This is a genomic window from Pseudomonas sp. T8 (assembly GCF_024610635.1).
GTDB classification, from domain to species: domain Bacteria; phylum Pseudomonadota; class Gammaproteobacteria; order Pseudomonadales; family Pseudomonadaceae; genus Aquipseudomonas; species Aquipseudomonas chlororaphis_I.
Window position 1 is genome coordinate 5797117 of sequence record NZ_CP102374.1, and the last position, 112390, is coordinate 5909506.

The 112390-nt window shown below is 62.8% G+C and carries 106 protein-coding genes, 1 tRNA gene and 2 pseudogenes (2 of these 109 running past the window's edge); 70 read left to right on the top strand and 39 right to left on the bottom strand.

Going from position 1 to position 112390, the window contains the following annotated elements:
- The 4 genes from NRG23_RS26350 to NRG23_RS26365 all read right to left on the bottom strand — a co-directional run.
- Nucleotides 1-1308, bottom strand: the 5' portion of a protein-coding gene (locus NRG23_RS26350) for a bifunctional diguanylate cyclase/phosphodiesterase (RefSeq protein WP_009050526.1). The gene continues 744 nt to the left of window position 1, outside the view; 1308 of the gene's 2052 nt are visible here — the first part of the coding sequence; the start codon lies at nucleotides 1306-1308; its stop codon lies beyond the left edge, outside the window.
- A gap of 303 nt (nucleotides 1309-1611) precedes the next feature.
- Nucleotides 1612-2208: a superoxide dismutase gene (locus NRG23_RS26355; protein ID WP_007929765.1), complete on the bottom strand. Its 597-nt coding sequence runs from the start codon at nucleotides 2206-2208 to the stop codon at nucleotides 1612-1614.
- 176 nt (nucleotides 2209-2384) lie between these two features.
- Nucleotides 2385-2987 carry a LysE/ArgO family amino acid transporter gene (locus NRG23_RS26360; RefSeq protein ID WP_016703358.1) on the bottom strand — a complete coding sequence of 201 codons (603 nt, stop codon included), beginning with the start codon at nucleotides 2985-2987 and terminating at the stop codon, nucleotides 2385-2387.
- Nucleotides 2988-2992: 5 nt separating this feature from the next.
- Nucleotides 2993-3394: an ACT domain-containing protein gene (locus tag NRG23_RS26365; RefSeq protein ID WP_009050524.1), complete on the bottom strand. Its 402-nt coding sequence runs from the start codon at nucleotides 3392-3394 to the stop codon at nucleotides 2993-2995.
- Nucleotides 3395-3490: 96 nt separating this feature from the next.
- Here NRG23_RS26365 and NRG23_RS26370 point away from each other — a divergent pair, with 96 nt between their 5' ends.
- The 4 genes from NRG23_RS26370 to NRG23_RS26385 all read left to right on the top strand — a co-directional run bounded on the left by NRG23_RS26370 (nucleotide 3491) and on the right by NRG23_RS26385 (nucleotide 7375).
- Entirely contained in the window at nucleotides 3491-4384 is an 894-nt protein-coding gene (locus NRG23_RS26370; RefSeq protein ID WP_009045339.1) for a LysR family transcriptional regulator ArgP, read from the top strand.
- Nucleotides 4385-4468: 84 nt separating this feature from the next.
- A complete protein-coding gene (locus NRG23_RS26375; protein ID WP_257372861.1) occupies nucleotides 4469-5461 on the top strand; it encodes an NAD(P)-dependent oxidoreductase in 993 nt (330 codons plus the stop codon).
- 107 nt (nucleotides 5462-5568) lie between these two features.
- Nucleotides 5569-6405: a hypothetical protein gene (locus NRG23_RS26380; protein ID WP_041984421.1), complete on the top strand. Its 837-nt coding sequence runs from the start codon at nucleotides 5569-5571 to the stop codon at nucleotides 6403-6405.
- Between the two features lie 133 nt (nucleotides 6406-6538).
- The gene (locus NRG23_RS26385) at nucleotides 6539-7375 is read left to right on the top strand and encodes a cache domain-containing protein (protein WP_257372862.1); all 837 of its coding nucleotides are present in this window, start codon (nucleotides 6539-6541) and stop codon (nucleotides 7373-7375) included.
- A gap of 50 nt (nucleotides 7376-7425) precedes the next feature.
- Here NRG23_RS26385 and NRG23_RS26390 read toward each other — a convergent pair whose 3' ends face one another.
- Together NRG23_RS26390 and pobA are read right to left on the bottom strand one after the other, a co-directional pair.
- Nucleotides 7426-8943, bottom strand: a complete 1518-nt coding sequence (locus tag NRG23_RS26390) for an MDR family MFS transporter (protein ID WP_009050521.1) — start codon at nucleotides 8941-8943, stop codon at nucleotides 7426-7428.
- A 77-nt stretch (nucleotides 8944-9020) separates the two neighbouring features.
- Nucleotides 9021-10205, bottom strand: coding sequence for a 4-hydroxybenzoate 3-monooxygenase (gene pobA / locus NRG23_RS26395; RefSeq protein ID WP_173678567.1), 1185 nt, complete (start codon nucleotides 10203-10205; stop codon nucleotides 9021-9023).
- A 186-nt stretch (nucleotides 10206-10391) separates the two neighbouring features.
- Here pobA and NRG23_RS26400 point away from each other — a divergent pair, with 186 nt between their 5' ends.
- Nucleotides 10392-11282, top strand: a complete 891-nt coding sequence (locus NRG23_RS26400; RefSeq protein ID WP_257372864.1) for a helix-turn-helix domain-containing protein — start codon at nucleotides 10392-10394, stop codon at nucleotides 11280-11282.
- 15 nt (nucleotides 11283-11297) lie between these two features.
- On the opposite strand, the gene NRG23_RS26405 is transcribed toward NRG23_RS26400, so the two are convergent.
- Both NRG23_RS26405 and NRG23_RS26410 read right to left on the bottom strand, forming a co-directional pair.
- Entirely contained in the window at nucleotides 11298-11474 is a 177-nt protein-coding gene (locus NRG23_RS26405; RefSeq protein ID WP_009045332.1) for a hypothetical protein, read from the bottom strand.
- 138 nt (nucleotides 11475-11612) lie between these two features.
- Nucleotides 11613-12518, bottom strand: coding sequence for a LysR family transcriptional regulator (locus NRG23_RS26410; protein ID WP_257372866.1), 906 nt, complete (start codon nucleotides 12516-12518; stop codon nucleotides 11613-11615).
- Between the two features lie 130 nt (nucleotides 12519-12648).
- Between NRG23_RS26410 and NRG23_RS26415 the strand changes: the two genes are divergently transcribed.
- Both NRG23_RS26415 and NRG23_RS26420 read left to right on the top strand, forming a co-directional pair.
- Nucleotides 12649-13533 carry an MBL fold metallo-hydrolase gene (locus tag NRG23_RS26415; RefSeq protein ID WP_063432806.1) on the top strand — a complete coding sequence of 295 codons (885 nt, stop codon included), beginning with the start codon at nucleotides 12649-12651 and terminating at the stop codon, nucleotides 13531-13533.
- A 76-nt stretch (nucleotides 13534-13609) separates the two neighbouring features.
- Nucleotides 13610-14224, top strand: a complete 615-nt coding sequence (locus NRG23_RS26420) for an NAD(P)-dependent oxidoreductase (protein ID WP_257372870.1) — start codon at nucleotides 13610-13612, stop codon at nucleotides 14222-14224.
- Between the two features lie 169 nt (nucleotides 14225-14393).
- On the opposite strand, the gene NRG23_RS26425 is transcribed toward NRG23_RS26420, so the two are convergent.
- On the bottom strand, nucleotides 14394-15275 hold the full coding sequence (locus NRG23_RS26425) for a LysR substrate-binding domain-containing protein (protein WP_009050514.1): 882 nt from the start codon (nucleotides 15273-15275) through the stop codon (nucleotides 14394-14396).
- Nucleotides 15276-15428: 153 nt separating this feature from the next.
- Between NRG23_RS26425 and NRG23_RS26430 the strand changes: the two genes are divergently transcribed.
- Nucleotides 15429-17066, top strand: a complete 1638-nt coding sequence (locus NRG23_RS26430; RefSeq protein ID WP_257372873.1) for a 5-guanidino-2-oxopentanoate decarboxylase — start codon at nucleotides 15429-15431, stop codon at nucleotides 17064-17066.
- Nucleotides 17063-18511, top strand: coding sequence for an aldehyde dehydrogenase family protein (locus NRG23_RS26435; protein ID WP_257372875.1), 1449 nt, complete (start codon nucleotides 17063-17065; stop codon nucleotides 18509-18511). The genes NRG23_RS26430 and NRG23_RS26435 overlap by 4 nt, the downstream gene beginning before the upstream one ends.
- Before the next feature lie 63 nt (nucleotides 18512-18574).
- On the opposite strand, the gene NRG23_RS26440 is transcribed toward NRG23_RS26435, so the two are convergent.
- A complete protein-coding gene (locus NRG23_RS26440) occupies nucleotides 18575-19507 on the bottom strand; it encodes an AraC family transcriptional regulator (RefSeq protein ID WP_009050511.1) in 933 nt (310 codons plus the stop codon).
- 331 nt (nucleotides 19508-19838) lie between these two features.
- Between NRG23_RS26440 and NRG23_RS26445 the strand changes: the two genes are divergently transcribed.
- Together NRG23_RS26445 and NRG23_RS26450 are read left to right on the top strand one after the other, a co-directional pair.
- Nucleotides 19839-20204, top strand: a complete 366-nt coding sequence (locus NRG23_RS26445) for an antibiotic biosynthesis monooxygenase family protein (protein WP_257372876.1) — start codon at nucleotides 19839-19841, stop codon at nucleotides 20202-20204.
- A 9-nt stretch (nucleotides 20205-20213) separates the two neighbouring features.
- A complete protein-coding gene (locus NRG23_RS26450) occupies nucleotides 20214-20486 on the top strand; it encodes a hypothetical protein (RefSeq protein WP_009050509.1) in 273 nt (90 codons plus the stop codon).
- Between the two features lie 39 nt (nucleotides 20487-20525).
- Here NRG23_RS26450 and NRG23_RS26455 read toward each other — a convergent pair whose 3' ends face one another.
- From NRG23_RS26455 to NRG23_RS26480, 6 genes are all read right to left on the bottom strand, one after another.
- Nucleotides 20526-21155 carry a flavin reductase family protein gene (locus tag NRG23_RS26455; protein WP_028683257.1) on the bottom strand — a complete coding sequence of 210 codons (630 nt, stop codon included), beginning with the start codon at nucleotides 21153-21155 and terminating at the stop codon, nucleotides 20526-20528.
- 142 nt (nucleotides 21156-21297) lie between these two features.
- Nucleotides 21298-21681 carry a hypothetical protein gene (locus NRG23_RS26460; protein ID WP_257372880.1) on the bottom strand — a complete coding sequence of 128 codons (384 nt, stop codon included), beginning with the start codon at nucleotides 21679-21681 and terminating at the stop codon, nucleotides 21298-21300.
- 483 nt (nucleotides 21682-22164) lie between these two features.
- Nucleotides 22165-23487, bottom strand: coding sequence for an MFS transporter (locus tag NRG23_RS26465; RefSeq protein ID WP_009050506.1), 1323 nt, complete (start codon nucleotides 23485-23487; stop codon nucleotides 22165-22167).
- A 270-nt stretch (nucleotides 23488-23757) separates the two neighbouring features.
- Nucleotides 23758-25092 carry a sigma-54 dependent transcriptional regulator gene (locus NRG23_RS26470; RefSeq protein ID WP_038634714.1) on the bottom strand — a complete coding sequence of 445 codons (1335 nt, stop codon included), beginning with the start codon at nucleotides 25090-25092 and terminating at the stop codon, nucleotides 23758-23760.
- Nucleotides 25086-26852: an ATP-binding protein gene (locus NRG23_RS26475; protein WP_038634712.1), complete on the bottom strand. Its 1767-nt coding sequence runs from the start codon at nucleotides 26850-26852 to the stop codon at nucleotides 25086-25088. Before NRG23_RS26475 ends, NRG23_RS26470 begins: the two co-directional genes overlap by 7 nt.
- Before the next feature lie 145 nt (nucleotides 26853-26997).
- Complete coding sequence (locus NRG23_RS26480; RefSeq protein ID WP_257372885.1) at nucleotides 26998-28521, bottom strand: fumarate hydratase; 1524 nt, start codon at nucleotides 28519-28521, stop codon at nucleotides 26998-27000.
- A 358-nt stretch (nucleotides 28522-28879) separates the two neighbouring features.
- Here NRG23_RS26480 and NRG23_RS26485 point away from each other — a divergent pair, with 358 nt between their 5' ends.
- The 3 genes from NRG23_RS26485 to NRG23_RS26495 are packed head-to-tail and all read left to right on the top strand — an operon-like array spanning nucleotide 28880 to nucleotide 31695.
- Complete coding sequence (locus NRG23_RS26485) at nucleotides 28880-29986, top strand: diguanylate cyclase (protein ID WP_009050502.1); 1107 nt, start codon at nucleotides 28880-28882, stop codon at nucleotides 29984-29986.
- Nucleotides 29979-30917, top strand: a complete 939-nt coding sequence (locus NRG23_RS26490; RefSeq protein ID WP_009050501.1) for an iron-sulfur-binding ferredoxin reductase — start codon at nucleotides 29979-29981, stop codon at nucleotides 30915-30917. The genes NRG23_RS26485 and NRG23_RS26490 overlap by 8 nt, the downstream gene beginning before the upstream one ends.
- A 28-nt stretch (nucleotides 30918-30945) precedes the next feature.
- Nucleotides 30946-31695 carry an enoyl-CoA hydratase-related protein gene (locus NRG23_RS26495; protein ID WP_016703371.1) on the top strand — a complete coding sequence of 250 codons (750 nt, stop codon included), beginning with the start codon at nucleotides 30946-30948 and terminating at the stop codon, nucleotides 31693-31695.
- 183 nt (nucleotides 31696-31878) lie between these two features.
- On the opposite strand, the gene pyk is transcribed toward NRG23_RS26495, so the two are convergent.
- The gene (pyk, locus tag NRG23_RS26500) at nucleotides 31879-33330 is read right to left on the bottom strand and encodes a pyruvate kinase (protein ID WP_009050499.1); all 1452 of its coding nucleotides are present in this window, start codon (nucleotides 33328-33330) and stop codon (nucleotides 31879-31881) included.
- A 157-nt stretch (nucleotides 33331-33487) separates the two neighbouring features.
- On the opposite strand from pyk, the gene NRG23_RS26505 reads away from it, so the two are divergent.
- Together NRG23_RS26505 and NRG23_RS26510 are read left to right on the top strand one after the other, a co-directional pair.
- Entirely contained in the window at nucleotides 33488-33862 is a 375-nt protein-coding gene (locus NRG23_RS26505) for a tol-pal system YbgF family protein (RefSeq protein ID WP_009050498.1), read from the top strand.
- 152 nt (nucleotides 33863-34014) lie between these two features.
- The gene (locus NRG23_RS26510) at nucleotides 34015-34374 is read left to right on the top strand and encodes a PilZ domain-containing protein (RefSeq protein ID WP_009050497.1); all 360 of its coding nucleotides are present in this window, start codon (nucleotides 34015-34017) and stop codon (nucleotides 34372-34374) included.
- A gap of 3 nt (nucleotides 34375-34377) precedes the next feature.
- Here NRG23_RS26510 and NRG23_RS26515 read toward each other — a convergent pair whose 3' ends face one another.
- The 6 genes from NRG23_RS26515 to NRG23_RS26540 are packed head-to-tail and all read right to left on the bottom strand — an operon-like array spanning nucleotide 34378 to nucleotide 41171.
- Complete coding sequence (locus NRG23_RS26515) at nucleotides 34378-35709, bottom strand: DUF58 domain-containing protein (RefSeq protein WP_257372888.1); 1332 nt, start codon at nucleotides 35707-35709, stop codon at nucleotides 34378-34380.
- A gap of 58 nt (nucleotides 35710-35767) precedes the next feature.
- Nucleotides 35768-36793 carry a MoxR family ATPase gene (locus NRG23_RS26520; RefSeq protein WP_103331432.1) on the bottom strand — a complete coding sequence of 342 codons (1026 nt, stop codon included), beginning with the start codon at nucleotides 36791-36793 and terminating at the stop codon, nucleotides 35768-35770.
- Nucleotides 36790-37953, bottom strand: coding sequence for a DUF4350 domain-containing protein (locus NRG23_RS26525; RefSeq protein ID WP_009050494.1), 1164 nt, complete (start codon nucleotides 37951-37953; stop codon nucleotides 36790-36792). The genes NRG23_RS26520 and NRG23_RS26525 overlap by 4 nt, the downstream gene beginning before the upstream one ends.
- Nucleotides 37950-39488 carry a DUF4129 domain-containing protein gene (locus tag NRG23_RS26530; protein ID WP_101283300.1) on the bottom strand — a complete coding sequence of 513 codons (1539 nt, stop codon included), beginning with the start codon at nucleotides 39486-39488 and terminating at the stop codon, nucleotides 37950-37952. The genes NRG23_RS26525 and NRG23_RS26530 overlap by 4 nt, the downstream gene beginning before the upstream one ends.
- Nucleotides 39475-40452, bottom strand: a complete 978-nt coding sequence (locus NRG23_RS26535) for a stage II sporulation protein M (RefSeq protein ID WP_009050492.1) — start codon at nucleotides 40450-40452, stop codon at nucleotides 39475-39477. The genes NRG23_RS26530 and NRG23_RS26535 overlap by 14 nt, the downstream gene beginning before the upstream one ends.
- Nucleotides 40449-41171: an RDD family protein gene (locus NRG23_RS26540; RefSeq protein WP_101283298.1), complete on the bottom strand. Its 723-nt coding sequence runs from the start codon at nucleotides 41169-41171 to the stop codon at nucleotides 40449-40451. The genes NRG23_RS26535 and NRG23_RS26540 overlap by 4 nt, the downstream gene beginning before the upstream one ends.
- A gap of 182 nt (nucleotides 41172-41353) precedes the next feature.
- Between NRG23_RS26540 and sbcB the strand changes: the two genes are divergently transcribed.
- Nucleotides 41354-42784 (top strand): exodeoxyribonuclease I, encoded by a 1431-nt coding sequence (sbcB, locus tag NRG23_RS26545; RefSeq protein WP_009050490.1) that lies wholly within the window; start codon nucleotides 41354-41356, stop codon nucleotides 42782-42784.
- Nucleotides 42785-42888: 104 nt separating this feature from the next.
- Here the strand turns inward: sbcB and mvaT are convergent, their stop codons facing one another.
- Nucleotides 42889-43263 carry a histone-like nucleoid-structuring protein MvaT gene (gene mvaT, locus NRG23_RS26550; protein ID WP_007931174.1) on the bottom strand — a complete coding sequence of 125 codons (375 nt, stop codon included), beginning with the start codon at nucleotides 43261-43263 and terminating at the stop codon, nucleotides 42889-42891.
- Between the two features lie 338 nt (nucleotides 43264-43601).
- Between mvaT and purU the strand changes: the two genes are divergently transcribed.
- A complete protein-coding gene (gene purU, locus NRG23_RS26555; RefSeq protein WP_007931173.1) occupies nucleotides 43602-44450 on the top strand; it encodes a formyltetrahydrofolate deformylase in 849 nt (282 codons plus the stop codon).
- 94 nt (nucleotides 44451-44544) lie between these two features.
- A complete protein-coding gene (locus NRG23_RS26560; RefSeq protein WP_016703378.1) occupies nucleotides 44545-44727 on the top strand; it encodes a hypothetical protein in 183 nt (60 codons plus the stop codon).
- Here the strand turns inward: NRG23_RS26560 and NRG23_RS26565 are convergent.
- The 5 genes and pseudogenes from NRG23_RS26565 to NRG23_RS32930 form a co-directional block, all read right to left on the bottom strand.
- Complete coding sequence (locus tag NRG23_RS26565) at nucleotides 44714-45709, bottom strand: lysylphosphatidylglycerol synthase transmembrane domain-containing protein (RefSeq protein ID WP_009050488.1); 996 nt, start codon at nucleotides 45707-45709, stop codon at nucleotides 44714-44716. The genes NRG23_RS26560 and NRG23_RS26565 overlap by 14 nt on opposite strands.
- Complete coding sequence (locus NRG23_RS26570) at nucleotides 45706-46482, bottom strand: DUF2334 domain-containing protein (RefSeq protein WP_028683246.1); 777 nt, start codon at nucleotides 46480-46482, stop codon at nucleotides 45706-45708. The genes NRG23_RS26565 and NRG23_RS26570 overlap by 4 nt, the downstream gene beginning before the upstream one ends.
- Entirely contained in the window at nucleotides 46475-47596 is a 1122-nt protein-coding gene (locus NRG23_RS26575) for a glycosyltransferase family 1 protein (protein WP_257372892.1), read from the bottom strand. The genes NRG23_RS26570 and NRG23_RS26575 overlap by 8 nt, the downstream gene beginning before the upstream one ends.
- Before the next feature lie 169 nt (nucleotides 47597-47765).
- Entirely contained in the window at nucleotides 47766-48530 is a 765-nt protein-coding gene (locus NRG23_RS32925; RefSeq protein WP_371920946.1) for a methyl-accepting chemotaxis protein, read from the bottom strand.
- A gap of 141 nt (nucleotides 48531-48671) precedes the next feature.
- Nucleotides 48672-49655 (bottom strand): annotated as a pseudogene (locus NRG23_RS32930) (cache and HAMP domain-containing protein); the annotation flags it as partial.
- Between the two features lie 180 nt (nucleotides 49656-49835).
- Between NRG23_RS32930 and NRG23_RS26585 the strand changes: the two are divergent.
- Nucleotides 49836-51323 (top strand): DUF853 domain-containing protein, encoded by a 1488-nt coding sequence (locus tag NRG23_RS26585; RefSeq protein ID WP_257375094.1) that lies wholly within the window; start codon nucleotides 49836-49838, stop codon nucleotides 51321-51323.
- A 15-nt stretch (nucleotides 51324-51338) separates the two neighbouring features.
- Here the strand turns inward: NRG23_RS26585 and NRG23_RS26590 are convergent, their stop codons facing one another.
- A complete protein-coding gene (locus tag NRG23_RS26590; protein ID WP_009050483.1) occupies nucleotides 51339-51794 on the bottom strand; it encodes a DUF721 domain-containing protein in 456 nt (151 codons plus the stop codon).
- A 306-nt stretch (nucleotides 51795-52100) separates the two neighbouring features.
- On the opposite strand from NRG23_RS26590, the gene secA reads away from it, so the two are divergent.
- The 4 genes from secA to NRG23_RS26610 all read left to right on the top strand — a co-directional run bounded on the left by secA (nucleotide 52101) and on the right by NRG23_RS26610 (nucleotide 57855).
- Nucleotides 52101-54842, top strand: coding sequence for a preprotein translocase subunit SecA (gene secA, locus NRG23_RS26595; protein WP_038634694.1), 2742 nt, complete (start codon nucleotides 52101-52103; stop codon nucleotides 54840-54842).
- A gap of 123 nt (nucleotides 54843-54965) precedes the next feature.
- Complete coding sequence (gene argJ, locus NRG23_RS26600) at nucleotides 54966-56183, top strand: bifunctional glutamate N-acetyltransferase/amino-acid acetyltransferase ArgJ (RefSeq protein ID WP_135006879.1); 1218 nt, start codon at nucleotides 54966-54968, stop codon at nucleotides 56181-56183.
- A gap of 104 nt (nucleotides 56184-56287) precedes the next feature.
- The gene (locus NRG23_RS26605) at nucleotides 56288-56920 is read left to right on the top strand and encodes a glutathione S-transferase (protein WP_028683242.1); all 633 of its coding nucleotides are present in this window, start codon (nucleotides 56288-56290) and stop codon (nucleotides 56918-56920) included.
- Entirely contained in the window at nucleotides 56917-57855 is a 939-nt protein-coding gene (locus NRG23_RS26610) for a Nudix family hydrolase (RefSeq protein ID WP_257372897.1), read from the top strand. Before NRG23_RS26605 ends, NRG23_RS26610 begins: the two co-directional genes overlap by 4 nt.
- Before the next feature lie 79 nt (nucleotides 57856-57934).
- Here the strand turns inward: NRG23_RS26610 and NRG23_RS26615 are convergent, their stop codons facing one another.
- Genes NRG23_RS26615 through NRG23_RS26625 form a run of 3 tightly spaced genes read right to left on the bottom strand, consistent with a single transcriptional unit; the run spans nucleotide 57935 to nucleotide 61515 of the window.
- Complete coding sequence (locus NRG23_RS26615) at nucleotides 57935-58513, bottom strand: cob(I)yrinic acid a,c-diamide adenosyltransferase (RefSeq protein WP_028683240.1); 579 nt, start codon at nucleotides 58511-58513, stop codon at nucleotides 57935-57937.
- A 2-nt stretch (nucleotides 58514-58515) separates the two neighbouring features.
- Nucleotides 58516-60552, bottom strand: a complete 2037-nt coding sequence (locus tag NRG23_RS26620; RefSeq protein ID WP_028683239.1) for an ATP-binding protein — start codon at nucleotides 60550-60552, stop codon at nucleotides 58516-58518.
- Between the two features lie 45 nt (nucleotides 60553-60597).
- The gene (locus tag NRG23_RS26625) at nucleotides 60598-61515 is read right to left on the bottom strand and encodes a putative 2-dehydropantoate 2-reductase (protein WP_257372901.1); all 918 of its coding nucleotides are present in this window, start codon (nucleotides 61513-61515) and stop codon (nucleotides 60598-60600) included.
- Nucleotides 61516-61660: 145 nt separating this feature from the next.
- Here NRG23_RS26625 and NRG23_RS26630 point away from each other — a divergent pair, with 145 nt between their 5' ends.
- Nucleotides 61661-62146, top strand: coding sequence for a YajQ family cyclic di-GMP-binding protein (locus NRG23_RS26630; RefSeq protein WP_007931144.1), 486 nt, complete (start codon nucleotides 61661-61663; stop codon nucleotides 62144-62146).
- Nucleotides 62147-62283: 137 nt separating this feature from the next.
- Nucleotides 62284-63123, top strand: coding sequence for a mechanosensitive ion channel family protein (locus NRG23_RS26635; RefSeq protein ID WP_009045294.1), 840 nt, complete (start codon nucleotides 62284-62286; stop codon nucleotides 63121-63123).
- A 190-nt stretch (nucleotides 63124-63313) separates the two neighbouring features.
- Here NRG23_RS26635 and NRG23_RS26640 read toward each other — a convergent pair whose 3' ends face one another.
- Entirely contained in the window at nucleotides 63314-64681 is a 1368-nt protein-coding gene (locus NRG23_RS26640; RefSeq protein ID WP_101283288.1) for an OprD family porin, read from the bottom strand.
- A 923-nt stretch (nucleotides 64682-65604) separates the two neighbouring features.
- Between NRG23_RS26640 and NRG23_RS26645 the strand changes: the two genes are divergently transcribed.
- Together NRG23_RS26645 and NRG23_RS26650 are read left to right on the top strand one after the other, a co-directional pair.
- The gene (locus tag NRG23_RS26645) at nucleotides 65605-66030 is read left to right on the top strand and encodes an HIT domain-containing protein (protein WP_028683237.1); all 426 of its coding nucleotides are present in this window, start codon (nucleotides 65605-65607) and stop codon (nucleotides 66028-66030) included.
- A 3-nt stretch (nucleotides 66031-66033) separates the two neighbouring features.
- Complete coding sequence (locus NRG23_RS26650; RefSeq protein ID WP_009050472.1) at nucleotides 66034-66240, top strand: SlyX family protein; 207 nt, start codon at nucleotides 66034-66036, stop codon at nucleotides 66238-66240.
- Nucleotides 66241-66318: 78 nt separating this feature from the next.
- Here NRG23_RS26650 and NRG23_RS32715 read toward each other — a convergent pair whose 3' ends face one another.
- Nucleotides 66319-66924, bottom strand: a complete 606-nt coding sequence (locus NRG23_RS32715) for a cold-shock protein (protein WP_009050471.1) — start codon at nucleotides 66922-66924, stop codon at nucleotides 66319-66321.
- Nucleotides 66925-67382: 458 nt separating this feature from the next.
- Between NRG23_RS32715 and NRG23_RS26660 the strand changes: the two genes are divergently transcribed.
- The 22 genes and pseudogenes from NRG23_RS26660 to NRG23_RS32935 form a co-directional block, all read left to right on the top strand.
- Complete coding sequence (locus tag NRG23_RS26660; protein WP_009045289.1) at nucleotides 67383-67856, top strand: Dps family protein; 474 nt, start codon at nucleotides 67383-67385, stop codon at nucleotides 67854-67856.
- 262 nt (nucleotides 67857-68118) lie between these two features.
- The gene (locus NRG23_RS26665) at nucleotides 68119-68340 is read left to right on the top strand and encodes an FmdB family zinc ribbon protein (protein WP_007931131.1); all 222 of its coding nucleotides are present in this window, start codon (nucleotides 68119-68121) and stop codon (nucleotides 68338-68340) included.
- Between the two features lie 96 nt (nucleotides 68341-68436).
- Nucleotides 68437-70212, top strand: a complete 1776-nt coding sequence (gene aspS / locus NRG23_RS26670) for an aspartate--tRNA ligase (protein ID WP_009050470.1) — start codon at nucleotides 68437-68439, stop codon at nucleotides 70210-70212.
- A gap of 117 nt (nucleotides 70213-70329) precedes the next feature.
- Entirely contained in the window at nucleotides 70330-71076 is a 747-nt protein-coding gene (locus NRG23_RS26675; protein ID WP_007931120.1) for a YebC/PmpR family DNA-binding transcriptional regulator, read from the top strand.
- A 163-nt stretch (nucleotides 71077-71239) separates the two neighbouring features.
- Nucleotides 71240-71764 (top strand): crossover junction endodeoxyribonuclease RuvC, encoded by a 525-nt coding sequence (gene ruvC, locus NRG23_RS26680; protein ID WP_007931118.1) that lies wholly within the window; start codon nucleotides 71240-71242, stop codon nucleotides 71762-71764.
- Between the two features lie 114 nt (nucleotides 71765-71878).
- On the top strand, nucleotides 71879-72487 hold the full coding sequence (ruvA, locus tag NRG23_RS26685) for a Holliday junction branch migration protein RuvA (RefSeq protein ID WP_009050469.1): 609 nt from the start codon (nucleotides 71879-71881) through the stop codon (nucleotides 72485-72487).
- Entirely contained in the window at nucleotides 72488-73546 is a 1059-nt protein-coding gene (gene ruvB / locus NRG23_RS26690; RefSeq protein ID WP_257372909.1) for a Holliday junction branch migration DNA helicase RuvB, read from the top strand.
- A gap of 139 nt (nucleotides 73547-73685) precedes the next feature.
- On the top strand, nucleotides 73686-74153 hold the full coding sequence (gene ybgC / locus NRG23_RS26695; RefSeq protein ID WP_009050467.1) for a tol-pal system-associated acyl-CoA thioesterase: 468 nt from the start codon (nucleotides 73686-73688) through the stop codon (nucleotides 74151-74153).
- Complete coding sequence (tolQ, locus tag NRG23_RS26700) at nucleotides 74143-74838, top strand: protein TolQ (RefSeq protein ID WP_007931111.1); 696 nt, start codon at nucleotides 74143-74145, stop codon at nucleotides 74836-74838. Before ybgC ends, tolQ begins: the two co-directional genes overlap by 11 nt.
- A gap of 14 nt (nucleotides 74839-74852) precedes the next feature.
- Nucleotides 74853-75305, top strand: a complete 453-nt coding sequence (gene tolR / locus NRG23_RS26705) for a protein TolR (RefSeq protein ID WP_007931110.1) — start codon at nucleotides 74853-74855, stop codon at nucleotides 75303-75305.
- The gene (gene tolA, locus NRG23_RS26710; RefSeq protein ID WP_007931108.1) at nucleotides 75305-76384 is read left to right on the top strand and encodes a cell envelope integrity protein TolA; all 1080 of its coding nucleotides are present in this window, start codon (nucleotides 75305-75307) and stop codon (nucleotides 76382-76384) included. Before tolR ends, tolA begins: the two co-directional genes overlap by 1 nt.
- 38 nt (nucleotides 76385-76422) lie before the next feature.
- Entirely contained in the window at nucleotides 76423-77682 is a 1260-nt protein-coding gene (gene tolB / locus NRG23_RS26715; protein WP_007931107.1) for a Tol-Pal system beta propeller repeat protein TolB, read from the top strand.
- 52 nt (nucleotides 77683-77734) lie between these two features.
- Entirely contained in the window at nucleotides 77735-78232 is a 498-nt protein-coding gene (gene pal / locus NRG23_RS26720; protein ID WP_003178634.1) for a peptidoglycan-associated lipoprotein Pal, read from the top strand.
- Between the two features lie 6 nt (nucleotides 78233-78238).
- The gene (gene ybgF / locus NRG23_RS26725) at nucleotides 78239-79063 is read left to right on the top strand and encodes a tol-pal system protein YbgF (protein ID WP_007931106.1); all 825 of its coding nucleotides are present in this window, start codon (nucleotides 78239-78241) and stop codon (nucleotides 79061-79063) included.
- A 166-nt stretch (nucleotides 79064-79229) separates the two neighbouring features.
- On the top strand, nucleotides 79230-79877 hold the full coding sequence (gene queE, locus NRG23_RS26730) for a 7-carboxy-7-deazaguanine synthase QueE (RefSeq protein WP_009050465.1): 648 nt from the start codon (nucleotides 79230-79232) through the stop codon (nucleotides 79875-79877).
- 1 nt (nucleotide 79878) lies between these two features.
- Nucleotides 79879-80580 carry a 7-cyano-7-deazaguanine synthase QueC gene (queC, locus tag NRG23_RS26735; RefSeq protein WP_016703389.1) on the top strand — a complete coding sequence of 234 codons (702 nt, stop codon included), beginning with the start codon at nucleotides 79879-79881 and terminating at the stop codon, nucleotides 80578-80580.
- A 63-nt stretch (nucleotides 80581-80643) separates the two neighbouring features.
- A tRNA-Lys gene (locus NRG23_RS26740) sits at nucleotides 80644-80719 on the top strand.
- 546 nt (nucleotides 80720-81265) lie between these two features.
- On the top strand, nucleotides 81266-83566 hold the full coding sequence (locus NRG23_RS26745; RefSeq protein ID WP_009050463.1) for a hypothetical protein: 2301 nt from the start codon (nucleotides 81266-81268) through the stop codon (nucleotides 83564-83566).
- Between the two features lie 95 nt (nucleotides 83567-83661).
- Complete coding sequence (locus NRG23_RS26750) at nucleotides 83662-85344, top strand: hypothetical protein (protein WP_016703391.1); 1683 nt, start codon at nucleotides 83662-83664, stop codon at nucleotides 85342-85344.
- 4 nt (nucleotides 85345-85348) lie between these two features.
- Entirely contained in the window at nucleotides 85349-86317 is a 969-nt protein-coding gene (locus NRG23_RS26755) for a hypothetical protein (RefSeq protein WP_016703392.1), read from the top strand.
- Nucleotides 86314-87237 carry a hypothetical protein gene (locus tag NRG23_RS26760; RefSeq protein WP_257372914.1) on the top strand — a complete coding sequence of 308 codons (924 nt, stop codon included), beginning with the start codon at nucleotides 86314-86316 and terminating at the stop codon, nucleotides 87235-87237. Before NRG23_RS26755 ends, NRG23_RS26760 begins: the two co-directional genes overlap by 4 nt.
- An 80-nt stretch (nucleotides 87238-87317) precedes the next feature.
- Nucleotides 87318-87477, top strand: a pseudogene (locus NRG23_RS32935) (DNA polymerase V subunit UmuC); the annotation flags it as partial.
- Between the two features lie 14 nt (nucleotides 87478-87491).
- On the opposite strand, the gene NRG23_RS26770 reads toward NRG23_RS32935, so the two are convergent.
- Together NRG23_RS26770 and NRG23_RS26775 are read right to left on the bottom strand one after the other, a co-directional pair.
- Nucleotides 87492-88214, bottom strand: coding sequence for a FadR/GntR family transcriptional regulator (locus tag NRG23_RS26770; protein ID WP_009050459.1), 723 nt, complete (start codon nucleotides 88212-88214; stop codon nucleotides 87492-87494).
- A 109-nt stretch (nucleotides 88215-88323) separates the two neighbouring features.
- Nucleotides 88324-90060: an IlvD/Edd family dehydratase gene (locus tag NRG23_RS26775; protein ID WP_257372915.1), complete on the bottom strand. Its 1737-nt coding sequence runs from the start codon at nucleotides 90058-90060 to the stop codon at nucleotides 88324-88326.
- Nucleotides 90061-90253: 193 nt separating this feature from the next.
- Between NRG23_RS26775 and NRG23_RS26780 the strand changes: the two genes are divergently transcribed.
- The 7 genes from NRG23_RS26780 to araH all read left to right on the top strand — a co-directional run bounded on the left by NRG23_RS26780 (nucleotide 90254) and on the right by araH (nucleotide 98813).
- Nucleotides 90254-91576: an MFS transporter gene (locus NRG23_RS26780; protein WP_257372917.1), complete on the top strand. Its 1323-nt coding sequence runs from the start codon at nucleotides 90254-90256 to the stop codon at nucleotides 91574-91576.
- Nucleotides 91577-91596: 20 nt separating this feature from the next.
- Nucleotides 91597-92589 (top strand): AraD1 family protein, encoded by a 993-nt coding sequence (araD1, locus tag NRG23_RS26785; protein WP_016703397.1) that lies wholly within the window; start codon nucleotides 91597-91599, stop codon nucleotides 92587-92589.
- Nucleotides 92590-92632: 43 nt separating this feature from the next.
- Entirely contained in the window at nucleotides 92633-94213 is a 1581-nt protein-coding gene (locus tag NRG23_RS26790) for an aldehyde dehydrogenase (NADP(+)) (RefSeq protein ID WP_198919281.1), read from the top strand.
- A gap of 47 nt (nucleotides 94214-94260) precedes the next feature.
- Nucleotides 94261-95136, top strand: coding sequence for an SMP-30/gluconolactonase/LRE family protein (locus NRG23_RS26795; protein WP_135006871.1), 876 nt, complete (start codon nucleotides 94261-94263; stop codon nucleotides 95134-95136).
- 88 nt (nucleotides 95137-95224) lie between these two features.
- Entirely contained in the window at nucleotides 95225-96229 is a 1005-nt protein-coding gene (locus NRG23_RS26800; protein WP_009050453.1) for a substrate-binding domain-containing protein, read from the top strand.
- A 60-nt stretch (nucleotides 96230-96289) separates the two neighbouring features.
- Entirely contained in the window at nucleotides 96290-97834 is a 1545-nt protein-coding gene (gene araG / locus NRG23_RS26805) for an L-arabinose ABC transporter ATP-binding protein AraG (protein WP_038634463.1), read from the top strand.
- 10 nt (nucleotides 97835-97844) lie between these two features.
- On the top strand, nucleotides 97845-98813 hold the full coding sequence (araH, locus tag NRG23_RS26810; RefSeq protein ID WP_009050451.1) for an L-arabinose ABC transporter permease AraH: 969 nt from the start codon (nucleotides 97845-97847) through the stop codon (nucleotides 98811-98813).
- Nucleotides 98814-98897: 84 nt separating this feature from the next.
- Here araH and NRG23_RS26815 read toward each other — a convergent pair whose 3' ends face one another.
- Entirely contained in the window at nucleotides 98898-100046 is a 1149-nt protein-coding gene (locus tag NRG23_RS26815; protein WP_198919280.1) for an aldose epimerase family protein, read from the bottom strand.
- 192 nt (nucleotides 100047-100238) lie between these two features.
- On the opposite strand from NRG23_RS26815, the gene NRG23_RS26820 reads away from it, so the two are divergent.
- Nucleotides 100239-101021, top strand: coding sequence for an SDR family NAD(P)-dependent oxidoreductase (locus NRG23_RS26820; RefSeq protein WP_009050449.1), 783 nt, complete (start codon nucleotides 100239-100241; stop codon nucleotides 101019-101021).
- A 67-nt stretch (nucleotides 101022-101088) separates the two neighbouring features.
- On the opposite strand, the gene NRG23_RS26825 is transcribed toward NRG23_RS26820, so the two are convergent.
- Nucleotides 101089-101973: an AraC family transcriptional regulator gene (locus NRG23_RS26825; protein WP_028683224.1), complete on the bottom strand. Its 885-nt coding sequence runs from the start codon at nucleotides 101971-101973 to the stop codon at nucleotides 101089-101091.
- 421 nt (nucleotides 101974-102394) lie between these two features.
- Between NRG23_RS26825 and NRG23_RS26830 the strand changes: the two genes are divergently transcribed.
- From NRG23_RS26830 to NRG23_RS26885, 12 genes are all read left to right on the top strand, one after another.
- Nucleotides 102395-102586, top strand: a complete 192-nt coding sequence (locus NRG23_RS26830; protein ID WP_009050447.1) for a Flp family type IVb pilin — start codon at nucleotides 102395-102397, stop codon at nucleotides 102584-102586.
- Nucleotides 102587-103284: 698 nt separating this feature from the next.
- A complete protein-coding gene (locus NRG23_RS26835; protein ID WP_009050445.1) occupies nucleotides 103285-103476 on the top strand; it encodes a Flp family type IVb pilin in 192 nt (63 codons plus the stop codon).
- Nucleotides 103477-103503: 27 nt separating this feature from the next.
- Nucleotides 103504-104022, top strand: coding sequence for a prepilin peptidase (locus NRG23_RS26840; RefSeq protein WP_009050444.1), 519 nt, complete (start codon nucleotides 103504-103506; stop codon nucleotides 104020-104022).
- Between the two features lie 14 nt (nucleotides 104023-104036).
- On the top strand, nucleotides 104037-105356 hold the full coding sequence (locus tag NRG23_RS26845; RefSeq protein ID WP_009050443.1) for an ATPase AAA: 1320 nt from the start codon (nucleotides 104037-104039) through the stop codon (nucleotides 105354-105356).
- Between the two features lie 16 nt (nucleotides 105357-105372).
- Nucleotides 105373-106179, top strand: a complete 807-nt coding sequence (gene cpaB / locus NRG23_RS26850; RefSeq protein ID WP_009050442.1) for a Flp pilus assembly protein CpaB — start codon at nucleotides 105373-105375, stop codon at nucleotides 106177-106179.
- Nucleotides 106180-106216: 37 nt separating this feature from the next.
- Nucleotides 106217-107554 (top strand): TadE/TadG family type IV pilus assembly protein, encoded by a 1338-nt coding sequence (locus NRG23_RS26855; RefSeq protein WP_009050441.1) that lies wholly within the window; start codon nucleotides 106217-106219, stop codon nucleotides 107552-107554.
- A gap of 8 nt (nucleotides 107555-107562) precedes the next feature.
- Nucleotides 107563-108033 (top strand): TadE/TadG family type IV pilus assembly protein, encoded by a 471-nt coding sequence (locus NRG23_RS26860; protein WP_009050440.1) that lies wholly within the window; start codon nucleotides 107563-107565, stop codon nucleotides 108031-108033.
- Nucleotides 108033-108536 (top strand): TadE/TadG family type IV pilus assembly protein, encoded by a 504-nt coding sequence (locus tag NRG23_RS26865; protein ID WP_009050439.1) that lies wholly within the window; start codon nucleotides 108033-108035, stop codon nucleotides 108534-108536. Before NRG23_RS26860 ends, NRG23_RS26865 begins: the two co-directional genes overlap by 1 nt.
- On the top strand, nucleotides 108530-109750 hold the full coding sequence (locus tag NRG23_RS26870) for an AAA family ATPase (protein WP_009050438.1): 1221 nt from the start codon (nucleotides 108530-108532) through the stop codon (nucleotides 109748-109750). Before NRG23_RS26865 ends, NRG23_RS26870 begins: the two co-directional genes overlap by 7 nt.
- A 3-nt stretch (nucleotides 109751-109753) precedes the next feature.
- The gene (locus NRG23_RS26875) at nucleotides 109754-111187 is read left to right on the top strand and encodes a CpaF family protein (protein ID WP_009050437.1); all 1434 of its coding nucleotides are present in this window, start codon (nucleotides 109754-109756) and stop codon (nucleotides 111185-111187) included.
- Between the two features lie 2 nt (nucleotides 111188-111189).
- Nucleotides 111190-112176 (top strand): type II secretion system F family protein, encoded by a 987-nt coding sequence (locus NRG23_RS26880; protein ID WP_009050436.1) that lies wholly within the window; start codon nucleotides 111190-111192, stop codon nucleotides 112174-112176.
- A gap of 27 nt (nucleotides 112177-112203) precedes the next feature.
- A protein-coding gene (locus tag NRG23_RS26885) for a type II secretion system F family protein (protein WP_009050435.1) crosses the window boundary here: on the top strand, nucleotides 112204-112390 show its 5' portion. It continues 782 nt past the right edge of the window; 187 of the gene's 969 nt are visible here — the first part of the coding sequence; the start codon lies at nucleotides 112204-112206; the stop codon falls past the right edge of the window.

The window sequence follows — 112390 nt, forward strand, 5'->3', positions numbered from 1 at the left end:
CTGGCGGGTCAGGGCTTCGCGCAGGTCCTTCTCCAGTTCGCGGCGCCGGCGCATCTCGCTGTCGACACTGGCGATGTAGAACTGATAACGGTTGCGCGACCGGCTCTTGGCCAGGGTCATGGTCTGTTCGGCTTTCTGCAGCAGCTTTTCGGTGCTGTCGCCGTCTTCCGGGAACAGGGTGATGCCGATGGTGGCGCGCAGGCGGATTTCCTGGTGGTCGAGGGCGAACGGCGCTTCCAGGTCGTCGAGAATGCTCTGCGCCAGTTCGGCGGCTTCGTAGGGTTGTTCGATATCGGCCTGGACCAGGGCGAACTGGTCGCCGCCGAGGCGGGCGAGGGCGCCCAGGCGACCGCTGTGGGCCCGCAGGCGATCGGCCAGGGCCAGCAGCAACTGGTCGCCGGTCTGGTAGCTGAACTGTTCGTTGATGCCCTTGAAGTCGTCGAGGCCGACACAGAGCACCGCGACCCGGCGTTGCAGGCGGCCGGCATCGATCAGGATCTTGTCCAGTTGCTGCTGCAACTGCTGGCGGTTGGGCAGGCCGGTGAGGAAGTCGTACTGGGCCATGCGCAGCAGGCTGTTTTCCGCTTCATGGCGCAGGTGCGTGTTGCGCTCGATCGACGCCAGCAACTGGTTGGCGGTATTGATCCAGATCCCCAGCTCGTTTCGCTCGTGGCCCTTGAGCAAGGGAATCTGATGCTCGCTGGGGCGGTCCGGGTTGATGGTGGTCAGGTGCTCGATGATCCGCGACAGCGGCTTGGTCAGCAGCCAGTGGTAAACCAGATACAGCACCAGGCCCATGGCCAGGGCGCGCAATACGCCGGAAATGAAAATGATCACCGAGCTGACGATGAAGCCCTGGCCGTAGGTGGCCGTGTCGAGGGTAATGCTCAGGTCGCCGTAGTATTCGCTGTAGGGGCCACGACCCACCAGCTGGGTGGTGAAGGTGCGCTCCTTGCCGAGGATCAGGTCGGTCAGCCAGCGGCTGGGAGATGTCTGCAACTCACGGGTTTTTTCCGCGAGCATGGTTTCGTTGGGATGGCCAATGGAGGCCATGCGCACGGCATCGTCCTGGAACAGGCCTTCGATGACTTGCATGCCCATTTCGCGGTCCAGGCTGTAAACGGCCTGGGTCGAGGGGTCGCGAAACATGTCGAGAATGCGCTGGGCATCATTAGCGACCGCCTGCCGAGTCTTGTAAGCATCGAAGACGATTTGTGCGCAGCTCAGAACTACGCCCACTATCAGTGCCGACAGCAGCACAACCCGGAGCAACTTCACCGACAAGCTGTTTTTGAGTTCCAGCTTCAAAGGGTTATTCCTTGTTCCGTGCGTGTAGCGTCAAGTTGCCATGAGTATTGGCAATCCCGTGATGGCAGTCAAAGGGACAATCAGGCCCAGGATATTTCACCTGTAGGCTTGGCTGGAATGCCGGGAGCCAGCCTATCCGCGCTTATCGGTTATATGTCGGTAGCCAAGCCTTGCAACTTGAGGGACGGCGGCGATTTTTTACCTGAGCGGATGTTAGCGCGCCGGGCTGGCGCGGCAAGCCGGCCGCTTGCCGGTAAAACGAAAAAACCCGGCAATGCCGGGTTTTTTTGACTGCAAACGGGCTTAGGCGACGAAGGTCTTGCCTTCGAACTGCTCGGCCACGAATTTCCAGTTGACCAGGTTCCAGAACGCTTCGACGTACTTGGGACGCAGGTTGCGGTAGTCGATGTAGTAAGCGTGTTCCCAGACGTCGCAGGTCAGCAGCGGGGTGTCGCCGCTGGTCAGCGGGTTGCCGGCGCCGATGGTGCTGGCCAGGGCCAGGGAGCCGTCAGCCTTTTTCACCAGCCAGCCCCAACCGGAACCGAAGGTGCCGACGGAAGTCTTGGTGAATTCTTCCTTGAACTTGTCGAACGAACCGAATGCTGCGTTGATGGCCTCGGCCAGTGCGCCGGTTGGTTGACCGCCAGCGTTTGGCGCCAGGCAGTTCCAGTAGAAAGTGTGGTTCCAGACCTGAGCGGCGTTGTTGAAGATACCGCCCGAGGAAGACTTGACGATCTCTTCCAGGGTTTTGCCTTCGAACTCGGTGCCTGGCACCAGGTTGTTCAGGTTCACGACATAGGTGTTGTGGTGCTTGTCGTGGTGGTATTCCAGAGTTTCCTTGGAAATGTGCGGCTGCAGGGCATCGTGTGCGTAAGGCAGCGGCGGCAATTCGAAAGCCATGGTGATTCTCCTAATCAGGTCAGTTGCGGTGGGCGCAAGGCCGATCACGGGCGGCCAGACAAGCGCCGGGGAGTTTGTACTCTTTGCGGCGCAGGGTTCGGATCATAGCACCGGGGGTGCGGCATAACCACGCAACAACTGTGTGGGATAGAGGTTCCAGAGCCTTTTGGAATAAATCATGCGGCGCTGAGGAGTTGAATCGCGACACTGAACATCATCACTGCCACCAGCAGGTCGAGAATGCGCCAGGTGCTCGGCCGTGCCAGCCATGGAGCCAGCCACGCGGCGCCGAGGGCGAGGGTGAAAAACCACAGCAGCGAAGCGCTGGCCGCGCCGACCACATAGGCGCCGGGTTCGGTCTGTTGCGCGCCCAGCGAGCCGATCAGCAGCACCGTGTCCAGGTACACATGGGGGTTGAGCAGGGTCACCGCCAACGCGCTGAGCAGCACCGCGCGCAGCGAGCGGACGGTCTGGTTCTCGCCCTGCTGCAGGCTCTGTTTGGAGCAGGCGCGACGCAGGGCCTGGCTGCCGTACCAGATCAGGAACGCGGCGCCGCCCCAGCGGGCAACCGCCAGCAGCGTCGGGCTCTGCGCCAGCACCGTGGCCAGGCCGAATACCCCGGCCGCCACCAGCAACGCATCGCAAGTCACGCACAGCACGGCCACCGGCAGGTGGTGTTCACGGCGCAGGCTCTGGGCCAGGACAAAAGCATTCTGGCTGCCGATCGCCATGATCAGCCCGGCCGCTACCAGCAGCCCGTTAACGTAGCTCTGCCACATGTCGTTTACTCCTCGCCCGCCGCCAGTTGCCGCAGCACGTGCATGGCGCGCTCGGCATCGGCCTTACCGACAAACAGATGATCGTGGTAGTAGCCGGCGATCACGTTGCAGCTGATCCCGGCCTTGCCCAGGGCGCTGGCGAACGCGGCGGTCAGGCCGACGGCTTCCAGGGCCGAATGCACGTTCAGGGTGATCCAGGCCGCGACGTAGTCGAAACCCAACCCCAGGCGTTCGGCTTGCTGGCGCTCGAGGATCACCGTGAGCCCTTCCTGCTCGCGAAAGCTGCCCAGTACGTCGGTGCCCTCGAGCAGCGCGCGATCGGCGATGGAGCAGAACACGTAGTCACCGGGGTTGAGCTGCGGGCTCATGCTGCGCAGCAGGGTATCGAGGGAGGTTTCGCCAGCCATGAAAAAGGTCCTTGAACGAGAAAGCATGCTGGCTATTCTCCGGTTGCAGGCTGTATAAGAAAAACCAATATTACTGATCGCTCATTAGGAAAACTGATGTTCGACTATAAATTGCTGTCCGCCCTGGCCGCGGTGATCGAACAGGCCGGATTCGAGCGTGCCGCGCAGGTGCTGGGGTTGTCGCAGTCGGCCATTTCCCAGCGCATCAAGCTGCTCGAGGCGCGGATCGGCCAGCCGGTGCTGGTGCGGGTCACGCCGCCGGCGCCGACGGAAATCGGCCGGCGCCTGCTCAACCATGTGCAGCAGGTACGCCTGCTCGAACGCGACCTGCAGAGCCAGGTGCCGGCCCTGGACGAGGAAGGCTTGCCGGAGCGTCTGCGCATCGCCCTCAACGCCGACAGCCTGGCCACCTGGTGGGCTGAGGCGGTGGGCGACTTCTGTGCCGAGCAGCACTTGCTTCTGGACCTGATCGTCGAAGACCAGACCGTCGGCCTCAAGCGCATGCGAGCCGGGGAAGTGGCGGCCTGTGTCTGCGCCAGCGAGCGGCCGGTGGCCGGTGCCCGCAGTGTGCTGCTGGGGGCCATGCGCTACCGCGCCCTGGCCAGCCCGGCGTTCCTGGCGCGGCATTTTCCGCAGGGTGTGCAAGCCGAGCGCCTGGCCCGGACGCCGGCCCTGGTGTTCGGCCCGGACGATTTCCTGCAGCACCGCTACCTGGCGGCGCTGGGGGTCGATGGCGGGTTCGAGCATCATCTGTGTCCCTCGTCCGAGGGCTTCATCCGCCTGACCGAAGCCGGCCTGGGCTGGGGGCTGGTGCCCGAACTGCAGGTGCGCGACCAGTTGGCGCGGGGTGTGTTGGTGGAGCTTTTGCCAGATAAGCCGATCGATGTGCCGTTGTACTGGCATCATTGGCGCAATGGTGGCCAACTGCTGGGCCTGCTCACCGAGCACCTGGCACGTTCTTCGGCGCAATGGCTGGTGCCGTTGGCGTGACACCAGGCGTCAAGGCATCAGGCAATAGCGTTAAGCAATACATAGTGCGACAGGCATGAAACACGAAAGCAATCGGAGCAAGTCATGAAAATTCTGGTCACCGGCGCAAGCGGCTTCATTGGTGGACGCTTCGCGCGTTTTGCCCTTGAGCAGGGCCTGGATGTACGGGTCAACGGGCGTCGGGCCGAAGGTGTGGAGCATCTGGTGCGGCGCGGGGCCGAGTTCGTCCAGGGTGACTTGAACGATGCCGATCTGGTGCGCGACCTGTGCCGCGATGTCGATGCGGTGGTGCATTGCGCGGGGGCGGTGGGGCTCTGGGGGCGTTATCAGGATTTCCATCAGGGCAACGTGCTGGTCACCGAAAACGTGGTCGAGGCTTGCCTCAAGCGCCATGTCCGGCGCCTGGTGCACCTGTCGTCGCCGTCGATCTATTTCGACGGTCGCGACCATCTGGGCCTGACCGAAGAACAGGTACCCAAGCGCTTCAAGCACCCTTATGCCGCCACCAAATACCTGGCGGAGCAGAAGGTGTTCGGCGCCCAGGAGTTCGGCCTGGAGGTGCTGGCGCTGCGCCCGCGTTTTGTCACCGGCGCCGGCGACATGAGCATTTTCCCGCGCCTGTTGAAGATGCAGCGCAAGGGCCGCCTGGCGATCATCGGCAACGGCCTGAACAAGGTCGACTTCACCAGTGTGCAGAACCTCAACGAAGCGCTGCTCAGCAGTCTGCTGGCCAGCGGCTCGGCCCTGGGCAAGGCCTACAACATCAGTAACGGCGCGCCCGTGCCATTGTGGGACGTGGTGAACTATGTGATGCGCCAGATGGGCGTGCCACAGGTCACGCGCTACCGCTCCTTTGGCCTGGCCTACAGCGTGGCGGCCCTCAATGAAGGTTTCTGCAAGCTCTGGCCGGGCCGTCCGGAGCCGACCCTGTCACGCCTGGGCATGCAGGTCATGAACAAGAACTTCACCCTGGATATCAGCCGCGCCCGCCATTATCTGGATTACGAACCGAAGGTCAGCCTGTGGACCGCCCTGGATGAATTCTGCGGCTGGTGGAAGGCCCAGGACATACGCTGAAAATAAACACTGAACCGAGTTCGGGGTTCAGGGTCGATCAGGGCGGCGGGTTAGCGGTTTATACTCGCCGCATTCAGCTATCACCGCGGTTTTAGAAAGGTTGCCCCATGCGTAACGATGCCAACGACGACTTCGACGATGTTCCAAGCCTGCGTGCCGATACCCTCGACGATGATTTCCCGACCACCGCCGCGGGCCGCGCGCGTACTTCGGTGCATTCGCGCAGCGTGCCGGTAACCAAGGTCAAGGCGCCGAGTGCCGGGCCGCTCTGGGCGCTGGTCGGTGCCTTGTTCTTCGCCTTTATCGGCCTGGCCTGGTGGAGCTTCCAGCAGATCTCGCTGATGGAGCAGCAACTGGTCGCCACCCAGGAAAGTTTCGCCCGCATCAGCGAAGAAGCGGCGGGACGCCTGCAGGATATTTCCGGCAAGGTGGTTGCCAGCCAGTCCAGCGTCAACAGCGACAGCGAAGCCTTGAAGCTGCAGATCAAGCAGTTGGAAAGCCGCCTGCAGGACCAGGGCAAGCAGCAGCAAGGCGTGGCCGGGCAGGCCACGGACCTGGACAAGCGCCTGGCGCAGATGACCGCGCAAGCCACCGAGCAGCAGGCGGCCAATACCCAGTTGCAGGCGCAGGTGAAAACCTTGAGCAGCGAACTGGCGGCCCTGAAGAGCGCGCCGGTCGACACCAGCAAGGTCGATGCCCAGTTCAAGAGCCTGAACGCCGAGATCGCCGCCTTGAAAAGACAGGGCAACCCGAGCGCCGCCATCGAACGCCTGGAGCAGGACATCATTGTGCTCAAGAGCCAGCAGGACAATCGTCCCGCCGCTGCCCAGGGTGGCACCAACACCGCCGAGTTCGACGCCTTCCGCGGCCAGGTCACCCGCAACATCAATACCCTGCAGAGCCAGATCCAGAATCTGCAGCAGCAGCTCAATACCCGCCCCTGACCTTGACCACCTTCCCGCGCCAGGCGTGGGAAGGTCGCGGTCTTGCCTCGCGCCTCCCTGCTTCGCTGAATACTCGACCATATCCCGCAGCCGTCTACGCTCTTGAAACACCAACAAGAACGAGGGACGCGCAATGAGGGGATTGCTGAGAGCCACGGTGCTGGGGTGGCTGCTGGTGTTCTGCACCAGCCAGGTCCAGGCGGCGGACGATGCCACGGCGGCCAAGGCCCTGCTGGAAAAGGCCCTGGCCTATTACCACGACCAGGGTGACAAGGCCTTCGCCGCGTTCAGCCGGCAGGGCGAGTTCGTCGACAAGGACCGTTATGTGTTTGTGGTCGACACCAAGGGGGTGATGCTGGCCAGTGGCGGGCCGTCGTCGGCGCTGATCGGCCGCGATGTTTCCGAGGTGCTCGGTCCGGATCTGCAAAAGGCCTTCAAGGACGCGCTGAAGATTCCCGAGGGCAATGGCATCCAGCAAGCAGAATACCGCTGGCAAAACTGGGCCGACGGCAAGGTCGAGCGCAAGCATGTGTATTACCAGCGGGTCGGCGAGCGGATCCTGGCGGTCGGCTATTACCTGCCGCGGGCTTCCGCCGAGCAGGCCAGGGCCTTGCTGGACAAGGCAGCGAGCGAGCTGGTGAAGGATGAGAAGGGCACGCTGACGGCGATCAACTCGCTCAAGGGCGGTTTCCTGCAGGACGACCTGTATGTGTTCGTGGTCGATCTGGACAACCAGCGCTACGTGGCCCACGGCACCAATCTGCGGCTGATCAATACCGACTTCAACAAGGTCAAGGACCCGGACGGCAAACCTGTGGGCGAGCCGATCCTGGCGCTGATGGCCACCCAGGATCAGGGCGAGTATGAGTACCGCTGGAAGAACCCGGTGACGGCCAAGGTGGAAGACAAGCACGCCTACCTGCGCAAGGTCGGGCATTTCCTGGTGGCGGTGGGGTACTACAGCCCGTGAGGGCCGGTCGCCAGCCAGCTCGCCTATGGTAGAGCTGGCTGGCGATGCCGTTATTTGACCTTGTCTTCGCGCCCGCGCAGCAGCGCATTGGGCATGGCCAGCGCCGCCGCCAGCCCCAGCAACGACACCGCCGCGCTGACCATCAGCAAGTGTTTGAAGGTCAGCAGCAGCTCAGCCCGCAAGGCTCCCTGTTCCGGACCCGGCGCGGCATTCAGGCCGTCGAGCAGCACATTGCCCGAGTGGCCTTCGCCGATCAGCGCCGAACCGCTCAACTGGGCGAAGCTGGAATCCTGCAACAGCGCCAGCAGCAGCGCCGACATCAAGGCCACGCCCATCGCGCCGCCCAGGGAGCGGAACAGGTTGGTGGTGCTGGTGGCGACCCCGATGTCCCGTTGCTCCACCGAGTTCTGGCTGCCCACCAGCGAGGTCGGGAATTGCATGCCGGAGGCAATCCCGCTGAACAACATGAACACGCTGCTCAGCAGCACCGCCTGGGGTGGGCTGAAGGCCATGCCGAGAACGGTCAGCGGCATCAACAGGGCGCCACTGAGGATCATCGGTTTGTAGCGACCGGTCACCGAGGTCATGCGCCCGGCGAAGTAGGCGCCTATCGGCAGGCCGATGGCCAGCGGCAACAGGTGCAGCGCAGCGCTGTCGGCACCGGCGCCGGTGACGCTCTGAAAGCGCAACGGCATCAGCACCGTCAGCGAGATGGCCTGGAAGCTGGTGAAGAACACCGTGCACCAGCACAGCATGGCGTTGCGGTTGGCAAACAGGTGCATGGGCAGCAGCGGTTCTTCCGTGCGCCGTTCATGCCAGGCGAACAGGGCCAGGGCGACGACGGCACAGGCCAGCAGGCCCAGCACCTCTTGGCTGCGCCAGGCGTGACCCTGGCCGAAATGGGTGATCGCCAGCAGCAGGGCGGTCAGGCCGATGATCATCAACAGCGTGCCGAGGTAGTCGATGATCGGTTTGCGCTGCGGGATCGGCAGCCCCCGCAGGTTGCGCCTGGCCACCAGCCAGGCGCCCAGGCCCAGGGGCAGGTTGATCAGGAACACCCAGCGCCAGGACAGGTATTCGGTCATGTAGCCGCCGAGCACCGGGCCGGCGACGCTGGCCGCCGCGTACATGCTGCTGAAGTAGCCCTGGTAACGCCCGCGTTCGCGGGGCGGGACTATGTCGCCGATGATCGCCTGGCTGACCGAAATCATTCCGCCGGCGCCGATGCCCTGGAAGATCCGCGCCAGCACCAGTTGTTCCATGTTCTGCGCCATGCCGCAGAACAGCGAGGCCAGGGTGAACAGGCCCATGCCGAACAGCATCAGCTTGCGTCGGCCATAGAGGTCGCCGAGCTTGCCGTAGATCGGCACCGCCACGGTCATGGCCACCATGTAGCCGGAAATCACCCAGGCCAGCAGGCTGACGTCCTTGAACTGCGCGGAGATGGCGGGCATGGAGACCGCGACTATGGTCTGGTCCAGGGCGCCGAGGAAGATCGCCAGCATCAGGGCGATCAGTACGCTGCGAAGAGCCAATTGGGGTTGGCCAGGCGGGTTGGGATGGGTCACGAAAGAACCTGCGGGCAGTGATTGACCCGCAAGGGGCAAGGCGAGCGGGAATGCTCGCCAGTGTACTCGATAGGCCCCTACTCGATAGCCTCATAAGGAAGGCCGACGTAATTTTCCGCAATGGTTTTGCGTCCGGCCTCGGAGTCGACGAAGTACGCCAGCTCCGACTCGGCGATGCGCTGGCTGAAGTCGTCGGAGTCGGGGAAACGGTGCAGCATCGCGGTCATCCACCAGGAGAAACGCTCGGCCTTCCAGATCCGCCGCAGGCAGATTTGCGAATACTTTTGCAGCAGGTCGGTGCGCTGCTCGCGGTAGACCTTGAGCAGAATGTTGAACAGTGTGCTGACATCGCTGGCGGCCAGGTTCAGGCCCTTGGCCCCGGTGGGCGGCACGATGTGCGCGGCGTCGCCGACCAGGAACATCCGTCCGTATTGCATCGGCTCGACCACGAAGCTGCGCAGCGGCGCGATGCTTTTCTCGATCGACGGCCCGGTCACCAGGCGCTCGGCCAGCTCCTCGGGCAGGCGCTTCTTGAGCTCGTCCCAGAAGCGTTGATCGGACCAGTCGGCGACATTTTCCTCCGCCGGTACTTGCAGGTAGTAACGGGTGCGGGTGGTCGACCGCATGCTGCACAGGGCGAAACCGCGTTCGTGGCGGGCGTAGACCAGTTCGTCGTGGACCGGCGGGGTATCGGCGAGAATGCCGAGCCAGCCGAACGGATAGACGCGCTCGAAAACCTTGAGCTTGTCGGCCGGGATCGACTGTCGGGCGACCCCGTGAAAACCGTCGCAACCGGCGATGTAGTCGCAGTCCAGACGATGGGGCTCGCCCTGGTAATCGAAGGTCAGGTAGGGCTGGTCGCTCTGCATGTCGTGGGGGCGCACGTTGTCGGCCTGGTACAGGGTCCGGGCGCCGACGGCCTGGCGGGCTTGCATCAGGTCGCGGGTGACTTCGGTCTGGCCGTAGATCGTGACGCTCTTGCCGCCAGTGAGGGCATGCAGGTCGATGGCCACCCGGCGGCCGTCAAGGGCCAGCTCGAAGCCGCCGTGCACCAGGCCTTCGGCGTCCATGCGCTGGCTGACCCCGGCCTGGCGCAGCAGGTCGACCATGCCTTGTTCCAGTACCCCGGCGCGGATGCGCCCGAGTACGTAATCCGGGGTTTGTCGTTCGAGGATCAGGGTATCGATGCCGGCCTTGTGCAGCAGCTGGCCGAGCAGCAATCCGGAGGGGCCGGCGCCAATGATGGCGACTTGAGTTTTCAGGGTTTTCATTGTTTTTATGACTCGCAAGCTTCACGCGAACAGGTTCGCTGAGTGATTTTTATGTTTCGAGTGCCTGCATTTTTCACTTGTGATGCTGTCAGTTGAAGGTGAAAACTGAGCCGATACCTGTTCATTTCACCAATCGGTGCGATTATCGCCCGTCACCCAGAGGCCTGGATTGCAGTTATGAATAAGCCTGCCTTGCCTTCAATTCCGGTGTTCAAACTCTATGGGGAAAGCCTGGATTGGCCGACACCGGACCTGCTGCACTGCGAAACCATTTCCAAGCGCAGCCGCGAGCACCATTGGGAAATCAAACCGCATCGGCATGCCGATCTCTGTCAGTTGCTGTTCGTGCATCGCGGGCAGGCCGAGCTTGAGATCGAAGGCCAGCGCACGTTGCTGGGGGAGTCGGCGCTACAGATCCTGCCGGCCCTGTCGGTGCACGGCTTTCGTTTTTCCGAAGACATCGACGGTTATGTGGTGACCCTGGCGGCGCCCTTGATGGCCCATCTGCAAGCCCAGTTGGGGCACTCGGTGAATGCCCTGGCCGTGGCCGAGAGCTACCCGGCGGGCGCCGACGGCGACTACCTGAACAGCCTGTTTGCCGCGTTGCAGAGTGAGTACCAAGGGCGTGAGCCAGCGCGGGAAATGCTCATGCATTCGCTGGTCAGCGTGATCATGGTGTGGGTCAGCCGCCAGGCGATCCGGCGCCGCAGCGCCAGCCAGCGGCCGCAGCGGGCACGGGAGTATTTCAATGGCTATATCCAGCTGGTGGAAAACCACTATCGCGAACATGTGAAGGTCGAGGACCTGGCGCACAAGCTGGGGATTTCCGTTTCCCATCTCAATGGCACCTGTCGTGAACTGGCGGGCCAGCCGGCCCTGCAGATCATGCATGAGCGCCAGCTGCTGGAGGCCAAGCGCCTGCTGACCTACACCAGCATGACCATCTATGAGATTTCCGACACCCTGGGGTTTTCCGATCCCACCAACTTCACCCGGCTGTTCCGCCGCCGCGTCGGGATCTCGCCCAAGGCTTTCCGCGACCGCTTGAAGAGCGATCACGAACAGTGACGCCGCGCGTCTGCATCATTTCAGGGAGTTGAGGGTCGCGGTGTGCGGGATGCACTGGTCGACGTTGCAACTGGCATAGACACGGGGCTGTTGCCGGGCCTGCTCGACGCGATAGGCCGCTGTTCCGTACAGCGCCAGGGTCGCGGTGCAGGTGACGAAAATGGCCAGGTATCTTCTTGTTTTGATGTTCATGGCAAACACCTCTGAACGAATACCCCTGCGCGTGTGGGGGTACTGTTATCAGCATAGATCAGCCATAGGGATCAGCCATGGTCGCCGGCCAGGTTGCGGGCAGCGTGTTGACGGGGTATTCAGCGGTCTTATCGGGTTTTACAGGCCCTTGTCCCACTCCGGCTCCTCGGGGAAACGCAGCACCAGGAAATCCAGCATGCTGCGCAGGGCCACCGGCATGTGTTTGCGCGAGGCATAGACCGCGTACATGGGCATTTGCCGGGGCTCTGCCTGGGGCAGCAGGCGCACCAGTTCGCCGCTGTGGATATACACCCAGGCCTGGTAGGTGGGCAGCATGGCCACGCCGGCCCCGGCCATGGTCGCGCGCAACAGGGTGCTGGCGTCGTTGGCGCTGATATTGCCCTGCACCGGTACCGAAACCTGTTCGCCGTCCTGTTCGAAATGCCACAGGCTCTTGCCGAAATAGGAGTGGGTCAGGCAGTTGTGCTGGCTGAGCTCCTCGACCCGCTGTGGCGTCGGGTGCTCGCGCAGATAGGCCGTGGAGGCGCAGATCACCGAGCGGCATACCGTCAGCCGCCGGGCGATCAGGTTCGGGTCCAGGTCGTTGCTGGCGCGGATCGCCAGGTCGATGCGTTCGTCCACCAGGTTCACCGCGCGGTCGAGCATCTGCAGGTCGATGCTGACGCCGGGGTAGCGCTCGACGTAGGCGGCCATGGCATCCGCCAGCTGGGCCTGGCCGAACGAGGTGCTGGCGCTGATGCGCAGCAAGCCGCGGGGCACATCGTCCGGTTCGCTGACGGCGGCCTGCATGTCCATCGACAACTCGAGCATCTGCTGGCAGCGCGGCAGGATCTCGGTGCCCGCCGCGGTCAGGCTCAGCTTGCGGGTGGTGCGGTGCATCAGCCGGGCGCCGACCCAGTCCTCCAGCTCCGCCAGATAACGCGAAACCACCGGCCGCGAGAGGTCCAGATGGTCGGCGGCGGCCGACTGGCTGCCAAGATCGACTACGGTGACGAAGACGCGCATTGCTTGAAGACGATCCATGATTTGCCCGCTTTCAGAAACAAACTATGTCCAAGCATCGCATTTTTTGTAACGAGTGCGGCAACTAAGCTTCATCTCCATCGCCACCTACCCATGGCCACTTACGGCCGACAGACCATCGGAGCTGCACATGATCGGATTCACCTCACTCAAGCGCCTGCTGCTGGCGACCGCCACCCTGGGTTTCGCCGCCCATGCCGCCGCCGTCGAGCCGGCCCTGAAGCTGGATGTGTACAACCCGGGGACTGCGGCGATCTTCCCGGTGACCTCGGTGCTGGTCAGCGGCAAGAAGGAAGCGATTCTGGTGGACGCGCAGTTCGGCAAATCCCAGGCCGAGCAACTGGTGGAAAAGATTCGCGCCAGCGGCAAGCAACTGACCACCATCTACATCAGCCACGGTGACCCGGACTACTACTTCGGCCTCGACACCATCACCCAGGCCTTCCCCAAGGCCAAGGTCGTGGCGTCGCAGCCGACCGTCGAGCACATCAAGGCCACGGTCGACGGCAAGCTCGCGTTCTGGGGCCCGAAAATGGGCGCCGACGTGCCGGCCAAGACCATTGTGCCGGGCGTGCTCAAGGGCCACAGCCTGACTCTGGAAGGGCAGAAGCTGGACATCATCGGCCTGGACGGCAAACAACCGGACCGCACCTTCGTCTGGATCCCGTCGATCAAGGCGGTCGTCGGTGGCGTGGTGGTGGCGGAAAACATCCATGTGTGGATGGCCGACACCCAGACCGCGCAATCCCACAAGGACTGGCTGACCACCCTGGACACCATCGCCGCGCTGAAACCCCAGACCGTGGTGCCGGGCCATTATCTCGGTGAAAGCGCCCGCTCCCTGGCTCCCGTGCATTTCACCGCCGACTACATCAAGGCCTTCGATGAAGAAACCGCCAAGGCCAAGGATTCCGCCGAACTGATCGCGGCGATGAAAAAGCGTTACCCGGACCTGGGCGAAGACAGCTCCCTGGAGCTGAGCGCCAAGGTCGCCAAGGGCGAAATGAAGTGGTGATTCGACCGCTCCCGCGCCTGGCGCGGGGGCATTCCCTGTAAGGCTTTGCGTCACTTATCGGAACTGGAGAACTGTCATGAGCAAGATTGCAATCATTGGTGCCACCGGTCGTGCCGGTAGCCAACTGCTGGAAGAAGCCCTGCGTCGTGGTCACAGCGTCACCGCGATTGCCCGTAACCCGGCGAAAATCGGCAATCGCGCCGGTGTGGTGAGCAAGGCGGTCGACGTACTGGACGGCGCGGCGTTGCAGGCCGCGGTCGCCGGTCACGATGCGGTGATCAGCGCGGCGCACTTTTCCACTATCCCGCCCAAGGCCGTGATCGAGCCGGTGAAAAAGGCCGGCGTCAAACGCCTGCTGGTGGTGGGCGGTGCCGGTTCGTTGCTGTTGCCCGACGGTAGCCGGGTAATCGACGCCGCCGGTTTTCCGGATGAGTACAAGGCTGAAGCCAGTGCCGGCAGTGTGTTCCTCGATACCCTGCGCCAGGAGAAAGAGCTGGACTGGACCTTCCTGTCGCCGTCGGCGGAGTTCGTCGAAGGCGAGCGCCGCGGGCAGTTCCGCCTCGGCCAGGACCATCTGCTGGTGAGCGCCGAAGGCAAGAGCTGGATCACCTTCGCCGACTACGCCATCGCCATGATCGATGAGCTGGAAACAGCGAAGCACCCCCGCCAGCGTTTCACGGTCGGTTACTGAGACATCCTGTAGTCGCTGCCGAAGGCTGCGATCGGCTGCGCAGCAGTCGTAAAACCAGACACCGCGTTTTTGCAGGTACAACGTGTTGACCGGATTACGACCGCTGCGCGCTCGATCGCAGGCTGCGCCAGCGGCTACATCGGCTACATCGGCTACATCGGCTACGGGGCTATCTGGCCCGGGCCTGTTCCACCAGCCAGTCCAGCAACGCCCGTAACTGCGGCGATGGCGCTGAGCGATCGGGGTGGACCAGGTAGTAGCCCAGGCCAGTGCGCACCTTCAATGCAAATGGCATGACCAGCCGCCCGGCGCTCAGGTCTTCGCCGATCAATGCCCAGTCGCCAATGGCCACTCCCGTCCCCTGGGAGGCCACCGACATCGCCAGGTCCAGGGTTTCGAAATGCTGCCCCTTGCCGATGTTGTTCAGCACCGTCCCCGAGGCTTTCAACCAGGTATTCCAGTCATGGGTATCCAGGGTCGGATGCAGCAGCATGTGTTGCTGCAGGTCGGCCGGGGTCTTCAGCGCTATCGCCCCTTCGAGCAATGCCGGTGAGCACACCGGCGTCAGCTGTTCGTCGAACAGGTGATAGGCGCCGAGGGTGGAGGGAGGCGGGGCGCCGTAGATCACCGCGGCATCGAACTGTTCGCGGCTGAAGTCGACCCCGTGCTGCACCGTGGTGGTCAGCCGCACAGGCACGTCCGGCCGCTCTTTCTGCCACTGCATCAGGCGCGGCAACAACCAGCGCATCACGCAGGTGGACGCCTTGAGTTGCAGGGTGTCGCGGTTTCCCCCGACCTGTTCCACGCCCTCGCTGATCAGGCCGAACACCTGCTCCACCCGTGGTAGCCATTCCCGTCCTTCGCTCGTCAGGCTCAGGCCGCGGGCCTGGCGCTGGAACAAGGCATAACCCAGATGACTCTCCAGGCCGGCGATCTGCCGGCTCACCGCACCCTGGGTGATATGCAGCTGCTCGGCCGCGTGGGTGAAGTTGCAGCAGCGCGCGGTGATCAGAAAGGTGTGCAGCGCGGGCAGGGGCGGGAGGCGTTTCATAAAGGGCCAAGGCATGACGTGAGGACATGGCTAGTATGACTTTTTATCCATTGTTCCCGCTACACGCGGCCCGTTCCAATGACGCCTTCCCCGTGCCTAGCCATGCAGCGGCCAGCCAGGCACACCGTCTCAAGCGAACAAGAAGGGCAAGACATGGCGACGTGCGGCGAAGTGTTGGTCAAGTTACTCGAAGGTTATGGCGTCGAGCAGGTCTTCGGCATTCCCGGGGTGCATACCGTCGAGCTGTATCGCGGCCTGGCCCGTTCGCGCATCCGGCATGTCACGCCGCGTCACGAGCAGGGCGCCGGATTCATGGCCGACGGTTATGCCCGCACCAGCGGCAAGCTGGGGGTGTGCTTCATCATCACCGGCCCGGGGATGACCAACATCACCACCGCCATGGGTCAGGCCTATGCCGACTCGATTCCGATGCTGGTGATCTCCAGCGTGCAGTCGCGCAGCCAGCTCGGCGGCGGCCGCGGCAAGCTGCACGAGCTGCCGAACCAGGGCGCCCTGGTGGGCGGCGTGGCGGCGTTCTCCCATACCCTGATGTCCGCGGCGGAACTGCCGGGCGTGCTGGCCCGCGCCTTCGCACTGTTCCAGGCCGGTCGGCCACGCCCGGTGCACATCGAGATCCCCCTCGACGTGCTGGTGGAGGAGGCCGATGAGCTGCTCGACAGCGAGCCGGTGAGCATCGCCCGGGCCGGCGCCGCGCCCGCCGCGGTTGCCCGGATGAGCCAGTTGCTGGCGGGCGCCCGGCGCCCGCTGATCCTCGCCGGTGGCGGCGCGATCGATGCCGCTGCATCCCTGACCCGCCTCGCCGAATTGCTCCAGGCCCCCGTGGCCCTGACCATCAATGCCAAGGGCATGCTGCCGTCGCGGCACCCGCTGCTGATCGGCTCGACCCAGTCGCTGGTGGCGACCCGCGCCCTGGTGGCCGATGCCGACGTGGTCCTGGCCATCGGTACCGAACTGGCCGAAACCGACTACGACGTGACTTTCGCCGGTGGCTTCGAGATTCCGGGCGCTCTGCTGCGCATCGACATCGACCCTGACCAGACCGTGCGCAACTATCCGCCGAAAGTGGCGCTGGTGGCCGACGCGCACAGCGCAACCGAAGCCTTGCTGGCCGAGCTGGGCAAACAATCGCTGAGCGAGCGCGACAGTGCCTGGGGCACGGTCCGCGCCGCTGCCTTGCGCAACGCACTGGAGCTGCAGTGGGACGCGCCGACCCGGGCGCAGACGCTGTTCCTCGAAACCCTAGTGCAGGAGTTGCCGGAGATCGTCATCGTCGGCGACTCCACGCAGCCGGTGTACAGCGGCAACCTGACCTTCAACCCCGAGCGTCCGCGCCGCTGGTTCAACTCCTCGACCGGCTACGGCACCTTGGGTTATGCCTTGCCGGCGGCGATCGGCGCCTGGCTCGGCGGCGCTTCCGAGCGCCATGCCCGGGGCCCGGTGGCGTGCCTGATCGGCGACGGCGGCCTGCAGTTCACCCTGTCGGAACTGGCCTGCGCGGTGGAAGCGCGCACGCCGGTCATCGTGCTGCTGTGGAATAACCAGGGCTATGAAGAGATCAAGAAATACATGGTCAACCGCGATATCGAGCCGGTGGGCGTGGACATCTACACGCCGGACTTCATCGGCGTGGCCAAGGCCCTGGGCTGCGCTGCCGAGGCCATCGACAGCGTCGACGGATTGCGCGATGCGCTGCGCGCGGCCAGCGATCGCCAGGGCCCGACCCTGATCGAAATCGACCAGGCCGGCTGGATGCGGGCGGTGCAAGCATGAGCCAGGCAAACCTGTTGAACGGCCTCTACATCGACGGTCAGTGGCGTGCCGGCAGTGAGCTTTTGCCGGTGATCAATCCGTCCACCGAAGAGCCGCTGGCGCTGGTTGGTGGTGGCGACCGGCACAGCGTCGAGCAGGCGGTGACCGCCGCCCAGGCCGGGCTGGTGCCGTGGGCCGCGGCCAGCGGTGCCGAGCGTGGCGCGGTGTTGCGGCGGATCGCCGCCGGGGTCGCCGAGAGCCGTGAGCGCCTGATGCACCTGCAGTCGAGCAACAACGGCAAGCCGCAATTCGAAGCGGCCATCGACGTCGACGATGTGATTGCCACCTTCGAGTACTACGCGGGGTTGGCCGAAGGCCTGGACGCCGCCCAGGACCGCGACGTGCCGTTGCCCAGCGATGATTTCAGCGCTCGTGTGCGGCGTGAGCCCTGTGGCGTGGTCGGCCTGATCGTGCCGTGGAATTTCCCGATGGTCACCACCGCCTGGAAGCTCGCGCCGGCCCTGGCTGCCGGTTGCAGCGTGGTGCTCAAACCCTCGGAAGTCACGCCGCTGCCGGAGCTGGAGCTGGCGGCGATCATCGCCCGGAGCGGCTTGCCCAAGGGTGTGTTCAACCTGGTCTGCGGCACCGGGCTGGCGGTGGGTGCGCCGCTGGCGGCCGATCCGCGGGTGGCGAAGATTTCCTTCACCGGCAGCAATGCGGTCGGGGTCCAGGTCATGCAGCGCGCGGCGGAGACGGTCAAGGGTGTGAGCCTGGAACTGGGCGGCAAATCTTCGCTGCTGGTGCTGGCGGATGCCGATCTCGAACTGGCGGTGGAACTGGCTTGTGGCGGTGGCTTTTTCAACGCCGGGCAGATGTGCTCCGCCACCAGCCGGGTGCTGGTGGCCGACGAACTGGCGGACGAGTTCCTGCTGCGCCTCAAGGCTCGGGCCGAGGCGATTCGGGTGGCGGACCCTTTCGATCCGGACGTGGAGATGGGCGCGCTGGTCAACCAGGCGCAATACCAGCGAGTGCTGGGCCATATCGATCGCGGGCTGAGTGCCGGGGCCAGGCTGGTATGTGGTGGCGAGCGTCCGGCGGACCGCGCGCGCGGCTTTTTTGTCCGGCCGACTATTTTCACCGAAGTGCCCCTCGACAGCGCGCTGTGGCGTGAGGAGATCTTTGGCCCGGTGCTCTGCGTGCGCAGTTTCGCCAGCGAGGCCGAGGCCATCGCGCTGGCCAACGACAGCGAATTCGGCCTGGTGGCCAGTGTGGTCGGCGCCGATGTAGAGAACGCCGAGCGGGTCGCCAATGCCTTGCAGGCCGGGCTGGTGTGGATCAACGCGCCGCAGGTGATCTTCCCGCAGACCGCCTGGGGCGGCTACAAGCAGAGCAGCATCGGCCGCGAGCTGGGTCCTTGGGGATTGCAGGCATTCCAGGAGATCAAGCACGTGGTTCGCGCGCGCTGAGCCGCGCAAAAAATGCCCCATACCTGGCCAGGAGGCATGGGTCTTCAGTTTCGGTGATTGCGCTTATCGGACGCTGCTGCGCAGGCGCGCCATGTCCCGCAGCGGCGGGGCGCCGAACTGGCGGCTGTATTCGCGGCTGAACTGCGAAGGGCTTTCGTAGCCGACCCGGTAACCGGCGGCGGACGCCTCCAGCCCCTCGGTCAGCATCAGGCGCCGGGCTTCCTGCAGGCGCAATTGCTTCTGATACTGCAAGGGGCTCATGGCGGTCATGGCCTTGAAGCGGTGGTGCAGGGTCGACACGCTGAGGTTCACCCCACGCGCCAGATCGTCGATGCGCAGCGGTTGCTCGTAGTTGCTGTTCAGCCATTTGATGGCCTGGCTGACCCGATGGCCCTGGCTGTTGGCGATGGCAATCTCATACAGCCGGTGGCCCTGAGGGCTGCGCAGCAGCCGGTAGAGAATCTCCCGACGAATCAGCGGCGCGAGCATGGCGATGTCTTTGGGCGTATCCAGCAGGCGGGTCAGGCGCAGCACGGCGTCGAGCATCGGCGTATCCAGGCGCTCCACATACAGGCCGCGGCCGACCGGACGGTTCGGCACCCCCAGCGGCCCGGCATCGGCGATCAGCGTGCTGATCTCGGCCGGGTCGATGTCCAGGCGCAGGGCCAGGACCGGTTCCAGCGGCGAGACATCGGCCAGACGCCCGCTCAACGGCATGGAAACCGAGACCACCAGGTAGTTGAGCGGGTCGTAGTTGAACTCCTCGTCGGCCAGCCGTACTTCCTTGCGACCCTGGGCCATGATGCACAGGGCCGGCTGGGCCAGCACCGAGGCGAAATCGTGGGAGTGGCTGTAGCGCGAGACGAACAGCGACTGGATCGCCGTGGCGTAGCTGCCGTCTTCGCCGGTGTTGCGCGCAATGATCCCGGCCAGCTCCGCCCGCTGTTTTTCCATCTCCGCATCCAGTGGCGGCTGCTGGGTTTCGAGCGATGACATGAAGGCCCCTCCGGGAAGATTGCGAATGGCCACAGCTTAAATTTGTGCAAGCGCCAGGGGTAGGCGAATCCTGCGCAAATCTTGCCTGATCCTGCCGCACGTGCGCGCGTGAGCAGAGCCGGGTCCTGCACGCGGGCTGTCACTTGCTTGAAACAACGTTGTGGTTTTTTTCCGCAGCCAGGTCCGGCCTCGGTGTTGTCCAGCCAGGTTCGCAGGATTGTGCAATGCGCTGGCAGGAATCGACTAACGGCCGTTGCGCCGGACGCTTAATCTTGGATCCTGTCGCAGCCCGTCCCATGGCTGCCTCGACACCACCCTGGGAGGGTCGCACATGTCCACGCATATTCCCGTCAGCCACATGGCATTCGTTCGCGCCCGCGCCGGTCGCTCAACCGAGCTGGGTGCTCGCTTGAGCAGCCTGATCGAACCATCCCGCCAGGCCACAGGTTGCCTGCACTTCGCCTTGCAGCATTCGCAGTGCGACGCTGATTTGTGGCTGGTCTCCGGATTCTGGAGCAGCCAGCAGGCAATGACCGATTACTTCTGCTCGCCGGCCATGGCGATATTCGCCGAGCTGGTCCAGGACCTGGTGGTCAACAGCCTGGATTTCCATACCTTCCGCGACGTCTCGGCGGCCCAGGCCGAAGGCGAATACGCACAACTGAACGGGGCACCGGTACACCAGCTGGCCAGCTGAGGGTTTAGAATGGCCGACTTTCCATTGGCCAGGACCAGCAACATGGCACGTAAAGAGTTTGCAGCATACGAAGCGGTTTCCGCCGTGGTTCCAGGTGAAGGGGGCTACAGCGCCGCCATCGCGGTCAAGGCCCTGGGTGGTTCAGGGGCACCGCGCTTTCACAAGATCCTGGACGACCAGAAATTCAAGACCGCCCATGACGCCGACCAGGCTGCCGCGCAGAAGCTTGAGCAGTTGATCGACGTGAACGAAGACGGCGAACTGGCCTGGGCAACGGCCTGATCCAGGTTGCTGATCTGAAAAACTATCTGATCTGAAAAACTACCTGACCGCCCCCGGGCGGAACATCTTGAACAAGGCCTCTGGCCCCAGCTGGAAATAATCCGCCGGCCCGCCGCCGCGCAGAATCGGTTCTGCCGCGGCGGTGTCGTATATCCCATCCTTGAGCAGCCACTTGGCGATATGCACGGCGACCACTTCGCCGAGGATCAGCCAGCTGGGCACCAACTCCTGATCCGCGCGCTGCAGTTGAATGATCTGGGTGACCTTGCACTCGAAGGACACCGGGCTTTCGGCTACCCGCGGCACAGCAATCACTTTCGAGGCCACGGGCGTCAGCCCCGCCAGTTCGAACTCATTGACCTCGGCCGATACGGCGGCGCAGCTCTGGTTCATCTGCTCGGCCAGCGGGCGGGTGGCGAGGTTCCAGGCGAACTCGCCGGTCTGCTCGATGTTGTTCAGGCTGTCTTTGCGACCGACGCTGGAGAAACCGATGATCGGTGGAATGTAATTGAAGGCGTTGAAAAAACTGTAGGGCGCCAGATTCAGCCGGCCTTGCGTGTCCTGGGAGGAAATCCAGCCGATCGGCCGCGGGCCGACGATGGCATTGAACGGATCATGGGGCAGGCCGTGGCCCTGGGCGGGTTCGTAGTAATGAATGTCTTCGGACATGACAGGCTCTTGCGCGGACAAAGAGGGAAGCTCGCCATAGTGCAAGCCATTGAACGTGAATGCCAGCTTGCGGCGCGCGGTTTTTCCCCGGGCCAGAAACACTAAGCCCGGCCGAAGCCGGGCTGCGGGACATCCCTGAGGGTTAGCCGATAGCGGCGGCAGTCCCGGTGCGATCGAAACCATCGGAGGCGACTGCGCCAGCGGTGCCGGTGTGATCGAAGCCATCGGAGGCGACTGCGCCTGCGGTGCCAGTGTGATCGAAGCCATCGGAGGCGACTGCGCCAGCGGTGCCGGTGTGATCGAAACCATCGGAGGCGACTGCGCCTGCGGTGCCAGTGTGGTCGAAGCCATCGGCAGCGATAGCGGCGGCGGTGCCGGTACGATCGAAACCGTCGGAAGCCAGGCTGGCGCTGGCCGAGCTGCCCGAGGTGAAAGTGGCCGAGCCAGTGCGGTCGTAACCATCGGCGGCGAAGGTGTTGGCAGCCAGTACGGAAAGGGTCAGGGCGAGGATCAGTTTGCTTTTCATGGTGGTCACTCCAGGTTCGTTGACGTTTTGTGCAGTGGGTGTGAAATGGATACTACGCCAGTTAATTTGATTAAAAAGCGTAAATATGTGCTTAAAAATATCGATTAAATCGATGTTTGTGGCGTCAGGAACCACTGCATAAAGCCGCTTTGCTGCTTCTACGTGTTTGACGCGCCGACACCGATTTCGATGGAGGCAGGATGCGGGCAGGGCATTAACCGATCATTAACCTGTCCGGGCCGTCGAAATATCGTGATCAACGGTTTGATTGGCGGGGGCGGGAATGTTGTTGGCGATGAATGCCGGAGGGCTTGCTACGTGAGCTGGAGGGCAGGTCTTGATCGTTGAGCGGGCGGTGTTGCGGTGATCGCGGGCAAGTCGGATTGCCGCCCGCTCGCTCCTACAGAAGCACGCTTGCTCGCGATGGATTTTTACCTGACAGCACAGCGCGAGGGCCTTGCACCCTCGCGCTTTTTTTGCCGGTCAGTCAGTCTCGATCCGCGAGTGTTTGCGGGTGTCTTTCATGGTGATGTAGACCAGCAGCGACACGGCGATGCAGGCGGTGACATACCAGTAGTAACCGGTTTCCATGCCGACGCTCTTGAACCACAGCGCGATGTATTCGGCGGTGCCGCCGAAGATCGACACAGTCAGCGCGTAGGGCAGGCCCACGCCCAGGGCGCGGATCTCGGTCGGGAACAGCTCGGCCTTGACCACCGCGTTGATCGAGGTGTAGCCGCTGACGATGATCAGCGCCGCCATGATCAGGAAGAACGCACCCCACCAGCTCTGGATGGTGTGCAGGGTGGTGAGGATCGGCACGGTGAAAAGAGTGCCGAGGATGCCGAAGGCGATCAGGATCGGACGTCGGCCGATCTTGTCCGACAGCGCGCCGATCACCGGCTGCAGGCACATGAACAGGAACAGGGTCGCCGCGGAAATGGTGGTGGAGTCGGAGATGCTCATGCCGACGGTGTTCACCAGGTATTTCTGCATGTAGGTGGTGTAGGTGTAGAAGGCCAGGGTGCCGCCCATGGTCAGGCCGACCACGGTCATCAGCTCTTTCGGATGACGCATCAGGGTGCGCATCAGGCTTTCTTTCGGCTTTTCCTTCTTCTTGGTGAAGGACTCGGTTTCTTCCATGCCGCGACGCAGGTACAGCGCGACGATCGCGCACAGGGCGCCGATGCCGAACGGAATGCGCCAGCCCCAGGATTGCAGCTCTTCGGTGGTCAGCACGTTCTGCAGCACGATCAGCACCGCCAGGGCGATGAGCTGGCCGGAGATCAGGGTCACGTACTGGAAGCTGGAGAAGAAGCCACGACGTTCCTTGGTCGCCATCTCGCTGAGGTAGGTGGCCGAGGTGCCGTATTCGCCGCCGACCGACAGGCCCTGCATCAGGCGCGCCAGGACCAGCAGGATCGGGGCGCCGACGCCGATGGTTTCATAGCCGGGAGTCAGGGCGATGATCAGGGAGCCGAAGCACATCAGCAGTACCGAGGCCATCAATGCGGCCTTGCGGCCCTTGCGGTCAGCGTAGAGCCCCATCAGCCAGCCGCCGATCGGACGCATCAGGAAGCCCACGGCGAAGATCGCAGCGGTGTTGAGCAGTTGTGCGGTGGTGTCGCCTTTGGGGAAGAAGACTTTGGCGAAGTACAGGGAGAAGGCGGCGTAGACGTACCAATCGTACCACTCGACCATGTTGCCGACCGAACCGCTGAAGATCGATTTCAGGCGACTGGCGGTGGTCTTTTCTTTGGCAGGCGCAGCTGCCGCCCCAAGAGGCAGGGTTTGCGAGTTATCCATGACGGATCCTTCATTTAATTGTTTTTGTGGAGCGCGCCGAAACGCAGCCTGCTGGGGCTATAGCAGGAGCTGTGCCAGGAACCGAGAGGCCCGGTTTAGAAGGGTCTTGAGAATTCGATGAGCGGAAATCCGCTCATTGGCGAAGGTGCGTGAGCGGAAAGTTGCCGATGAGGGTGGTGTTGCTGAGGGCGTCTTCGCGAGCAAGCTCGCTCCTACAGAAGCTAGGTGATCCCTGTAGGAGCGAGCTTGCTCGCGATAGGACCTCGGGCCTCACTCCTCCCCGAGAAACATCTCCCGCGCCAGCCCATGGCGCTGCATCTTTTCATTGAAGGTGCGGCGCGGCAGTTGCAGCTCATTGAGCACCGCCTTGATATCGCCCTTGTGCCGGGTCAGCGCGGCCCGCAGGCATTGCGCCTCGAAGGCTTCCTGCTGCGCCGCCAGGGACTGGCCGGGATCGATGGCTTCCGGCTCGGGCTCGCCCAGGCCGAGCACCTGGCGTTCGGCGACGTTGGCCAGTTCGCGCACGTTGCCCGGCCAGTCGTGGCTGAGCAGGCGGCTCAACTGCGCTCCGCTCAGGGGCACGACGCCGCGGCCCAGGCGTTCGGCGGCGGCATGGGCGAAGTGTTCGTACAGCAGCGGAATGTCCTCGCGTCGATCCCGCAGCGGTGGCAGGCGCAGCTGCGCGACGTTCAGGCGGTAGGCCAGGTCTTCGCGAAAGCGCCCGGCGCGGGCTTCGTCCAGCAGGTCCGGCTTGGTCGCGGCAATGATCCGCAGATCCACGGCAATGCTCTGGTTGGACCCCAGTCGCTCGAGCTTCTGTTCCTGCAGCACACGCAGCAGCTTGACCTGCTGGGCCAGCGGCATGCTTTCGATCTCGTCGAGGAACAGGGTGCCGCCGTCGGCGTATTCCAGCTTGCCGATGCGCTTGCCCTGGGCGCCGGTAAAGGCGCCGCTTTCATGGCCGAACAACTCGGCTTCGAACAGCTGCTCGGGAATCGCCGCGCAGTTCAGGGCGACAAAGGGCTTGTCGGCGCGCGGCCCGAAATCATGCAGGCAGCGGGCGACCAGTTCCTTGCCGCTGCCGGTCTCGCCGCGGATCAGCACGTTGACCGGCAGCGCGGCCAGGTCGACCACCTGGCGCCGCAGGGTCTGCAAGGCGCGGGATACGCCGAGCAGGGTGGAGTCGATTTTCTCCCGGGTATCGGCCTGTTCGTGCAGGCGCCGGTTCTCCAGGACCAGGCTGCGTTTGTCCAGGGCACGGCGCAGGCTGCTCAGCAGGGTTTCCGGGCTGAAGGGTTTTTCCAGGAAGTCATAGGCGCCGTCGCGCATCGCTTCCACCGCCATCGGCACGTCGCCGTGGCCAGTCAGCAGGATCACCGGCAGGTCGGGGTCGCGTTGCTGCACCTGTTTGAGCAGCTCCAGGCCGCTGATGCCAGGCATGCGCACGTCGCTGAGGATCACCCCGGGGAAGTCCCTGGGCAGCCGGGCCAGGCAGTCCTCGGCGCGGCTGAACAGCTGCACCTCGAAGCCCGACAGGCTCAGCCATTGTTCGACGGCGGTACGAATACTGGCTTCGTCGTCGACCAGCATCACCGAATTCAACATGGGATATGCGCCTCCAGGTCGATGGGCAGGCTCAGGGTGAAGATCGCGCCCTGGCCTTGATTGCCGGCGCTCAGGCGCCCGCCCAGTTCGTGGACGATAGCGTAGGACACCGCCAGCCCCAGGCCCAGGCCGTCGCCCACCGGCTTGGTGGTGAAGAACGGATCGAAGACGTTCGGCAGGTGTTCTTCGGCGATGCCGCCACCGCTGTCGATGACGCTCAGGTTCCACAGCTGCTGGTCGGCTTCGAGGCGGATTTCCAGGTGCTTGAGGGGCTTGTCGTGCATGGCGTCCAGGGCGTTGCGCAGCAGGTTGATCAGCACCTGCTCCAAGCGTATGGCATCGCCGCGCACCCAGGCCGGGCGCGTCAGTTGCAGGCGCGTGTCGACCTGTTCGTCGCGCAGCCGGGTGTCCAGTAGTTGCAGGGCCTGGTCAACCACCGCCGCCAGGTCCAGGCGTTCACGCAGGCCGCTGGGGCTCTTGCGGGCGAAGGTTTTCAGGTGGCCGGTGAGGCTGGCCATGCGGGTCAGCATGTCGTCCAGCGGTTTCAGGGCCTGGTAGGCCTCGTCGACCCGCCCGTGATCGAGCAGCAGGCGCAGGGTGGCCAGCTGCATGCGCTGGGTGGTCAGCGGCTGGTTGATCTCGTGGGCCAGGGCCGCGGACATCTGCCCCAGGGCCGCCAGCTTGGCCGATTGCACCAGGCCGTCCTGGGCGGTGCGCAGGTCGCGGGTGCGTTCCTCGACCAGGCGTTCGAGCTCTTCGCGGCTGCGCTGGCGCAGCCTGGCCAGGCGCCAGCGCTGGTTGAGGAACAGCAGGAGGAACACCAGGGTCAGCCAGGCGCCGGCGGCGGCCAGGCCGGCGTTGCGTCGGTCTTCGAAGGCGATCTGTGGGCGGCGCAGCAGGTGCAGGGTCCAGCCTTCGGTGGCCAGGGGCAGGGACTCCCACAGGTAGTCGACGCTGCCGTCCGGGCCCTCGACCCGGGTCAGCGTACTGTCGTCGTCAAAGCGTCGCAGTGGCCGGTGTTCGAGCGGGGTCAGCAGTTGTTTGTCGTACTGCCGGGTGGCCTTGAGTTCGGCGCGGTCGCTGTCCGACAACGGGCGCAACTGGCGATAACGCCAGCCCGGCTGGTTGGCGATGAACACGATGCCACGGGCATCGCTGACCAGCAGGGTGTCGCTGCCCTGGCTCCATTCGCGTTCCAGTTCGGGAAACTCCAGTTTCACCACCATGGCGCCGAGGAACTGTTCCTGCTCGTCCTTGACTGCGCTGGAGAGGAAATAGCCGGGAATGCCGCTGGTGACACCCACCGCATAGAAGCGTCCGCTGCCCTGGCTGCGGGTCTGGCTGAAGTAGGGGCGAAAGCCGTAGTTGTGCCCGACGTAGCTGCTGGGCAGGCGCCAGTTGCTGGCGGCCACCGCGAGGCCGGTGTGGTCCAGCAGCTCCAGGGTGGAGGAGCGGGCGGCGCCGTTGATCCGTTCCAGTTTGCGGTTCAGGGCGTCCTGCTGTTCCGGGCCGATCGGGCCCTTGAGCGCCGAGCGCAGTTCCGGGTCCAGCGCCAGCACGGCGGGCAGGGCGCGGTAACGCTCGATCAGGGTATGCAGGGAGTTGGCGTACAACGCCAGTTGCTCGCTGGCGCGGGCGGCATCGTCTTCCAGCGCCTGACGTTCGGCATGGCGCATGGCGAAGGTCGCGCTGACCACGGCGCCGGCCAGAATCACCAGGGTATAGAAGGTCAAGCGCAGCGGGCGGGAGATCTGGACCATGAGTCAAGGGCAGGCTGAAAGGGGCAGGCAAGATAACATGCCTGTCCGAGGCTTCGTTGATCGTGGACAGCCCTGGCCCGGGCAGGCATGAAAAAGGCGGCGCTGCTCATCGAGCAACGCCGCCTTGGGTGACCGGCCGAAACGCTTACTGCACTTCTACCGCCAGGCTTTCACTGATCTTTTTCTGCCAGATGGCAGGACCGGTGATGTGCACCGACTCGCCTTTGCTGTCGACCGCGACAGTGACCGGCATGTCTTTGACTTCGAACTCGTAGATCGCTTCCATGCCCAGTTCGGCAAAGGCCAGGACCTTGGACTTCTTGATCGCCTGGGCCACCAGGTAGGCAGCGCCGCCGACGGCCATCAGGTACACGGCCTTGCTGTCCTTGATCGCTTCGATCGCGGTCGGGCCGCGCTCGGACTTGCCGATCATGCCCAAGAGGCCAGTCTGCTCGAGGATCTGGCGGGTGAACTTGTCCATCCGCGTCGCGGTGGTCGGGCCAGCCGGGCCCACCACTTCGTCACCGACCGGATCGACCGGGCCGACGTAGTAGATGAAGCGACCCTTGAGGTCCACCGGCAGGGTTTCGCCCTTGTTCAGCATCTCGACCATGCGCTTGTGCGCGGCGTCGCGACCGGTGAGCATCTTGCCGTTGAGCAGGACGGTTTCGCCCGGCTTCCAGCTCTGCACTTCTTCCGGAGTCAGGGTGTCGAGGTTGACGCGACGGGCCGACGGACCGGCTTCCCAGACGATTTCCGGGTAGGCGTCCAGAGGTGGCGCTTCTAGGGACGCAGGGCCCGAGCCGTCGAGCACGAAGTGCGCGTGACGGGTCGCGGCGCAGTTCGGGATCATGCACACCGGCAGCGAGGCGGCGTGGGTCGGGTAGTCCATGATCTTCACGTCGAGCACGGTGGTCAGGCCGCCCAGGCCCTGGGCGCCGATGCCCAGCTGGTTGACCTTCTCGAACAGCTCCAGGCGCATCTCTTCGATACGGTTCTGTGGGCCGCGGGCCTTCAGCTCGTGGATGTCGATGGATTCCATCAACACTTCCTTGGCCATCACCGCGGCTTTCTCGGCGGTGCCGCCAATGCCGATGCCGAGCATGCCCGGCGGGCACCAGCCGGCGCCCATGGTCGGAACGGTCTTCAGCACCCAGTCGACGATCGAGTCGGACGGGTTGAGCATGGCCATCTTCGACTTGTTCTCGGAGCCGCCGCCCTTGGCCGCCACGTCCACTTCCACGGTGTTGCCGGGAACGATGGAGTAGTGGATGACCGCCGGGGTGTTGTCCTTGGTGTTTTTACGAGCGCCCGCCGGGTCGGCGAGGATCGAGGCCCGCAGGACGTTTTCCGGCAGGTTGTAAGCGCGACGCACGCCTTCGTTGATCATGTCGTCCAGGCTCATGGTCGCGCCGTCCCAGCACACGTCCATGCCCACGCGTACGAATACGGTGACGATACCGGTGTCCTGGCAGATCGGGCGGTGGCCGGTGGCACACATGCGCGAGTTGATCAGGATCTGCGCCATGGAGTCACGGGCCGCTGGCGATTCTTCGCGCAGGTAGGCTTCGTGCATCGCCTGGATGAAGTCCACGGGGTGGTAGTAGGAAATGAATTGCAGGGCGTCGGCAACGCTCTGAATCAGGTCGTCTTGCTTGATCACGGTCATGAGTCGCGCTCCTCTAAAAGACGGGAACATTTAATAAGGTGCTTGCAGCTTGGGTGCATCGGTCGGTTGCAAACACCTTCAAGGCACGCCGGACACACTGGCGCGACGCTAAAAAGGCGCGGCAGTATACCGCGCCTCGGGGCCAGGCACACGCATCGGCAGTCAAACCAAAGTCGCATGCCCGGGACACGCCAGCCGGGGATGCCGCCAGGCATGACGGTAAGCGCGGCCCGGGGCGGGATGGCGCCGGGCGGGGACAAAAATGGGATAGTTATTTTTTGGCGACACCACTAAAGTGGCAAGTGGCCTGTAGGGTAGGAAACTCTTTAAAGCCCCCTTTCGCATGGTGAGTCAACGATTGACCCATAACGCTATCCAGAGTCTTTTACTCAAGCGCTTCGTTCTTGCGGCGGGTACCTATGGACTGGCGTTACTGCTGCTCTGGCTGGCGATTTTCAGTGGCTACTATTCGGCGCCGCTGCGTTCGGCGCTGATCGATACCGGCTTGGTGGTGCTGAGCCAGGCGGTGCTGCTCTGGCTGTTTGTGTCCGGGCGCAACCTGCGCTTTCGCGACCCGAGCCTGACCGAGATCCAGATCCTCCTGGGCATCGGCTGGCAGACCTGGATGCTGGCCCACCTCGATACCGCGCGCGGCACCTTCCTGGTGTTCTATCCGCTGACGCTGTTGTTCGGCCTGTTCCATCTTCCGCGCCGGGCCTTCGTGCGGTGCGCCCTGTGCATTTTCATCGGCTTTGCCGGGATCACGCTGTGGGACGGCTACCACTTCCGGCTGGCCGATCCGATGCTCGCCGTGCTGCAGGTGTGCGTGCTGTTCGTGGTGCTGGCCTGGCTGTGCCTGTATGCCAGCTATGTGCAGGCTTCCCGGCAGCGCATGCGGCAACGGCGCTTCGCCTTGCAGGCGCACCAGGACACCTTGCGCGGCATGATGCGACAACTGGAAGACCTGGTCGCCACCGACGAACTGACCGGCCTGTACAATCGACGGCATTTCCTGCGGCTGGCGTCGCGCGAACTGCACGCGATGAGCCTGGACCAGATGCATGGCCTGGCGCTGATCGACCTCGATCACTTCAAGCGGATCAACGACGTGCACGGCCATGCCGCCGGCGATCAGGTGCTGCAGGCGTTCGCCGCCGTGGCCAGCGCCTGCTTGCGCGATGGTGATGTATTGGCCCGCTACGGCGGCGAGGAGTTTGTCATGTTGTTGCCCGATTGCGATCCCGAACGCCTGACCTCCTGCTGTGAGCGTCTGCGCGTGGCCTTCATGGACGCCCAGTTGATCGGGGTCGAGGTGCATGGCCTGAGCCTGTCCGTGGGGATGACCCTGGTGGAGCTGGGCGACGATCTGGACGACGCCCTGCAACGCGCCGACCAGGCGCTGTACCGGGCCAAGCGCGACGGGCGCAACCGCTGCGCCGCGGCCTGGGAAAATATCGATGCCTGAGCTGCGTGTCGGTGAGCGGCAGTGGTCGGTGGCCGCCGGCAGCAATCTGCTCGATGCCTTGAATCAGGCTGGCGTGGCGGTGCCTTACAGCTGCCGTGCCGGCAGTTGTCACGCCTGCCTGGTGCACTGCGTCGAGGGCCTGCCCAGCGACAGCCGGCCCGATGCCCTGAGCGACGATCAGCGCCAGCGCGGCTGGCGGCTGGCCTGCCAGTGTCAGGTGGTGGAGGACCTGCGGGTCGAAACCTACGACCCGCTGCGCGATGGCGCGCCGGCCGAGGTGGTGGGCGTCGACTGGCTGTCGGCCACGGTGCTGCGCCTGCGCTTGCAGCCGGAGCGCAACCTGCGTTATCAGGCCGGCCAGCACCTGGTGCTGTGGACGGCCTCCGGCGTGGCGCGGCCGTATTCGCTGGCGAGCCTGCCCGGCGAAGACCGTTTTCTCGAATTCCACCTCGATTGCCGCCAGCCCGGCGAGTTCAGCGACGCGGCGCGCCAGCTCAAGCCCGGCGATGGTTTGCGCCTGGGCGAGCTGCGCGGCGGGGCGCTGCATTACGACCCGGACTGGCAAACCCGGCCATTGTGGCTGCTGGCGGCGGGCACCGGGCTGGCGCCCTTGTTCGGCATCCTGCGCGAGGCTTTGCGCCAGGATCATCAAGGCGCCATCCGCGTCATTCACCTGGCCCATGACGCCAGCGAACATTACCTGGCCAAGCCTCTGGCGGCGCTGGCGGCGAGCCGCGCCAACCTCAGTGTCGAGCTGTGGACCGCGACCGAGCTGCCAGCGGCTTTGGCACAACTGCGGCTTGTTTCGCGGCAAACCCAGGCCTTACTCTGCGGGCACCCCGACAGCGTCGATGCCTTCGCCCGACGCTTGTATTTGGCGGGGCTGCCGCGCAATCAACTGCTGGCCGACGTATTCCTGCCCCGTGGTTGAGCGCTGATCCGGCCTGAGCGAGACCCCCATGACCGATACCATCCTGCTTGAACGCGAGGGCGGGCTGTTGACCCTGCGTCTGAACCGCCCGGACAAGAAAAATGCCCTGACCCGGGCCATGTACAGCCAGTTGGCCGAAGGACTGCGACAAGCCGACGCCGACCCTGAGGTCCGTGCGGTTCTGCTCAGCGGCAGCAGCGACTGCTTTACCGCCGGCAACGACATTGCCGACTTCCTCCAGCAGCCGCCCAGCGGGCTCGACAGCCCGGTCTTCCAGTTCATGCGCAGCCTGTTCGAATGCCGCAAGCCGGTGGTCGCCGCGGTCGCGGGCCCGGCCGTGGGGATCGGCACCACCCTGTTGCTGCATTGCGACCTGGTGTACGTCAGCCGCGATGCCCGCTTGCGCATGCCTTTCGTCAATCTCGGCTTGTGCCCGGAGTTCGGTTCCAGCCTGATCCTGCCGCGCCTGCTCGGGCCGGCCAGGGCCGCGGAGCTGTTGCTGCTGGGCGAAGGTTTCAGCGGTGAACAGGCGGCGCAGTGGGGCATTGCCAACCTGGCCTTGGCCGATGGCGTGGCGACCCTGGACAAGGCCCGGGAGATGGCGCTGCGTTTCGAGAAGCTGGCGCCGCAGGCGGTGCAGATCAGCAAGCAGCTGATGCGCACGCCCGATCGCGAACAACTGCGCAAGGTGATCGAGGAGGAGGGCATCCTGTTCACCCAGCGCCTGCATTCGCCGGAAGCACTGGCTGCCTTGTCGGGGTTTCTTGCCAAGGGCTGATTCCAGCCCTGTAGGAACGAAGCTTGCTCGCGATCGCGGGCAACGCGTTGTTTCTGGTGGACCGCGGTGTAGCTATCGCGGGCAAGTCGGATCGCCGCCCGCTCGCTCCTACAGGTTCGCAGGATCCATAAAAAAGCCCCGCAGTCTTCACTGCGGGGCTTTTTATTGTTGCATCAGGGGGACTCAGACCATCGGGTCGCCAACGTGCAGGATCTTCATGCCGTTGGTGCCGCCGGTGGTGTGGTAGCTGTCGCCCTTGGTCAGGATCACCCAGTCGCCTTTCTCCACGACGCCGCGCTTGACCAGCTCGTCGATGGCCTTCTGGCTGACTTCGCTTGGCGGCAGGGATGCCGGGTCGAACGGGATGGTGTAGACGCCACGGAACATCGCAGTGCGGGCCTGGGCTTCGCGGTGCGGGGTGAACGCGTAGATCGGCACCGAGGAGCGGATACGCGACATGATCAGCGGGGTGTAGCCGCTTTCAGTCAAGGCGATGATCGCTTTAACGCCCGGGAAGTGGTTGGCGGTGTACATGGTGGCCAGGGCAATGCTCTCGTCGCAGCGCTCGAAGGTCTTGCCGATGCGGTGGCTGGAGGTCTTGCTGGTCGGGTGCTTTTCCGCGCCGATACAGATACGCGCCATGGCCTGGACCGCTTCGAGCGGGTAGGCGCCAGCGGCGGATTCGGCGGACAGCATCACGGCGTCGGTGTAGTCGAGCACGGCGTTGGCCACGTCGGACACTTCGGCGCGGGTCGGCATCGGGTTCTGGATCATCGACTCCATCATCTGGGTCGCGACGATCACCGCCTTGTTGTGGCGACGCGCGTGCAGGATGATTTTCTTCTGGATGCCCACCAGCTCGGCGTCGCCGATTTCCACGCCCAGGTCACCACGGGCCACCATCACGGCGTCGGAGGCCTTGATCAGGCCGTCGAGGGTTTCGTCGTTGGCCACGGCTTCGGCGCGCTCGATCTTCGCCACCAGCCAGGCGGTGCCGCCGGCCTCGTCGCGCAGTTGGCGGGCGTATTCCATGTCCGCGGCGTCGCGTGGGAAGGACACGGCCAGGTAGTCCAGGTCCATGGCCGCGGCCAGCTTGATGTCGGCCTTGTCTTTTTCGGTCAGGGCCGGGGCGGTCAGGCCGCCACCGCGACGGTTGATGCCCTTGTGGTCCGACAGCGGGCCGCCGATGGTTACGACGCAATGCAGTTCGGTGCTGGTGGCGGTTTCGACACGCATCACCACGCGGCCGTCGTCGAGCAGCAGCTCGTCGCCCACGCCGCAGTCCTTGACCAGGTCCGGATAGTCGATGCCGACGATGTCCTGGTTACCTTCGGTCAGCGGGTGGCTGGTGGAGAAGGTGAACTTGTCACCGATCTTCAGCTCGATGCGCTTGTTGGCGAATTTGGCGATACGGATCTTCGGGCCTTGCAGGTCACCCAGCAGCGCGACGAAGCGGCCATGCTTGGCGGCCAGGTCACGCACCAGCTTGGCGCGAGCCTTGTGCTCGTCCGGGGTGCCGTGGGAGAAGTTCAGGCGGGCGACGTCCAGGCCAGCCAGAATCAGCTGTTCGAGAACTTCCGGCGAGTTACTGGCCGGGCCAAGGGTAGCGACGATTTTGGTACGACGGACGGACATGCAAAGACTCCTGAGTTCAAGCGCAACGAGAGGCTACTATGGTCCGCAGCTGTAGTCATTGTTCGTTTGCACTACTTATTCGTTTGTTTCTTTAAACGAACATTCCTGAAGATTTTCCAACGCGGGTCGATAACGTGCACAAGACAGGAGAACCCCCATGCGATTCGTGCTCATTGCTGCCCTGGCCGTCAGTGTTGTCGGCTGTACCCGCTGGTCGATGGACCATCATCTGAATACCGCCTACCGCGCCTATGACGCCGGCAACTGCGAACGGGTGATACTCGAACTGAGCCAGGTCGACCGCACGAGTCGCTCGCGCCCTTATATCCAGCCCGAGGTATCGATGCTGCGCGGACAGTGCCTGGAGCGGCAGAAGCTGTTCCTCGATGCGGCGCAGACCTATCAGTACATCATCACCGAGCACCCCAACAGCGAATACGCCTACCGCGCCCGCGCGCGCCTGGAAACCCTGCAGCAACTGGGGCATTTCCCTTCGCGCGGCAGCGCTCAAGCGCGTCCGACCGCGTTGTAACAATCGTCATCAGGCTATTGCTGATCCCGCATGAGCCTTGAGCTAACATCTGTGAGCCTGTTTTAGAGTATTGTTTCTAAAATGGGCCGACCGGGGCCGACAGTCCTCGGCGCGACGATGTTGAATGACCTTCTTGAATAGCGATGCATGACATGTTCACGGACCGGCGGATCGAGCGGCACCAGTTGCCGTGTTTTTTGAAAGTGTTCAATCGGCTGACCGATCGACCCATCGGTTATCTGGGCAACGTCTCCGAAGACGGCTTCATGTTGATCAGCCAGTTGCCGATGCTGATCGGCGCCGACTTCGAGTTGCGCCTGCAGGTGCCCGGCCGCGACGGCCAGCTGCAATCGATCGAGATCACTGCCTCCTGCCGCTGGTGCCATGAAGATGTCACGCCCCATCATTACGACACCGGCTTCGTGCTGCTGCGTTCGCCTCCCGAGTACCGCGAGCTGGTGACGGCCTTGCGCAGCTACTTCAGTTTCTACCCGTTGCAGACCTCCGCCTGACCGTTACAGCGTCCCGGCCTTTTTCCAGCTGAGGTAACGGGTCACCAGTTCCGCCCCCAGTTCACCCGGCCGCACATCGAGCAGGGCAACGCCCTGGGCGCTCAGGCGCTCATGCAGGTCGGCACGGGCATTCAGGTAATTGATCGTGCCGCAGTAAGTCAGGGCGTCGGGCAGGTTGTGCACGGGCGCCTGGTGCAGCTGATCGAGGACTTCCTCGCGCAGGCTGGCCACTAGCACCCGGTGCTGGCGCCCGAGGCGCTTGACCGCGGTCAGCAGTTCCTCGTCGTCCACGTCCCGCAGATTGGTCACCAGCACCACCAGGGCCCGGCGTTTCTGCCGAGCCAGCAATTCGCTGGCGGCGGCCTGGAAGTCGGCGCAGCGCTGGCTGCTGTCCAGGTCGTAGACAGTGTTGAGCAAGGCACTCAACTGGCCCGCGCCCTTGACCGGCGCCAGGTAGCGGCGGCGTTCGCCGGCAAAGGTGCTCAGGCCCACCGCGTCGCCCTGGCGCAAGGCGACATAACTGAGCAGCAGGCAGGCGTTGAGCGCATGGTCGAAATGCGCCAGTTCACCGTCCTGGCTGCGCATGCGTCGGCCGCAGTCGAGCATGAAGACGATCTGCTGGTCGCGTTCGTCCTGGTACTCGCGGGCAATCGGCGTGCGTTGCCGGGCGGTGGCTTTCCAGTCGATCTGGCGCAGGCTGTCGCCCTCGCGAAACTCGCGCAGCTGGTTGAACTCCAGGCCCAGGCCACGACGCGGCTGTTGCCGTACGCCGATCTGGTTCAGCCAGTTGTCGACGGCCAGCAGCCGGGCGCCGTAGAGACGGGCGAAATCCGGGTAGACGCGCGTGCTGTCGTTGAGCTTCAGCAACCGACGCGCCGACCACAGGCCCAGCGGGCTGGGCAGGCTGATCTCGCAGCGCTCGAAGTTGAAATGGCCGCGCTTGAGCGGACGCACCCGATAACCCAGCGCCTGCGACTGGCCCGGCTCCAGGAGCAGCGACTGCGGCAGGTATTCGAAGCCCAGGCCATCCGGCACATGATCGAACAGTTCCAGGGTCAGCGGCTGGGTAAAGTCGTGGCGAACCTCCAGGCGCACTTCGCTCCAGCGGCCCAGGGGCAGGCTGCCGGGCAACTGGCGCTGGAGCTGGGGCGAAGGCAGGCGCCTGAGCCTGAAGGCATCCAGCATGGCCAGCAGCAACAGGGCCAGGAGCAGGCCCCAGGCAATCGCTTGCAGGCTGGCGGCGACCGCCAGGCCGTAGGCGCGCGCGGCGCCGAGCAGCACGTCCAGCGCCAGCAATACGCCAAGCCAGGTCAGAAACAGGCGTGTGGGTTTCATCGCTTCGGCGGGCTCGCAGTCATGAAGCTCATAGTCATGAAACTCAAGGTCACAAAGCTCACAGTCGCGGTGCCGGCACTTGATCGAGCAGTTGCTTGAGCACCTGCTCCACCGACAGGCCTTCGATATCCAGCTCCGGGGCGATCCGCACGCGATGGCGTAGCACCGCCAGGGCGCAGCCCTTGATGTCGTCCGGAATGACGAACTCGCCGCCGCGCAGCAAGGCCCTGGCCCGCGCCCCGCGGACCAGGGCGATCGACGCGCGCGGCCCGGCGCCGAGGGTCAGCCCAGGCCAACTGCGGGTGGCCCGGGCCAGCCGCACGGCATAGTCGAGGACCTGCTCGTCCAGCGGCAGGTCGCTGGCGATCCGCTGCAGGGCCAGCACGTCCTTGGCCTGCAGCAGGGTACGCAGCGGCTGCACGTCGAGCATGTCGGCCCGGGGCGAGCGGGTGACCTGGCGGACCATGTTCAATTCCTCGTCGCTGTCCGGGTAATCCATGCGCAGCTTGAGCATGAAACGGTCGAGTTCGGACTCCGGCAGCGGGTAGGTGCCTTCCTGTTCGATCGGGTTCTGCGTGGCCAGGACCATGAAGGGCTGGGCGATGGGCAGTGCCCGGCCCTCGAGGGTGACCTGGCGTTCCTGCATGGCTTCGAGCAGGGCGGCCTGGGTCTTGGCCGGCGCGCGGTTGATCTCGTCGGCCAGCAGCAGGTTGGTGAACAAGGGGCCCTTGCGCAGCTTGAACTGCTCAGTCTGCAGGTCGTAGACCGCATGGCCGGTGACATCGCTGGGCATCAGGTCCGGGGTGAACTGGATGCGCGCGAACTCGCCGCCAAAGCAACGGGCCAGGGCGCGCACCAGCAAAGTCTTGCCCAGCCCCGGCACGCCTTCGAGCAGCACATGGCCGCCGGCGATCAGGGCGGTGAGCACGTCGTCGATCACCGCGTCCTGGCCGATCACGACCTTTTGCAGCTCGTGGCGCAGGGCCTGGGCCAACTGGCTGGCGCGCTGGCGTTGCTGGGCGGCATGCGCTTGCGCATGACCGGGCTCGGTGGCGGGAAGCGGTTCGGCGGGGAGGTCGCTCATAGGGCATTCCTGAGAGTTTGCAGGTGGGTGACCAGGCGGCTGAAGTCGGCGCTGGAAAGGCGTTGTGTCGGCTGGGGAGCCAGGGCCTGGCTGATGACGCTGTCCGGTTGCCGGGTGAGGCGGGCCAGTACCTGCCCTTGTTCGGCGGCGGTGAGTCGTTCGAAACCGGGATGCCGATGCTGGGCGCGGCGCAGGATGTCCTGGCGCAGGGCGTGCAGCAGTCCTTGCTGGCCGGTATGGCGCAGCAGGAAGTGGGCGCTGGCTTGCAGGTGCTCGCGCAACTGGCGCCGGGCCCTGGGGGCCGGGGCCTGCATCGGCCCGTGACGAACCCCGACATGCCACAGCCACAGGCCGAGCAGCGCCGCCAGGGCGACCAATGCCTGGGGGAAATACTTCAGCAGCAGGCTCCAGAGGCTGTCGTGATCGGTGTCGAACAGCAGGGTGACGTCGCTGTCGGCGCTCAGGTACCAGAGCAGCCAGGCGTTGTCGTACTTGGCGATGAGTGGGGTCTTCCAGATCTCGGCATCGGTGAGCACGGTAACCGAACCCTTGCCATAGCTCAGTTGCATCATGTGGGTCGCCCGGGCGCTGTTGGCCCAGGACTGGGCGAGGTTGTCCGGGTCTTCCAGGTGGAAGTCGGTATCGAAACCGATGTAGGCCGGCGCGTCTTCGTCTTCCAGGTAGAGCTTGGTCAGTTTCGGGTAAGGCTCTTTGCCGGCGCCGGGCGGCGGGGCTTTGAGGTCCTTGCTGAGAAACTGGCGCAGGTGCAGGCGATCGAGCAACAGGTCGCCGCTGCGTCCGGCCTCTTTGTTCCACAGTGCTTCGGCGACGAACAGCAGGCGCCCGCCGGCCCGGGCCCAGTCCAGCAGGTGCTCGACCTGCTGCGGCGTCATGTTCGAGCGCTCGCCCAGCAGCAACAGGCTGTGCTGTTCCGGCTTGAGGGTCGGCAGCACCTCCAGGCCGTTGGCGTGGTGGACCTGCAAGCCGCGCTGGCGCAGGAACATTTCCGCCGCCAGGTAAGGGTTGGCGCGGGCTTGCGGGGAGGGGCCGTGATCGATGGTTTCCTGATAGGGCCGGGCGTTGAGGTAGAGGTACAGCAGCAAGCCGCCGAGCAGGCCGGCGATCAGCAGCGCGAGCAGCGGTAGCAGGCGCCGGTTCATCGTGGGGCTCTCGGGCCGAACAGGGTCCGCCAGCCATCGCACAGTTCCTGCCTCAACTGCGCGGGAGGCAGGCGATGACCGTAGGCCAGGTTCTGCCAGTGCAGGGTCAGGCTGTTGCTGAACGCCTGGAGCTGGGGCAACTGCAAGGCCTTGACCTGTTCGAGGACCTGGCCCTCGGTGTCCGCCGGTTTCAGCGGCAGGCGAAAGTCATGCAGCAGCCGGCTCAGCAGCGCGCGGTACAACAGCCCGAGGGCTTCGCGTGGCTGCTGTGGCCAGAGCGCTTCGGCTGCGCTGGCGACATCCTCGGGCAAGGCGTCGGGGTTGAGGTCCAGGCCGAACAACTGTTGCGGAGCGGCGCGCGCGGGGATCTTGCCAGGCAGCGCTCGACGGCCGACAAAGGCCCGCAACCACTCGCGATGACGCCACACCAGCAAGGCCAACGCTCCCAGCAGCAGGGCCCAGAGCAGGATCTCCAGGGCCTTGGCCGCGGCGCCGAAGACGTTGCTGTCGAGCCGATCGATCAGGGCCTTGAGCCAGCCCGGCAGCTCGGATTGTTCAGCGCTTTTCGGGCTGTCTTCGGCGAACCGGTAACGGGTCACGGTCTGCGGGTTCTTGAAGGGCGGCTGGTCGAGGATCTGGTCGATGCTGTCTTTCGCGGCCTGGCTGGTCAGCGGTTGCTCCAGCAGGCGCGGGCTGTCGGGGGTGGCGAGCGGCTCGGCGGCCCAGGCCTCGGGCGCCAGGGGCAGCAGGCTCAGGCTGCCCAGGACCAGCAGCACGGCGACGCCGCTCAAGCGCTGGCGCAGGCGGCGCAGCACCAACTCGATGTCCCAGGCTTCCAGCAGCGTGCGGCGATTGAGGTAGAGGCTGAAGCCGCAGGCGACGTACACCGGCTCCCAGACAATCAGGATCAGCGCATAAAAGGCGTTGGTCAGGTGTTCGAGCCAGAGCCAGTCCTGCTCGGCGGCGGCGATCAACGTCTGCCAGTCCCAGTCCAGCTCGATCTGCTGCGGCAGCAGCAGATAGAACAGCGCCAGCAGGCCGATCCACAAAACACCTTCCAGGTGCACGCCGATCAGGGTCAGCCAGTGCGCGGCCCCGGCATAACGCTGTTGCAGCACCCGCACCCGTTGCTGGCGCGCCTCGCCGCTCAGGCCCTCGAGCTGCACCACGGGCATGATGAAGCTGCGGCTCAGGCTCAGGCGCCGCCAGGTCAGGCTGGCCAGCAGTTGCGGCTTGAGCAGCCTGGGCCATTGGCGCAGGGCCTGGCGCAAGGTCGGGGTTTCGCCGAACAGGGCCTTGGCGAGGATGTACAGCGGCAGCCGTTCGAAGGCCGGCTTGAGCCACCAGAACAGCAGCAGGGCGAGGGTGGGCGAGTCCCAGAGCAGCAGGCTGAGCAGGGCGAACACCGGCAGGGTGATCAGCGCCCAGCTGGTCATCAGCAGGCGCCGGTGGCGCTGGCTCAGCAGCACGCCCAGGTCCATGGCTTCCCAGGTGGTGCGCGGGCGAATCACCACGCTGGCTTCACTCAGGCGCATGACGGCGTCCAGCGAATATCAGGTAGGCCAGGACCAGCAGCCAGCAGGTGCCGCCGACCAGGTATTTGATCCAGAGCGCCGGCCAGGTCAGGGAGGACCAATAGGCTTCGATGAACGCGGCGATCAGCAGGAACAGGATGACCCCGCAGATCAACCGCACGCTGGTGCGCGCGGCCAGCAGCAAGGCTTCGCCGCGGGGCAGGCGCCCGGGGGCGATCAGCGACCAGCCCATTTTCAGCCCCGCCGCGCCGGCCAGGGCGATGGCGCTGAGCTCGAAGGCGCTGTGGCCGACGACAAACGACCAGAAGGTGGCGCCATAGCCGATCTGGGTCAGGTGGCCGGCCACCGCGCCGATGGTCAGGCCGTTGAAGAACAGGAAGAACAGGCTCCCCAGGCCGAACAGCAGGCCGCTGGCAAAGGTCTGAAAGGCGATGCCGATGTTGTTCATGATGTAGTAGCCGAACATCATCCAGTCTTCGCCGGCGGCCCGGTTGGCGAGGCGGCCCAGGCGACTGGCGTCCGGATCGTAGAGGCGTTGCATTTCGGCCACCTGTTGCGGGCTGACCACGCTGTAGATCAGTTCGGGCACCAGGTACACCAGCAGGCCGATACCCAGCAGGCTGCCAAAGAACACCAGGCTGGCGGCCAGGACGAAGCGCCACTGTTCGCGCACCAGTTGCGGGAAACCGGCCAGGATGAAGCCCAGGACCCGGGCGCCCAACGGGCTGCGTTGGCGATAGAGCTGCTGATGGCCACGTAGCGCCAACTGCTGCAGCGGGTCGACCAGGAAACTGCTGTAGCCGCGCTCCTGGGCCAGGGCCAGGTGCTGGCACAAACGGCGGTAATCCTCAGGGAAGCGGGCGCAGGTCTCGGGCGTCGCCTGGCCGCGCTCCAGTTGCTCGAGCTGTTCGCGCAGGCGCTGCCACAAGGCTTGATGACGGCTTTCGAACAGGCTCTGTTTCATGTCGGCCCCAGCAGCCCGCGGGCAATACCGTTGAGTTCGGCACTGGCCTGCGCCGGCGTTACATGCAGGGGCTCGGCGAGCAGGGCGGCCAGTTCCTGGACCCGCTGCGCGGACAGTTGCTCCTGGCGTTCGGCGAAGCTGAGGATAGCCCGCTGTTCGGCCAGGCTCAGGGCGAAGGCGGCGGTTTTGGCGGGCACGGCCGGCAAGGTTGGGCGGACCACCGGCTGCTCGCGATAGATCACCAGCGTGCCGGCGGCCAGGTCACCGAGGCGCTTGAAGGTCGGGTGCTGCAAACAGCTGATGGCGCCGAGGAAATAACCGAACGGCAGCATGTCGGCAAAACGCAGCAGGTTGCGGGTCAGGGAAGGGCCCCAGCCGATCGGCGTGCCATCGTCCTGCACGACCCGCAGGCCCATCAGTTGCTTGCCGGGCGAGCGGCCCTGGTTCAACACCTCGAACAGCACCATGTACCACCAACTGACCAGAAACAGCAGGATCGAGCCCAGCCCCATGCCGAGCTGTCCGAGAAACCCCAGGACAATAAACAGCACGCCGAGGATCAGGCCGCGAAAGCCCAGGTCGATGGCAAAGGCCAGGGCGCGCGACATCAGCCCCGCCGGCCGCAGCGGCAGGTCGATGCCTTCTGGCGTTTCGACCTGGTAGCGAGTGTCCAGTGGCGGGGGCAATGCTTTCCCTGGCAGTGCTGTCGTCTCGAGCATAGGCAACGTGAGGCTGGCCTGGTGGCGATGAATGACCGCCTGATGCTAGCAGTGTCGGAGGGGCGAACGACATCATTAACTGTCCCGCGTGACGTGCGCCGTTACCCTTGAATCGCAAGAAGGCTGGCCGCGGCCGGTGCCAAGCGCCTAGACTTTGCCGGTCTTTTGCTCAGGAACAGCCCGTGACTTCCATCTTCTGGTACGACTACGAAACCACCGGCATCAACCCGCGCTGCGATCGGCCGTTGCAGGTGGCAGGGATTCGCACCGACTTCGAACTCAACGAGATCGGCGAGCCGGTCAATCTCTATTGTCAGCCCAGCGACGACATCCTGCCCCATCCGGCGGCCTGCATGATCACCGGCATTACCCCGGGCCGGCTGGCCGAGCAGGGGCTGAGCGAAGCCGATTTCATGACCCGGGTGCACGCCCAGCTGGCGGCGCCGGGCACCTGTGGCGCCGGCTATAACACTCTGCGCTTCGACGATGAGATGACCCGCTACAGCCTGTACCGGAATTTCTTCGACCCTTATGCCCGCGAGTGGCAAGGCGGCAACAGCCGCTGGGACCTGATCGATGTGGTGCGCACCGCCTATGCTTTGCGCCCGGAAGGAATCGTCTGGCCACGGGACGAGGAAGGGCGGGTGACCCTGAAGCTGGAGCGCCTGACCGCCGCCAATGGCATCGATCACGGGCATGCCCACGAAGCGCTGTCCGATGTGCGCGCCACCATTGCCTTGGCCAAGTTGATTCGCGACAAACAGCCGAAGTTGTATGAATGGCTGTTCCAGTTGCGCAGCAAACAGAAGGTCATGGACCAGATCCGCCTGCTGCAACCGCTGGTGCATATTTCCGGACGCTTTTCCGCGGCGCGCAGTTATGTCGGCGTGGTCCTGCCGCTGGCCTGGCACCCGCGCAATCGCAACGCCCTGATTGTCTGCGACCTGCACCTGGACCCGCAGGGATTGCTCGACCTGGACGCCGAGACGCTGCGCCAGCGCCTGTATACCCGCCGCGAAGACCTGGCCGAAGGCGAGCTGCCGGTGCCGTTGAAGCTGATCCATATCAACCGCTGTCCGGTCGTCGCGCCGCTGAATGTATTGCGCGGCGAAGACCAGCAGCGCTTGCAACTGGACATGGCGGAATATAAGGCTCGGGCGCTGCGGCTAAGTGACGCACAAGAAGTTTGGCGGGATAAACTTGCGGCGATTTATGCCAGCGAGGATTTTGCTCCCAGCCTCGATCCCGAGCAGCAGTTGTACGACGGTTTTATCGGTGATCGCGACCGACGCTTATGCGAACAAGTGCGCAATGCCGAGCCGGTTCATTTAGGGCAAGAGCAATGGCCGTTCGATGATGAACGTTTGCCGGAATTATTATTTCGTTATCGCGCCCGTAACTTTCCTGACACCTTGAACGGGGAGGAGCAAGAGCGCTGGAAAACATTCTGTCAGCAGCGTCTGTGCGACCCGCAGTGGGGAGCGCCCAATACCCTGGAAAGTTTCAATCAGGCGGCTGCCGAACTACTGGCGAGTGCTACATCGATTCAGCGTCAGGTGCTGGATGAATGGCAGGATTACAGCCGGTCGCTGGCCCTGCGCTTCGGCCTTTGATTGTTCGGCTTAGAACATTTCGGGTATTTGCCGGAAATAAAAAAACGCCAGCAAGCTGGCGTTTTTTCATAAGGTCGCAAATCCCTCTGTGACGGGCGTACGGCTTAACCCAGCAGGGTTGCCCAGCCTTCGACCACGTCGCCGCCCCACTTGGCTTTCCACTCTTTCAGGGTTTTGTGGTTGCCACCCTTGGTTTCGATGACTTCACCATTGTGCGGGTTCTTGTATTGTTTTACCTTGCGCGCGCGCTTGGTGCCGGTAGTTTTGGCGGCAACACGTGGCGCCTTAACTTTCGAGTCCGGATCCAGCAGCGCGATGATGTCGCGCAGGGACTTGGAGTATTCACCCATCAGGGCGCGCAGTTTGCCTTCGAATTCCAGCTCGGCTTGCAGTTTGTCGTCTTGCGACAGGTTCTTCAAACGGGCTTGCAGCTCTTTGATAGCTTCTTCTGTGGCGCGGTATTCGTTGATCAGGGACATGAGAATTGCCTTATGTTGAGTGCTGAGTGGCAGGTGATAATGGCGTAATAATAGTCAGGCAGTTTGCCCAAGTAAACAATAAAGCCGGCTTTTATTTAATTTGATTAGAGTGTTTAGCAAAGAAGCTGAGTGATGAGTTAAATGTTGTGAGCGAGTCCGCAGGAATATTTCCCAAAGAGTTATGGGACTATTTCCAAGTGTGACTGATTTCCCGCTCGCATCGGGCATGAGCCCTACAGGTGGCTCAGAGGAATCGGATTCCGACATCACGAATACTGCAGTTTTGTCGCGCAATCGCTAGAATGGCGGCCTTTGCGAAGTTCTGGAGTTTCCCCCTCATGCGCACTTTTCGGTTGGTGATTTCTTGCCCGGACCGCGTTGGCATCGTTGCCAAAGTCAGTAACTTTCTGGCGTCCCACAATGGCTGGATCACCGAAGCCAGTCACCACTCGGATGACCTGAGCGGCTGGTTCTTCATGCGTCACGAAATACGTGCCGACTCTTTGCCGTTCGGCCTTGAAGCCTTCCGTGAAGCCTTCGCACCGATTGCCGAAGAATTCTCGATGGACTGGCGTATCACCGATACCGCGCAAAAGAAGCGCGTGGTGTTGATGGCCAGCCGCGAGTCCCATTGCCTGGCTGACCTGCTGCATCGCTGGCACAGCGACGAACTCGACTGCGAAATCTCCTGTGTGATTTCCAACCACGACGACTTGCGCAGCATGGTCGAGTGGCATGGCATTCCTTATTACCACGTACCGGTCAACCCGCAGGACAAGGAGCCGGCGTTCGCCGAGGTCTCGCGCCTGGTCAAGCAGCACGACGCCGAAGTGGTGGTGCTGGCGCGCTACATGCAAATCCTGCCGCCGGAACTGTGCAGCGAATACGCGCACAAGGTGATCAACATCCACCACAGCTTTCTGCCGTCGTTCGTCGGCGCCAAGCCTTACCACCAGGCTTCCCTGCGTGGTGTGAAGCTGATCGGCGCGACCTGCCACTACGTGACCGAAGAGCTGGACGCCGGCCCGATCATCGAGCAGGACGTGGTCCGTGTCAGCCACAGCGACAGCATCGAAGACATGGTGCGTTTCGGCCGTGACGTCGAGAAGATGGTCCTGGCCCGCGGCCTGCGCTACCACCTGGAAGACCGCGTGCTGGTGCACGGCAACAAGACTGTAGTGTTCTAATCGAGAGTGCTCTGATCAAAAAATGCTCTGATCGAATTCGCCGGGCCCGGGCATCCAAGCTCCAGGCCCGGCGATTTTTGATGAGGATCGGCCGATGAGTGATCCACTGGATAAAGCCACATCCAAGGCACCCGCCACCCTCGGCGAGGGCTGCCTGAGTCGCTACGACCCGGACGACATGAGCGCCGAGGACGGTACCGAGTTTCCCGGCGCCGCCGAGTTGTGGCAGCAGTTGCAGCAGGATGCCCCGGATACAGACCCGCCTAAGCCTGCTTGAGCTTCATCAGGGTGCGCAGCAAGGGGCGCCCGACCATCAGCAGGAATACCGGCCCGCCGGCCAGCAGATAGAAATAATAGGTAACGGCCCGCCAGATCAGGATGGCCGCGGCCGCCGTCGTTTTCCCCACCATGGGCGCCAGCAGCGCCGCCGATGTCAGCTCCGCCGCTCCCGCGCCGCCGGGCAGCAGGCTGAATTGCCCTGCGCTCAGGGCGAGCATCTGGATCAGAAAGGTCCAGGCCCATTGCAGGTCCACCCCCAGCCCGCGCAACGCCAGGTACAGCATGCTGTAACGCAGCGCCCAATGCAGACAGGTCAGGGCAAAGACTCCCGTCAGGGTCTGCCAGGGCAGTTTCAGGCTGTCGCCGAAGGCCTTGAGGAAGTGCAGCCACTTGCGCGCCAGGCGTCGACGGGTAGCGGGACGAACCTTGAAGGGCGCCAGTAGATGGCCGCTGAGCAGGATCAGGCGACGGTGGTAGAGGGCTATCGCCAGGCAGATGCATAACCCGCCGAACAGCGAAAGGCTGCTGAGGATCAGCAGCCATTCCAGGCGCTGGCTGAGGTTCTGGAACAGCGCGTAGAACAGGATCCCCAGCAGCGCGCAGAGGAAAAACAGCAGGTCGCTCAACTGATCCATGGCAAACACCGCACTGCCGCGGGCCGGGCGCACGCCATTGCGCGCCAGCAGGGCCATCAGCGTCAGGGGGCCGCCACTGCCGCCGGGCGTGGCGCAGATGGCGAACTCGGTGGACATCACCACCGCGAGGCTCTTCCAGCGTCCCAGCTGGCTGCGGTGTCGGCCCAGCAGCAGGCTCAGGCGCAGCGAATTGATGACCCAGCACAGCAGGATCATGCTCAACATGCCGAGCAGCAACGGCAGGGAAAAACGCTGGACCCGCCCCCACAGTTCGCCGCCGCCCAGCAGCAGCGGCACCAGGATCGCCACCAGCAAGGCCATGGCCAGCCAGATCGCCCGGCTCATGGGGTACCGCGCGCCCTTGGCGGCTGGGTGTCGAGCCAGTCGGCCTTGGTCAGCGGCTTTCGTCCTTGTTCCAGCAGGCGCTCGAGGGTGTCCAGCCAGTACTGGCGCGAGTCGGGGTAACGCATGTCCACCGGGTGCAGGCCGAGGCGAATCACCGGTGCCTGCCGCCAGCGTCGTTCACGTTGCAGGCTGACCAGCCGGGAGGCTTTTCGGCGCCAGGCGCTGCGGGCACTCCACACCAGGCCGGGGGCGGCGATCGGCGAGAAGTCCGGCAGCCGGTACAGCTGTTGCGGGCCGCTGGTGTAGCGCAGAGGCAGTTGGCGCAGGGCCTGGCGTGTGCCCGGGCTCATCAGCCAGGCGGGGGCGACAAACCCCTGCAGGGGCCAGTTATAGCGCTGGAACAGTTCCAGGCCGGCATGCAGGCGTGCCAGGGCAGCGTTTTCCGAGAGGCTGTAGAACTCGCCCTCATGGGTGTACACGCGGCGCATGAACCCGTCATACGGGGTACGCGGTGGCGGACCCTCATCGCAATGGAAGTAACCGTGCAGCACCAGTTCGTCGCCCCGTTCCAGGCGCGCGCTGAGCAGCCGGCGAAAGCCGGGGTGAGCATCGAGCGGGTTGTGTCGGTGAAAATCCGGTACCACCAGCCAGGTCATCGGCACGTTGCCCATGGCGTCGACGGCTTCGACGAAGGGTTGGTAGTCGATCCAGGTCTGTGGCGCGACATCGTGCAAGACCAGCAGCACGCTGGGCACACCGGCGGACTCAACCATGGGCCAGCATCGGCTGCTGGGTGCCGAGTACGGCGCGGTAGTGCTCCAGCAGGCTGGCGACCACCGTATCCCAGGCGTAGTAGCGTTCGACATGGCGGCGCGCCCGTTGGCCTCGCTCGGCACAGCCTTGGGCGAACAATTCCTGTACGGCCTGGGCCATCGCCAGCGGATTGTTTGGCGCGCACAGCAGGCCACCTTCCGCGGTGACGATTTCCTGAAAGGCTCCGGCGGCCACCGCCACCACGGGAATGCCACTGGCCATGGCTTCCAGGATCACCAGGCCAAAGGTTTCCTGATCCCCGGCATGCACCAGGGCGTCGGCGCTGGCCATCAGGCGGGCGACCTGAGGGGCCGGGCAGAACTGGTCGATCACCGTGACATTCTCCGGCACCGCGGTCGGCATGGCCGAGCCCACCAGCAGCAGGTGGTAGCGCTTGTCCAGGCGCTGCATACAGTTGAGCAGCACCGGCAGGTTCTTTTCCTTGGAGCCACGGCCGGCAAAGATCAGCAGGCGGCTGTCTTCGGCAATCCCCAGTGCAGCGCGCAGGCCAGGGTCGCGGTGGCCCGGGTGGAAGGTCTGCAGGTCCACGCCCAGGGGTTGCACATAGACGTTGCGCACGCCCAGGCCGATCAGTTTGTCGGCCATGACCTGGCTGGGGGCCAGGACCCGGTCGAAATTGCCGTACAGCTTGCGCACATAGGCCTCGACATTCGGGGTGAACCAGGGGCCCATGCGGTTGCTGACCAGCAGCGGCAGGTCCGAGTGATAAAAGCCGATCACAGGTACATCCAGCTGGCGGCGGGCATCCAGGGCCGCCCAGGCGGTGAGGTAGGGGTCGCCGACTTCGATCAGGTCCGGTTGCAGGTCATGGAGCACATTGCGCCAGGGCCCCAGGCGCAGGGGAAAACGGTAGCCCTTGCCAAAGGGCAGGGCGGGAGCGGGGACTTTATAGATGCCGTCGCGTTCGCTGAAGTGAGCCCCGGGGATCAGCAAACTGTGGCGGATTCCTGGTTGGCGTCCCAGGCGACGATGCTTGGCGTCCAGATAAGTGCGCACGCCACCGCTGGCAGGGGCGTAGAACATGGTTATGTCAGCGATATGCACGATGATCATCCCTCCGATCCGGTGTTCTCCTTAGGGTTGACCCTTATCAAGGATAGATGTTCGGTCGGGATGCCGTGGCGGTTGGCGACGCGTCTGGATGAACGGCTTGCTGTGGATCCAGGGGCGATTGTTGCCAGCCGATGCCTGGGTTTTGCCCAGGCATCGGCTGGCGGAAGGGTCAGATACGGAAGCTGCCGACCAGTTGCTTCAGGCGGGCGGCCTGCTGCTCGAGGTCGGAACAGGCACGCAGGGTCGACTGCAGGTTTTCCACCCCTTCCTGGTTCAGGGTGTTGATTTCGGTGATGTCCATGTTGATCGACTCCACCACCGAGGTCTGTTCCTCGGTCGCGGTGGCGACCGACTGGTTCATGCCGTCGATCTCGCCAATGCGCTGGGTCACGCTGTTCAGGCGTTCGCCGGCCTGGTTGGCGATCTCCACGCTGTCCTGGCTGTGGCGCTGGCTGTTGCTCATGGTGCTGACCGACTCGCGGGCGCCGACCTGCAGCTCCTCGATCATGGTCTGCACCTGTTGCGCCGATTCCTGGGTGCGATGGGCCAGGTTGCGCACCTCATCGGCGACCACGGCGAAACCGCGTCCGGCCTCGCCCGCCCGCGCCGCTTCGATGGCGGCGTTGAGGGCCAGCAGGTTGGTCTGCTGGGAGATGCTGGTGATGACTTCGAGGATCTGCCCGATGTTCACCGTCTTGCTGTTGAGGGTTTCGATGTTGCTGCTGGAGGCGCTGATCATGTCCGACAGCTGATTCATCGCCAGGATGCTGCGATCCACCACCTGCTGGCCGTCCTCGGCCAGGCTGCGCGCATCGCTGGCCTGCTGCGAAGCCTGGGCGGCGTTGCGGGCGATTTCCTGGGCGGCGGCGCCGAGCTGATTGATCGCCGCGGCCACGCTGTTGGTGCGGCTGGCCTGCTCGTCGGAGTTGAGCATCGACGAATTGGAGGCGCTGACCACCCGCAGGGCGACTTCGTTGACGTGCTCGGTGGCCGACGACACTTCGCGGATCGAACCGTGGATGCGCTCCACGAAGCGGTTGAACGCGGTGCCGAGGATGCCGAATTCATCCTGGTTCTGGATGGTCAGGCGACGGGTCAGGTCGCCTTCGCCGTCGGCGATGTCCTGCATGGCGCGGGTCATGACGTGCAGGGGCTGCATCAGCACCCGGATCAGCATGCCCAGCAGGGCAATGATGATGGCCACGGCGATGACGGTGGCAATGATGGCCGAAGCGCGGAACTCGCTGAGCATCGAGAACGCCTTGTCCTTGTCCACGGACAGGCCGATGTACCAGTTCACCGACGGCAGGCCCTTGATCGGGGTGAAGGTGACGATGCGGGTCTTGCCCTCGACTTCGATTTCGCTGAAGTCGCCATTGATGCGTGGGGTGTTCTGCGGATAGGCCTCGCTCAGGCTCTTCATCACCAGCGCCTTGTCCGGGTGCACCAGGATCTTGCCGTCGGCGCTGACCAGGAAGGCATAGCCCATGCCGTCGAAATCCAGGGCATTGAGGGTTTCGACCAGGGTCTGCAGGCTCAGGTCGCCACCCACCACGCCGATGCTCTGCCCGGCATGACGCGAGGCGGTGGCGACGGAAATGATCAGCTGGCCGGTGGCGGCATCTATATAGGGTTCGGTGAGGGTCGAGCCGCTGCTGCTTTCGGCGCCCTTGTACCAGGGGCGAACGCGGGGATCGAAACCGTCGGGCATCTTCGCATCCGGGCGGATGGTGAAGCTGCCGCTGGCATCGCCCAGGTAGGAGGCCATGAAGGTCGAGGTCAAGGCCTTCTGTTCGAGCAGGCTGGCGACCTTGGTCGATTGCGGGTCGATCGCCAGGTTCTGCGCCAGGTTCTCGATCAGCAGGATGCGTCCGGTGAGCCAGGTCTGGATGTTGCTCGCGGTCACATCGCCCATTTCATGCAGGTAATTGTCCAGGTCTTCGCGGATCGCGTTGCGCTGTAAATAATCGTTGTACAGCGTAAAGGAGGCGAAGGCGGCAATAACGATGAGGGCGGCGGCAAGCAGGATTTTATGGCTGAAGCGCAGATTTTTGTTCATGGCTTGTGGTGTCCGCTAGGTCTTAATGTCACGAGCGTGCTCTTATAAAAGCGCGCAAAATGGGCGGGGTTGAAAGTAAGTTGATATTTCCACCTCTCCTTGGGGAATTATCTGGCCTATTTTTCAGTCTTTTCTGATCTATCGGCCGGTCAAGGCTAAAGATTAACCATGGGTGACAAAATGCCGGATTCATCGCAACTCGTTATCGGTGCCGATCTCGCGGGGCAACCGATTGCCCAGGCCATGCGCCTGGCAAATCGTCACGGGCTGGTGGCAGGCGCTACCGGGACAGGGAAAACCGTCACCTTGCAACGGCTGGCGGAAACCTTCAGCGATGCCGGTGTCGCGGTGTTCGCCGCGGACATCAAGGGTGACCTGTGTGGCCTGGGCGCCGCGGGCAATCCCCAGGGCAAGGTTGCCGAACGTATTGCCGGGATGCCGTGGCTGAACCACAAGCCCCAGGCTTATCCGGTCACGTTGTGGGACATTCACGGGCAGTCCGGGCACCCGCTGCGGACCACCCTGAGCGAAATGGGCCCGCTGCTGCTGGGCAGCCTGCTGGAACTGACCGACAGCCAGCAATCGGCGTTGTATGCGGCATTCAAGGTGGCTGACCGCGAAGGCTTGCTGCTGCTCGACCTGAAAGACCTCAAGGCGTTGCTCAACCACCTCAAGGACAACCCGCAGCTGCTGGGGGATGACGCGGCGCTGATGACCACCGGCTCCAGCCAGGCCCTGTTGCGGCGCCTGGCCACCCTGGAGCAGCAGGGCGCCGAAGCCCTGTTCGGCGAGCCGGCCCTGCAACTGGAAGACATCCTGCAACCGGCCAGTGATGGGCGCGGGCGGATTCACCTGCTCGACGCCAGCCGCCTGGTGCACGAAGCGCCCAAGGTCTATGCGACCTTCCTGTTGTGGCTGCTGGCCGAGCTGTTCGAGCAACTGCCGGAGCGCGGCGATGCGGAAAAGCCGCTGCTGGCGCTGTTTTTCGACGAAGCCCACCTGTTGTTCGCCGGCACGCCCAAGGCGTTGCAGGAGCGGCTGGAGCAGGTGGTGCGGCTGATTCGCTCCAAAGGCGTGGGCGTGTACTTCGTCACCCAGTCGCCAGGCGACTTGCCGGACGACGTGCTGGCGCAACTGGGGCTGCGCGTCCAGCACGGCTTGCGGGCATTCACCGCCAAGGAACAGAAATCCTTGCGCGCCGTGGCGGACGGCTTCCGGCCGAATCCGGCGTTCGATGCCCTGTCGGTGCTCACCGAGCTGGGGATTGGCGAGGCGCTGGTCGGTACCCTGCAGGAAAAAGGTACGCCGGAGATGGTCCAGCGAGTGATGGTGGCACCGCCGCAGTCGCGCATCGGGCCGTTGACCGAGGCCGAGCGTGCGGCGCTGATCAACAGTTCGCCGTTGGTCGGTCGTTATGACAAGCCGGTCGACCGCGAGTCGGCCTATGAAGTGCTGATGGGACGCAAGGGCCTGGCACCGGAGGCCGAGGTTGCGCCAGGCAAACCGGCCGCCGAGGAGCCGAGCTTTACCGATCGGGCTGGCGAGTTTCTCGGTACCGCCGCCGGTCAGGCCCTGAAGTCCGCCATGCGCCAGGCCGCTAATCAATTGGGGCGGCAGCTGGTGCGTGGGCTGATGGGGTCTCTGCTGGGTGGCAGCAAGCGCCGCTGATCGGCGGTTGGCCAGTTACGTCCGTGATTTGGCGTGGCTGGCCAGGCGCTCCAGGGCGGCGCGCAGGTTGGGATCGGTGATGCCGTCGGCAGTGGCCTGAATGGTCTCGGCGGCGTTGCTCGACAGGTCCATGGTGTGTCCGGTCGCACCGCGTTGCACGGTGGGAGGCTGCACTTTGAACAGGATTCGCGTCAGATTGTTGAACTCATTGAACTCCAAAAGCTGACGTTGCAGGCGTTTTTGCTGATAACGCAGGCGCGTCGCCCAATGGCCGTCGGTGACGATCAGCAGCAGGCTGCCTTCGCGCCAGGACGCAACATGGCAGTGCTCGCGCGCGGCCGGTTGCAGCTGGCTTTCCAGCAGGCGCTGCAAGTGCGCCAGGCGCTGGGCGTGGCCGAGTATGGCTTTGAGAGGCTTGGCTTCGCGAAGGAGTACGGCGGGTGCTCTGGCCGTAAGAGGGCGAAATGCCATGATCAGACACCTGAAGTTACAGAGCCGCCATGGTAGCAGAAAGCGCCGGCCTGACCTCGTTCATCGCTGCGACGAGGCTTTATCCATTAAATCAATGGTTAACTTCGTACTCGTCCGGGTTGAAACTGGCGTAAAAGGCCTTATTGTAAGTGGGCCCCGTCACAGCGCTGTACCAGCATCGTGGAATAACGCCACTTTCCTCACCATCGTTTCCGGGTAGAATACTCGTTCGCATGCGGCCATGAGGGCTGCACGGGCGACTCACGGGGCCGCCCTCCATCCCTATGTGTGGAAGATCCTGCCGATATGTTTGCGCCTTTGTTAAAGAAACTTTTTGGAAGCAAGAACGAGCGTGAAGTCAAACGCATGCTCAAGACGGTACAGATCGTCAATGCCTTCGAAGAGCAAATGGTGGCCCTTTCGGACGATCAGTTGCGCGCCAAGACTGCAGAGTTCAAGGCCCGCATAGCCAAAGGTGAATCCCTCGACAAACTGCTTCCCGAAGCCTTTGCGGTCGCCCGCGAAGCCGGCAAGCGGGTCATGGGTATGCGCCACTTCGACGTACAGTTGATCGGCGGCATGACCTTGCATGAAGGCAAGATCGCCGAAATGCGTACCGGTGAAGGCAAGACCCTGGTGGCAACACTGGGCGTTTACCTCAACGCGCTGTCCGGCAAGGGCGTGCACGTGGTTACGGTGAACGACTATCTGGCCCGCCGCGACGCCAACTGGATGCGCCCGCTCTATGAATTCCTCGGCCTGACGGTCGGCGTGGTCACGCCGTTCCAGCCGCCGGAAGAGAAGCGCGCCGCCTACGCCGCCGACATCACCTACGGCACCAACAACGAATTCGGTTTCGACTACCTGCGCGACAACATGGCTTTCAGCATGGAAGACAAGTTCCAGCGCGAGCTCAATTTTGCCGTGATCGACGAAGTCGACTCGATCCTGATCGACGAGGCCCGTACCCCGCTGATCATCTCCGGCCAGGCCGAAGACAGCTCCAAGCTCTACACCGAGATCAACAAGCTGATCCCGCGCCTTGAGCAACACATCGAGGAAGTGGAAGGCGAGGTCACCAAGGCCGGTCACTTCACCGTCGACGAGAAGACCCGCCAGGTCGAACTCAACGAAGCCGGTCACCAGTTCATCGAAGAGATGCTGACCCAGGTCGGCCTGCTGGCGGAAGGCGAGAGCCTGTACTCGGCGCACAACCTGGGCCTGCTGACCCACGTGTATGCCGGACTGCGCGCGCACAAGCTGTTCAACCGCAACGTCGAGTACATCGTCCAGGATGGCCAGGTGGTCCTGGTGGACGAGCACACCGGTCGTACCATGCCGGGTCGCCGTCTGTCCGAAGGCCTGCACCAGGCCATCGAAGCCAAGGAAAACCTCAACATCCAGGCCGAGAGCCAGACCCTGGCGTCGACCACCTTCCAGAACTACTTCCGTCTGTACACCAAGCTGTCCGGCATGACCGGTACCGCGGACACCGAAGCCTTCGAGTTCCATCAGATCTACGGTCTGCAGGTGATGGTCATCCCGCCGAACAAGCCGCTGGCGCGCAAAGACTACAACGATCTGGTGTTCCTGACCGCGGACGAGAAATATGCCGCGATCATCAACGACATCAAGGAATGCATGACCCAGGGCCGTCCGGTTCTGGTGGGCACCGCGACCATCGAAACTTCCGAGCACATGTCCAACCTGCTCCAGAAGGAAGGCATCGAGCACAAGGTCCTGAACGCCAAGTTCCACGAAAAAGAAGCGGAAATCATTGCCCAGGCCGGCCGTCCGGGCGCCCTGACCATCGCCACCAACATGGCCGGTCGTGGTACCGACATCCTGTTGGGCGGTAACTGGGAAGTCGAAGTCGCCTCCCTGGAAAACCCGACCCCTGAGCAGATTGCCCAGATCAAGGCCGACTGGCAGAAGCGTCACCAGCAGGTGCTGGAGTCCGGCGGCCTGCAGGTGATCGCGTCCGAGCGTCATGAATCGCGCCGTATCGACAACCAGCTGCGTGGTCGTGCTGGTCGTCAGGGCGACGCCGGCTCCAGCCGTTTCTACCTGTCCCTGGAAGACAGCCTGATGCGCATCTTCGCCTCCGACCGGGTGAAGAACTTCATGAAGGCCCTGGGCATGCAGTCCGGCGAAGCGATCGAGCACCGCATGGTGACCAACGCGATCGAAAAGGCCCAGCGCAAGGTAGAAGGCCGCAACTTCGACATTCGCAAGCAACTGCTCGAGTTCGACGACGTCAACAACGAACAGCGTAAAGTGATCTATCACATGCGTAACACGTTGCTGGCCGCGGACAACATCGGCGAGACCATCTCCGACTTCCGCCAGGACGTGCTCAACGCCACCGTCAGCGCGCACATCCCTCCACAATCGCTGCCAGAGCAGTGGGACGTGGCCGGTCTGGAAGCGGCGTTGCAGAGCGACTTCGGTGTGAGCCTGCCGATCCAGCAATGGCTCGATGAAGACGATCACCTGTACGAAGAAACCCTGCGCGAGAAACTGCTGAACGAGCTGGTGGCGGCCTACAACGAGAAAGAAGACCAGGCCGGTGCCGAAGCACTGCGCACCTTCGAGAAGCAAATCGTCCTGCGCGTCCTGGACGACCTGTGGAAAGACCACCTGTCGACCATGGATCACCTGCGTCACGGTATTCACCTGCGTGGTTATGCGCAGAAGAACCCGAAACAGGAATACAAGCGCGAGTCCTTCACCCTGTTCTCCGAACTGCTGGATTCCATCAAGCGCGACTCGATCCGCGTGCTGTCGCACGTTCAGGTTCGTCGCGAGGATCCGATCGAGGAAGAGGCGCGCCTGCGCCAGGAAGCCGAGGCACTGGCTCAGCGCATGCAGTTCGAGCACGCCGAAGCTCCGGGCCTTGAGCAGCCGGAAGCGCTGGAAGAGGGCGTCGATGTCGACGTGGCCCTGGCCTCCGCTCCGGTACGCAACGAGCAGAAACTGGGCCGCAATGAACTGTGCTACTGCGGTTCGGGCAAGAAGTACAAACACTGTCACGGCCAGATCAACTAAGATTTTCGCCAGACACTGAAATACCCGCGCCGCGACCGGCATCAGCCGTCGCGGCGTTTTTCCATTCGCCGCCCTGCCTTTCGCGATGGCAGTGCACACATCAGGTTAAAGAGGAGCGCATTCATGGCTGTTGGTCTTGGTCCTTTGCCAACGTTGCACCCGGTTGCCGGTTTTGAACTCGGTATCGCTTCGGCGGGCATCAAGCGCCCGGGGCGCAAGGATGTTGTGGTCATGCGCTGTGCCGAAGGTTCCACGGTGGCCGGTGTGTTCACCTTGAACGCGTTCTGCGCCGCCCCGGTGATCCTGGCCAAGCAGCGTGTGCAAGGCCCTGTGCGTTACCTGCTGACCAACACCGGCAACGCCAACGCCGGTACCGGCGAGCCAGGCCTGGCCGCCGCGACCCGCACCTGCGCCAAGCTGGCCGAACTGACGGGCGTCGACGCCAGCGCCGTACTGCCGTATTCCACCGGGGTCATCGGCGAGCCACTGCCGGTCGAGAAGATCGAAGGCGCGCTGCAGGCCGCGCTGGACGACCTGTCCGTGGACAACTGGGCCGCCGCGGCCACTGGCATCATGACCACCGACACTCTGCCCAAGGGGGCCAGCCGCCAGTTCCAGCACGACGGCGTGACCATCACTGTCACTGGTATCAGCAAGGGCGCGGGCATGATTCGTCCGAACATGGCGACCATGCTCGGCTACATCGCCACCGATGCCAAAGTGTCCCGTGAAGTGCTGCAGAACCTGTTGCTGGACGGCGCCAACAAGTCGTTCAACCGCATCACCATCGACGGCGATACCTCCACCAACGACTGCTGCATGCTGATCGCCACTGGCCAGGCAGGCTTGCCGGAAATCACCGAAGCCAGCGGCCCGCTGTTCGCCGCGCTGAAGCAGGCGGTATTCGAAGTGTGCATGGACGTGGCCCAGGCCATCGTGCGTGACGGCGAAGGGGCGACCAAGTTCGTCACGGTCGAAGTCAACGGCGGCGGCAATCACCAGGAGTGCCTGGATGTCGGCTACACCGTGGCCCATTCGCCGTTGATCAAGACCGCGCTGTTCGCGTCCGACCCGAACTGGGGGCGTATCCTGGCCGCTGTCGGTCGTGCCGGCGTGCCGGACCTGGATGTGAGCAAAATCGACGTTTTCCTCGGCGAAGTCTGTATCGCCAGCCGTGGCGCGCGTGCTGCCAGCTACACCGAAGCCCAGGGCGCGGCGGTGATGCAGCAGGAAGAAATCACCATCCGCATCGAGCTGGGACGCGGTGATTGCAGCGAAACCATCTGGACCACCGACCTGTCCCACGAGTACGTGAAAATCAACGCGGAATACCGTACCTGATACACCGCTACTCGCTTCTACATGGACGCGACGCATCACGTGTAGGAGCGAGCCTGCTCGCGATGGAGGCCCATGGCCTCCATCTCCTCTGAAAGGTGCCCGACATGAATCTTCACCTGATCATCGGCGACAAACTCTATTCCTCCTGGTCGCTGCGCGCCGCCCTGGCGCTTGAGCTGGCCGGCGCGACTTACACCGAAGAACTGATCAAGCTGAACCAGCCCGATACCCGCGAGCGGATTCTCAAGCATTCGCCGACCGGCAAAGTCCCGTTGCTGAAGACCGAACACGGCACCATCGCCGATTCCCTGGCGATTGCCGAATACCTGGTCGAGCGTTTCCCCGAAGCCGAGCTCTGGCCGCGCGATGTGGCCGCCCGTGCCCAGGCCCGCTCGGCCTGTGCGCAGATGCACAGCGGTTTCTTCGGCCTGCGCGGCAACCTGCCGTTCGACCTGAGCCGCGATGCTGCGCTGTCGCCCATGCCACCCGAAGCCCAGGCCGATATCGAGCGGATGCTGGCCTTGTGGGCCGAGTGTCGCGCGGCCGCGACCGAGCCAGGACCTTTCCTGTTTGGCCGGGTCAGCCTGGCGGACGCCTTTTTTGCGCCGATCGCCGTGCGCCTGCGCACCTATCGGGTGGCGCTGCCGGCTGTCGATGCAGCCTATGTTGAAACGATCTATCAATGGCCAGCCTTCAAGGCCTGGCAGAAAGCCGGTTTAGAGGAAGTAGTGCGGTGAAACGAGTACATGTGGCGGCGGCCGTTATCCGTGATGCCGACGGCAGGATCCTGATTGCCCGACGTGCCGATACCCAGCATCAGGGCGGCCTCTGGGAGTTTCCCGGCGGCAAGGTCGAAGCGGACGAGGCGGTGGAAGCGGCGCTGACCCGTGAACTGCAGGAAGAGCTGGGCATTCTGGTGTCCCGGGCGCGGCCATTGATCAAGGTGCAGCATGACTACCCGGACAAGCAGGTGTTGCTGGATGTCTGGGAAGTTTCCGCCTTTACCGGCGAGCCCCATGGCGCCGAGGGCCAGCCTTTGGCCTGGGTCACGGCCCGCGAGCTGGAGAACTACGAGTTCCCGGCGGCCAACCAGCCGATCGTGGCGGCGGCGCGCTTGCCAAGCGAATACCTGATCACCCCGGAAGGCCTGGAAACGCCGGCGCTGTTGCGGGGCATGCAGAAGGCCATTGCCGATGGCGGCAGGTTGATCCAGCTACGTGCGCCCAATGGCTACGACCCGCAATACCGCGACCTGGCGGTGGATGCGGTTGGCCTGTGCGCGGGCAAGGCGCAATTGATGCTCAAGGGGCCGTTCGAATGGCTGGGGGATTTCCCCTCGGCGGGCTGGCATATCACCTCGGCGCAGCTGCGCAAATATGCCAGCGCCGGGCGTCCCTTTGGCAAGGAGCGCTGGCTGGCGGCGTCCTGCCATGACGCTGAAGAGCTGTCCTTGGCGCAGCAGATGGATGTGGACTTCGTGACGCTGTCGCCGGTCCAGCCGACCCAGACCCACCCTGATGCGCAGCCGCTGGGTTGGGAGCAGGCCGCCCGACTGATCAGCGGTTTCAACAAACCGGTGTACCTGCTGGGCGGCGTCGGTCCGGACCAGCGCGAGCAGGCCTGGCAGGCCGGGGCGCAAGGGGTGGCGGGGATTCGCGCGTTCTGGCCCTGATGCCAGTCACCGGCCGGTTCGCTCCTGCATAAGCTGCAGGAGCGGGCTTGCTGGTGATCAGAGAGGGTAAAGGCGCCTGCTATTCGGGTTTCGCCGCCGCCTGCCAGAGAATCTCGGCGATCCCCTGGCGCTTGGCAATCAGGCGCGCCGCCACGAACAGCAAGTCGGACAGGCGATTGATGTAGGCCAGGCCGACCCCCACCAGCGGTTCCACGGCATTCAAGTGCTGGCAACGTCGCTCGGCACTGCGCGCCAGGCTGCGGCAAACATGAGCCTGGGCGATCAAGGCCGAACCGCCCGGCAAAATGAAATTCTCCAGCGGCCCCAACTCTTCGTTCCAGGTATCGATAGCTGCTTCCAGGCGTTCGACTTCCGTGGCATTCAGTGCCTGATACACCGGCATGGCTAACTCACCACCCAGGTCGAAGAGGCGGTGCTGGCAGGGCGCCAGGACATCGATCAATTCCTGCAAACCCGGATGCTCGGTGCGCTGTTCAATCAGCCCGGCCAGGAGCAGCCCGAGCTGGCTGTTCAGCGTATCGACTTCGCCGATGGCTTCGACCCGCGGATGGTCCTTGGGAACCCGGCGCCCGTCACCCAGCCCGGTTTCGCCTTTGTCGCCGGTGCGGGTGTAAATCTTCGACAAGCGAAAGCCCATGCTTACCTCTCCAGTGGGGGATGTTCCAGTGGTGGCGGCTGACTGCCCGCCAGTGGCAAACGCAAGGTGAAGCATGTGCCCTGGCCCTGCGTCGACTGCACTTCCATCTGGCCTTTGTGATTGTTGGTGATGATGAAGTACGAAACCGACAGCCCAAGGCCGGTGCCCTGGCCGATTTCCTTGGTGGTGAAGAACGGCTCGAAGGTCCGTTTGCGCACGTTTTCGCTCATGCCGATGCCGTTGTCCTCGACCTGGATTTCCGCCCAGGGCGGGTTCAGCCGAGTACGCAGGATAATGCGCCCGGGTTCGCTGTCGTCTACCCGCTGGTGAATGGCCTGGGCGGCGTTTTTCAGCAGGTTGAGCAGGACCTGTTCCAGTTCGTTGGCGGTACCGGGCACCGGCCCCAGTTGCGGGTCGAACTGGCGGATGATGGCCTGGCCCTTGAAGTCGAAGCCTATGGCCAGGTCGAAGTCGTTGCCGGCAATTTCCACGGCCTGGTCGATCAGTGCCGGCAGGTCACAAGGCGCCATCTGCCGGTTGCTGCGCCGGCTGAAGCTGAGCATATGGGTCACGATCTTCGCCGCCCGGGCGCCGGCCTGCTGGATGCCGTCGAGCAGTTGCGGCACTTCGCGGCTCTGCAGGTAATGGTTGACGGTTTCCAGTTCGATGCCCAACTGCTCGGCATGCTCCAGGTTCTTCGGCAGCTCGGGTGACAGGCGCCGACGAATGTTCTGCACGTTGTGCAGGATCGCTCCCAGCGGGTTGTTGATTTCATGGGCCATGCCGGCGGCCAACCCTCCCACGGAGAGCATTTTTTCCGACTGCACCATCATTTCTTCCAGGGACAGGCGCTGGGTGATGTCGTCGATCCGGATCACCACGCCGCGCCCGGCACCGCCCATCAGCGGGTAGAAGGTAAGGGCGTAATGCCGGGCCTCGTCGTCCTTGACCCAGGTGACCCGCTCGACCTTGGTGACCGTATGCTGCTCTACGGTTTCCTTGAGTTGCGGCAGGAACGGCTTGAGTGGTTCGAAGGCGAGGAAGATCGGCTGGTTCAGCGCTTCGTCCAGGCGCGTGCCTGAGAGGGCGCTGGCTTCCTGGTTCCATTGGGTGACATAGAGCTGCTCGTCCAGGGCGATCAGGGCCGAGGGCATCGAGTCGATGATGCTGTTGAGGTAGTTCTGGAAGCCGGTGAGTTTCTTTTCGATCTTGCTGCGCACCTGGACTTCCAGTTCCAGCTTGCGGTTGGTGTGGCGGGTTTCTTCGGCCAGGCCCTGGGCCTGGTCATAGGCCGCCTGGGAGTCGTCGCGGGCGCGCTTGAGTTGCTGCTCTCGCGCCTCGATGCGCGACAGCATGGTGTTGAAGGCATCGGCCAGGCTGCCGATTTCATCGCGGTTGCCGCGGGCGGCGCGCAGGGAATAGTTTTCCTCGCGTGTCACTTGTCGGGACAGTTCTTCCAGCTGGTGGATGGGTTGGGTGATCAGCCGCTTGATCTGCCGGGCAATGATCAACCACAGCAGCACACTGAAGATCAGGATACCCAGGCTCGCGGTCAGGGTGCCGGTGTAGAAGGCCATCGGCAGTTCACTGCTGGCCACCAGCAACAGATGGCCGGGGGGCTGGCCGGCGCGGGGCAGGGTGATGATCTGGTTGCTGCGAAATTCGGTCAGTTGCCAGGCTTCGATATGCCGATAGCGCTCCGGCAGGCTCAGGCGTTCGCCATGTTGCAACTGGGCCAGGCGCGTGCCCTTGCCGTCATAGATCGCTGCGGCGCGCAGGGGGGAGTAGCTGTTGAGTTCGTTGAGTAGCTTCTCGGCGTTTTGTGGCGAATCCAGCGCCTGCGCGGCCAGGGTCGGGTTGGACACCAGCCTTCCGATGGTCTGCAAGGCTTGCGGCGCCATGCTTTCCTGGGAGATCCAGTAGGCGGCGCTGATAAAGGTCAGGTTGGCGACCAGCAGTACGGTAATCAGCAGGACGAGCAAGGCGGCCAGCAGTTTTTGGCCGACCGGCAGGTTTTCAAGGCGCTGGCGCAATGGCATCGGGGACGTCGCTAGAGAGGAACACGTGGGCAGCGTAGCCGCTGCTCAGTCGCTGGGCAATCCGCGCTGTTGCAGGTGTTCCACCAATAGCCGGCGCAGGCGGCTGAGGTTGGGCAGGTGCAGCTGGTGCCTGGTGGCAACGTCACAGGCATGCCCCAATAAGTAGCTGATTTCGGTCCTGCGTCGGCTGGCGACGTCCTGGTACATGGAGGAGTAGTTGGCGGCGGTCGCCTGGATCACCCGCTCCACTTCCTGCTGCAGGTTTTCGGCCGCGGCGGGCTGGCCGCAACGTTCCAGCAGTTCGCTCAACTCGACGCACAGCATCGCCACTTCGCAATGATGCTGCAGCAGGCCACCGTTGCGGCATTCATGCAGGACCGTCAGGGGATTGATCGCGCAGTTGAGCGCCAGCTTGCGCCAGAGGCGGGTCAGGATGTCCGCGCTCCATTCATGGGGGATGCCGCTGGCGCTCAGGTCGTCGAGCCAGAAGGGCGCGGTGGGGTGGCTGGCGTCCCCCAGCCAGGTGTAGCCATGACCGGCGAACACCACGCGCCAGTCGCCATCGCGAAAGGCGCCTTCGGTGCTCGAGGCATAAATGCAGCGGGCCTGCGGTACCTGGGCGGCCACGGCGTCCTGGCTGCCCAGGCCGTTCTGCAGCAGGATCAGTTCGGCATCGGGCGTCAGGCGCGTGGCCAGCTGGCTGACGGCCTGTTGCGCGTCATAGGCCTTGCAGGCCACCAGCAGGCGGGCAATGGGCTCAGGGCTATCGACGGTTTCGCCGGGAATGGCATGGAAACTGGCCTGTCCCTGTTCCACCAGCGTCAGTCCGCCCGCGGCCTGATAGGCCTGCAGGCGAGCCTGGTCGCGCAGGATCAGGCGTACCGGCAAGCCGGCCCGGGCCAGGCGTGTCGCCCAGAGGGTGCCGAGGCTGCCCGCGCCCAGAATGTGCCAGGTGGTCGACATCAGCGTGGTGCTCGGTTTGGCAGGCGCATGCGCGGCTCGCAGTGAAGGAGGGGAAAGACCCGTTATAATGAGCCCGGATTTTAACCGCAAACCGGGCGTGCTCCATCTTTATCGAGCTACGCCCCTTTTTTATTGGAGAAATTACATGCCGTCGTTTGACGTGGTATCCGAACTGGACAAACACGAAGTCACCAACGCCGTGGAAAACGCCGTCAAGGAGCTGGACCGCCGCTATGACTTGAAGGGCAAGGGCAGCTTCGAGTTCAAGGAAAAGGAACTCACCGTCAACCTCACCGCTGAAGCTGAGTTCCAGCTGGAAGCGATGATCGAGATCCTCAAGCTGGCCCTGGTCAAGCGCAAGATCGATGTGCAGTGCCTTGAGGTCAAGGACGCTTACGCTTCGGGCAAGGTGATGAAGCAGGAAGCGACCCTCAAGGAAGGCATCGACAAAGAACTGGCGAAAAAGATTGTTGCCCATATCAAGGACGCCAAGCTGAAGGTTCAGGCTGCGATCCAGGGCGAGCAGGTACGGGTGACCGGCAAGAAGCGCGACGATCTGCAGGAAGCCATCGCCGCCCTGCGCGCGAAAGAGTTCGGCATGCCGCTGCAGTTCAACAACTTCCGCGACTGATCGGATTTTTCGGGAACCTCGCGAGCTTATTGGCGTCCGAGGCCCGAGTAATGGGCGGAAACGATTGCGCCTCCATGGAACCACTCGTTTCACCCTTGTTTTTTGTATGCCCGACCGCCGGGAATCAGGAGAGATAGATGGATTTGAATGCTGAAGTGGACAACCTGGTCAAGGCTTCCCAAGCCTGGATTCCGATGATCATGGAATACGGCAGTCGGGTACTGCTGGCCGTCATCACGCTGGCCATCGGCTGGTGGCTGATCAACAGTCTGACGCAAAAAGTCGGCAAGCTGCTGGCGCTGCGTAATGCCGACCAGGCCCTGCAGGGTTTTATCAGCAGCCTTGCGAACGTCATTCTCAAGGTGCTGCTGGTTGTCAGCGTGGCCTCGATGATCGGTGTCGAAACCACTTCGTTCGTTGCCGCGATCGGTGCGGCGGGCCTGGCCATCGGCCTGGCCTTGCAAGGCAGCCTGGCCAACTTCGCCGGTGGTGTGCTGATCCTGCTGTTCCGTCCATTCCGCATCGGTGACGTGATCGAAGCCCAGGGCATCAGCGGTACGGTCGACAGCATCCAGATCTTCCATACGGTGCTGCGTACCGGCGACAACAAGACTGTCATCGTGCCTAACGGCAACCTGTCCAACGGCATCATCACCAACCACAACCGCCAGCTGACCCGTAAAGTGATCTTCGATGTCGGCGTGAATTACGAGGCTGACCTGCAAAAGGCCCGTGAGGTCCTGCTGGACCTGGCCAAGGACGAGCGCGTGCTGGCCGATCCGGAGCCAGTGGCGGTGGTTTCCATGCTGGGTGACAGCGCCATCACCCTTTCCCTGCGTGTCTGGGTGAAAACCGCGGATTACTGGGACGTGATGTTCCGCTTCAACGAGTTGTCCCGTGATCGCTTGAAGGAAGCTGGTATCGATATTCCGTTTCCACAGCGCGTGATTCGTGTGGTTCAGGAAGCGGCTGTTTGAGTAAGTAAGGGGGATAGGGGTTAAGAGTCTGATCGAATGGTCAGGCTTTAATGCCCTGCTCGCTGGGGAGAGTTTGAAACCTGGTTGTAACAATGAACTGTCGATAACCGGAGCTTCAGCGAGTCGCCAGCCCCAATAAAAAGGCCCATCGAATGATGGGCCTTTTTTATTACTCGCTAAGTAACCGCTATTACAAGATCGACAGTGGGTAGTCGACGATCAGGCGGAACTCTTTGATATCGCCTTCACCTTGGTCGCTGTTAGCGAAGTGCCAAGCTTGACGAACGCGGAAGGAGAGATCTTTTGCCGGGCCAGACTGAACAACGTACTTGGCTTCGAAGTTGGTCTCGTTGTGTTTGCCATCGGCACCGTACAGCGGAGCACCGGTGTCTTTATTACGGTACATGCTGTTGGCAGCCAGACCGGTGCCATCGATATCCCAGCCTTTGACATAGCGGGTCATGAAGCTCAGACCAGGAATGCCGTACTCAGCCATCTTCAGATCGTAACGGATCTGTGCGGACTTCTCGTTCGGGCCGTTGAAGTCAGAGTACTGGATGGAGTTGGCGAGGAAGATCGAGTCGCCGCCGCGGTTGGCACCGCGCCTGGAGGAATCGTGGCCACCGACACCGATGTAGTCGAACGGAGTGTCACCATTGACCTTCTGGAACGCGACGGTAATGGTGTGTGCTCTCAGGAACGAGAAAGCGGCTGCCAGGGAGAACGTGGTGTTGCTGATGTCGCCCGCCTTGGCGCTGCCGGCGTCGGTGGTACGGTAGATGTTACCGTCCAGGTTCAGCGACTGATCGCCACCCATCGGGATGGTGTAGTTCAGGTTGGCGTAGTACTGGTTCCAGATGTCTTCCAGCTTGGCGCCGTAGAGCGATGCACTCAGGTTGTCGGTGATGCCGTACTTGCCACCGAAGTAATCGATGCTGTTGGCTGCCACACCGGCGTAGTTTGCATACAAATTGCCGTTACGAGCGTTGGAGTCCTGGCTGGTGGCCGAATAGAAGTGACCAGCTTCCAGATCAAGGTTTTTGATCTCGCTGCTCTGCAGTTGGAAACCGCTGGCAGTTTGAGGAAGGATACGGGAACCGCCGACCGCAAACACGGGGGAGGTGCTTGGCTGCATGTCGCCGGCTTTCAACTCGGTTTTGGATACGCGGAATTTGACGGCCGCGCCTGCTTTGCCCTGGCTGTTATTGACGTCGCCATCGGAGTCGCGGCTCATGTTGCCGGTACCGCCAGTGCCATCGCCGCCATCCAGTTTGATCGCCAGATAACCGAATGCATCGACGCCGACGCCTACGGTACCCTGGGTGTAACCAGAGCTGAAGTTGCCCCAGATGCCCTGGGTCCAGTCTTTCTGATCGTTGCTGTGGTCTTTGTTGTCACGGTTGAAGTAATAGTTACGCAACAGTACGTCGAACTTTGCGTCTTCAACAAAGCCTTTGGCTTCAGATTGGTCACTTACAAAAGGTGCGGCCGTAGCCACTTGAGTACTGGCTGCTGCTGCAACTGCCAGTGCGATCATGCTCCACTTCATCACGCGCATCGTGATTTGCTCCTTTGGTTTTTAGAAGAGTACTGCCGCCCCACCTGTTTTGTTATCTGGGCGGCTCTTTCTTTTTGTGTCGGCGCAAACTTATATCACGCCGACAATGTTGGCGATACTTACGTATCAGTCCTTTCAGCTTCTTTACGACCCTGTCGCAAAATGCTCGATCAATGTCGCAAATCCGCAGTCCGCATGTATCCGGACTGACAACTTCAGCGCTGTTTTCGAAGGCTTGAACCTGGAACAAAAAGAACTTTGGTCAAGCAGTCAAATCTCCATGGGGCAGCCTTGCCACTATTGTTATTAGTCTCAGGAAAGGCCGTTTTTCGATGGCTTCTCCCTGGGACAATATGGGTGTGAATGCAACAAGCGTGCACAAAACGCGAAGGCACCGATTTTTTTTCGGCGATAGCCCTTCAGGCTGTAAAAACCGCATAAAACAGTGGTTTTAAGGTCGTTTTGTTTGGGCTTGACGTTCCCTGTCCTCCTGGTGTTGCTCCCTGAAAAAAACGTATGCCATTCCAAAACGTTACCGGTTCACCCTGGTGAGTGAGTAGATGGCGGATGGTCAACGCACTGAGCGTAGACGCACTGTGAGATTTTGGTGCAAAAGTTTCTTGATGCAGCTCAGTCATCATGTGGCGTCGGGCACTGGAAGAATGCGCAGGGAAGGGGCTCTTTCGCGGTTTTCTCCTTGTTTTTTATGAGCTTCGTTCTGTCATGGTGCAGCCCGCCGGAAAATGTTCCAGGTCGGGGCGCTCTGACGTGTGGCATCTAGGATGAGTGTTGAGGCGGATCTGCGCAGCAGAGCGATGAACGCAAGAGCTTTCGCAGGTATGCTGCCGTTCTGTCGCTTGGCGGGCAGCCGGTCATGGCGTTCGCTAAGCTGAAACTTGATGAGCTGAGCGGGAGTGCGCGCGGTGTTCGCTTTAGATCCACGACTTCAACAAGACACATTGCCCATTGGGGATTTCCCCCTTTGCCGGCTGCTGTTGTCCAACGATTCCAATTACCCGTGGTTCATCCTGGTACCGCGCCGGGAAGATATCCGCGAGTTGTTTCAACTGGATGACGCGGACCAGCAGCAACTGTGGCGAGAAACCACGGCGCTGGCGGAGTTGCTTAAAGACTCGTTCGATGCGGACAAGTTGAATGTGGCGACTCTGGGTAATGTCGTCAGCCAGTTGCACATGCACGTTATCGTTCGCAAGCGCGACGACGCGGCCTGGCCTGCTCCGGTATGGGGCAAGCTGCCTGCCAAGCCCTACGACGCCGAACAGGTGGCCGTGATTCGTGAGCGGTTACGACTGGTACTGACCGATGATTTCAAGTTTCTGGAGGGCTGAGTCATGAGCCTGGAAGAACGGGTAACAGATCTGGAAAGCCGATTGGCTTTTCAGGATGACACCATTCAAGCCCTGAACGACGTGCTGGTAGGGCAGCAGCGGGTGGTCGAGCGTCTGCAGTTGCAGATGGCCGCTTTGCTCAAGCGTCAGGAGGAAATGGTGGGGCAGTTCGAGTCATTCGAAGAAGAGGCTCCGCCACCACATTACTGAGCGCCGGACGGTCTGCCGTCCAGGCAATAAAAAACCGCGAGCAGCCTGGCTGCGTCGCGGTTTTTTATTGGGCGTGAATCAGCGGCGTGGCAGTGCCGCAATCACGTCTTCGGCTTGCAGGCCCTTGTCACGATTCATGACGGAGAACTCCACGCGCTGGCCTTCCACCAGGACGCGGTGACCTTCGCCACGGATGGCGCGGAAATGCACGAAGATGTCATCGCCGGAGTCGCGAGAGATGAAGCCGAACCCCTTCGAAGTGTTGAACCACTTGACGGTGCCGGTATCGCGATTGCTCATGTCGTAGGTTTGCGAAGTGTTAGCCGAAGGAGACGATTTGTAGAAGCTGACAGCCAGGTGCAGAAGAACGGCAATCGCCGCGGTCACCAGGCTGAACAGCACAGCCGGCTGACCTGCGATAACCGGCATCGGCGCCAGCAGGGTCAAGGTCTGCAAGACCACCGCCAGCACCAGAAGCGCGCTGACCAGGTTTTGCAGTTGGTGACGCGGGCCTTTGTTCCAGTAGGGGATAACCGGAGCCAGTGTCAGGTTGAGCAGGCCGAAAAAGGCCAGGTAAAGAGCATCGGGTTGTTGCAGGAAGGGAACGGCTTCGGATCGCAGGCTAGGGATAAAGGACAGCAGCAAGGCTGCTGCGCCCGTTAGCAGGTGGACGATTTTCAACATTTTAATGAACTCACGTTAAGACGGATCACAAGGAAGAGCTGAGCGTGCACGGTTCGCTTCTGAACAATGGGAGGCGGTGAGCACGTGCGCGGGATCAGCCTATGCGCTGAAGCCGAGAAATAGGCAACAGCGACACGGCCTCTATTTAACAGCAAAGCCCAGGCCTTCTCAAATCAGGTGCTGTGGCCGGGTGGAGGGCGAAAGTCCGGATTGTCCTGAGGGAATACCGGACTATCGGGCAAAGCCTTGTTCTAGAGAGCCAGCATCTAAAAAATCGGGAACGGTGGCTTCTCAGGTGGGTCACAACCGGCGTGGGCTTTCTTGCAGGTACTGGTCGCCCGCTCGAGGGGCAATCTGTCGCACGGTCTCGGGCAATCCCGGGCTGCGGGTGCAGGGTAGTCTTGCTAGAGTGGTCCGGTACCTGACCTGTTGAATTCAATGTGCTAACGGAGATAGACATGGCAATCGATATCGGTATCAGCGCAGAAGATCGCAAATCCATCGTGGAGGGGCTCTCTCGCCTGCTTTCAGATACTTATGTGCTGTATCTGAAGACCCATAATTTCCACTGGAACGTCACGGGCCCGCAGTTCCGTACGCTGCACCTGATGTTCGAAGAGCAGTACAACGAACTGGCGCTGGCGGTGGACCTGATCGCCGAGCGTATCCGCGCCCTGGGGTTCCCGGCGCCAGGCGCCTATTCCATCTACGCGCGTCTTTCTTCGATCAAGGAAGAAGAGGGCGTACCAAGCGCCGATGAGATGATCAAGCAACTGGTGGCGGGGCAGGAAGCGGTGACTCGCACCGCCCGTGGCATTTTCCCGATCATCGACAAGGTCAGCGACGAACCCACCGCGGACCTGTTGACCCAGCGGATGCAGGTGCATGAGAAAACCGCGTGGATGCTGCGCTCGCTGTTGAGCGAGCAATAATCCCGCAGACCGAATGGCGCCGTTATCGGCGCCATTTGCTTTTATGGGGCATGACTTGTCGTCCGATCATGGCGGTTCGCCCTCAGGCCCGATGGCTGGGGTATGGCAACGGAGTGCTGGCTTCGTTTCGGCGGGCGATGGTCTATCGGTGCCGTCATACGGCTGCACAGGGCCGATTTAATGGATATAATCCCGCCCTTTGCTATATAACCCGGGCCTCGGCACGGGTTAAGCCAGACGTTAAGTACGCCGAGACGCTCTCATGCCCATGTACGACTACCAATGTGCTTCCTGTGGTCATCAGCTGGAAGCCATTCAAAAGATCAGCGCGCCTGCGTTGGTCGATTGCCCTGCCTGCCAGGCGCCCGAGCTGAAAAAAATGCTGTCCATGCCAGGTTTCCGCCTCAGCGGTTCGGGCTGGTATGAGACCGACTTCAAGACCGGCGCCAAGAAGAACCTGGCCGGTGGCGACAAAGCTGATTAAGTTGAACGACACGCGCGAGCTCTTGCATTATCCGGTACCCCGAGGTGCGCAAGGCCTCCCATCGAATTTCGAATTACGAGAAGTGAAACCACTACCATGATGCGCAGCCATTATTGCGGCCAACTGAACGAAAGCCTGGAAGGTCAGGAAGTTACCCTTTGCGGATGGGTCCACCGTCGTCGCGACCATGGCGGGGTGATCTTCCTCGATATCCGTGATCGTGAAGGTCTGGCCCAGGTGGTGTTCGACCCGGACCGCGCTGAAACCTTTGCCGCCGCGGACCGTGTGCGCAGCGAATACGTGGTCAAGATCACCGGCAAGGTGCGCCTGCGTCCGGCCGGTGCCGGCAACGCCAACATGGCTTCGGGCATGATCGAAGTCCTGGGCTACCAGCTGGAAGTGCTGAACGAAGCGGAAACCCCGCCGTTCCCACTCAACGAATACTCCGACGTGGGCGAAGAAACCCGCCTGCGCTATCGCTTCATCGACCTGCGCCGTCCAGAAATGGCCGAGAAGCTGCGTCTGCGCTCGCGCATGACCACCAGCATCCGTCGCTACTTGGACGAGAACGGTTTCCTCGACGTCGAAACCCCGATCCTGACCCGTGCCACCCCTGAAGGCGCGCGTGACTATCTGGTGCCGAGCCGTACCCACGCCGGCAGCTTCTTCGCTCTGCCGCAGTCGCCACAGCTGTTCAAGCAGTTGCTGATGGTCGCCGGCTTCGACCGCTACTACCAGATCGCCAAATGCTTCCGCGACGAAGACCTGCGTGCCGACCGTCAGCCTGAGTTCACCCAGATCGACATCGAAACCAGCTTCCTCGATGAAAAAGACATCATGGGCCTGACCGAAGGCATGATCCGCAACCTGTTCAAGGAAGTGCTGGATCTGGAATTCGGCGAGTTCCCGCACATGACCTTTGAAGAGGCCATGCGTCGCTACGGTTCCGACAAGCCGGACCTGCGTATCCCGCTGGAGCTGGTGGATGTTGCCGACCAGCTCAAGGAAGTCGAATTCAAGGTGTTCAGCGGCCCGGCCAACGATCCGAAATGCCGTATCGCCGCCTTGCGCGTTCCTGGCGGGGCGAGCATGCCGCGCAAGCAGATCGACGATTACACCAAGTTCGTCGGCATCTACGGCGCCAAGGGCCTGGCCTACATCAAGGTCAACGAACGCGCCAATGGCGTTGACGGTCTGCAGTCTCCAATCGTCAAGAACATCCCGGAAGCCAACCTGAACGTGATCCTCGATCGCGTGGGTGCGGTCGACGGCGACATCGTGTTCTTCGGCGCCGACAAGGCCAAGATCGTCAGCGAGGCCCTGGGCGCGCTGCGGATCAAGCTCGGTCACGACCTGAACCTGCTGACCTGCGAATGGGCTCCGCTGTGGGTCGTCGACTTCCCGATGTTCGAAGAGAACGACGACGGCAGCTTCACCGCGCTGCACCACCCGTTCACCGCGCCGAAGTGCTCGCCGGAAGAGCTGGAGGCCAACCCGGCGACCGCGCTGTCCCGTGCCTACGACATGGTGCTCAACGGCACCGAGCTGGGTGGCGGTTCGATCCGTATCCATCGCAAGGAAATGCAACAGGCGGTCTTCCGTCTGCTGGGCATCGATGAAGCGGAACAGGAAGAGAAATTCGGCTTCCTGCTGGACGCCCTGAAGTACGGCGCACCGCCGCACGGCGGCCTGGCGTTCGGTCTGGACCGTCTGGTGATGCTGATGACCGGCGCCCAGTCGATCCGTGAAGTGATTGCCTTCCCGAAAACCCAGAGCGCTGCTTGCGTGATGACCCAGGCTCCTGGCCTGGTCGACGCCAAGGCGCTGCGCGAGCTGCACATCCGCCTGCGCGAACAGCCAAAGGCTGAGTAAGGCCGACCTGAAGGCGCATCTGCGGATGCGCCTTTTTCTATTGGGTCGAGATATTTGTTGCCCGCCCGCCGTTACAGGCGTTGCGGGCATTGTTTCAAAGAGAATTTGGAGCGCGTTATGGCAGGTCATTCCAAGTGGGCGAACATCAAGCACCGCAAAGAGCGTCAGGATGCCAAGAGAGGCAAGATTTTCACCAAGTGGATCCGTGAGCTGACGGTCGCCGCTCGCCAGGGCGGTGGCGAACCCGGTTCCAACCCGCGTTTGCGTCTGGCCCTGGACAAGGCCCTGGGCGCCAACATGAGCCGCGACATCATCGATCGCGCCATTGCCCGTGGCGCTGGTGCGACCGAGGCCGACAACGTCGAAGAGCTGACCTATGAGGGGTATGGCCCGGGCGGCGTGGCGGTGATGGTCGAATGCATGACCGACAACCGCAACCGTACCGCAGCGGCCGTGCGCCATGCGTTCAGCAAATGTGGCGGCAACCTGGGTACTGACGGTTCGGTGGCGTATCTGTTCGAACGCAAGGGGCAGATCAGCTTTGCGCCGGGCGTCGATGAGGACGCACTGACCGATGCGGCGTTGGAAGCCGACGCCGATGACGTGGTTGTTCACGAAGACGGCTCGATCGATGTGTTTACCTCGTTCACTGGCTTCTATGCGGTACGCAACGCACTCGAAGAGGCCGGTTTCAAGGGCGACGACGCAGAGATCGTCATGCAGCCGACTACCAGCGCCGAGCTGGACCTGGAAGGCGCCGAGAAGATCCTCAAGCTGATCGACATGCTCGAAGACCTGGACGATGTGCAGAACGTCTACTCCAACGCGGATATTCCCCAGTCGGTGGCCGAGCAACTCGGCTGATGCTGATAGCACGATAAAAGATCGCAGCCTTCGGCGGTTTCCCCCCCTTTACACACAGGGTTACGCTGTACCTGTAGGGGAGCTGTCGAAGGCTGCGATTTTTTGTTTCTCCAGCTTCTCCCGGCGTTACCTTAGGCAACCGAATTTTCTCTTTGCAGGCGTTATGACTCTTATTCTTGGTATCGACCCGGGTTCGCGCATCACCGGTTACGGCGTGGTACGTGATACCGGGCGTGGCTGCGTGTACGTGGCTTCGGGCTGTATTCGCACGGGCGCCGGCGAGCTGCATGAGCGGCTGCAAATCGTCTATCGCGGGGTTCGTGAGGTCATTCAGACCTACGGTCCGGTGACCATGGGCATTGAAAAGGTGTTCATGGCGCGTAACGCCGACTCGGCCCTGAAACTGGGCCAGGCCCGTGGCGCGGCGATTGTGGCGGGGGCCGAGGAAAGCCTGGAAATCGCCGAATACACCGCCACTCAGGTCAAGCAGGCCGTGGCGGGCACCGGCGGGGCCAACAAGGAACAGGTGCAAATGATGGTCATGCACTTGCTCAAGTTGACCAGCAAGCCGCAGATCGACGCTTCGGACGCCCTGGCGATTGCCATCTGTCATGCCCACACCCGTTCCAGCCTGCTGCCCCACGGCCTGGGTACCGCACGCAGTCGTGGCGGCCGCCTGCGTCTCTGATAGCATCTGCGCAAACATTTGATGAGTGGAGCATCCCGCGCCTGTCTGCCCGGCCCGGATCTTCGCTCTGTGACCCGCCGGCCCCTGTTCTGGCCTGAGCTAAGGATCTGAAACGTGATTGGACGCTTGCGCGGCACCCTGGCTGAAAAACAGCCGCCGCACCTGATTCTCGATGTAAACGGTCTGGGTTACGAGGTGGAAGTCCCCATGACCACCCTGTACCGCCTGCCGTCGGTCGGTGAACCGCTCACCCTGCACACCCATTTGGTCGTGCGCGAAGATGCCCAGTTACTCTATGGCTTTGCCAGCAAGCGCGAGCGGGACTTCTTTCGCGAACTGATTCGCCTCAATGGCGTAGGGCCGAAACTGGCGCTGGCGCTGATGTCCAGCCTGGAGGTCGACGAACTGGTGCGTTGCGTGCAAGCACAGGACACCTCGGCGCTGACCAAGGTGCCGGGGGTCGGTAAAAAGACCGCGGAGCGTCTGCTGGTCGAGCTCAAGGACCGCTTCAAGGCCTGGGAAACCGTGCCGAGCATGTTTGCCCTGGTGCCGAACCAGCCGGATGCGCCGATGCCGGTGGCCAGTGCCGAGACCGATGCGGTCAGTGCCTTGATCTCCCTGGGCTACAAGCCGCAGGAAGCCAGCAAGGCGGTTTCCGCGATCAAGGAAAAAGGCCTGAGCAGTGAAGACATGATTCGCCGCGCCCTGAAGGGAATGATTTAAGTGATAGAAGCAGATCGTCTGATCGCCGCCACGGGCCCCCGTGAGCGCGAGGAAGTCCAGGACCGTGCGATTCGCCCCGTCAGCCTGGCCGAATACATCGGCCAGCCGACGGTGCGCGAGCAAATGGAGCTGTTCATCCAGGCTGCCCGCGGGCGCAACGAGTCGTTGGACCACACCCTGATCTTCGGCCCGCCGGGGCTGGGCAAGACCACGCTGGCCAACATCATCGCCCAGGAAATGGGGGTGTCGATCAAGAGCACCTCGGGCCCGGTGCTGGAGCGCCCCGGGGACCTGGCGGCGCTGCTGACCAATCTCGAACCGAACGACGTACTGTTTATCGATGAGATCCATCGTCTGTCGCCGATCGTCGAGGAAGTGCTGTACCCGGCCATGGAAGATTTCCAGCTGGACATCATGATCGGCGAAGGGCCAGCGGCCCGTTCGATCAAGCTCGACCTGCCGCCGTTCACCCTGGTGGGGGCGACGACTCGCGTGGGCATGTTGACCAACCCGCTGCGCGATCGCTTCGGCATTGTCCAGCGCCTGGAGTTCTATAGCACCGCGGACCTGGCGACCATTGTCGGGCGTTCCGCCGGCATTCTCGGCTTGCCGCTGGACCCGGACGGCGCCTTCGAAATCGCCCGGCGCGCCCGCGGCACGCCGCGTATCGCCAACCGTTTGTTGCGTCGGGTGCGGGACTTTGCCGAGGTTCGTGCCAAGGGCCACATCACCAAGCCCATCGCCGATCTGGCGTTGAACCTGCTGGATGTCGACGAGCGTGGCTTCGACCACCAGGACCGGCGCCTGTTGTTGACCATGATCGAGAAGTTCGACGGCGGGCCGGTGGGGGTCGACAGCCTGGCGGCCGCGATCAGCGAAGAGCGGCACACCATCGAGGACGTACTCGAGCCCTATCTGATCCAGCAGGGCTATATCATGCGTACGCCGCGGGGCCGTGTGGTGACCCGGCATGCCTATCTGCACTTCGGTCTTAACATCCCGTCACGATTGGGCGAGATGCCCGTGGTAGACGAATTCCTCGATGCCGTGGACGATTAATAACCGCTTGGGCAGCGATTTATTCGCAGCCTGTGTGGTCCTAGGGGGCTGGCATTGCCGTTATTTCGCCAGAAAGGCGTTCGAGAATGAAAAACAGTTGCCTGGCCGGATTGGCAACCTGAGGAGTAAGCACTAGAGTATGCGCGCGCAAAACGGGCTTGGGTCGTTCGCACATCGTTGTCGCGTTTATTACGAAGACACCGATGCCGGCGGCATCGTGTATTACGTTAATTACCTTAAGTTTATGGAACGGGCTCGAACCGAGCGGCTACGAGATCTGGGCTTTGCCCAATCGCAGCTGGCAGGGGAGAACCTGTTGTTCGTCGTGCATTCCAGCGAAGCGCGCTACCACGCGCCGGCGCGACTGGACGACGAGCTTCTGGTAAGTGCAGAAGTCATCGAATTGAACCGGGCCAGCCTGCGCTTCAAACAGCAGGTCAGGCGAGCCACGGATAATGCACTGCTCTGCGAAGGGCAGTTTCTGGTGGCCTGTGTGCGCACCGACAATTTGAAACCCCGGGCCATTCCCGAAGCTCTACGTGCGGCCTTTGCCGACGTGAGCGGCGCGGGTACACACTCAGAGCAGGAGATAAAGCGTGGAAGCTAACGTCGTCGACCATTCCTCCATGTGGAGCTTGGTCAGCAATGCCAGCATCGTTGTGCAGTTGGTAATGCTGACCCTGGTAGCCGCATCGGTGACCTCATGGATCATGATCTTTCAGCGCAGCAACCTGCTGCGCGCCGGTCGACGCGCCCTGGAGAGCTTCGAAGAGCGCTTCTGGTCGGGCATCGACCTGTCCAAGCTGTACCGTCAGGCGGGCAGCAACCCGGACCCTGATTCCGGTGTGGAGCAGATCTTCCGTGCCGGTTTCAAAGAGTTTTCGCGCCTGCGCCAGCAATCGGGCGTTGATCCCGAGGCGGTCATGGAAGGTGTCGCGCGTGCCATGCGTGTCGCCATCTCCCGCGAAGAAGAGAAGCTCGAGCAGAGCCTGCCGTTCCTCGCCACCGTCGGTTCGGTCAGCCCGTACATCGGTCTGTTCGGTACCGTCTGGGGGATCATGAACTCCTTCCGCGGCCTGGCCAGCGCCCAGCAGGCGACCCTGGCGACCGTAGCACCGGGTATCGCCGAAGCCCTGATCGCCACCGCGATCGGCCTGTTTGCCGCGATCCCGGCCGTTATTGCCTATAACCGTTTTGCGGCCCGTGGCGAGACCCTGATCAGCCGTTACTACACCTTCGCCGACGAGTTCCAGGCGATCCTGCACCGTAAAGTGCACACCAGCGAAGAGTGAGCAGGTAAATCCCCATGGCCCGAGTTCGCCACAAACGCAAGCCGGTTGCCGAGATGAACGTGGTGCCCTACATCGACGTGATGTTGGTACTGCTGGTTATCTTCATGGTGACCGCGCCGATGCTCAATCAGGGCGTGAAAGTCGATCTGCCCAAGGTTTCCAGCGAAGCCTTGCCGCAGGACAACAACACCCAGGTCCTGACCATTTCGATCAAGGCTGACAAGACCTACTACTGGAACCTTGGCAGTGAAGTCGACACTGACAAGCAGATGGACAAGGCCATGACCTTGCCGCAGATGACCGACGCCGTGACCAAGATCATTCGCGCCGGCAATGAAGGCGGCAAGCATACCCAGGTGTTCATTCGCGGCGACAAGTCCGTTGACTACGGTGCCGTCATGGGCGCCATGGGCGGGCTGCAGAAGGCCGGCGTCGGTAACGTTGGCTTGATTACCGAGGCGCCCTGATGCAGCAACAGCGAGAGCCGTCCGCCTCGGAAAGCTACTTCTGGCCTAGCGTGTGGGCAATTGCCCTGCACGTTCTGGTGTTCGGCATGCTGTTCGTCAGTTTTGCCATGACGCCGGAGTTGCCGCCGTCCAAGCCGATCGTCCAGGCGACCCTGTATCAGCTGAAATCGAAAAGTCAGGCGACCACCCAGACCAATCAGAAGATTGCGGGAGAGGCGAAGAAATCCGCCGCGCGCCAGACCGAAGTCGAGCAGATGGAGCAGAAAAAGGTCGAGCAGGAAGCGGTCAAGGCTGCGGAACAAAAGAAAGAAGAGGCTGCTCAAAAAGCCGAGGAAGCGAAAAAGGCCGACGAAGCCAAGAAAGCGGATGAAGCGAAGAAGGCTGATGAAGCCAAGAAAGCCGACGACGCGAAGAAGGCTGCGGAAGCGAAAAAGGCTGAAGAGAAACAATTGGCTGATATAGCCAAAAAGAAAGCCGAAGAAGAAGCCAAGAAAGCCGCCGAAGAAGAGGCCAAGAAAAAGGCCGCTGAAGAGGCGAAGAAAAAGATAGTCGAAGACGCGAAGAAGAAAGCCGCGGAAGACGCCAAGAAGAAAGCTGAAGCAGACGAGGCGAAGAAGAAGGTCGCCGAGGACGCGAAGAAGAAAGCCGCCGCCGACGCAGCCAAGAAAAAGGCTCAGGAAGCAGCGCGTAAATCCGCCGAAGATAAAAAGGCCCAGGCCCTGGCTGATTTGCTTTCCGACACGCCGCAGCGTCAGCAGGCCTTGGCGGACGAGCAGGGCGACGAAGTCGCGGGCAGTTTCGACGATCTGATTCGTGCTCGTGCGGCGGAAGGCTGGGCTCGTCCTCCTTCGGCGCGCAACAACATGACTGTCGTGCTGCAAATCGGCATGTTGCCGGATGGTACGGTGACTTCCGTGTCGGTGGCCAAGTCCAGCGGCGATGGTCCGTTCGATGCCTCGGCGGTAGCTGCGGTCAAGAACATTGGACGTTTGACAGAAATGCAGGGAATGAAGCCGAGCGATTTCGCTCCGTATCGTTCATTCAAGATGACATTCACACCTGAGGATCTAGCCTTGTGAGAAACCTTCTTCGAGGATTGCTTGTCGTTATTTGCTGTATGGCAGGGATAGCGACAGCGGATGAAAAGAACATTCTGGTCACCAGTGGCAGTGACCGGGCCACGCCCATCGCCGTAGTGCCGTTCGGTTGGCAAGGGGGCAGCGTGCTGCCCGACGACATGGCTGAAATCATCGGCAACGACCTGCGCAACTCGGGTTACTACTCGCCGATTCCAAAGCAGAACATGATCAGCCTGCCGACCCAGGCCAGCGAAGTCATCTACCGTGACTGGAAGGCCCTGGGCGCCCAGTACATCATGGTCGGCAGCATTGTCCCGGCGGGCGGTCGCCTGCAGGTGCAATACGCCCTGTTCAACGTCGCCACCGAACAGCAAGTGCTGACCGGTAGCGTCTCGGGCAGCGTCGACCAGCTGCGCGACATGGCTCACTACATCTCCGACCAGTCGTTCGAGAAGCTCACCGGTATCAAGGGCGCCTTCTCGACTCGCATGCTGTATGTCACGGCAGAGCGTTTCTCCGAGAAGAACACGCGCTACACCCTGCAACGCTCCGACTATGACGGCGCGCGTGCGGTGACCCTGCTGCAATCCCGTGAGCCGATCCTGTCGCCGCGCTTCGCGCCGGACGGCAAGCGCATTGCCTATGTGTCGTTCGAACAGAAGCGTCCGCGCATCTTCGTTCAGCACATCGACACTGGCCGTCGCGAGCAGATCACCAACTTCGAAGGCCTGAACGGCGCGCCTGCCTGGTCGCCGGACGGCCAGCGCCTGGCGTTCGTGCTGTCCAAGGACGGCAACCCGGACATCTATGTGATGAACCTGGGGTCGCGTCAGATCTCGCGTGTGACCGCAGGTCCTGGCATCAACACCGAACCGTTCTGGGGCAAGGATGGTTCGACCATCTACTTCACCTCGGACCGTGGCGGCAAACCACAGATCTACAAGACCAGCGCCGGTGGTGGCGGTGCGGAACGGGTGACTTTCGTGGGCAACTACAACGCCAACCCGAAACTGTCCGCGGATGAAAAAACCCTGGTCATGATTCACCGGCAGGACGGCTTCACAAACTTCAAGGTAGCTGCCCAGGATTTGCAGCGTGGCAACGTAAAAATCCTTACCGACAGCACACTTGATGAGTCGCCTACTGTTGCGCCCAACGGCACCATGGTAATCTACGCCACCCGCCAGCAGGGCCGGGGAGTCTTGATGCTCGTGTCCATTAATGGACGCGTGAGGCTCCCGCTTCCTACCGCTCAAGGCGAAGTCAGAGAACCGTCCTGGTCCCCTTACCTGAACTGACGCGGCGCTTTACGTTTTACTTAACACACTGGGGTTCATTAGGAGTTTCACGATGGAAATGCTGAAGTTTGGTAAGTTTGCTGCGCTGGCTCTGGCCATGGCTGTAGCTGTAGGTTGCTCCTCCAAAGGCGGCGACAACGCTGGTGAAGGCGCTGTTGATCCAAACGCTGGTTACGGCGCTAACACCGGTGCAGTTGACGGCTCCCTGAGCGAAGAAGCCGCTCTGCGCGCAATCACCACCTTCTACTTCGAATACGACAGCTCGGACCTGAAGCCAGAAGCCATGCGCGCTCTGGACGTTCACGCCAAGGACCTGAAAGCAAACGGCGCTCGCGTTGTTCTGGAAGGCAACACCGACGAACGTGGTACTCGTGAGTACAACATGGCTCTGGGCGAGCGTCGTGCGAAAGCCGTTCAGCGCTACCTGGTGCTGCAAGGCGTTTCCCCAGCTCAGCTGGAACTGGTTTCCTACGGCGAAGAGCGTCCAGTTGCTACCGGCAACGACGAGCAGTCCTGGGCTCAAAACCGTCGCGTCGAACTGCGTAAGTAATTCGTCATGCGAACGTGCCGTCGTGCTCTAACTGTCTTGGCTCTCAGCCTCGCGCCGCTTTCGGTGTGGGCTGCGGTTCCTGTGGTCGATAACAACTCGGGCTATAACAATAGCGGAGGCAGTTATCCGCCAGCGGGTTATGGTACGAACGGCGCCTATGCCGGGGGAGGGGTTTCGACCCCTGTCTCGGCACAGGGCGAGCTGTTCCAGCAACTGCAGCAAATGCAGGATCAAATCGCACGGCAACAAGGTGTGATTGAAGTACTGCAAAACGATATTGCGCGCATGAAGCAGGAAAGCCTGGAGCGTTACCAGGATCTTGATCGGCGCATTGGAGCGGGCGGTGCACCTGCCGCGACTCCTGATAATTCTTCTGCCGGTGGTGATGCAAGTGCCGCCGGTGCCGCTGCCGGGGCTGCCTCGCAAGCTCCAGCGGCAAGCAGTGAACCGGGCGATCCGGCGAAGGAAAAGCTGTATTACGAGGCAGCCTTCGACCTGATCAAGGCCAAGGACTTCGACAAGGCCAGCCAGGCTTTCGCCGCGTTCCTGCGTAAATACCCGAATAGCCAGTACGCAGGTAATGCCCAGTACTGGTTGGGCGAAGTGAACCTGGCCAAAGGCGACCTGCAAGGGGCCGGCCAGGCATTCGCCAAGGTATCCCAGCTGTATCCGAAGCATGCCAAGGTGCCGGACTCGCTGTACAAGCTGGCTGACGTAGAGCGCCGCCTGGGTCACACTGACAAGGTCAAGGGCATTCTGCAGCAGGTGGTGGCCCAATATCCGGGTACTTCCGCCGCCCAGCTGGCTCAGCGCGATCTGCAACGCATGTAATCGAGTTTGAGCTGTTTGGAAGAAACCCGCGCTTGCCGCGGGTTTTTTCGTTAGAATCCATGCCCTTTTTATGAAACACGCTTCCTGGGATTACCGTGTTTGCGGGATTCCTCGAGGTGCCTGACGGAGGCGGACAGCCTGTTTAGCTGTTACGCCCGTGGCGACTATGCAAGACACATTGAGAATTACCGAAGTTTTTTACTCGTTGCAGGGTGAAACTCGGACTGCCGGCCTGCCCACGGTATTTGTGCGCCTGACCGGTTGTCCGCTGCGTTGCCAGTACTGCGACAGTGCCTATGCCTTCAGCGGCGGCACCATCCGCACCCTCGAGAGCATTCTCGAGCAGGTCGCCGGTTTCCGCCCACGTTACGTCTGTGTGACCGGGGGCGAACCTCTGGCGCAACCTAACGCCATTCCCCTGCTCAAGCAGCTGTGTGACGCCGGTTACGAAGTCTCGCTGGAAACCAGCGGAGCCCTGGATATTTCCGCGGTCGATCCGCGGGTCAGTCGAGTGCTCGACCTGAAGACGCCGGGATCGGAAGAGGTCCAGCGCAATCGTTATGAAAACATCGAGCTGCTGACGCCGAACGACCAGGTCAAGTTTGTCATCTGTTCCCGTGAGGACTACGACTGGGCGGTTTCCAAGCTGATCCAGTATGGTCTGGAGCGGCGGGCGGGCGAGGTGCTGTTCTCGCCGAGCCATCACGACCTGAATGCGCGCGATCTGGCCGACTGGATCGTCGCGGATAACCTGCCGGTGCGCCTGCAATTGCAGCTGCATAAATATCTTTGGAATGACGAGCCGGGGCGCTGATATGACTGATCAAGCACAGAAGCAAGTGGCCGCTGAAAAGCGTGCGGTAATCCTGCTGTCCGGCGGTCTGGATTCGGCCACCGTGGTGGCCATGGCCCGTGCCGAAGGTTACCGCTGCTACACCATGAGCTTCGATTACGGCCAGCGTCATCGCGCCGAGTTGCAGGCGGCCGAGCGTGTCGCTCGCGACCTGGGCGTGGTCGAGCACAAGGTGATCGGCCTCAACCTCAACGGTATCGGCGGCTCCGCGCTGACCGACAGCTCCATCGATGTGCCCGAGGCTCCGAGCGAAGGGATCCCCGTCACCTACGTGCCGGCACGTAACACCGTGTTCCTGTCCCTGGCACTGGGCTGGGCAGAAGTATTGGGCGCGCGGGACATCTTCATTGGTGTCAACGCCGTGGACTATTCGGGGTACCCGGATTGCCGTCCGGAGTTCGTCGAGGCCTTCGAGCGCATGGCCAACCTGGCGACCAAGGCCGGGGTAGAGGGGCAGGGATTCCGTATCCAGGCACCACTGCAGAACCTGAGCAAGGCCGATATCGTCAAGGCAGGCGTCAAGCTCGGGGTTGATTACGGCCTGACCGTGTCCTGCTACCAGGCCGATGATCAAGGGCGTGCCTGCGGCAAGTGCGACAGCTGCCGTCTGCGTGCAGAAGGTTTTGCCGCGGCCGGTGTCAGCGACCCAACAGCTTATTTTTGATTTTTTTCATATTGGGTGTTGAATTCTTTTTATAAATCAGTATTATACGCGCCACCACACAGCGGGTCGTTAGCTCAGTTGGTAGAGCAGTTGGCTTTTAACCAATTGGTCGTAGGTTCGAATCCCACACGACCCACCATTTTCTAGCAGTATTTAAAATCCGAAAGGCCCACGAAAGTGAGGATTTTCGGGTTTTTTTTTGCCTGCAGAAAAGAGGGGGCGGGGCTGGAAGGTGTTCAAGGTACAACAGGGGCCTCTAAGGTCTACGTACTTGTGATGGTTCTACCGCGCTTCTGTCGGCCCATACCGCCCATGGCCCTTCAAGATCTTGTGGCTTCAGCATTCTCCCCCTCATGAAGGGAGCACAGGCCACTACCCATCCATGTCGTCTCACATGCACGAACGCGTTGCGACGATGCGTGCCTGCACCAGACCCGATGCCATTCGGCCACTCAAAGGCCGCGATCGGACAGCATCCGGTTCGATACGAAAAAGCAGAATACATGCCACATGCACCTACCAACTCTGGTAGTTGCCGGTGCTCAAGAATGCCCGAATGATGATCCGGCCGCTCACTCGTCCTTATCAATGACTCAAACAACGCTCGCCGGCACGCGGGTGACAAGGTCGAGCGTTCCGGCACGACGCTCACTTCATGTCACAGGACGTTACGGGAGACAGAGTTATGTTGGATATCGGAACCTCGGATACCTTGAAGTACGATTTCGGCGGAAGGTCATACACGATCCAGATTTACAAGGACAATCAGGACGCGAAAAAGTATTACATCGTTCCGCAGCCGCAATTCGCGATCGCCACGAGCGGTCTGCCGGAATTCTCGCTGCAGCAGTTCACGAATGGCGCGGGCGTTTCCGGACAGTGCAATTTCCAGACTGTGCTGCAAACTCCGCCGGGGGCCATCGAGGCCGTGCAGCAGAAGTTCGGCAGCGACGTCCGGATCGGCGGCTGGGACTGGACTCTCGGTACCACCTGGTTCAACTACCAGTATCCCGACAAAGACGGGCAGATACACAGCTATTCGGCGGTGGCCTGGCCTTCTCTGGCGCCGACCACCGGTGATATCGGGCAGGCGAGCGCCCGTGCGTCGTTCTTGATCTCCCTGCCGGACCAGGCCGCGGTCGCGGCGTTCATCACCGCGTTCAGCAGCCCGGGTGGTGGTGGCACGTACGATGTCCAGTACCAGATGCACGTGCCGGGATCGTTACCGGGCGTGACGGTCACGATTGGATTCGACTCGAGCGTCGCCTATCAGTACGAGCAGACCATCCAGGTCGACAAAAACGTCTGGGGTTCGGAAACCAGCCGCACCGTCGAAATCAATCAGTACCTGAGCCAGTCGCAGTCCGGCACGATCGATTATATCTGGGGCAAGATCGACCCAATGTCGGCGCAGGGGCAGGCGATCACCAACTGGGCGCAGCAAACCTTGCAGAATGCCGTCACCCAGTCCGTCAACGCGACCATCGCGATGATGCAGACGAACAATCCATCAGGAAACGACTACTCCTTCAGCATGAGCCAGGTGAGTTCGTTCTCGTACACCTACTCGCAGAACACGGTGGTCGATTGGATTGCGCAGTCGTCGAGCCTGCTGCCTGCCTTCCCGGCGGATGTGTGGGATCGGGTCTACAAGGTGGTCGACTACACCCCGCTCTCGGTCGTGTTCCAGCTGACCAACGTCGACCTGATCAGCGCCGGGGTCGCCTCGGTGCAGGTTCTGGTGCAATCGCCGTCGGGCAACGACTCCGCGACCCTGACCAAGGACAACACCAGTTGGCCCTTCAAGCGCCCCGCGGTCAGCAATCCGGATGGCTCGCCCAACCTGCGCTATTCGTACAAATACATCGTCACCTACACGGACAAAACGTCGTATGAGTCGCCGACGATCCAGGGCGACGCCGCCGCCGTGGGAGGCGCGAGCGTGACATTCACTGCCGGTTCGCTCGCAGCGCTGGCCGTTACGTTCCAGACGTCGGGCATCCAGTTTGGGACCTCTGCGCAATCGGTGCGGCAAGTGCAAGTCGACTTCGTATTCGTCAATACCAACGTGGCACCCGGCCAGGCGGCAGAGGCCAAGACGCTGAACTATGTGTTCTATGCGAACGAGGAAAAGTGGCCCGTATCGTTCCTGACCGCGCTCCCTTATACGACGAACTACACCTACTCGGTGATCTACGTCATGGGCGACGGTTCGCGCGTGTCCCTCGCGCCCAGCCAGCCAACCAACCAGAACTCTGTGCAGATCGGATCCCCGCTGGCCCTGCAGCAGGTCACCCTGTATCCGGTATGGACGCCGGGCATGGAAAACGTCTATGTATCCGCGTACTACGTCGATCCGGACAACAGCATTTCGGTGCAGGGCAATGTCTGGCAGGTCGACCAGAAAGGCGATCCGATCGACCCGTGGAAATTCCTCGCGCCGAACAACAAGAACGCCTACTGCGACGTGACGGTGCAATACGTAGACGACGGCGAAATCATCGGTTACCCGACGCCGTGGTACGTGCCGCAGCGGCAACCGATCAACGTTACCGCAAAGCAGACTCCGACCATGGTGACCATCGATCCGTCGCTGATCCAGTGGAACCTGTATGACATGGTCAAGATCGACATCTACCTGCTGAATGCGACCGGGCAACCGATCAAGCAGCACCCGTTCCAGTTCCTCAAGGGAACGGGCAGTCAGTACTACTCGTTCATGCTCGACGGGCAGGAGCCCAGCCTGACCTGGTACTACTCGGGTGCCTACTATCCGAAGGACGCAGCGCCAGTCGTCATCCAACAGACGAAGATGACATCGGCGTTACTCGTGTTGCCAAGGACATGGAGCGAGAGGCAGGTGCTGGCCAACGAACGGCCCTACCTCGTTCCGCAAGAGCATGCGCACGCGATCGAGGCAGCTCACCTTCGTCTAATCACGGGCGTCAACGTGGCCAGAGAGGAAGCGCTCACGAGTGTGAAATAACGTGCGCCACCGCCCGGCTTGCGCCGGGCGGACTGCAATGTCGCGGGGGCTGTTGCCCCCGCATTCCTGCACGCACTCATAGGTTCGGAGCCACCATGGCGAACATCCTCTATCGCATCGTCGGTCACGGGCTGGACGGGGATACCCCACCGCTCAGCTTGATCGTGCTGAATCTCGTTTATCTCGACACGGAGCACAATTACTGCGCGAACCACTGGTGCGCGCTCACCGCCGCGCATCCGGAGGACACGTGGCAGTTCGACCCTGGCCCCGCCACCGCCGGCGGCGTCCTGTATGAGGGCCAGCAATTCGGCCCCACCGGCGAAGCCACGCCGATTCCGCTCACGGTGGCCGACGGTACGACGATCCAGGTCGGCGCCGGCATTCCCGCCACCACCGCTGTCACCGTCACACCGCTGCTGATCGACTGGACCCGGGTCGCGCGCATCGACGTGGAGCTCGCCGGTCATTCGCTGACCTTCACCACCGCCAGCGCCACCGCCCGCTGGCTGTCGCTGCCGCCCGCAGGTTACCCATGGACGGCGACCTACACGCTGAACGACGACTCGACCTGGGTGCAGTCGGGCGCCGGTTCGACGCCGCTGCTGGTGCTACCGGCGCTGCCGCCCGTCACACCGGTCACTTTCTCGCCGGTCGCGGACTACTTCGAAACGCTGCCGATCGAATCGATCGCGCTGACCGTCGCCAACCCGGGCGGGGCGCCTGGTCACAACGTCTTCAATCCGGGCCGCACACAGCCATGGTCGACCGGCATCTTCCAGACGGCGATTTCCCCGGTCGCGTGGTGGCTCGACTACCACTATCGCTACGTCGTCACGTTCAAGCCGGAGGCGGGACTCCAGCCGTTCGACTCGGGCGAGATCGACGGGCTGGGCGCGACATCGATCACGCTCGACGAGGTCGGCATTCGCGACTTCGTCCTCGACGGCCAGATGCCCGCCCTCATCCAGAGCGTCAGCGTCCGCTATGAGTTCGGCGGGAATAGCGAGAGGAGCGCGCTGCCGGTGCGCCTCGTCGCGCGCAGCGACTATACGCCGGGTTCGTTCTCCTACTGGCTCGAGTACACGATCGCCGGCAAGACGCCGGACCAGGCCGGTCAGGAGACCGGCACCGTCATCCAGCCCGGCGCGCAGCCCGCCCTCGCGTTCGTCAAGGCCGAGTCTCCGTTGCAGGAGAAGTCGGTCACGTTGACCGCGCACAGGCTCGGCGTGGGGGATCAGGTGCAGCTTGCGCTCAGCACGAGCGAATCGGGCAACCTGGGTATCCCGTCATGGACATGGGCGATCCAGGGCTTCGGTCCGGCGGGTGTCACGCTCGACCGCGTCCATCCGTCCATCACGTACCGGTACATGGTGGTCGATCCGGATTCAGCCGCGACCAGCTTCGCGGGCACGCTGCAGGTCAACGATGAGCTCACGCCGTTCGATATCCCGACAGCCGCCGTCAGCGTGGACATCACGCCTCATACGCTGCCCGCGTCGGTCACGCTCGATCCATCGCGGATCGACTGGAGCGTGAACGAGCAGGTGAAGGTGACGGTAACGTTCACCAACCCGCCAGGCGACGGGCAAGACTTCACGTTCACCCGCGAAAGCGGCTACGAGTATGCAAGTAGCACATCCGTCGACGGTGTGACGCCGATCTACGATTACCTTGCCCTTTATTACCTGGCAGACGGGACGACGCGTATCGAGTCCGCGAACAATCAGACGAGCATGCTGCTGGTTCTGCCCCCGCGCGGCACCGGGCAGGGATAGCGCGATGGCCTGGCACCCGGCACTCGAGCGCACGCTGCAGATCGCCCGGCACTTTCACGGCAACGACGCGGAGCAGGCGCGTGCGCAGCTCCTGCGCCTGCTCGACGATCGGGTCCGGGCGGCCGACGGCTTCACGGGCAGCCTGCTGACCATGAGCGGCTTCCCGGTCGAGATCGCGTTCTCCACCGCTGACGATGCGTTGCGCTATACGTTCGACCCGGCGCTGCCCGGCAGCGATCCGCGCGGCAGGGTCGATGCCGCGCTCGGGCAGCTGGCGGCGCTTGGCGCCGCGCCGGTGCCCGCGTCCACCGTCGACGCGGTTCGCCGGCTCCAGGCCGGTCATCCGCTGCGCTTCGGCGCGTATGTCGGTGGGCGGCATCGCGCGGGGCAGTGTCGCACCAAGCTCTACTTCGAGGTGCCGAAGGATGCGGCGGCCGATGCCGACGCCTTCGCCGCCGAGGTGATCGGCCGGCCCAAGTCGCTTCCGGACAAGCAGCAGCACATCGAGCTGATCGGCGTGGACCCCGACTCGCAGCGCACGGAGTTCTACTCGCGAATCGAAGGCATGATCGCGCCCGACCTGGTCGCGCTGCTGGCGCGGGTGAATCTTGCGTCGCGCTACCGCGAACTCGTCGAGCTGTTGGGCGAATGCTGCGTCCTGCCGATCTGGCGCGAACTCCCGGGCGATCTGTACGGTTTCAGCTATTCGGTCTCGGCGCGTGGCGAGCCAACCGCGTTCACGCTCTACACCCACGCACGCGCGTTGTTCGGCGGCGATGGACGGACCCGTGCGCGGATCCTGGAGCTTGGCCGGCGCCACGGATGGGATCTGCGCTTCTACGCGCAATTGACGGAGCCGCTCGCCGCGCTCGACGACCCGACAACCCATCACACCATGTTTGGCATCACCCTGTACGGCGACGCCGGACTCGGCGTCACCTTTGGCGTTGCGCCGCCACTGGAGCCGACATGAGCGGCGTCCACCCGGGCGCCAGCGCAGCCGCGCTGGATGCGCTGCTCGCCGCGCAATCGCCCAGCGGTGCGTTCGGCTCCATCGTCGATCTGCCGACAGGCCCGGTCGCCGACGAGAACGGTTTCGTGACCGCGCTGGTCCTGCATGAGCTCTCGGCATGGCCCGCGACACCAGCGCTGGCCGCGGCACGCATGCGCGCGCTCGACTTCCTGGCGTGCTGCGAGCGGCCGGACCGGCGCGGCGCGTTCTCGTTCTATCCGCCCGATCGACAGCCGGAGTGGATGCCCATTGCGCTGTTGCCGGACGCCGACGACACCGCACTCTTCACCCTTGCGCTGGTCGACGGCGGCCGCTGGCCGGCGCAGAAGTTGACGCTCGCCGCGCGCCGGGTGCTCGAGGCGTTTCGCCTGAGGTGGGTCGCAGCCGATGCAAGGCCCTGGTATCGCGAAGGCGTCTATCTGACCTGGCTGGATGAATTGGTCTACCCGAACATCGTCGATCTATGCGTGAACATCAACGTTGCTGCATTGCTCAAGCGTGCGGGGCCTGAGCATGCCTGCGCACTGGCCGCGATCGTCGACATGGTGGATGCCGGACTCGCGTGGGCGGGCACATCGCCGCAGCGAGCGTTCCTGCTGACGCCTTACTATCCGCATCCGGCCGAACTCGGTCATGCGCTCGATCGCGCGATCCGCCTGGGTGTGACCGAGTTGCTGCCGTGCCGGGACAAGCTGCGGGACCTTGGCTGGTCGTACGCGGCCGATCCTGCCGGCTGGCCGCTCAATACCCCGGTCTGCAGTTCGGACGATGGGCGAATCGTCTGGCGTGCGCCTGTGCTCCAGCAAGCGCGGCAACTCTGTCGTCGCCCGTCAGCCATGACGGCTGCGTCATTGCCCGCAGCCACGACGCCAAGCCCTTAGTGAAGAGGGCGAGCCGTATTCCAGATCAAAGCAAGCTCGGGCAGCACGGCACGTCGCATTCTCCTCGAGCTACGCGCTCTAGCGGCGTAGTGAGCATCTGCGACACGCATAAGCGCGACTGGGGGTTGCGCAACATCGATGTGTCCGAGGGCCGCCGAATGAAAACGCATTTTTGAGGCGGTGGGCATCAAGACCGCCATGGACCTGGCCAGGGCCGACCCAGTGGCACTGCGTCACCGGTCTGCTGGCGTGGCTTACAGCGGGGTCAGGACATTCATCACGGTGTCCAGGGCTACGCGGGTGTCGTCCAGTTGCACCAGCGAGGCGTGCCGGGCGCCGAGGGCGTCGCGATTCTTGATGGCGGTCAGGATCGCCTTGTGCCGGGGCAGGCTGAGACGCTGGATGTCGGGGCGGCGGTTGGTGATGCTGATGGACTCGCGCAGCGGCAGCGACAGCATGTTGCACATGTAGGCGAGCAAGTCGTTGCGGGTGGCGTCGGCGATCGCCCGGTGAAAATCCAGGTCGGCCTGCAAGAGCTCCTCGTGGGTCTTGGCCGTCTCCATGGACTGGTAGGCTTTCTCGATCACCGCGATGTCCGGGTCGGTCGCGGTGGTGGCGGCCATGGCGGCGATTTCCGGCTCGAGGATGCGGCGCACGCCCGCCAGGGTGTTGAAGAACTCGCTGTGAGGCGTCGACTGCATCAACCAGGACAGCACGTCCGGGTCCAGCAAGTGCCATTTCGCCCGTGGCCGCACCACGGCGCCGACCCGTGGCTTGGAGTACACCAGGCCCTTGGCGCTGAGCACCCGGGTGGCTTCGCGCAGCACCGAGCGGCTGACCTGGTATTCCTCACACAGCGTTGCCTCCAAGGGCAATCTATCTTCCGGCTTGAAGCGTCCGGAGACGATGTGCATGCCCAGATCCTGAACGATCCGGGCATGCATGCTCTTACGGGGTTTGGAAGGCTGGTGATCCATAACAGGGAGGCTGCTCTGAAGGAATTGGCTGCATCATAACATCGCTCCCGTATCTATCAGGCGCTCCTGCATGCCTGGACCGGTGGGCGACAGGCCCGCATCAGCCCCCTCAGTGGGAATGCCGCGGGACCTCGGCGCCCCGGCAACCCACCAGGAAATCGAAGTCGCAGCCCTGGTCCGCCTGCAGTACGTGGTCGATGTACAGCTGGCGATAGCCGCCGACGATCAGCGACTGCGGTGCCTGCAGGTCGGCCATGCGCGCCGCCAGTTCGTCCTCGGGGATATCCAGGTGCAGGCGCCCGCTGGCACAGTCCAGTTCGATCCAGTCACCTTCCTTCACCGCCGCCAACGGGCCGCCGGCCGCCGCTTCCGGTGTCACGTGCAGGACCACGGTGCCATACGCGGTGCCGCTCATGCGCGCGTCGGAAATCCGCACCATGTCGGTCACGCCCTGGGCCAGCAACTTGGCCGGCAAGCCCATGTTGCCGACCTCCGCCATGCCGGGGTAACCCTTGGGACCGCAGTTCTTCATCACCAGGATCGAGTCGGCGTCGACCTCCAGTTCCGGATCGTTGATTCGCGCCTTGTACATGTCGAAGTTCTCGAACACCACCGCGCGGCCGCGATGCTGCATCAGTTCGGCGCTGGCGGCGGACGGCTTGAGCACGGCGCCGAGGGGCGCCAGGTTACCGCGCAGCACACAGATGCCACCGTCCGCGCGGATCGGATTGTCCAGGGTGCGGATCACCTCGTCCTGGCCGTAGATCGGTGCCTCCCGGGTGTTTTCGCCGATGGATCTGCCGTTGACCGTCAGTGCATCCGGGTGGGGAATCAGCTTGGCTTCGCCGAGGCGGCGCAACACTGCCGGCAGGCCGCCGGCATAGTAGAACTCTTCCATCAAGAAGCGCCCGGACGGTTGCAGGTCGACGATGGTCGGCATGCCGCGACCGATGCGGGTCCAGTCGTCCAGATCGAGTTCGACGCCGATGCGCCCGGCGATGGCTTTCAGGTGAATCACCGCGTTGGTCGAGCCGCCGATGGCGGCGTTGACGCGGATGGCATTTTCGAACGCCTCCTTGGTGAGGATCTTCGACAGCCTCAAGTCTTCGCGAACCATCTCCACCGCGCGCATGCCGGACATGTGCGCCAGTACATAGCGGCGGGCATCGACCGCCGGGATCGCCGCGTTGTGGGGCAGGGAAGTGCCCAGGGCCTCGGCCATGCAGGCCATGGTCGAGGCGGTGCCCATGGTGTTGCAGGTGCCCGCCGAACGCGACATGCCGCCCTCGGCCGCAAGGAAGTCGTCGAGGGTGATGGTGCCGGCCTTGACCTGTTCGCTGAGCTGCCACACCACGGTCCCCGAACCGATGTCCTGGCCCTTGTGCTTGCCATTGAGCATCGGCCCGCCGGTGACGACGATGGCCGGCACGTCGCAACTGGCCGCGCCCATCAGCAGTGCCGGGGTGGTCTTGTCGCAGCCGGTCAGCAGTACCACGCCATCGATCGGGTTGCCGCGAATGGCTTCCTCGACATCCATGCTGGCCAGGTTGCGGGTGAGCATGGCGGTCGGGCGCAGGTTCGACTCGCCGTTGGAGAACACCGGGAACTCCACGGGAAAGCCGCCGGCCTCGATCACCCCGCGTTTGACATGCTCGGCAATCTGGCGGAAGTGCGCGTTGCACGGGGTCAGCTCCGACCAGGTATTGCAGATCCCGATGATGGGCTTGCCATGGAACTGGTGGTCGGCGATGCCCTGATTCTTCATCCAGCTGCGGTACATGAAGCCGTTCTTGTCGGCGGTACCGAACCAGTGGGCGGAGCGCAGGTTAGGTTTCTTATCAGACATGGTCAGCTCTCTTATTGTAAGACTATATTGTTCTGGTATGGCCATAACATAAGCGCAAAATCTTGGGTTTGGAAGTATTGTTGACTAAATAGTAATACTATATAGTCGTTTTCAACTGAGGTATGGCCCTGGCGGTTTTCCGCGAGAGGCGTCCCCCGAGCTTCTATAAAAACAACAATCGGAGACCGATCTCATGAGCCAGGAGCTGCGGCTTGTCCGGCGCATCACGCTGAAACTGATTCCCTTCCTGATCCTGCTGTACCTGATCGCCTACGTGGATCGTTCCGCCGTCGGCTTCGCCAAGTTGCACATGGGCGCCGATATAGGCATTGGCGATGCGGCCTATGGGTTGGGCGCCGGCCTGTTCTTCATCGGCTACTTCCTCCTGGAAATCCCCAGCAACCTGATGCTCGACCGCTTCGGCGCACGGCGCTGGTTCGCCCGGATCATGATCACCTGGGGCGCCATCACCATTGGCATGGCGTTTGTCCAGGGCCCCTACAGCTTCTATCTGATGCGCTTTCTGCTCGGCGCGGCGGAAGCCGGGTTCTTCCCCGGCGTTCTCTACTACATCACCCAATGGTTCCCGGTGCGCCATCGCGGCAAGATCCTCGGGCTGTTCATCCTGTCCCAACCCATCGCGATGATGATCACCGGCCCGGTGTCCGGCGGCCTGCTGGGCATGGACGGCATCCTCGGCCTGCACGGCTGGCAGTGGCTGTTCATCGTCATCGGCACGCCGGCGATCCTGCTGACCTGGCCGGTGCTGCGTTACCTGCCCGACGGCCCGCAACAGGTCAGCTGGATGGACCCGGCCGAAAAGGCCTGGCTCACCGGCGAGCTGAACAAGGACCTGCAGGCATACGGCCAGACCCGCCACGGCAATCCGCTGCATGCCCTCAGGGACAAGCGGGTGTTGCTGCTGGCGCTGTTCTATCTGCCGGTGACCTTGAGCATTTATGGCCTGGGCCTGTGGCTGCCGACGTTGATCAAGCAGTTCGGCGGCAGCGACCTGGCCACCGGCTTCGTGTCTTCGGTGCCGTACCTCTTCGGGATCATCGGCTTGCTGGTGGTGCCGCGCAGTTCCGACCGCCTGAATGATCGCTACGGCCACCTGGCGGTGCTCTATGTGCTGGGGGCGATCGGCCTGTTCCTCAGCGCCTGGCTGTCGGCGCCGCTGCTGCAACTGGCGGCCCTGTGCCTGGTGGCCTTCGCGCTGTTTTCCTGCACCGCGGTGTTCTGGACCTTGCCCGGGCGCTTTTTTGCCGGCGCCAGCGCGGCGGCGGGGATCGCCCTGATCAACTCGGTGGGCAACCTGGGCGGCTACATCGGTCCGTTCGTGATCGGCGCGCTCAAGCAGTACACCGGCAGCCTGGCGTCGGGGCTGTACTTCCTGTCCTGCGTGATGCTGTTCGGCTTGCTGCTGACGGGCGTGGTCTATCGGTTGCTCGAGCGCAGGCACGTGCTGTCGGTCGAGCAGTTCGCCGCCAGTGCCCGCGGCGCCACGCGTACTTAATGGCCTAGAGGAGAAAGTTCATGCGTTTAGTGCAGTTCGAATTGAATAACGGCGAGCGTCGGGTCGGTGTGGTCGAGGACGCCCTGGTTCGTGAAGTGCAGTCGGTGGGCACGGTGCGCGAGCTCGCGCTGGCGGCCATCGAGGCGGGTGTCGGCCTGCGCCAGCAAGTGCAAAGCCTCGGCCTGGGCATCAGCCACGACTACGCCGAGCTGCTGGCAAGCCTGAGGATCCTGCCGCCGCTGGATCACCCGGACCCGGCGCACATGCTGGTCAGCGGCACCGGGCTGACCCACCTGGGCAGTGCTGCGGCGCGTGACAAGATGCACCAGCAGGGCGCTGACGACACGGCGCTGACCGACACCATGCGCATCTTCAAGTGGGGCGTGGAGGGCGGTAAGCCCGCTGCCGGTCAGGCCGGCGTGCAACCGGAATGGTTCTACAAGGGCGACGGCAGCATCGTCGTGCGCCCGGGCCAGGCCTTCCGCCTGCCGGCCTTTGCCGAAGACGCCGGCGAAGAGCCGGAAATCGGTGGCCTGTATGTCATCGGCCATGACGGCAAGCCTTATCGCCTGGGGTTCGCGGTGGGCAACGAGTTCTCCGATCACGTGATGGAGCGTAAGAACTATCTCTACCTGGCCCATTCCAAATTGCGCAGTTGCAGCTATGGTCCTGAACTCAGGGTCGGCGAGCTGCCCCAGCACCTGGCGGGCACCAGCCGCATTCTGCGCAATGGCCAGGTGCTGTGGCAGAACGAGTTCCTCAGCGGCGAAGCCAATATGTGCCACAGCCTGGAGAACCTCGAGTACCACCATTTCAAATACCGCCAGTTCCTGCGGCCGGGGGATGTGCACATCCACTTCTTCGGCACCGCGACCCTGTCGTTCGCGGACGGCATCCGCACGCAGCCGGGGGACGTATTCGAAATCAGCCAGGCGGCGTTCGGCGCGCCATTGATCAACGGTATTGCCGGCGCCGACGCGGTGCTGGCGCCCGGTTGCGTAGGGGCCCTTTAAGCAGGCGCTCTTCCAGAAGACAAGCAGGTTCGAGGAGACAGGCATGACCCAGTTTTTTGGCCACAACTACATCGGCGGCCAGCGCAGCGCCGCCGGCACCGTCATTCTTCACAGCATCGATGCCAGCACCGGCGAAGCCTTGCCCCAGGCGTTCTACCAGGCCACGGCGCAGGAAGTCGAGGCCGCCGCCAACGCTGCCGCGGCGGCCTACCCGGCCTACCGCGCCCTGAGTGCGCAGCGGCGCGCGCAATTCCTGGAGGCGGTGGCGGACGAGCTGGACGCGCTGGACGATGAGTTCATCGCCCTGGTCTGCCGGGAAACCGCGTTGCCTCCCGCGCGGATCCAGGGCGAGCGCAAGCGCACCAGTGGCCAGATGCGGCTGTTCGCCGAGGTGTTGCGGCGCGGCGATTTCTACGGCGCGCGTATCGACCGGGCGCTGCCCGAGCGCCAGCCGCTGCCGCGTCCGGACCTGCGCCAGTACCGCATCGGCCTGGGGCCGGTGGCGGTGTTTGGCGCGAGCAACTTTCCCCTGGCGTTTTCCACGGCGGGCGGCGACACCGCGGCAGCGCTGGCCGCCGGTTGCCCCGTAGTGTTCAAGGCCCACAGCGGGCACATGGCGACCGCCGAGCGGGTCGCCGATGCGATCATCCGGGCGGCCGAGGCCAGCGGGATGCCCGCCGGCGTGTTCAATATGATCTTTGGCGCCGGCGTCGGCGAAGCGCTGGTCAAGCATCCGGCGATCCAGGCGGTCGGTTTCACCGGCTCGCTCAAGGGTGGGCGAGCGCTGTGCGACATGGCGGCGGCGCGCCCGCAACCGATCCCGGTGTTTGCCGAGATGTCGAGCATCAACCCGGTGATCGTGTTACCCCAGGCGCTGCAAGCGCGGGCGGAAACGGTCGCCCGTGACCTGACCGCGTCGGTGGTGCAGGGCTGCGGCCAGTTCTGCACCAACCCGGGCCTGGTGATCGGCATCCGCTCGCCGCAGTTCGCGGCTTTCACCGAGCAGGTTGCCCGGCTGATCGGCGATCAACCGGCGCAGACCATGCTCAACGCCGGCACCTTGAGCAGCTACGGCAAGGGGCTGCAAAAGCTCCTGGCGCACCCGGGCATCGAGCATCTGGCCGGCGATCCGCAAGCCGGCAACCAGGCGCAGCCACAGCTGTTCAAGGCGCAGGCCAGCCTGCTGGTCGATGGCGATGAAGTGCTGCAGGAAGAAGTGTTCGGTCCGACCACCGTGTTCGTCGAAGTGGCCGACCAGGCGCAGCTCGTCGCCGCCTTGAACGGTCTGCGCGGGCAACTGACGGCGACCCTTATTGGCGAGCCCGCGGACTTCGCGCAGTTCGGCGAGTTGACCGCATTGCTGGAGCAGAAGGTCGGCCGCATCCTGATCAACGGTTACCCGACCGGTGTCGAGGTCTGTGATGCGATGGTGCACGGCGGGCCTTTCCCGGCCACCTCCGATGCCCGTGGCACGTCGGTGGGGACCCTGGCCATCGAGCGTTTCCTGCGTCCGGTGTGCTTCCAGAATTACCCCGACAACCTGCTGCCGGATGCCTTGAAGAACGCCAACCCCCTGCGTATCCAGCGCCTGGTGGATGGACGGCCATCGCGCGACGGGCTGTAACGCGCCTCGGCCAATGTCTGCCTGAAAACAACAATGCAGGAGGTTTCATGTCGTGGACCGCGCTGACCGCACACCGTGCGCAGCTTGGCGAAGGCCCGTTCTGGGATGCGCCGGATCAGGCCCTGTATTGGGTCGACATTGCCGGCCGGCAGGCATTGCGCCTGTGTGGCGAACGGCTGCAGGCCTGGCAACTGCCGGAACCGGTGTCGGCCTTCATCCCCTGTGAGCGCGGCGATGCGCTGGTGACCTTGAGCAGTGGCGTGTACCGCCTCGACCTGGGCTCCGCGCCCGCGGCGCCGCGCCTGAGCCTGCTGTGCGTGGCCGATCCGCAACCGGGCAACCGCGCCAACGAGGCCCGTTGCGACGCCCAGGGCCGGCTCTGGCTGGGCACCATGCAGAACAACATCGGCGAGCAGGGCGAAGACCTTCCCGTGCTGCGGCGCTCCGGTGGCCTGTTCCGCATCGATACCCAGGCGCGTGTCACGCCGCTGCTCCAGGGCCTGGGGATTCCCAATACCTTGCTGTGGAGCGAGGACGCCAGCCGCCTGTATTTTGCCGACAGCCTGGACGGCACGCTGTACCAGTACCCGATCGCCAGCGATGGCCGGCTCGAACCCGCGCGCAGCTGGTTCGGGCCACACCCGCGCGGTGTCCCGGACGGTTCGGCGATGGACGCCCAGGGCTATATCTGGAATGCCCGCTGGGACGGCGGCTGCCTGCTCAGGCTGGCGCCCGACGGCGAGGTCGACCGGGTGCTCGAACTGCCGGTCAGCCGCCCCACCAGTTGCGTGTTCGGCGGCGCGGACCTCAAGACCCTGTACATCACCAGCGCGGCCAGCCCGCTCGATCATCCTCTGGACGGCGCGGTGCTGGCCGTCCGGGTCGATACCCCAGGGATGCTCTGTCATCGATTTGCCGGTTGAGGTTTCAGGCCGAACCTGTGTGCAACGAAGCGATGTGTAACGAAGCTGTGTGCAACGAACTCTGAAAACAACAACAAGGAGTCACCTTATGAATCGTCGTCGTGGGATCCGTTACCTGTGTTGTGCCGCCCTGGCCATGTCGGCCGCCAGCCTGAGCTGCCTGTTGCTCGCCGCCGAGCCGGTGAAGATCGGTTTCCTGGTCAAGCAGGCGGAGGAACCCTGGTTCCAGACCGAATGGGCCTTTGCCGAAAAGGCCGGCAAGGACAAGGGCTTCACCGTGATCAAGATCGCCGTGCCGGACGGCGAGAAAACCCTGTCGGCGATCGACAGCCTCGCCGCCAATGGTGCCAAGGGCTTCGTGATCTGCCCGCCGGACGTGTCCCTGGGGCCGGCGATCATGGCCAAGGCCAAGCTCAACGACTTGAAAGTGATTGCCGTCGACGACCGTTTTGTCGATGCCAAGGGCCAGTTCATGGAAGACGTGCCCTACCTGGGCATGGCCGCGTTCGAGGTGGGGCAGAAGCAGGGCGCCGCCATGGCCGGCGAAGCGAAGAAGCGCGGTTGGGACTGGAAGGACACCTACGCGGTGATCACCACTTACAACGAACTCGACACCGGTAAAAAACGCACCGACGGCTCGGTCAAGTCCCTGGAAGAAGCCGGCTTGCCCAAAGACCACATCCTCTTCGCCCCGCTCAAGACCCTCGACGTGCCGGGCAGCATGGACGCCACCAACTCGGCGCTGGTCAAGCTGCCCAGCGGGGCGAAGAACCTGATCATCGGCGGGATGAACGACAACAGCGTGCTGGGCGGCGTGCGCGCCACCGAAAGCGCCGGGTTCGCCGCGGCCAATGTGATCGGCATCGGCATCAACGGCACGGACGCCATCGGCGAGCTGAAGAAACCCGACAGCGGCTTCTTCGGCTCGATGCTGCCCAGCCCGCACATGGAGGGCTACAACACCGCGAGCATGATGTTCGAGTGGGTTACCACCGGCAAGGAGCCGCCCAAGTACACGGCGATGGACGACGTGACGCTGATCACCCGGGACAACTTCAAGCAAGAACTGGAAAAGATCGGCCTGTGGAACTGAGGGCCGGTGGTTTTCCCCGGCGGCCCTTTCGACCGGGCCGCCTGACCTGATGAGGTGGTTATGCACGCGCAACTGAATAAACGACAACACAGCGCTGGCGCCAGTTTGTGTTTCAACGGCATCGGCAAGACCTTCCCCGGGGTCAAGGCGCTGGACGGCATCAGCTTCACCGCCCACCCGGGGCAGGTGCACGCCTTGATGGGCGAGAACGGCGCAGGCAAGTCGACCTTGCTGAAGATTCTCGGCGGCGCCTACACGCCCAGCAGCGGCAGCGTGCAGATCGGCGAGCAGAGCATGGCGTTCAAGTGCGCGGCCGACAGCATTGCCTGCGGGGTGGCAGTGATCCACCAGGAGTTGCACCTGGTGCCCGCCATGAGCGTGGCCGAGAACCTGTTCCTCGGCCATCTGCCGGCCCGTTTCGGGGTGATCGACCGTCGTGCGCTGCGCCAGCATGCGCTGGAATGCCTCAAGGGGCTGGCCGATGAAATCGATCCCGACGAGAAGCTCGGCCGCCTGTCCCTGGGCCAGCGCCAGCTGGTGGAAATCGCCAAGGCGTTGTCCCGTGGCGCCCATGTGATTGCCTTCGACGAGCCCACCAGCAGCCTCTCGGCCCGGGAAATCGAGCGCTTGATGGCGATCATCGGGCGCCTGCGGGACGAGGGCAAAGTGGTGCTGTACGTGTCCCATCGCATGGAGGAAGTGTTCCGTATCTGCGATGCAGTGACGGTGTTCAAGGACGGTCGCTACGTGCGCACCTTCGAGGACATGAGCGCACTGACCCACGACCAGTTGGTCACCTGCATGGTCGGTCGCGACATCCAGGACATCTACGATTACCGCCCCCGGCCCCGCGGCGCGGTGGCGCTCAAGGTCGATGGCCTGCTGGGGCCGGGCCTGCGTGCTCCGCTGAGTTTCCAGGTGCACCAGGGCGAGGTGCTCGGCCTGTTCGGCCTGGTCGGCGCGGGGCGTACCGAACTGCTGCGCCTGCTGGGTGGCCTCGAACGGGCAAGCGCCGGAAGCCTGGCGCTGTGTGGCGAGGCGCTGCACCTGCGCTCGCCGCGCGATGCCATCGCCGCCGGGGTGCTGCTGTGTCCCGAGGACCGCAAGAAGGAGGGCATCATTCCGCTTTCCAGCGTCGCCGAGAACATCAACATCAGCGCGCGCGGTGCCCATTCGAGCTTTGGCTGGCTGTTGCGCGGCGGCTGGGAGAAGGGCAACGCCGACAAGCAGATCAAGGCGTTGAAGGTAAAGACGCCCAACGCGGCGCAGAAAATCGTCTACCTGTCCGGCGGCAATCAGCAGAAGGCCATCCTCGGCCGCTGGCTGTCGATGCCGATGAAAGTCCTGCTGCTCGACGAACCCACGCGCGGCATCGATATCGGCGCCAAGGCCGAGATCTACCAGATCATCCATGACCTGGCGGCCAGCGGCATCGCGGTGATCGTGGTGTCCAGCGACCTGATGGAAGTGATGGGCATCTCCGACCGCATCCTGGTGCTGTGCGAAGGCGCGCTGCGTGGCGAAAAGAGCCGCGAACAGGCCAATGAATCCAACCTGCTGCAACTGGCTTTGCCGCGCCAACGCGCCGACGGCCCGGAGAACTGAAGAGGTGAACATGACAATTCAAGACAACGCGTTGCCGACGGCGCGCAAACCCCTGGACCTGCGTGGCCTGCTCGATAACTGGGCGATGCTGTTGGCGGCGGTGGGGATCTTCGTGCTCTGCACCCTGCTCATCGACAACTTCCTGTCGCCGCTGAACATGCGCGGCCTGGGCCTGGCCATTTCCACCACCGGCATCGCCGCCTGCACCATGCTCTATTGCCTGGCGTCCGGGCATTTCGACCTGTCGGTCGGTTCGGTGATCGCCTGTGCCGGGGTCGTCGCGGCCGTGGTGATGCGCGACACCGACAGCGTATTGCTCGGGGTCGGCGCCGCGCTGCTGATGGGGCTGCTGGTCGGGCTGATCAACGGCATCGTGATTGCCAAGCTGAGGGTCAATGCGCTGATCACCACGTTGGCGACCATGCAGATCGTCCGTGGCCTGGCCTATATCTTCGCCAACGGCAAGGCGGTCGGCGTATCCCAGGAGTCGTTCTTCGTCTTCGGCAATGGCCAGTTGTTCGGTGTGCCGGTGCCGATCCTGATCACCATCGGCTGCTTCCTGTTTTTCGGCTGGCTGCTCAACTACACCACCTACGGGCGCAACACCATGGCCATCGGCGGCAACCAGGAAGCGGCGCTGCTGGCCGGGGTCAACGTCGACCGGACCAAGATCGTCATCTTCGCCGTGCACGGGGTGATCGGCGCGCTGGCCGGGGTGATCCTGGCATCGCGCATGACCTCCGGCCAGCCGATGATCGGCCAGGGGTTCGAGCTGACGGTGATTTCCGCCTGTGTGCTGGGCGGGGTGTCGTTGAGCGGCGGGATCGGCATGATCCGCCATGTGATCGCCGGGGTGCTGATTCTGGCGATCATCGAAAACGCGATGAACCTGAAAAACATCGACACCTTCTACCAGTACGTGATCCGCGGTTCGATCCTGCTGCTGGCGGTGGTCATCGACCGCATGAAACAACGCTGATCCAGGGAGGCTTTATCAGGGGCATGCCGACGTCGCCGGACCACTGCCTTGCCGGGTCGGCAGGGCAGTGGTGGCTACCGCGCTTCAGTCGGCGGAGAATTTCAGGACGGTGTCCTGGCTGTAGACCTGGCCGGGGTTCAGCCGGGTGCTGGGGAAGTCCGGCTGGTTGGGCGAGTCGGGGAAGTGCTGGGTCTCCAGGGTGAACGCGCCCCAGTGGCTGTAGGTCTTGCCGGCCTTGCCCTTGAGCGTGCCGTCGAGGAAGTTGCTGGTGTAGAACTGCACCCCGGGTTCGCTGGTGTAGAGCTGCAAGCGACGACCGGATTGCGGGTCGCGCACCTCGGCGGCGAGCTGGCCGACGTCGCCCTTGGCGTCGAGCACCCAGTTGAAGTCGAAGCCACCCTGTTTCGGCTCGGCGAACTTGAGCTGCGGATGATCGTCCTTGATGTGCTGGCCGATGGCGGTCGGTTGCCGGAAGTCCAGCGGCGTGCCGGCGACCGGGGCCAGTTTGCCGGTCGGAATCAGCTTGGCGTTGACCGGCGTGTAGTGGCTGGCGTGCAAGGTGGCGAGCTGGGCGAGCACATCGCCGTTACCGGCGCCGGCGAGGTTGAAGTAGCTGTGGTTGGTGAGGTTCAGCACCGTAGGTTTGTCGGTGGAGGCGCTGTACTCGATGCGCAGCTCGTTGTTGTCGTTGAGGCTGTAGGTGACCTCGACCTGCAGGTTGCCGGGAAAGCCCATTTCGCCGTCTTTGGACAGGTAGCTCAAGGTCACCCCGACAGCGTCCTTGCGCTTGATCGGCCGGGCCTTCCAGACGCGCTTGTCGAAGCCCTGGGCGCCGCCATGCAGCGAATTCGGGCCGTCGTTGAGGGGCACCTGGTAACGCTGGCCGTCCAGCTCGAACGCCCCGCCGGCCAGGCGATTGCCGTAGCGGCCGATGGTGGCGCCGAAGAACGCGGTGCCGCGCTGATAGCCCTGGACGTCGTCGAAGCCCAGGACCACATCGTCGAAGGTGCCGTTCTTATCCGGCACCTTCAACGATTGCAGGACCGCGCCATAGGTGATGACCGTGGCTTGCAGGCCATGGCTGTTGCGCAACACATATTGCTCGACAGCGCTACCGTCGAGGGTCGTGCCAAAGGCTTTGTGTTCGCTGGACAGGCCCGCGGCCTGGGCGCCGAGGCTGGCAAGCAGCAGCGACAGGCCGAGGCCGGAAAGCCGGTAGGGGGAGTGCGGCATGGTTGAACTTCCTTTTGTTGTTCTGAATGGAATAGTTCTACTAATTTGCATTTTTTCATTGTTGCTCCCGCAAATTTATCGCTTTGATTGGCTTTTTTACAATATAAAATAAGACTAATTGGTCGGCGCAGCAGAGATACCGAAATGCTTCGCTGGCCCGAACCGAAATGATCACTGCGCAGGAACCGTCATATGAACAATGAGAAAGGGGCTGGCATGCAGGCTGTGTACGCGGATCTCAACGGCAAGACCGTATTGATTTCCGGTGGCGCCTCGGGAATTGGCGAAGCCCTGGTTTGCGCCTTTGCCCAGCAAGGCGCCAGGGTCGCATTCGTGGACATGGCGCAAAGCCAGGGCGAGGCGTTGGCAGCCCGGTTATCGGCGCAGGGCCATTGCGTGGCGTTCGCGCCCTGCGACGTCACCGACGAGGCCGCTTACCAGGCCGCGATCGAGCGTTTTGCGCAGACGCTGGGGCCTGTCACGGTGCTGGTGAACAATGCCGCCAATGATGTGCGGCACAGCCTGGAGGAAGTCGACTCTTCGAAATTCGACAAGCTGATCTCGGTCAATCTCAAGCACGCCTTTTTCGCCAGCCAGGCGGTGGTGCCGATGATGAAGGCCGCCGGCGCCGGCAGCGTGATCAACCTGGGTTCCATCGGCTGGATGATGGCCTCCAGCGGGTACCCGGTCTACGCCGCCAGCAAGGCGGCCACCCACGGTCTGACCCGGGCCCTGGCGCGGGAATTGGGGCCCTGGCGGATCCGGGTCAACACCCTGGTGCCCGGCTGGGTGATGACCGAGAAACAGCTGGCGTTGTGGGTGGATGATGCCGCCCGCGAGCTGATCAGCCGCAGCCAATGCCTGCCGGGCAGCGTGGAGCCCGGGCATATCGCGCAGATGGCGCTGTTCCTGGCGTCCGATGCGTCCGCCATGTGCTCGGCGCAAAACTTCATCGTCGATGGCGGCTGGGTATAGCACCCGGCGAACGACGCCGTGGCCTTGCCAGAATGGTGGCGCGGCGTCGGCGAGCGGGTGCTCAAGTTCATCGGCCTTCGATACGCAGCGGCAGGCTGTCGATCACCTGCGACAGCGCTTGCTCCAGTTCCGCCTCTTCTTTTTTTACCAGTTCCGGGCTTCTTCGGCGTTGCCGGTATTCGCTGGGGCTGGCGCCCGCGAACTGCTTGAAGGCGCGGGCAAAGTAGGACGGGTCCTTGAAGCCGACTTCATAGCCGATGCTGGTGATGGGCATCTGGCTGTTGTCGAGCAGATTCTTGGCGCAATCCATGCGTTTGCTCAGGATGTAGTCCATGAACCCCAGGCCATGGACCTCCTTGAACAGCCGGCTGAAGCGAAACGTGGTCATGCCACAACGTTTGGCCAGCTCTTTCTGGTCGATGCTTTCACGAAAATTCTGCTCGATGTACAGCAGCACATCGCTGAGTGCCTGATGTTTCTGGTGCTCTACGGTCAGCCGGATGCTGTCCGGCAGGGACGGGCCGTGTTCGATCTGCAGCGTCTTGTTGCCGGGGCCGCCGTTGTGGCGCAGTTCGTAGAGCTGCTTCAGCGCATGCAGGAAGCGCCGGATCTCGGCACTCGAGAGCGGGAGCACCATGTATTCCCAGACCCGCGAACGCATGGCCCAGACCGCAAGTTCTTCGGAGTGCTGCACCGTGAACATGGCGATGGGAATGGAGGGAATCTTGTGTTTGATCTCCAGCAGCAGATTGAGCCCCGGCATGTCCGGGCGGTCATAGTGCATGCAGATCATGTCCGGTACGGGATGAGTGTCCTTTTCGGGCAGAGACGCGTCTTTCGACACCCGGCAATCGCAGGCTGGGCGAAACAGCGCGATCAGTTCTTCAGACGATCGGTCGCGCGTGAGGTCGAACCATAACAGAGAGGGTTTCTGGGCCGACTCAGGTTTCATTTCCTTATTCCTTCCTGGTGTCTCGCTGTCACTTCCTGGGGTGTCAGTATCGCCATTGTGCTTTGCGGGCAAAGGATCAAGTTCTGATAGCGCTTCATAAATTTTCTTGATTACCTTCTATGTCTGACAGCGAGATAAGAGTCACAGGCAGCTCCTTGCTGTTGCGATCGCCTTTTCTTGCAGCACTGGGCACAGCTGAATCAATTTAGTGTTATATGAGAACAGTTCCTTTTCTGAAAAACTCCATCTGCCAGGTTTAGTTTCACTGGGGTTTCTTTGCTGTCTTGCCAAGTGGCGCAAAAAAGTCCTAGAAACCGGCAATAAACTCCTAACTCTTTGTGTTAGCCCCTGACTAGGATTCAGTCAGGCGGCACAAATACTGATCGCCTTAAAGCAACTTTTCTTATATGAGGTGAACAAGATGAAACTGCAAACAATCAAAACCTCGGTTCTGGCCTTCATCAAGGATGAAGATGGTTTGACCATCGTCGAGTATGCCGTGGCCGGTGGCCTGATCACGCTGGGCGCCGTTGCCGCGTTCGTGACCCTGGGCGGCAACGTGGCCACCGCCATTACCAGTCTGGGTTGCGCTGTTCAGGGCCAGGTGTGCTAACGACAGCCGTTGTGCCGAATCCTCGGTCCTGGGCTGGAGTTGCTTGTTGCTCGTACGCAGCCAGACTTCTCGGGTCTGGCTGCGATGAGCGGTTTCCCTCGGGCTGAGGCCGTACCTGTGGTCCATGTGTGTTTTCCCACCTTTTCTGTCTACTCTCGCCTGGACAGATGGAGCCTCCGCAATCGGTATGTGCAGTCAGCGCACAGTACATGATGGATGGCTCCAGTCTTGGTCTCGAACGAGATCAAGTCGCGAGTGATCCTTTGGCCGAGCACGGCTCCATCGCTCTGCAGCGGCCTGCAAATTCTCTTTGCAGCTTCTGGAGTATCGTCGCTGTATTGCTCGCGTGAAGATCAAATCCTGATATGAAAACCCTGGGTTACTTCGTTTCGCACTATGGTTTTTTTGCAACAAACATGGCCGGGGCTTTTGTCTTTGTCGGCTGTGGCTTCGGCCGGTCTCGCGTCGAGGGCGAGATTGTTTCAAGGCGGCTCTTCAATTATTCCTTCCTTAGATAAGCCACCTGTTCCTTGGGGATGTGCTGTTCCTGGTGTTTTTTTGCATCTTTCAACAACAGCAATAAAGTCCTAACGATCAGCAAAAAACTCCTAACCCTTCCAATGTTCCCCTGACTAATGTTCAACCAGGCAGTACGAGAGTGCTGCTCTTACATAAAAACACTTGAGTGAGGTGGGAAAATGAATCTGCAATCGATCAAGACTTTGGTTATCAAGTTCGCCAAAGACGAAGACGGCCTGACCATTGTGGAATATGCCGTGGCCGGTGGCCTGATCACTTTGGGCGCTGTTGCCGCATTTATCACTTTGGGCGGCAACGTGGCCACTGCCATCACCAGCCTGGGATGCGCAGTCCAGGGTCAAGTCTGCTAACACCAATTTCCACCGAGGGCTGCAGTCATGGGCAAAGAGCAATTGTTCGTTGTTGCATTGATGCTGGGACTGCTGGGGATTGCGGTGGTGAGCGATCTTCGTCGCCACCGTATTCCCAACCTCTTGGTGCTGTTGGGGCTGGGACTGGGGATGGCCGGCCAGGTCTATTCCTCAGGCGTCATCGGGTTTGGTTATGGACTGCTGGGCATGTCGATCGGTTTTGTCGTTTTTCTTCCCCTGTACGCCTTTGGCGGGATGGCAGCCGGCGACGTCAAGCTCATGGCCATGGTTGGCACCTTTCTCACTCCGCAGCACGCCCTCTGGGCTGCGTTTTTCAGCCTGATCGCCGGCGGCGCATGCGGGGTACTGATTGTGTTGGTACGTGGTCAGGTTCAACAGACCATGGGGCGCTACTGGCAGATGGTGAGAGCCAAGGCCTATTTTCCGCCGGCGGATGATGAAGTGGCCGGCAAACCCTTTCCCTATTCGGTTGCGATCCTGCTCGGCACATTGGCCAGCTTTCTCTGGTTGCCCCTTGGCCAGTAGCTCAGGAGAACATTATGTACGCCATCAGTAACAGCCGTCCGACCGGCAATGACCGGGAAGCAGTGCAGCGACTGGCTCCACAGCCACGCACGATCCTCGAGACCGGGCTGGCGGACAATTTCCTCGGAGACCTGGTCTGCAAGCATCTGCACGATGCGGGCGTACTGGACATGCCCCGACTGGTAGAGCGCCTGGCGCTGACGGGGGCGGTGGTTGAAGAGGTCCTGACCTTCCTGCGCCAGGATCATCGGGTCGAGATCCTTGGCCAGGCCGGTGGCCAGGGCTTGCGCTACGGGCTGACCGAGCGCGGCCGCAATGCTGCCCGCGATGCCTTGTCGCGCAGTGGCTATATCGGCGCGGCGCCCTTTCCGGTGAGCGCCTACCGCTCGCTGCTCAAGGTACAGACCATTCACCATGGCCGTATCAGTGCCCGGGACATGCAGGCGTCCTTCGGCTCCATGGTGCTGGCGCAGAACATGCTCGATCAGTTGGGCGTGGCCCTGAATTCCGGGCGCGCCATCATGATTTACGGGCCGGCGGGGACGGGCAAGACCTATGTCAGCAGCCGGTTGATCCGGCTGTTTTCCGAGTCCGTCTGGGTGCCCCATGCAATTGCGATCAACGACGCGGTGATCGAGATCTACGACCCCCAGGTACACCGACGCCTGGATGTCGGCGATCCGCAGAACAGCCTGATGCTCAACGAAGGGATCGACCGCCGGCTCCTGTGCTGCGAACGGCCGATCATCATCACTGGCGGCGAGCTGACCATGGAACAGCTGGATATCCGCTACGACCCCTTCACTCGCCAGTACCAGGCGCCGTTGCAGCTCAAGGCCAGCAATGGCCTGTTCGTCATCGACGACATGGGACGCCAGCGCATGGCACCCGCGGAGTTGCTCAACCGCTGGATCGTACCGATGGAGGAGAAGCGCGACTTCCTCAACCTCGGCGGCGGCCGACACTGCGAGTTGCCGTTCGACCTGATCCTGGTGTTTTCCACCAACCTGAACCCGTTGGAACTGGCCGACGAGGCGTTCCTGCGGCGCATTGGCTACAAGCTGCAGTTCGGCTACCTCAAGCCCGAGGAGTACGAACGTATCTGGATTCAAGAGACAGAGCGCCTGAACATCCAATACGACCCGCTGCTGTTGCGCTACGTCCTGGATGAGCTCTATGGCGCTGAAAACATGCCGCTGGTGCCTTGCCACCCACGGGATCTCTTGAGCATGGCGCTCGATCGCCAGCGTTATGTGGGCGCCAGCGGACCACTGTCAACCCTGGAACTGGAATGGGCCTGGCACAGCTACTTCGTCCAGCTCGATTTTCTTTGAGTAAGGAGATTTCGACATGAGTTCTCGTACTTTCACTCTGGTGGCCTTGTCCGTGGTCCTGGGCCTGGGCGCCGCATGGATGGCCAACACCTGGCTCAATGCAAGGCTCAATGCCACCCCCGACGACAACCAGCAGAACGTGGTGGTGGCGACCGTGGAAATCGCTTTCGGGCAAATGGTCGAGCCACAGCAGGTCGCGCTGGTCCGCATGCCCAAGGAGACCGTGCCCGAAGATGCTTTCGACGCGACCGAGAAGGTCGTGGGCAAGATCGCCACCTTCTCCATGCTGCGCGGCGACATCCTGCGTGGTGCGCGCCTGGCCGAACACCTGGGCGGCAGCACCCTGGCGTCGCTGATCGAGCCCACCAAGCGTGCGATCTCGGTCCGGGTGGACGACGTGGTCGGCGTGGGTGGGTTCCTGTTGCCGGGTAACCGGGTCGATGTGCTGGCTACCCGGCAGACCGGCAATACCGGCGACGCCGAATCCAAGACCATCCTGGAAGACCTGCGGGTGCTGGCGGTGGACCAGACGGCCAGTACCGACAAGACCCAACCGGTGGTCGTGCGCGCCGTGACCCTGGAAATGACCCCCCAGCAGGCCGAGGAATTGGTCAAGGGGATGGCGGCCGGCAAGCTGCAACTGGCTCTGCGCAACCCGCTGGACAACCAGAAGCAACCGGCGATGGTCGAGCCGGTCGCGATGATCCAGGAAGTGCCTGCCCCTCCCGTGGTGCGGCCGATTGTCCGGCGTCGTGCCAGCGGCGATAGCGGGATCACGGTGATCCGCGGGATCGAGGTCAACGTTGTGAAGTCCCAGCTGTAAATGATCGGGTACGACATAGACGAACAATGAGGGCTTGATGATGAGTGCGCGTATCCAACAGCCATTGAGTGCATTTCCTCGGCAGCAGCGCGGCGCAATGCTTGTACTGGTAGTGATTGCCCTGGCCGCGATGCTGCTAATGGGGGCCCTGGCGCTGGATGGCGGCCATATGCTGGTGAACAAGTCCCGCCTGCAGAATGCGGTGGATGCGGCGGCGCTGAGCGGTGCCAAGACGCTCAGCACGGTCATGGGCACGACAGGGGCCGCGAGCCTGACGCAGACCGCTGCGCTCAATACCCTGACCCTGAATGCCAGTGCCAGCGGCAACCAGGAACTGGCTGCCGCCATCGACAACAATGTCGGCGGTTTTGCCACGGTGGAATTGGCGTCCACTGTCTATGGACCTTTCTCTTTCCCCGGGCCGGCCAATGCGAGCTATGTGCGGGTGACGGTCACCAACTATTCCCTGGCCGGATTCTTCTGGGGCGTCTTTCAGACCCTGGGCAATGGCGTCGGTAACAAGTTCGTGAGCGCGGTCGCTACCGCCGGGCCAAGCCCCGCCAGCCCTTGCGACCTCACGCCACTGATGGTGTGCGGCGATCCAACGAAAAACAACCCGTCCACCGGGATGTTCTGGGGGTTCCAGTTCGGCGATCCGCAGGTGTTGAAAACCGCCGCAGGCAACAGCTCGCCGATTGGCCCCGGCAACTTCCAGCTGCTCGATTTCGGCTCGGGCGGCAGCACGGTCAGGCAGGGGCTGGCAGGCGGTATCAGCCAGTGCAACAGCGTCGGTTCGAATGTCCAGACCAAGCCGGGGAACACCGTCGGGCCTGCCTCGCAGGGCCTCAATACGCGCTTCAACGAGTATTCCGGCGGTCTCAAGGCGGCGGACTATCCACCGGACCTGGTGATCACGGTCAACCAGAAGTCGTTCACTTACGACGATGCGCTCAAGCAGATCCAGTACAACAATCAGGCGGTTACCTCGAGCAGCGGCAATTTGTCCGCGGCCGGCAGCGCCTTGTACGACTACCACGACTGGGTCCAGGACTCCGCCAGCTGCGTTGCCGGTAGCGGCGGTGGCTGCCAGAACGGCGGGGCGTTCGAACGGCGGATCATCAAGATCGTGATCGGTGACTGTTCGGGCAAGAACGACGGGGCGTCGTCGATACCGGTGCTGGGTTTCGGTTGCTACTTCGTCCTGCAGCCTGCATCGCAACAGGGCAATGAGTCGCAGATATTCGGTCAGTTCCAGAGTGTGTGCGAAGGCGACAACGTGCCTGGTCCCAACCCGGCCAATACCACCGGGCCGCAGATCATCCAGCTGTACAAGACCTATATCGACAACAGCCAGACGCCAAGTACCGACTCTTAGGAGGCTTTATGGGACGCACAGGATTCAGGTCGCCGCGCAACCAGGGTGGGTTGGCGATGGTGGAGCTGGTGTTGACGCTGCCGCTGCTGCTGTTGCTGATGCTGACCTTCGCCGAGTTCGGTCGCATGTTGTTCCAGTACAACAGCCTGATGCAGGCCAGTCGCGACGCCGGGCGTTATGTCGCTGACAAGGCGTGGAACGCCACCCTCGGCAAGCTCGACCTGAGCGGCACGCTGCAGGCCCAGGCCAAGAACGTCGCTGTCTATGGCGTGCCCGCCAACCCCAATGGCTACCCGGCGGTGGTGTCGGGGCTGACGCCGGCGAATGTCACGGTCACCGCGGTGGGGGCCGAGCATGTCCAGGTCAGCATTACCTACACCTATGTGCCGGTGATCGGCAGTGCCTTGCCCGTCTTGTATGGCAGCAACGTGCCGCTGGGCCTGGCCTTGACTTCCACTGTCGTCATGAGGGCCTTGTGATGAACGTCAAAGGTATGCGGGGGCTGTACACCGTCGAGTTCGCGATCACCAGCCTGGTGCTGTTCACCGTGTTGTTCGGTGTACTGGAAATGGGCCGGCTGTACTTCACGGTCAATGCCCTGAATGAAACCGTGCGTCGCGGCGCCCGCCTGGCGGCGGTGTGCGATATCGCCGATCCGGTGATTCTGCGTCGGGCGATGTTCAACGCTTCCACCGACAGCGGTCCGAGCAGCCTGCTCAATAACCTGACGTCCGCCAACCTGAACCTGGTTTATCTGGACGCCAATGGCGCGGTAGTCGCCAACCCCAACGATCTGAGCGGCAGCAACGGCTTTGTCGCCATTCGGTATGTCCAGCTACAGGTATCCAATTTCAGTTTCAATCTGCTGATTCCTGGGTTCAACGGGGTGTTTGTTCTACCGGTATTCAGGTCGACCGTGCCACGTGAAAGCCTCGGTCGGCAGCCCCAGGCAGCAGTCACACCGGAGATCACACCATGTTGAGTACCCGAGAAGCGCCCGTCGTCGCTGCTGCTACTGAAAAGCAAGGCAAACGCCTGCTGATCAGTGGGCGCGACGCGACGACCTTGAATCATCTGAAAGCGTTGAGCCAGGGGCTGCCGAATCTGCAGGTCAGCACTCGCCTGGTGAGCAACGGGCATACCGATCCGCTGTATGGGCTGGAGCAGATGCCCGACTTCCTGCTGTTGCGCGTCAGCCATCTGTGGCGTGAAGAACTGGCGGCCTTGTTGCAGCATCCGCTCAAGGAACGGCCACCGCTCCTGGTCTGCGGTCCGCTGGATGAGCGCGAGGGCATGCGCCTGGCGATGCAGGCCGGCGCCCGGGACTTTCTCCCCGAGCCAGTCGCGGCAGAAGAGTTGCAGGCGGCCATCGGCCGTATGCTCATGGAGGCCAATGCGGAGCTGGGGATCGGTGGCAAGGTGATTGCGGTGATGAATGCCAAGGGCGGTTCGGGAGCCTCGATGCTCGCTTGCAACCTGGCGCATCAGCTCGCCACCCGCGGTGGCAGGACCCTGCTGCTGGACCTGGACCTGCAGTTCGGCAGCGTGGCGCATTGCCTGGATGTGGTGCCTACCCACAGCCATGTGGATGTGCTGAAGCAGGTCGAGTCCCTGGACAGCATCGCCTTGCGTGGTTATTGCAACCACTTCAGCCCGACCTTGCATGTACTGGGCGGGCGTACCGGGGAGCTGTGCCTGACGCAGGATGTGCACCTGGATCAGCTGGAAAAACTGTTGCGCCTGGCCCGTGGGACCTACGACTGGGTGGTGGTGGATCTGCCGCGGCAGATCGATCACCTCACCGGCGTCACGCTCGAACAGGCCGATCGCATCTACGTCGTGTTGCAGCAGAGCCTGAGCCATCTGAAGGACGGCACCCGCCTGACCCGCATCCTGCGCGACGACCTGAACGTGCAGAGCAACCGGATACAGGTGGTGGTCAACCGCTACAACAAGACCTCGCCGGTGAGCCTCAAGGATATTGCCGATGCCCTGCGCTGCCCGAACCCGCAAACCCTGCCCAATGACTATGCGGTGGTCAGCGAGAGTCAGAACACCGGTGTGCCGCTTGAGCTGCACGCTCCACGTTCGGTTGTGACCCTGGCCCTGCGCGAGCTGACCCAGAACCTGATCGGAATCGAGGTCGCCGAGAAGAGTTTGTTCAAACGTACCTTCAATCGTCTGTTCGGAGGCTAGGCCATGCTCAGCGACTTTCGTAATCGCCTGCGTCAGCAACCCGGCAAACAGGCACCGGCAGAGGCGCAGGACGCGTCCCTCGACAGTAAAGAGTGCGCCAGCGTGCTCATGGCCTGGGAGGCCAGTGTGCCGGACCTGCTCTATGAAACCAGGACCAAGCTCGGCTCGATGGAGGCCGAGTGGCGGGAAAAGATCTACCAGCAGTTGCTCAAGGTCATGGACCTGTCGCTCCTCGACTCCCTGGAGCCGGCCGAGGCCGGGCGGCAGATCCGCGACATCTGCCAGCGCTTGCTCGATGAGCATTCGGCGCCGGTCAATGCCAGCAGCCGCCAGTTGATCCTCAAGCAGATCGCCGACGAGGTGCTCGGCCTCGGGCCTCTGGAACCGCTGCTGAATGACGCGAGTGTGTCCGACATCCTGGTCAACGGTCATGCCTCGGTGTATGTCGAGCGCTTCGGCAAGCTGCAACGAACGGATGTGCGTTTTCGCGACGACCAACACCTGCTGAATATCATCGATCGCATCGTTTCCAGCCTGGGGCGGCGCATCGATGAGTCCTCGCCGCTGGTGGACGCTCGCCTGAAGGACGGCTCGCGGGTCAACGCCATCATTCCACCGCTGGCCATCGACGGACCGAGCATGTCGATCCGCCGCTTCGCCGTGGATTTGCTCAACACCGAGAGCCTGGTGCAGATGGGCACCCTGACCCCGGGCATCGCCCTGATGCTCAAGGCCATCGTCCGCGGCCGGCTGAATGTCCTGATCTCCGGAGGGACCGGCAGTGGCAAGACCACCATGCTCAACGTGTTGTCCAGTTTCATTCCGCACAACGAACGGATCGTGACTATCGAGGACTCGGCCGAACTGCAACTGCAGCAGCCCCATGTGGTGCGCCTGGAAACCCGGCCGTCGAACATCGAGGGCCGTGGCGAGGTGGGCCAGCGGGAGCTGGTGCGCAACAGCCTGCGTATGCGGCCGGACCGCATCGTGATCGGTGAGGTGCGTGGCGCCGAGGCGCTGGACATGTTGACGGCGATGAATACCGGCCACGACGGCTCGCTGACCACCATCCACGCCAACACCGCCCGCGATGCCCTGGGACGGATCGAGAACATGGTGTCGATGACGGGGGCGACCTTTCCGATCAAGGCCCTGCGTCAGCAGATCGCTTCGGCCATCGGCGTGGTCATCCAGCTGGAGCGGCAGGAAGACGGTACGCGGCGGCTGGTCAGCGTGCAGGAAATCAACGGCATGGAAGGGGAAATCATCACCATGACCGAGATCTTCGCTTTCGTGCGCAGTGGCCTGGGCGAGAAAGGCGAGGTACTGGGCGAGTTCCGCCCCACCGGCATGGTTCCGGCATTTCGCGATGTGCTGGCCAAACGGGGCATCGAGCTGCCGCTCAGCCTGTTCCGGCCAGACTGGATGGAGGGCTAGTCATGAATCAAGTCCCCAGTGAATTTATCCTGGCGTTTCTCGGCATGGTGTTCACCGCCATATTCCTGCTCAGCCAGAGCGTGGCGGTGCCGGTGTTCGGCGAGGCCGGCAAGGTGCGCAAGCGTATTCGCAGCCGCCTCGACCTGCTGGAGCGGGCCAGTAACCTGGAGAACATGCAGTCGGTACTGCGCCAGAAATACCTGCGTCGCCTGTCCCCGCTGGAGGCGCGCCTGGAGCAGTTGCCGGCGATGGAGGCCCTGGCGCAGATGATCGAGCAGGCCGGACACGAATACCGCGCCTATCGGGTGCTGATGCTCAGCCTGGTCCTGATGCTGGCGGCGGGTATGCTGCTGTGGCTGTTCACGCAACTGTGGTGGGTGGCGCTCCCGGCGGCGGCTGTGGCCTTCTGGCTGCCGGTGTTGAAGATCTCCCGGGACCGCAACAAACGCTTTGCCCTGTTCGAGGAGCAGCTGCCGGATGCACTGGATGCCATGTGCCGGGCGCTGCGTGCCGGACATCCGTTCAATGAAACCCTGCAATTGGTGGCCGACGAGCACAAGGGGCCGGTTGCCCACGAGTTCGGCCTGACCTTTGCCGACATCAACTACGGCAACGATGTGCGTCGGGCCATGCTTGGCCTGTTGGAGCGCATGCCGAGCATGACCGTGATGATGCTGGTGACCACTGTGCTGATCCACCGCGAGACGGGTGGCAACCTGACGGAGGTGCTGGATCGTTTGAGCAGCTTGATTCGCGGCCGCTTCCGCTTTCAGCGCAAGGTCAAGACGCTCTCGGCCGAAGGGCGCATGTCGGGCTGGATCCTGGTGGCGATGCCTTTTGTACTGGCGGCGGGGATTGTGATTTCGAGCCCGACCTATCTGCCTCTGCTCATCAATGAGCCGCTGGGACAGAAGATGGTGCTTGGCGCGTTTGTGGCGATGCTGCTGGGAATCCTCTGGATACGCAAGATCATCCGGATTCAGGTGTGAACACAATCACTCGTAGGGGGTGAGGTCATGGAGTATCTACTGAGCCTGATCAATCGTCTGGTCGGTAATGAACAACTGGCGCGCATGGTCTTTGCCGCAGCCATCGGCCTGAGCGTGGTGCTGGCCGTGGCCACCCTGGTGTTGCTGGTGCAGGGGCTGCAGGACCCGGTGCACCGTCGTCTGCTGCTGATCAAGCGCGGCCATGGTGGCGATG

Coding starts and splice junctions, on each gene's coding strand:
- NRG23_RS26355 (WP_007929765.1), bottom strand. CDS start 2,208: ATGGCTTTCGAATTGCCGCCGCTGCCTTACGCACACGATGCCCTGCAG.
- NRG23_RS26360 (WP_016703358.1), bottom strand. CDS start 2,987: ATGTGGCAGAGCTACGTTAACGGGCTGCTGGTAGCGGCCGGGCTGATC.
- NRG23_RS26365 (WP_009050524.1), bottom strand. CDS start 3,394: ATGGCTGGCGAAACCTCCCTCGATACCCTGCTGCGCAGCATGAGCCCG.
- NRG23_RS26370 (WP_009045339.1), top strand. CDS start 3,491: ATGTTCGACTATAAATTGCTGTCCGCCCTGGCCGCGGTGATCGAACAG.
- NRG23_RS26375 (WP_257372861.1), top strand. CDS start 4,469: ATGAAAATTCTGGTCACCGGCGCAAGCGGCTTCATTGGTGGACGCTTC.
- NRG23_RS26380 (WP_041984421.1), top strand. CDS start 5,569: ATGCGTAACGATGCCAACGACGACTTCGACGATGTTCCAAGCCTGCGT.
- NRG23_RS26385 (WP_257372862.1), top strand. CDS start 6,539: ATGAGGGGATTGCTGAGAGCCACGGTGCTGGGGTGGCTGCTGGTGTTC.
- NRG23_RS26400 (WP_257372864.1), top strand. CDS start 10,392: ATGAATAAGCCTGCCTTGCCTTCAATTCCGGTGTTCAAACTCTATGGG.
- NRG23_RS26405 (WP_009045332.1), bottom strand. CDS start 11,474: ATGAACATCAAAACAAGAAGATACCTGGCCATTTTCGTCACCTGCACC.
- NRG23_RS26410 (WP_257372866.1), bottom strand. CDS start 12,518: ATGGATCGTCTTCAAGCAATGCGCGTCTTCGTCACCGTAGTCGATCTT.
- NRG23_RS26415 (WP_063432806.1), top strand. CDS start 12,649: ATGATCGGATTCACCTCACTCAAGCGCCTGCTGCTGGCGACCGCCACC.
- NRG23_RS26420 (WP_257372870.1), top strand. CDS start 13,610: ATGAGCAAGATTGCAATCATTGGTGCCACCGGTCGTGCCGGTAGCCAA.
- NRG23_RS26425 (WP_009050514.1), bottom strand. CDS start 15,275: ATGAAACGCCTCCCGCCCCTGCCCGCGCTGCACACCTTTCTGATCACC.
- NRG23_RS26430 (WP_257372873.1), top strand. CDS start 15,429: ATGGCGACGTGCGGCGAAGTGTTGGTCAAGTTACTCGAAGGTTATGGC.
- NRG23_RS26435 (WP_257372875.1), top strand. CDS start 17,063: ATGAGCCAGGCAAACCTGTTGAACGGCCTCTACATCGACGGTCAGTGG.
- NRG23_RS26440 (WP_009050511.1), bottom strand. CDS start 19,507: ATGTCATCGCTCGAAACCCAGCAGCCGCCACTGGATGCGGAGATGGAA.
- NRG23_RS26445 (WP_257372876.1), top strand. CDS start 19,839: ATGTCCACGCATATTCCCGTCAGCCACATGGCATTCGTTCGCGCCCGC.
- NRG23_RS26450 (WP_009050509.1), top strand. CDS start 20,214: ATGGCCGACTTTCCATTGGCCAGGACCAGCAACATGGCACGTAAAGAG.
- NRG23_RS26455 (WP_028683257.1), bottom strand. CDS start 21,155: ATGTCCGAAGACATTCATTACTACGAACCCGCCCAGGGCCACGGCCTG.
- NRG23_RS26460 (WP_257372880.1), bottom strand. CDS start 21,681: ATGAAAAGCAAACTGATCCTCGCCCTGACCCTTTCCGTACTGGCTGCC.
- NRG23_RS26465 (WP_009050506.1), bottom strand. CDS start 23,487: ATGGATAACTCGCAAACCCTGCCTCTTGGGGCGGCAGCTGCGCCTGCC.
- NRG23_RS26470 (WP_038634714.1), bottom strand. CDS start 25,092: ATGTTGAATTCGGTGATGCTGGTCGACGACGAAGCCAGTATTCGTACC.
- NRG23_RS26475 (WP_038634712.1), bottom strand. CDS start 26,852: ATGGTCCAGATCTCCCGCCCGCTGCGCTTGACCTTCTATACCCTGGTG.
- NRG23_RS26480 (WP_257372885.1), bottom strand. CDS start 28,521: ATGACCGTGATCAAGCAAGACGACCTGATTCAGAGCGTTGCCGACGCC.
- NRG23_RS26490 (WP_009050501.1), top strand. CDS start 29,979: ATGCCTGAGCTGCGTGTCGGTGAGCGGCAGTGGTCGGTGGCCGCCGGC.
- NRG23_RS26495 (WP_016703371.1), top strand. CDS start 30,946: ATGACCGATACCATCCTGCTTGAACGCGAGGGCGGGCTGTTGACCCTG.
- pyk (WP_009050499.1), bottom strand. CDS start 33,330: ATGTCCGTCCGTCGTACCAAAATCGTCGCTACCCTTGGCCCGGCCAGT.
- NRG23_RS26505 (WP_009050498.1), top strand. CDS start 33,488: ATGCGATTCGTGCTCATTGCTGCCCTGGCCGTCAGTGTTGTCGGCTGT.
- NRG23_RS26510 (WP_009050497.1), top strand. CDS start 34,015: ATGTTCACGGACCGGCGGATCGAGCGGCACCAGTTGCCGTGTTTTTTG.
- NRG23_RS26515 (WP_257372888.1), bottom strand. CDS start 35,709: ATGAAACCCACACGCCTGTTTCTGACCTGGCTTGGCGTATTGCTGGCG.
- NRG23_RS26520 (WP_103331432.1), bottom strand. CDS start 36,793: ATGAGCGACCTCCCCGCCGAACCGCTTCCCGCCACCGAGCCCGGTCAT.
- NRG23_RS26525 (WP_009050494.1), bottom strand. CDS start 37,953: ATGAACCGGCGCCTGCTACCGCTGCTCGCGCTGCTGATCGCCGGCCTG.
- NRG23_RS26530 (WP_101283300.1), bottom strand. CDS start 39,488: ATGCGCCTGAGTGAAGCCAGCGTGGTGATTCGCCCGCGCACCACCTGG.
- NRG23_RS26535 (WP_009050492.1), bottom strand. CDS start 40,452: ATGAAACAGAGCCTGTTCGAAAGCCGTCATCAAGCCTTGTGGCAGCGC.
- NRG23_RS26540 (WP_101283298.1), bottom strand. CDS start 41,171: ATGCTCGAGACGACAGCACTGCCAGGGAAAGCATTGCCCCCGCCACTG.
- mvaT (WP_007931174.1), bottom strand. CDS start 43,263: ATGTCCCTGATCAACGAATACCGCGCCACAGAAGAAGCTATCAAAGAG.
- purU (WP_007931173.1), top strand. CDS start 43,602: ATGCGCACTTTTCGGTTGGTGATTTCTTGCCCGGACCGCGTTGGCATC.
- NRG23_RS26560 (WP_016703378.1), top strand. CDS start 44,545: ATGAGTGATCCACTGGATAAAGCCACATCCAAGGCACCCGCCACCCTC.
- NRG23_RS26565 (WP_009050488.1), bottom strand. CDS start 45,709: ATGAGCCGGGCGATCTGGCTGGCCATGGCCTTGCTGGTGGCGATCCTG.
- NRG23_RS26570 (WP_028683246.1), bottom strand. CDS start 46,482: ATGGTTGAGTCCGCCGGTGTGCCCAGCGTGCTGCTGGTCTTGCACGAT.
- NRG23_RS26575 (WP_257372892.1), bottom strand. CDS start 47,596: ATGATCATCGTGCATATCGCTGACATAACCATGTTCTACGCCCCTGCC.
- NRG23_RS32925 (WP_371920946.1), bottom strand. CDS start 48,530: ATGCTCAACTCCGACGAGCAGGCCAGCCGCACCAACAGCGTGGCCGCG.
- NRG23_RS26585 (WP_257375094.1), top strand. CDS start 49,836: ATGCCGGATTCATCGCAACTCGTTATCGGTGCCGATCTCGCGGGGCAA.
- NRG23_RS26590 (WP_009050483.1), bottom strand. CDS start 51,794: ATGGCATTTCGCCCTCTTACGGCCAGAGCACCCGCCGTACTCCTTCGC.
- secA (WP_038634694.1), top strand. CDS start 52,101: ATGTTTGCGCCTTTGTTAAAGAAACTTTTTGGAAGCAAGAACGAGCGT.
- argJ (WP_135006879.1), top strand. CDS start 54,966: ATGGCTGTTGGTCTTGGTCCTTTGCCAACGTTGCACCCGGTTGCCGGT.
- NRG23_RS26605 (WP_028683242.1), top strand. CDS start 56,288: ATGAATCTTCACCTGATCATCGGCGACAAACTCTATTCCTCCTGGTCG.
- NRG23_RS26615 (WP_028683240.1), bottom strand. CDS start 58,513: ATGGGCTTTCGCTTGTCGAAGATTTACACCCGCACCGGCGACAAAGGC.
- NRG23_RS26620 (WP_028683239.1), bottom strand. CDS start 60,552: ATGCCATTGCGCCAGCGCCTTGAAAACCTGCCGGTCGGCCAAAAACTG.
- NRG23_RS26625 (WP_257372901.1), bottom strand. CDS start 61,515: ATGTCGACCACCTGGCACATTCTGGGCGCGGGCAGCCTCGGCACCCTC.
- NRG23_RS26630 (WP_007931144.1), top strand. CDS start 61,661: ATGCCGTCGTTTGACGTGGTATCCGAACTGGACAAACACGAAGTCACC.
- NRG23_RS26635 (WP_009045294.1), top strand. CDS start 62,284: ATGGATTTGAATGCTGAAGTGGACAACCTGGTCAAGGCTTCCCAAGCC.
- NRG23_RS26640 (WP_101283288.1), bottom strand. CDS start 64,681: ATGCGCGTGATGAAGTGGAGCATGATCGCACTGGCAGTTGCAGCAGCA.
- NRG23_RS26650 (WP_009050472.1), top strand. CDS start 66,034: ATGAGCCTGGAAGAACGGGTAACAGATCTGGAAAGCCGATTGGCTTTT.
- NRG23_RS32715 (WP_009050471.1), bottom strand. CDS start 66,924: ATGTTGAAAATCGTCCACCTGCTAACGGGCGCAGCAGCCTTGCTGCTG.
- NRG23_RS26660 (WP_009045289.1), top strand. CDS start 67,383: ATGGCAATCGATATCGGTATCAGCGCAGAAGATCGCAAATCCATCGTG.
- NRG23_RS26665 (WP_007931131.1), top strand. CDS start 68,119: ATGCCCATGTACGACTACCAATGTGCTTCCTGTGGTCATCAGCTGGAA.
- aspS (WP_009050470.1), top strand. CDS start 68,437: ATGATGCGCAGCCATTATTGCGGCCAACTGAACGAAAGCCTGGAAGGT.
- NRG23_RS26675 (WP_007931120.1), top strand. CDS start 70,330: ATGGCAGGTCATTCCAAGTGGGCGAACATCAAGCACCGCAAAGAGCGT.
- ruvC (WP_007931118.1), top strand. CDS start 71,240: ATGACTCTTATTCTTGGTATCGACCCGGGTTCGCGCATCACCGGTTAC.
- ybgC (WP_009050467.1), top strand. CDS start 73,686: ATGCGCGCGCAAAACGGGCTTGGGTCGTTCGCACATCGTTGTCGCGTT.
- tolR (WP_007931110.1), top strand. CDS start 74,853: ATGGCCCGAGTTCGCCACAAACGCAAGCCGGTTGCCGAGATGAACGTG.
- tolA (WP_007931108.1), top strand. CDS start 75,305: ATGCAGCAACAGCGAGAGCCGTCCGCCTCGGAAAGCTACTTCTGGCCT.
- tolB (WP_007931107.1), top strand. CDS start 76,423: ATGGCAGGGATAGCGACAGCGGATGAAAAGAACATTCTGGTCACCAGT.
- pal (WP_003178634.1), top strand. CDS start 77,735: ATGGAAATGCTGAAGTTTGGTAAGTTTGCTGCGCTGGCTCTGGCCATG.
- ybgF (WP_007931106.1), top strand. CDS start 78,239: ATGCGAACGTGCCGTCGTGCTCTAACTGTCTTGGCTCTCAGCCTCGCG.
- queE (WP_009050465.1), top strand. CDS start 79,230: ATGCAAGACACATTGAGAATTACCGAAGTTTTTTACTCGTTGCAGGGT.
- queC (WP_016703389.1), top strand. CDS start 79,879: ATGACTGATCAAGCACAGAAGCAAGTGGCCGCTGAAAAGCGTGCGGTA.
- NRG23_RS26745 (WP_009050463.1), top strand. CDS start 81,266: ATGTTGGATATCGGAACCTCGGATACCTTGAAGTACGATTTCGGCGGA.
- NRG23_RS26750 (WP_016703391.1), top strand. CDS start 83,662: ATGGCGAACATCCTCTATCGCATCGTCGGTCACGGGCTGGACGGGGAT.
- NRG23_RS26755 (WP_016703392.1), top strand. CDS start 85,349: ATGGCCTGGCACCCGGCACTCGAGCGCACGCTGCAGATCGCCCGGCAC.
- NRG23_RS26760 (WP_257372914.1), top strand. CDS start 86,314: ATGAGCGGCGTCCACCCGGGCGCCAGCGCAGCCGCGCTGGATGCGCTG.
- NRG23_RS26770 (WP_009050459.1), bottom strand. CDS start 88,214: ATGGATCACCAGCCTTCCAAACCCCGTAAGAGCATGCATGCCCGGATC.
- NRG23_RS26775 (WP_257372915.1), bottom strand. CDS start 90,060: ATGTCTGATAAGAAACCTAACCTGCGCTCCGCCCACTGGTTCGGTACC.
- NRG23_RS26780 (WP_257372917.1), top strand. CDS start 90,254: ATGAGCCAGGAGCTGCGGCTTGTCCGGCGCATCACGCTGAAACTGATT.
- araD1 (WP_016703397.1), top strand. CDS start 91,597: ATGCGTTTAGTGCAGTTCGAATTGAATAACGGCGAGCGTCGGGTCGGT.
- NRG23_RS26790 (WP_198919281.1), top strand. CDS start 92,633: ATGACCCAGTTTTTTGGCCACAACTACATCGGCGGCCAGCGCAGCGCC.
- NRG23_RS26795 (WP_135006871.1), top strand. CDS start 94,261: ATGTCGTGGACCGCGCTGACCGCACACCGTGCGCAGCTTGGCGAAGGC.
- NRG23_RS26800 (WP_009050453.1), top strand. CDS start 95,225: ATGAATCGTCGTCGTGGGATCCGTTACCTGTGTTGTGCCGCCCTGGCC.
- araG (WP_038634463.1), top strand. CDS start 96,290: ATGCACGCGCAACTGAATAAACGACAACACAGCGCTGGCGCCAGTTTG.
- araH (WP_009050451.1), top strand. CDS start 97,845: ATGACAATTCAAGACAACGCGTTGCCGACGGCGCGCAAACCCCTGGAC.
- NRG23_RS26815 (WP_198919280.1), bottom strand. CDS start 100,046: ATGCCGCACTCCCCCTACCGGCTTTCCGGCCTCGGCCTGTCGCTGCTG.
- NRG23_RS26820 (WP_009050449.1), top strand. CDS start 100,239: ATGAACAATGAGAAAGGGGCTGGCATGCAGGCTGTGTACGCGGATCTC.
- NRG23_RS26825 (WP_028683224.1), bottom strand. CDS start 101,973: ATGAAACCTGAGTCGGCCCAGAAACCCTCTCTGTTATGGTTCGACCTC.
- NRG23_RS26830 (WP_009050447.1), top strand. CDS start 102,395: ATGAAACTGCAAACAATCAAAACCTCGGTTCTGGCCTTCATCAAGGAT.
- NRG23_RS26835 (WP_009050445.1), top strand. CDS start 103,285: ATGAATCTGCAATCGATCAAGACTTTGGTTATCAAGTTCGCCAAAGAC.
- NRG23_RS26840 (WP_009050444.1), top strand. CDS start 103,504: ATGGGCAAAGAGCAATTGTTCGTTGTTGCATTGATGCTGGGACTGCTG.
- NRG23_RS26845 (WP_009050443.1), top strand. CDS start 104,037: ATGTACGCCATCAGTAACAGCCGTCCGACCGGCAATGACCGGGAAGCA.
- cpaB (WP_009050442.1), top strand. CDS start 105,373: ATGAGTTCTCGTACTTTCACTCTGGTGGCCTTGTCCGTGGTCCTGGGC.
- NRG23_RS26855 (WP_009050441.1), top strand. CDS start 106,217: ATGATGAGTGCGCGTATCCAACAGCCATTGAGTGCATTTCCTCGGCAG.
- NRG23_RS26860 (WP_009050440.1), top strand. CDS start 107,563: ATGGGACGCACAGGATTCAGGTCGCCGCGCAACCAGGGTGGGTTGGCG.
- NRG23_RS26865 (WP_009050439.1), top strand. CDS start 108,033: ATGAACGTCAAAGGTATGCGGGGGCTGTACACCGTCGAGTTCGCGATC.
- NRG23_RS26870 (WP_009050438.1), top strand. CDS start 108,530: ATGTTGAGTACCCGAGAAGCGCCCGTCGTCGCTGCTGCTACTGAAAAG.
- NRG23_RS26875 (WP_009050437.1), top strand. CDS start 109,754: ATGCTCAGCGACTTTCGTAATCGCCTGCGTCAGCAACCCGGCAAACAG.
- NRG23_RS26880 (WP_009050436.1), top strand. CDS start 111,190: ATGAATCAAGTCCCCAGTGAATTTATCCTGGCGTTTCTCGGCATGGTG.